Source organism: Fulvivirga sedimenti, assembly GCF_020328055.1.
The window spans coordinates 1-115,343 of sequence record NZ_JAIXNE010000002.1 but is presented as its reverse complement, the minus strand read 5'-3'; the positions used below and the strand labels follow the sequence as shown (position 1 = coordinate 115,343).

119 protein-coding genes (1 of these 119 running past the window's edge) are annotated in these 115,343 nt (G+C 44.2%); 87 read left to right on the top strand and 32 right to left on the bottom strand.

Going from position 1 to position 115,343, the window contains the following annotated elements; genetic code table 11:
• The 3 genes in view from LDX50_RS06885 to LDX50_RS06875 are tightly spaced (each overlapping or abutting the next) and all read left to right on the top strand, a layout consistent with a single transcriptional unit that may run on beyond the window.
• Nucleotides 1–1,547 carry the 3' portion of a PIG-L family deacetylase gene (locus tag LDX50_RS06885; RefSeq protein ID WP_225697699.1) on the top strand. Its footprint begins 979 nt before the window's first position, so only the last 1,547 of its 2,526 coding nucleotides appear in the window; its start codon lies off the left edge, out of view; it ends in the stop codon at nucleotides 1,545–1,547.
• Nucleotides 1,544–1,681 carry a hypothetical protein gene (locus LDX50_RS06880; protein ID WP_225697698.1) on the top strand — a complete coding sequence of 46 codons (138 nt, stop codon included), beginning with the start codon at nucleotides 1,544–1,546 and terminating at the stop codon, nucleotides 1,679–1,681. Before LDX50_RS06885 ends, LDX50_RS06880 begins: the two co-directional genes overlap by 4 nt.
• Nucleotides 1,678–3,363: a sodium:solute symporter family transporter gene (locus LDX50_RS06875; protein WP_225697697.1), complete on the top strand. Its 1,686-nt coding sequence runs from the start codon at nucleotides 1,678–1,680 to the stop codon at nucleotides 3,361–3,363. Before LDX50_RS06880 ends, LDX50_RS06875 begins: the two co-directional genes overlap by 4 nt.
• A 50-nt stretch (nucleotides 3,364–3,413) precedes the next feature.
• On the opposite strand, the gene LDX50_RS06870 is transcribed toward LDX50_RS06875, so the two are convergent.
• A complete protein-coding gene (locus LDX50_RS06870; RefSeq protein WP_225697696.1) occupies nucleotides 3,414–4,280 on the bottom strand; it encodes a DUF2911 domain-containing protein in 867 nt (288 codons plus the stop codon).
• Between the two features lie 49 nt (nucleotides 4,281–4,329).
• Between LDX50_RS06870 and LDX50_RS06865 the strand changes: the two genes are divergently transcribed.
• The 4 genes from LDX50_RS06865 (at nucleotide 4,330) to LDX50_RS06850 (ending at nucleotide 7,426) form a co-directional block, all read left to right on the top strand.
• On the top strand, nucleotides 4,330–4,923 hold the full coding sequence (locus LDX50_RS06865; RefSeq protein ID WP_225697695.1) for a DNA-3-methyladenine glycosylase: 594 nt from the start codon (nucleotides 4,330–4,332) through the stop codon (nucleotides 4,921–4,923).
• A gap of 88 nt (nucleotides 4,924–5,011) precedes the next feature.
• Entirely contained in the window at nucleotides 5,012–6,562 is a 1,551-nt protein-coding gene (locus tag LDX50_RS30990; RefSeq protein ID WP_225697694.1) for an OmpA family protein, read from the top strand.
• A gap of 28 nt (nucleotides 6,563–6,590) precedes the next feature.
• A complete protein-coding gene (locus LDX50_RS06855; protein WP_225697693.1) occupies nucleotides 6,591–7,016 on the top strand; it encodes a DUF1499 domain-containing protein in 426 nt (141 codons plus the stop codon).
• Between the two features lie 62 nt (nucleotides 7,017–7,078).
• The gene (locus LDX50_RS06850; protein ID WP_225697692.1) at nucleotides 7,079–7,426 is read left to right on the top strand and encodes a DUF559 domain-containing protein; all 348 of its coding nucleotides are present in this window, start codon (nucleotides 7,079–7,081) and stop codon (nucleotides 7,424–7,426) included.
• Here LDX50_RS06850 and LDX50_RS06845 read toward each other — a convergent pair.
• Genes LDX50_RS06845 through LDX50_RS06835 form a run of 3 tightly spaced genes read right to left on the bottom strand, consistent with a single transcriptional unit; the run spans nucleotide 7,421 to nucleotide 9,725 of the window.
• The gene (locus tag LDX50_RS06845) at nucleotides 7,421–8,002 is read right to left on the bottom strand and encodes an NADPH-dependent FMN reductase (RefSeq protein WP_225697691.1); all 582 of its coding nucleotides are present in this window, start codon (nucleotides 8,000–8,002) and stop codon (nucleotides 7,421–7,423) included. The genes LDX50_RS06850 and LDX50_RS06845 overlap by 6 nt on opposite strands.
• A complete protein-coding gene (locus LDX50_RS06840; protein WP_225697690.1) occupies nucleotides 7,999–8,697 on the bottom strand; it encodes a LytR/AlgR family response regulator transcription factor in 699 nt (232 codons plus the stop codon). Before LDX50_RS06840 ends, LDX50_RS06845 begins: the two co-directional genes overlap by 4 nt.
• Nucleotides 8,694–9,725 (bottom strand): sensor histidine kinase, encoded by a 1,032-nt coding sequence (locus tag LDX50_RS06835; RefSeq protein ID WP_225697689.1) that lies wholly within the window; start codon nucleotides 9,723–9,725, stop codon nucleotides 8,694–8,696. Before LDX50_RS06835 ends, LDX50_RS06840 begins: the two co-directional genes overlap by 4 nt.
• A 157-nt stretch (nucleotides 9,726–9,882) precedes the next feature.
• On the opposite strand from LDX50_RS06835, the gene LDX50_RS06830 reads away from it, so the two are divergent.
• Together LDX50_RS06830 and LDX50_RS06825 are read left to right on the top strand one after the other, a co-directional pair.
• The gene (locus LDX50_RS06830; RefSeq protein WP_225697688.1) at nucleotides 9,883–10,257 is read left to right on the top strand and encodes a hypothetical protein; all 375 of its coding nucleotides are present in this window, start codon (nucleotides 9,883–9,885) and stop codon (nucleotides 10,255–10,257) included.
• Nucleotides 10,250–13,027: an outer membrane beta-barrel protein gene (locus tag LDX50_RS06825; protein ID WP_225697687.1), complete on the top strand. Its 2,778-nt coding sequence runs from the start codon at nucleotides 10,250–10,252 to the stop codon at nucleotides 13,025–13,027. The genes LDX50_RS06830 and LDX50_RS06825 overlap by 8 nt, the downstream gene beginning before the upstream one ends.
• Before the next feature lie 55 nt (nucleotides 13,028–13,082).
• Here LDX50_RS06825 and LDX50_RS06820 read toward each other — a convergent pair whose 3' ends face one another.
• Together LDX50_RS06820 and LDX50_RS06815 are read right to left on the bottom strand one after the other, a co-directional pair.
• Nucleotides 13,083–13,568, bottom strand: coding sequence for a fasciclin domain-containing protein (locus LDX50_RS06820; RefSeq protein ID WP_225697686.1), 486 nt, complete (start codon nucleotides 13,566–13,568; stop codon nucleotides 13,083–13,085).
• Between the two features lie 66 nt (nucleotides 13,569–13,634).
• A complete protein-coding gene (locus LDX50_RS06815; protein ID WP_225697685.1) occupies nucleotides 13,635–14,000 on the bottom strand; it encodes a DoxX family protein in 366 nt (121 codons plus the stop codon).
• A 59-nt stretch (nucleotides 14,001–14,059) separates the two neighbouring features.
• Between LDX50_RS06815 and LDX50_RS06810 the strand changes: the two genes are divergently transcribed.
• Entirely contained in the window at nucleotides 14,060–14,866 is an 807-nt protein-coding gene (locus LDX50_RS06810) for a VOC family protein (RefSeq protein ID WP_225697684.1), read from the top strand.
• Nucleotides 14,867–14,869: 3 nt separating this feature from the next.
• Here LDX50_RS06810 and LDX50_RS06805 read toward each other — a convergent pair whose 3' ends face one another.
• On the bottom strand, nucleotides 14,870–15,823 hold the full coding sequence (locus LDX50_RS06805; protein ID WP_225697683.1) for a DUF4421 family protein: 954 nt from the start codon (nucleotides 15,821–15,823) through the stop codon (nucleotides 14,870–14,872).
• Nucleotides 15,824–15,991: 168 nt separating this feature from the next.
• Here LDX50_RS06805 and LDX50_RS06800 point away from each other — a divergent pair, with 168 nt between their 5' ends.
• From LDX50_RS06800 to LDX50_RS06785, 4 genes are all read left to right on the top strand, one after another.
• Nucleotides 15,992–16,990, top strand: a complete 999-nt coding sequence (locus tag LDX50_RS06800; RefSeq protein WP_225697682.1) for a formylglycine-generating enzyme family protein — start codon at nucleotides 15,992–15,994, stop codon at nucleotides 16,988–16,990.
• Nucleotides 16,987–17,499, top strand: coding sequence for a DUF4136 domain-containing protein (locus tag LDX50_RS06795; RefSeq protein ID WP_225697681.1), 513 nt, complete (start codon nucleotides 16,987–16,989; stop codon nucleotides 17,497–17,499). Before LDX50_RS06800 ends, LDX50_RS06795 begins: the two co-directional genes overlap by 4 nt.
• 69 nt (nucleotides 17,500–17,568) lie before the next feature.
• Nucleotides 17,569–18,654 (top strand): hypothetical protein, encoded by a 1,086-nt coding sequence (locus tag LDX50_RS06790; protein ID WP_225697680.1) that lies wholly within the window; start codon nucleotides 17,569–17,571, stop codon nucleotides 18,652–18,654.
• Nucleotides 18,611–19,684 (top strand): Ig-like domain-containing domain, encoded by a 1,074-nt coding sequence (locus LDX50_RS06785; protein ID WP_225697679.1) that lies wholly within the window; start codon nucleotides 18,611–18,613, stop codon nucleotides 19,682–19,684. Before LDX50_RS06790 ends, LDX50_RS06785 begins: the two co-directional genes overlap by 44 nt.
• Here the strand turns inward: LDX50_RS06785 and LDX50_RS06780 are convergent.
• On the bottom strand, nucleotides 19,677–20,096 hold the full coding sequence (locus LDX50_RS06780; RefSeq protein WP_225697678.1) for a hypothetical protein: 420 nt from the start codon (nucleotides 20,094–20,096) through the stop codon (nucleotides 19,677–19,679). The genes LDX50_RS06785 and LDX50_RS06780 overlap by 8 nt on opposite strands.
• Before the next feature lie 39 nt (nucleotides 20,097–20,135).
• Here LDX50_RS06780 and LDX50_RS06775 point away from each other — a divergent pair, with 39 nt between their 5' ends.
• Nucleotides 20,136–20,963 carry an alpha/beta fold hydrolase gene (locus LDX50_RS06775; protein WP_225697677.1) on the top strand — a complete coding sequence of 276 codons (828 nt, stop codon included), beginning with the start codon at nucleotides 20,136–20,138 and terminating at the stop codon, nucleotides 20,961–20,963.
• On the opposite strand, the gene LDX50_RS06770 is transcribed toward LDX50_RS06775, so the two are convergent.
• Genes LDX50_RS06770 through LDX50_RS06760 form a run of 3 tightly spaced genes read right to left on the bottom strand, consistent with a single transcriptional unit; the run spans nucleotide 20,895 to nucleotide 22,783 of the window.
• Nucleotides 20,895–21,389 carry a hypothetical protein gene (locus LDX50_RS06770; protein ID WP_225697676.1) on the bottom strand — a complete coding sequence of 165 codons (495 nt, stop codon included), beginning with the start codon at nucleotides 21,387–21,389 and terminating at the stop codon, nucleotides 20,895–20,897. The two genes, LDX50_RS06775 and LDX50_RS06770, sit on opposite strands and share 69 nt — an antisense overlap.
• Nucleotides 21,390–21,391: 2 nt before the next feature.
• Entirely contained in the window at nucleotides 21,392–21,817 is a 426-nt protein-coding gene (locus LDX50_RS06765; RefSeq protein ID WP_225697675.1) for an alkyl hydroperoxide reductase, read from the bottom strand.
• A gap of 15 nt (nucleotides 21,818–21,832) precedes the next feature.
• The gene (locus LDX50_RS06760) at nucleotides 21,833–22,783 is read right to left on the bottom strand and encodes an aldo/keto reductase (RefSeq protein ID WP_225697674.1); all 951 of its coding nucleotides are present in this window, start codon (nucleotides 22,781–22,783) and stop codon (nucleotides 21,833–21,835) included.
• A 133-nt stretch (nucleotides 22,784–22,916) separates the two neighbouring features.
• Here LDX50_RS06760 and LDX50_RS06755 point away from each other — a divergent pair, with 133 nt between their 5' ends.
• The 3 genes from LDX50_RS06755 (at nucleotide 22,917) to LDX50_RS06745 (ending at nucleotide 25,737) form a co-directional block, all read left to right on the top strand.
• Nucleotides 22,917–23,462: a DinB family protein gene (locus LDX50_RS06755; protein ID WP_225697673.1), complete on the top strand. Its 546-nt coding sequence runs from the start codon at nucleotides 22,917–22,919 to the stop codon at nucleotides 23,460–23,462.
• Between the two features lie 135 nt (nucleotides 23,463–23,597).
• Nucleotides 23,598–25,163: a sodium:solute symporter family protein gene (locus LDX50_RS06750; protein ID WP_225697672.1), complete on the top strand. Its 1,566-nt coding sequence runs from the start codon at nucleotides 23,598–23,600 to the stop codon at nucleotides 25,161–25,163.
• A 64-nt stretch (nucleotides 25,164–25,227) separates the two neighbouring features.
• Nucleotides 25,228–25,737, top strand: coding sequence for an energy transducer TonB (locus LDX50_RS06745; protein ID WP_225697671.1), 510 nt, complete (start codon nucleotides 25,228–25,230; stop codon nucleotides 25,735–25,737).
• Nucleotides 25,738–25,788: 51 nt separating this feature from the next.
• On the opposite strand, the gene LDX50_RS06740 is transcribed toward LDX50_RS06745, so the two are convergent.
• The gene (locus LDX50_RS06740; protein WP_225697670.1) at nucleotides 25,789–26,631 is read right to left on the bottom strand and encodes a zinc-dependent peptidase; all 843 of its coding nucleotides are present in this window, start codon (nucleotides 26,629–26,631) and stop codon (nucleotides 25,789–25,791) included.
• A gap of 113 nt (nucleotides 26,632–26,744) precedes the next feature.
• Between LDX50_RS06740 and LDX50_RS06735 the strand changes: the two genes are divergently transcribed.
• The 10 genes from LDX50_RS06735 to LDX50_RS06690 all read left to right on the top strand — a co-directional run bounded on the left by LDX50_RS06735 (nucleotide 26,745) and on the right by LDX50_RS06690 (nucleotide 34,537).
• The gene (locus LDX50_RS06735) at nucleotides 26,745–27,299 is read left to right on the top strand and encodes an RNA polymerase sigma factor (RefSeq protein WP_225697669.1); all 555 of its coding nucleotides are present in this window, start codon (nucleotides 26,745–26,747) and stop codon (nucleotides 27,297–27,299) included.
• Entirely contained in the window at nucleotides 27,292–28,692 is a 1,401-nt protein-coding gene (locus LDX50_RS06730; protein WP_225697668.1) for an outer membrane beta-barrel protein, read from the top strand. Before LDX50_RS06735 ends, LDX50_RS06730 begins: the two co-directional genes overlap by 8 nt.
• Nucleotides 28,693–28,764: 72 nt before the next feature.
• On the top strand, nucleotides 28,765–29,544 hold the full coding sequence (locus tag LDX50_RS06725) for a SprB repeat-containing protein (protein WP_225697667.1): 780 nt from the start codon (nucleotides 28,765–28,767) through the stop codon (nucleotides 29,542–29,544).
• A 2-nt stretch (nucleotides 29,545–29,546) separates the two neighbouring features.
• A complete protein-coding gene (locus tag LDX50_RS06720; RefSeq protein ID WP_225697666.1) occupies nucleotides 29,547–29,924 on the top strand; it encodes an OB-fold putative lipoprotein in 378 nt (125 codons plus the stop codon).
• The gene (locus LDX50_RS06715) at nucleotides 29,921–30,457 is read left to right on the top strand and encodes a YceI family protein (RefSeq protein ID WP_225697665.1); all 537 of its coding nucleotides are present in this window, start codon (nucleotides 29,921–29,923) and stop codon (nucleotides 30,455–30,457) included. Before LDX50_RS06720 ends, LDX50_RS06715 begins: the two co-directional genes overlap by 4 nt.
• Nucleotides 30,458–30,469: 12 nt before the next feature.
• The gene (locus LDX50_RS06710) at nucleotides 30,470–31,336 is read left to right on the top strand and encodes a DUF5777 family beta-barrel protein (protein WP_225697664.1); all 867 of its coding nucleotides are present in this window, start codon (nucleotides 30,470–30,472) and stop codon (nucleotides 31,334–31,336) included.
• A 99-nt stretch (nucleotides 31,337–31,435) separates the two neighbouring features.
• Nucleotides 31,436–31,996, top strand: coding sequence for a hypothetical protein (locus LDX50_RS06705; RefSeq protein ID WP_225697663.1), 561 nt, complete (start codon nucleotides 31,436–31,438; stop codon nucleotides 31,994–31,996).
• A gap of 107 nt (nucleotides 31,997–32,103) precedes the next feature.
• Entirely contained in the window at nucleotides 32,104–32,529 is a 426-nt protein-coding gene (locus tag LDX50_RS06700) for an NUDIX domain-containing protein (protein WP_225697662.1), read from the top strand.
• On the top strand, nucleotides 32,526–33,614 hold the full coding sequence (locus tag LDX50_RS06695) for a Gfo/Idh/MocA family protein (protein ID WP_225697661.1): 1,089 nt from the start codon (nucleotides 32,526–32,528) through the stop codon (nucleotides 33,612–33,614). The genes LDX50_RS06700 and LDX50_RS06695 overlap by 4 nt, the downstream gene beginning before the upstream one ends.
• A gap of 140 nt (nucleotides 33,615–33,754) precedes the next feature.
• Nucleotides 33,755–34,537 (top strand): energy transducer TonB, encoded by a 783-nt coding sequence (locus LDX50_RS06690; RefSeq protein WP_338029999.1) that lies wholly within the window; start codon nucleotides 33,755–33,757, stop codon nucleotides 34,535–34,537.
• Nucleotides 34,538–34,588: 51 nt separating this feature from the next.
• Here LDX50_RS06690 and LDX50_RS06685 read toward each other — a convergent pair whose 3' ends face one another.
• On the bottom strand, nucleotides 34,589–34,933 hold the full coding sequence (locus tag LDX50_RS06685; protein ID WP_225697660.1) for an META domain-containing protein: 345 nt from the start codon (nucleotides 34,931–34,933) through the stop codon (nucleotides 34,589–34,591).
• 237 nt (nucleotides 34,934–35,170) lie between these two features.
• Here LDX50_RS06685 and LDX50_RS06680 point away from each other — a divergent pair, with 237 nt between their 5' ends.
• From LDX50_RS06680 to LDX50_RS06665, 4 genes are all read left to right on the top strand, one after another.
• The gene (locus tag LDX50_RS06680; RefSeq protein WP_225697659.1) at nucleotides 35,171–35,632 is read left to right on the top strand and encodes a CBS domain-containing protein; all 462 of its coding nucleotides are present in this window, start codon (nucleotides 35,171–35,173) and stop codon (nucleotides 35,630–35,632) included.
• A 146-nt stretch (nucleotides 35,633–35,778) separates the two neighbouring features.
• Nucleotides 35,779–36,297, top strand: a complete 519-nt coding sequence (locus LDX50_RS06675) for a P-loop nucleotide/nucleoside kinase family protein (RefSeq protein WP_225697658.1) — start codon at nucleotides 35,779–35,781, stop codon at nucleotides 36,295–36,297.
• 21 nt (nucleotides 36,298–36,318) lie between these two features.
• The gene (locus tag LDX50_RS06670) at nucleotides 36,319–36,762 is read left to right on the top strand and encodes a DUF2267 domain-containing protein (protein WP_225697657.1); all 444 of its coding nucleotides are present in this window, start codon (nucleotides 36,319–36,321) and stop codon (nucleotides 36,760–36,762) included.
• The gene (locus tag LDX50_RS06665) at nucleotides 36,741–37,790 is read left to right on the top strand and encodes a hypothetical protein (protein ID WP_225697656.1); all 1,050 of its coding nucleotides are present in this window, start codon (nucleotides 36,741–36,743) and stop codon (nucleotides 37,788–37,790) included. Before LDX50_RS06670 ends, LDX50_RS06665 begins: the two co-directional genes overlap by 22 nt.
• Here the strand turns inward: LDX50_RS06665 and LDX50_RS06660 are convergent.
• From LDX50_RS06660 to LDX50_RS06650, 3 genes are read right to left on the bottom strand one after another with little or no spacing between them, the layout of a single operon-like run.
• A complete protein-coding gene (locus LDX50_RS06660; RefSeq protein WP_225697655.1) occupies nucleotides 37,777–38,187 on the bottom strand; it encodes a hypothetical protein in 411 nt (136 codons plus the stop codon). The genes LDX50_RS06665 and LDX50_RS06660 overlap by 14 nt on opposite strands.
• 10 nt (nucleotides 38,188–38,197) lie before the next feature.
• Complete coding sequence (locus tag LDX50_RS06655) at nucleotides 38,198–39,016, bottom strand: universal stress protein (protein ID WP_225697654.1); 819 nt, start codon at nucleotides 39,014–39,016, stop codon at nucleotides 38,198–38,200.
• A gap of 12 nt (nucleotides 39,017–39,028) precedes the next feature.
• On the bottom strand, nucleotides 39,029–39,844 hold the full coding sequence (locus LDX50_RS06650) for a universal stress protein (RefSeq protein ID WP_225697653.1): 816 nt from the start codon (nucleotides 39,842–39,844) through the stop codon (nucleotides 39,029–39,031).
• Nucleotides 39,845–40,019: 175 nt separating this feature from the next.
• Here LDX50_RS06650 and LDX50_RS06645 point away from each other — a divergent pair, with 175 nt between their 5' ends.
• The 11 genes from LDX50_RS06645 (at nucleotide 40,020) to LDX50_RS06595 (ending at nucleotide 51,652) form a co-directional block, all read left to right on the top strand.
• Nucleotides 40,020–41,717 (top strand): Na/Pi cotransporter family protein, encoded by a 1,698-nt coding sequence (locus LDX50_RS06645; RefSeq protein ID WP_225697652.1) that lies wholly within the window; start codon nucleotides 40,020–40,022, stop codon nucleotides 41,715–41,717.
• Nucleotides 41,714–44,302, top strand: coding sequence for a cation-translocating P-type ATPase (locus LDX50_RS06640; RefSeq protein ID WP_225697651.1), 2,589 nt, complete (start codon nucleotides 41,714–41,716; stop codon nucleotides 44,300–44,302). The genes LDX50_RS06645 and LDX50_RS06640 overlap by 4 nt, the downstream gene beginning before the upstream one ends.
• The gene (locus LDX50_RS06635; RefSeq protein WP_225697650.1) at nucleotides 44,299–45,129 is read left to right on the top strand and encodes an ATP cone domain-containing protein; all 831 of its coding nucleotides are present in this window, start codon (nucleotides 44,299–44,301) and stop codon (nucleotides 45,127–45,129) included. The genes LDX50_RS06640 and LDX50_RS06635 overlap by 4 nt, the downstream gene beginning before the upstream one ends.
• Complete coding sequence (locus LDX50_RS06630) at nucleotides 45,117–46,631, top strand: thymidine phosphorylase family protein (protein WP_225697649.1); 1,515 nt, start codon at nucleotides 45,117–45,119, stop codon at nucleotides 46,629–46,631. The genes LDX50_RS06635 and LDX50_RS06630 overlap by 13 nt, the downstream gene beginning before the upstream one ends.
• On the top strand, nucleotides 46,612–47,526 hold the full coding sequence (locus tag LDX50_RS06625) for a ribose-phosphate diphosphokinase (RefSeq protein ID WP_225697648.1): 915 nt from the start codon (nucleotides 46,612–46,614) through the stop codon (nucleotides 47,524–47,526). Before LDX50_RS06630 ends, LDX50_RS06625 begins: the two co-directional genes overlap by 20 nt.
• A gap of 63 nt (nucleotides 47,527–47,589) precedes the next feature.
• Complete coding sequence (ppk2, locus tag LDX50_RS06620) at nucleotides 47,590–48,492, top strand: polyphosphate kinase 2 (protein WP_225697647.1); 903 nt, start codon at nucleotides 47,590–47,592, stop codon at nucleotides 48,490–48,492.
• 5 nt (nucleotides 48,493–48,497) lie between these two features.
• The gene (gene ppk2, locus LDX50_RS06615; RefSeq protein WP_225697646.1) at nucleotides 48,498–49,280 is read left to right on the top strand and encodes a polyphosphate kinase 2; all 783 of its coding nucleotides are present in this window, start codon (nucleotides 48,498–48,500) and stop codon (nucleotides 49,278–49,280) included.
• Nucleotides 49,277–49,642: a cupin domain-containing protein gene (locus LDX50_RS06610; RefSeq protein WP_225697645.1), complete on the top strand. Its 366-nt coding sequence runs from the start codon at nucleotides 49,277–49,279 to the stop codon at nucleotides 49,640–49,642. Before ppk2 (LDX50_RS06615) ends, LDX50_RS06610 begins: the two co-directional genes overlap by 4 nt.
• Nucleotides 49,633–50,133 carry a cupin domain-containing protein gene (locus LDX50_RS06605; RefSeq protein WP_225697644.1) on the top strand — a complete coding sequence of 167 codons (501 nt, stop codon included), beginning with the start codon at nucleotides 49,633–49,635 and terminating at the stop codon, nucleotides 50,131–50,133. The genes LDX50_RS06610 and LDX50_RS06605 overlap by 10 nt, the downstream gene beginning before the upstream one ends.
• A gap of 4 nt (nucleotides 50,134–50,137) precedes the next feature.
• A complete protein-coding gene (locus LDX50_RS06600; RefSeq protein WP_225697643.1) occupies nucleotides 50,138–50,386 on the top strand; it encodes a hypothetical protein in 249 nt (82 codons plus the stop codon).
• 39 nt (nucleotides 50,387–50,425) lie between these two features.
• On the top strand, nucleotides 50,426–51,652 hold the full coding sequence (locus LDX50_RS06595) for a protoporphyrinogen/coproporphyrinogen oxidase (protein ID WP_225697642.1): 1,227 nt from the start codon (nucleotides 50,426–50,428) through the stop codon (nucleotides 51,650–51,652).
• On the opposite strand, the gene LDX50_RS06590 is transcribed toward LDX50_RS06595, so the two are convergent.
• From LDX50_RS06590 to LDX50_RS06580, 3 genes are read right to left on the bottom strand one after another with little or no spacing between them, the layout of a single operon-like run.
• Nucleotides 51,649–54,174, bottom strand: coding sequence for a TonB-dependent receptor (locus LDX50_RS06590; protein ID WP_225697641.1), 2,526 nt, complete (start codon nucleotides 54,172–54,174; stop codon nucleotides 51,649–51,651). The genes LDX50_RS06595 and LDX50_RS06590 overlap by 4 nt on opposite strands.
• 1 nt (nucleotide 54,175) lies before the next feature.
• A complete protein-coding gene (locus tag LDX50_RS06585) occupies nucleotides 54,176–55,072 on the bottom strand; it encodes a FecR family protein (RefSeq protein ID WP_225697640.1) in 897 nt (298 codons plus the stop codon).
• A gap of 10 nt (nucleotides 55,073–55,082) precedes the next feature.
• Entirely contained in the window at nucleotides 55,083–55,634 is a 552-nt protein-coding gene (locus tag LDX50_RS06580; RefSeq protein WP_225697639.1) for an RNA polymerase sigma factor, read from the bottom strand.
• 98 nt (nucleotides 55,635–55,732) lie between these two features.
• On the opposite strand from LDX50_RS06580, the gene LDX50_RS06575 reads away from it, so the two are divergent.
• From LDX50_RS06575 to LDX50_RS06560, 4 genes are all read left to right on the top strand, one after another.
• Nucleotides 55,733–56,809: a hypothetical protein gene (locus LDX50_RS06575; protein WP_225697638.1), complete on the top strand. Its 1,077-nt coding sequence runs from the start codon at nucleotides 55,733–55,735 to the stop codon at nucleotides 56,807–56,809.
• On the top strand, nucleotides 56,809–57,264 hold the full coding sequence (locus LDX50_RS06570; protein WP_225697637.1) for a hypothetical protein: 456 nt from the start codon (nucleotides 56,809–56,811) through the stop codon (nucleotides 57,262–57,264). Before LDX50_RS06575 ends, LDX50_RS06570 begins: the two co-directional genes overlap by 1 nt.
• A 90-nt stretch (nucleotides 57,265–57,354) precedes the next feature.
• Entirely contained in the window at nucleotides 57,355–57,528 is a 174-nt protein-coding gene (locus LDX50_RS06565; RefSeq protein ID WP_225697636.1) for a C1orf53 family protein, read from the top strand.
• A 38-nt stretch (nucleotides 57,529–57,566) separates the two neighbouring features.
• Nucleotides 57,567–57,992 (top strand): SRPBCC family protein, encoded by a 426-nt coding sequence (locus tag LDX50_RS06560; protein WP_225697635.1) that lies wholly within the window; start codon nucleotides 57,567–57,569, stop codon nucleotides 57,990–57,992.
• A 4-nt stretch (nucleotides 57,993–57,996) separates the two neighbouring features.
• Here LDX50_RS06560 and LDX50_RS06555 read toward each other — a convergent pair whose 3' ends face one another.
• Complete coding sequence (locus tag LDX50_RS06555; protein ID WP_225697634.1) at nucleotides 57,997–58,929, bottom strand: mechanosensitive ion channel family protein; 933 nt, start codon at nucleotides 58,927–58,929, stop codon at nucleotides 57,997–57,999.
• Between the two features lie 89 nt (nucleotides 58,930–59,018).
• Between LDX50_RS06555 and LDX50_RS06550 the strand changes: the two genes are divergently transcribed.
• On the top strand, nucleotides 59,019–59,909 hold the full coding sequence (locus LDX50_RS06550; RefSeq protein WP_225697633.1) for a serine hydrolase: 891 nt from the start codon (nucleotides 59,019–59,021) through the stop codon (nucleotides 59,907–59,909).
• Complete coding sequence (locus LDX50_RS06545; RefSeq protein WP_225697632.1) at nucleotides 59,909–60,937, top strand: synaptic vesicle VAT-1 family membrane protein; 1,029 nt, start codon at nucleotides 59,909–59,911, stop codon at nucleotides 60,935–60,937. The genes LDX50_RS06550 and LDX50_RS06545 overlap by 1 nt, the downstream gene beginning before the upstream one ends.
• Nucleotides 60,938–60,940: 3 nt before the next feature.
• Here the strand turns inward: LDX50_RS06545 and LDX50_RS06540 are convergent, their stop codons facing one another.
• The gene (locus tag LDX50_RS06540; protein WP_225697631.1) at nucleotides 60,941–61,810 is read right to left on the bottom strand and encodes a substrate-binding domain-containing protein; all 870 of its coding nucleotides are present in this window, start codon (nucleotides 61,808–61,810) and stop codon (nucleotides 60,941–60,943) included.
• A 293-nt stretch (nucleotides 61,811–62,103) separates the two neighbouring features.
• Here LDX50_RS06540 and LDX50_RS06535 point away from each other — a divergent pair, with 293 nt between their 5' ends.
• The 4 genes from LDX50_RS06535 to LDX50_RS06520 all read left to right on the top strand — a co-directional run bounded on the left by LDX50_RS06535 (nucleotide 62,104) and on the right by LDX50_RS06520 (nucleotide 67,028).
• A complete protein-coding gene (locus tag LDX50_RS06535) occupies nucleotides 62,104–63,801 on the top strand; it encodes a DEAD/DEAH box helicase (RefSeq protein WP_225697630.1) in 1,698 nt (565 codons plus the stop codon).
• Between the two features lie 58 nt (nucleotides 63,802–63,859).
• The gene (locus tag LDX50_RS06530) at nucleotides 63,860–64,096 is read left to right on the top strand and encodes a cold-shock protein (RefSeq protein WP_225697629.1); all 237 of its coding nucleotides are present in this window, start codon (nucleotides 63,860–63,862) and stop codon (nucleotides 64,094–64,096) included.
• Between the two features lie 366 nt (nucleotides 64,097–64,462).
• Nucleotides 64,463–65,725, top strand: coding sequence for an L-fucose:H+ symporter permease (gene fucP, locus LDX50_RS06525; RefSeq protein ID WP_225697628.1), 1,263 nt, complete (start codon nucleotides 64,463–64,465; stop codon nucleotides 65,723–65,725).
• Nucleotides 65,726–65,822: 97 nt separating this feature from the next.
• On the top strand, nucleotides 65,823–67,028 hold the full coding sequence (locus LDX50_RS06520; protein ID WP_225697627.1) for a molybdopterin molybdotransferase MoeA: 1,206 nt from the start codon (nucleotides 65,823–65,825) through the stop codon (nucleotides 67,026–67,028).
• Here LDX50_RS06520 and LDX50_RS06515 read toward each other — a convergent pair whose 3' ends face one another.
• Nucleotides 67,029–68,045, bottom strand: a complete 1,017-nt coding sequence (locus tag LDX50_RS06515; RefSeq protein WP_225697626.1) for an XdhC family protein — start codon at nucleotides 68,043–68,045, stop codon at nucleotides 67,029–67,031. It lies immediately after the preceding gene.
• Nucleotides 68,046–68,222: 177 nt separating this feature from the next.
• On the opposite strand from LDX50_RS06515, the gene LDX50_RS06510 reads away from it, so the two are divergent.
• From LDX50_RS06510 to LDX50_RS06465, 10 genes are all read left to right on the top strand, one after another.
• Nucleotides 68,223–68,558, top strand: coding sequence for a hypothetical protein (locus LDX50_RS06510; protein ID WP_225697625.1), 336 nt, complete (start codon nucleotides 68,223–68,225; stop codon nucleotides 68,556–68,558).
• Complete coding sequence (locus LDX50_RS06505; protein WP_225697624.1) at nucleotides 68,546–68,818, top strand: MoaD/ThiS family protein; 273 nt, start codon at nucleotides 68,546–68,548, stop codon at nucleotides 68,816–68,818. Before LDX50_RS06510 ends, LDX50_RS06505 begins: the two co-directional genes overlap by 13 nt.
• Complete coding sequence (locus tag LDX50_RS06500) at nucleotides 68,815–69,894, top strand: WD40/YVTN/BNR-like repeat-containing protein (RefSeq protein ID WP_225697623.1); 1,080 nt, start codon at nucleotides 68,815–68,817, stop codon at nucleotides 69,892–69,894. Before LDX50_RS06505 ends, LDX50_RS06500 begins: the two co-directional genes overlap by 4 nt.
• A 149-nt stretch (nucleotides 69,895–70,043) precedes the next feature.
• Complete coding sequence (locus tag LDX50_RS06495) at nucleotides 70,044–70,913, top strand: FAD binding domain-containing protein (protein ID WP_225697622.1); 870 nt, start codon at nucleotides 70,044–70,046, stop codon at nucleotides 70,911–70,913.
• Nucleotides 70,914–70,924: 11 nt separating this feature from the next.
• Nucleotides 70,925–71,431: a (2Fe-2S)-binding protein gene (locus LDX50_RS06490; RefSeq protein WP_225697621.1), complete on the top strand. Its 507-nt coding sequence runs from the start codon at nucleotides 70,925–70,927 to the stop codon at nucleotides 71,429–71,431.
• A 21-nt stretch (nucleotides 71,432–71,452) separates the two neighbouring features.
• On the top strand, nucleotides 71,453–73,846 hold the full coding sequence (locus tag LDX50_RS06485) for an aerobic carbon-monoxide dehydrogenase large subunit (protein ID WP_225697620.1): 2,394 nt from the start codon (nucleotides 71,453–71,455) through the stop codon (nucleotides 73,844–73,846).
• 53 nt (nucleotides 73,847–73,899) lie between these two features.
• Nucleotides 73,900–74,430, top strand: coding sequence for an SRPBCC family protein (locus LDX50_RS06480; protein ID WP_225697619.1), 531 nt, complete (start codon nucleotides 73,900–73,902; stop codon nucleotides 74,428–74,430).
• 5 nt (nucleotides 74,431–74,435) lie between these two features.
• Nucleotides 74,436–75,317, top strand: a complete 882-nt coding sequence (locus tag LDX50_RS06475; RefSeq protein ID WP_225697618.1) for an AAA family ATPase — start codon at nucleotides 74,436–74,438, stop codon at nucleotides 75,315–75,317.
• Between the two features lie 3 nt (nucleotides 75,318–75,320).
• On the top strand, nucleotides 75,321–76,472 hold the full coding sequence (locus LDX50_RS06470; protein ID WP_225697617.1) for a vWA domain-containing protein: 1,152 nt from the start codon (nucleotides 75,321–75,323) through the stop codon (nucleotides 76,470–76,472).
• Nucleotides 76,465–77,436, top strand: a complete 972-nt coding sequence (locus LDX50_RS06465) for an XdhC family protein (protein WP_225697616.1) — start codon at nucleotides 76,465–76,467, stop codon at nucleotides 77,434–77,436. Before LDX50_RS06470 ends, LDX50_RS06465 begins: the two co-directional genes overlap by 8 nt.
• A 127-nt stretch (nucleotides 77,437–77,563) precedes the next feature.
• On the opposite strand, the gene LDX50_RS06460 is transcribed toward LDX50_RS06465, so the two are convergent.
• On the bottom strand, nucleotides 77,564–78,253 hold the full coding sequence (locus LDX50_RS06460) for a sulfotransferase family protein (protein ID WP_225697615.1): 690 nt from the start codon (nucleotides 78,251–78,253) through the stop codon (nucleotides 77,564–77,566).
• A 209-nt stretch (nucleotides 78,254–78,462) separates the two neighbouring features.
• On the opposite strand from LDX50_RS06460, the gene LDX50_RS06455 reads away from it, so the two are divergent.
• Nucleotides 78,463–80,052, top strand: a complete 1,590-nt coding sequence (locus LDX50_RS06455; RefSeq protein ID WP_225697614.1) for an aryl-sulfate sulfotransferase — start codon at nucleotides 78,463–78,465, stop codon at nucleotides 80,050–80,052.
• Here the strand turns inward: LDX50_RS06455 and LDX50_RS06450 are convergent, their stop codons facing one another.
• Nucleotides 80,053–81,222 carry an MFS transporter gene (locus LDX50_RS06450; RefSeq protein ID WP_225697613.1) on the bottom strand — a complete coding sequence of 390 codons (1,170 nt, stop codon included), beginning with the start codon at nucleotides 81,220–81,222 and terminating at the stop codon, nucleotides 80,053–80,055.
• A 192-nt stretch (nucleotides 81,223–81,414) separates the two neighbouring features.
• Here LDX50_RS06450 and LDX50_RS06445 point away from each other — a divergent pair, with 192 nt between their 5' ends.
• From LDX50_RS06445 to LDX50_RS06410, 8 genes are all read left to right on the top strand, one after another.
• The gene (locus LDX50_RS06445) at nucleotides 81,415–83,058 is read left to right on the top strand and encodes an NADH-ubiquinone oxidoreductase-F iron-sulfur binding region domain-containing protein (protein ID WP_225697612.1); all 1,644 of its coding nucleotides are present in this window, start codon (nucleotides 81,415–81,417) and stop codon (nucleotides 83,056–83,058) included.
• Nucleotides 83,051–85,756 (top strand): formate dehydrogenase subunit alpha, encoded by a 2,706-nt coding sequence (gene fdhF / locus LDX50_RS06440; RefSeq protein ID WP_225697611.1) that lies wholly within the window; start codon nucleotides 83,051–83,053, stop codon nucleotides 85,754–85,756. Before LDX50_RS06445 ends, fdhF begins: the two co-directional genes overlap by 8 nt.
• Nucleotides 85,757–85,855: 99 nt before the next feature.
• A complete protein-coding gene (locus LDX50_RS06435) occupies nucleotides 85,856–87,055 on the top strand; it encodes a nucleoside permease (RefSeq protein ID WP_225697610.1) in 1,200 nt (399 codons plus the stop codon).
• Nucleotides 87,049–88,239 carry a Gfo/Idh/MocA family protein gene (locus LDX50_RS06430; protein WP_225698743.1) on the top strand — a complete coding sequence of 397 codons (1,191 nt, stop codon included), beginning with the start codon at nucleotides 87,049–87,051 and terminating at the stop codon, nucleotides 88,237–88,239. Before LDX50_RS06435 ends, LDX50_RS06430 begins: the two co-directional genes overlap by 7 nt.
• A gap of 75 nt (nucleotides 88,240–88,314) precedes the next feature.
• Entirely contained in the window at nucleotides 88,315–88,635 is a 321-nt protein-coding gene (locus LDX50_RS06425) for a hypothetical protein (RefSeq protein WP_225697609.1), read from the top strand.
• Between the two features lie 156 nt (nucleotides 88,636–88,791).
• Nucleotides 88,792–89,532 carry a PIG-L deacetylase family protein gene (locus LDX50_RS06420; RefSeq protein WP_225697608.1) on the top strand — a complete coding sequence of 247 codons (741 nt, stop codon included), beginning with the start codon at nucleotides 88,792–88,794 and terminating at the stop codon, nucleotides 89,530–89,532.
• 289 nt (nucleotides 89,533–89,821) lie between these two features.
• A complete protein-coding gene (katG, locus tag LDX50_RS06415; RefSeq protein WP_255647346.1) occupies nucleotides 89,822–92,068 on the top strand; it encodes a catalase/peroxidase HPI in 2,247 nt (748 codons plus the stop codon).
• Nucleotides 92,069–92,353: 285 nt separating this feature from the next.
• Nucleotides 92,354–92,623, top strand: coding sequence for a hypothetical protein (locus LDX50_RS06410; protein ID WP_225697607.1), 270 nt, complete (start codon nucleotides 92,354–92,356; stop codon nucleotides 92,621–92,623).
• 403 nt (nucleotides 92,624–93,026) lie between these two features.
• On the opposite strand, the gene LDX50_RS06405 is transcribed toward LDX50_RS06410, so the two are convergent.
• From LDX50_RS06405 to LDX50_RS30985, 3 genes are all read right to left on the bottom strand, one after another.
• A complete protein-coding gene (locus tag LDX50_RS06405) occupies nucleotides 93,027–94,073 on the bottom strand; it encodes a hypothetical protein (RefSeq protein ID WP_225697606.1) in 1,047 nt (348 codons plus the stop codon).
• A 34-nt stretch (nucleotides 94,074–94,107) separates the two neighbouring features.
• Nucleotides 94,108–94,863 carry a DUF6090 family protein gene (locus LDX50_RS06400; RefSeq protein ID WP_225697605.1) on the bottom strand — a complete coding sequence of 252 codons (756 nt, stop codon included), beginning with the start codon at nucleotides 94,861–94,863 and terminating at the stop codon, nucleotides 94,108–94,110.
• A 78-nt stretch (nucleotides 94,864–94,941) separates the two neighbouring features.
• Complete coding sequence (locus LDX50_RS30985) at nucleotides 94,942–96,018, bottom strand: adenylate/guanylate cyclase domain-containing protein (protein WP_225697604.1); 1,077 nt, start codon at nucleotides 96,016–96,018, stop codon at nucleotides 94,942–94,944.
• A gap of 194 nt (nucleotides 96,019–96,212) precedes the next feature.
• Between LDX50_RS30985 and LDX50_RS06390 the strand changes: the two genes are divergently transcribed.
• The 4 genes from LDX50_RS06390 (at nucleotide 96,213) to madM (ending at nucleotide 99,511) form a co-directional block, all read left to right on the top strand.
• Entirely contained in the window at nucleotides 96,213–96,620 is a 408-nt protein-coding gene (locus LDX50_RS06390; RefSeq protein WP_225697603.1) for a hypothetical protein, read from the top strand.
• A 283-nt stretch (nucleotides 96,621–96,903) separates the two neighbouring features.
• A complete protein-coding gene (locus LDX50_RS06385; RefSeq protein WP_225697602.1) occupies nucleotides 96,904–98,400 on the top strand; it encodes an acyl-CoA synthetase in 1,497 nt (498 codons plus the stop codon).
• Nucleotides 98,397–98,765 (top strand): malonate transporter subunit MadL, encoded by a 369-nt coding sequence (madL, locus tag LDX50_RS06380; RefSeq protein ID WP_225697601.1) that lies wholly within the window; start codon nucleotides 98,397–98,399, stop codon nucleotides 98,763–98,765. Before LDX50_RS06385 ends, madL begins: the two co-directional genes overlap by 4 nt.
• Nucleotides 98,762–99,511 (top strand): malonate transporter subunit MadM, encoded by a 750-nt coding sequence (gene madM / locus LDX50_RS06375; protein ID WP_338029998.1) that lies wholly within the window; start codon nucleotides 98,762–98,764, stop codon nucleotides 99,509–99,511. Before madL ends, madM begins: the two co-directional genes overlap by 4 nt.
• Nucleotides 99,512–99,557: 46 nt before the next feature.
• On the opposite strand, the gene LDX50_RS06370 is transcribed toward madM, so the two are convergent.
• Together LDX50_RS06370 and LDX50_RS06365 are read right to left on the bottom strand one after the other, a co-directional pair.
• A complete protein-coding gene (locus tag LDX50_RS06370) occupies nucleotides 99,558–100,364 on the bottom strand; it encodes a TolB family protein (RefSeq protein ID WP_225697600.1) in 807 nt (268 codons plus the stop codon).
• A 196-nt stretch (nucleotides 100,365–100,560) separates the two neighbouring features.
• Nucleotides 100,561–101,190, bottom strand: a complete 630-nt coding sequence (locus tag LDX50_RS06365) for a hypothetical protein (protein WP_225697599.1) — start codon at nucleotides 101,188–101,190, stop codon at nucleotides 100,561–100,563.
• 521 nt (nucleotides 101,191–101,711) lie between these two features.
• Between LDX50_RS06365 and LDX50_RS06360 the strand changes: the two genes are divergently transcribed.
• The 3 genes from LDX50_RS06360 to LDX50_RS06350 all read left to right on the top strand — a co-directional run bounded on the left by LDX50_RS06360 (nucleotide 101,712) and on the right by LDX50_RS06350 (nucleotide 105,969).
• The gene (locus LDX50_RS06360; RefSeq protein ID WP_225697598.1) at nucleotides 101,712–102,440 is read left to right on the top strand and encodes a DUF6090 family protein; all 729 of its coding nucleotides are present in this window, start codon (nucleotides 101,712–101,714) and stop codon (nucleotides 102,438–102,440) included.
• Nucleotides 102,441–102,752: 312 nt separating this feature from the next.
• A complete protein-coding gene (locus LDX50_RS06355; RefSeq protein ID WP_225697597.1) occupies nucleotides 102,753–104,882 on the top strand; it encodes a prolyl oligopeptidase family serine peptidase in 2,130 nt (709 codons plus the stop codon).
• A gap of 193 nt (nucleotides 104,883–105,075) precedes the next feature.
• Nucleotides 105,076–105,969 (top strand): cytochrome c4, encoded by an 894-nt coding sequence (locus LDX50_RS06350; RefSeq protein WP_225697596.1) that lies wholly within the window; start codon nucleotides 105,076–105,078, stop codon nucleotides 105,967–105,969.
• Between the two features lie 118 nt (nucleotides 105,970–106,087).
• On the opposite strand, the gene LDX50_RS06345 is transcribed toward LDX50_RS06350, so the two are convergent.
• The gene (locus tag LDX50_RS06345) at nucleotides 106,088–107,452 is read right to left on the bottom strand and encodes a hypothetical protein (protein WP_225697595.1); all 1,365 of its coding nucleotides are present in this window, start codon (nucleotides 107,450–107,452) and stop codon (nucleotides 106,088–106,090) included.
• Between the two features lie 957 nt (nucleotides 107,453–108,409).
• Here LDX50_RS06345 and LDX50_RS06340 point away from each other — a divergent pair.
• Nucleotides 108,410–108,901 carry a helix-turn-helix domain-containing protein gene (locus LDX50_RS06340; protein ID WP_225697594.1) on the top strand — a complete coding sequence of 164 codons (492 nt, stop codon included), beginning with the start codon at nucleotides 108,410–108,412 and terminating at the stop codon, nucleotides 108,899–108,901.
• 115 nt (nucleotides 108,902–109,016) lie between these two features.
• Nucleotides 109,017–110,243, top strand: coding sequence for a hypothetical protein (locus tag LDX50_RS06335; RefSeq protein WP_225697593.1), 1,227 nt, complete (start codon nucleotides 109,017–109,019; stop codon nucleotides 110,241–110,243).
• A gap of 14 nt (nucleotides 110,244–110,257) precedes the next feature.
• On the opposite strand, the gene LDX50_RS06330 is transcribed toward LDX50_RS06335, so the two are convergent.
• Nucleotides 110,258–110,941 (bottom strand): CPBP family intramembrane glutamic endopeptidase, encoded by a 684-nt coding sequence (locus LDX50_RS06330; RefSeq protein WP_225697592.1) that lies wholly within the window; start codon nucleotides 110,939–110,941, stop codon nucleotides 110,258–110,260.
• 223 nt (nucleotides 110,942–111,164) lie between these two features.
• Here LDX50_RS06330 and LDX50_RS06325 point away from each other — a divergent pair, with 223 nt between their 5' ends.
• The 6 genes from LDX50_RS06325 (at nucleotide 111,165) to greB (ending at nucleotide 114,888) form a co-directional block, all read left to right on the top strand.
• The gene (locus LDX50_RS06325) at nucleotides 111,165–111,980 is read left to right on the top strand and encodes a sensor histidine kinase (protein WP_225697591.1); all 816 of its coding nucleotides are present in this window, start codon (nucleotides 111,165–111,167) and stop codon (nucleotides 111,978–111,980) included.
• Nucleotides 111,977–112,684 carry a LytR/AlgR family response regulator transcription factor gene (locus LDX50_RS06320; protein WP_225697590.1) on the top strand — a complete coding sequence of 236 codons (708 nt, stop codon included), beginning with the start codon at nucleotides 111,977–111,979 and terminating at the stop codon, nucleotides 112,682–112,684. The genes LDX50_RS06325 and LDX50_RS06320 overlap by 4 nt, the downstream gene beginning before the upstream one ends.
• Before the next feature lie 99 nt (nucleotides 112,685–112,783).
• Nucleotides 112,784–113,038 carry an FUSC family protein gene (locus LDX50_RS06315; RefSeq protein WP_225697589.1) on the top strand — a complete coding sequence of 85 codons (255 nt, stop codon included), beginning with the start codon at nucleotides 112,784–112,786 and terminating at the stop codon, nucleotides 113,036–113,038.
• 178 nt (nucleotides 113,039–113,216) lie between these two features.
• Nucleotides 113,217–113,696: a hypothetical protein gene (locus LDX50_RS06310; protein WP_225697588.1), complete on the top strand. Its 480-nt coding sequence runs from the start codon at nucleotides 113,217–113,219 to the stop codon at nucleotides 113,694–113,696.
• A 46-nt stretch (nucleotides 113,697–113,742) separates the two neighbouring features.
• The gene (locus LDX50_RS06305; protein WP_225697587.1) at nucleotides 113,743–114,516 is read left to right on the top strand and encodes a DUF6090 family protein; all 774 of its coding nucleotides are present in this window, start codon (nucleotides 113,743–113,745) and stop codon (nucleotides 114,514–114,516) included.
• A 51-nt stretch (nucleotides 114,517–114,567) separates the two neighbouring features.
• A complete protein-coding gene (greB, locus tag LDX50_RS06300; protein WP_225697586.1) occupies nucleotides 114,568–114,888 on the top strand; it encodes a transcription elongation factor GreB in 321 nt (106 codons plus the stop codon).
• Here the strand turns inward: greB and LDX50_RS06295 are convergent.
• The coding region (locus tag LDX50_RS06295; RefSeq protein WP_225697585.1) for a hypothetical protein at nucleotides 114,885–115,343 on the bottom strand (459 nt) is incomplete at its 5' end. The genes greB and LDX50_RS06295 overlap by 4 nt on opposite strands.

Genomic DNA, 115,343 nt, shown 5'->3' with positions numbered 1-115,343 from the left:
TGTTGCGCATCCGCAGGATGATCTCAGAAATTGAGGATTCCTTCTGGAAATCCCGAAAACTGGAACAGGCTGATGAAATAATTTCAGATATGACCGGCCTGTATCTGGAAGCACGCACCAGCGAAGGACAGGTTGTTCCTGGTCAGAATATACGCATGGAACTGGAAGCCATCCAGCAATCACCGCTGTCAGTAGTTTTGAAAGGATTCAGGAGCGATATTCTTGGGATGAATCTGAACTTGCAGATGACCGCAGGTACTGATATAGTATTGGATACTGCTGTTACGATCCCAGCCGGAATTCCATACTCAGATCCATACTGGTTGAAATTGCCACAAAAGAAGGGAATGTATACAGTTGAAGACCCTCAATTGATAGGGCTTCCTGAAAATAATCCGAGTATCCCTGTAACTGTGGATGTTGAAATAGAAGGAGTGGCATTTAGTTATGAAATTCCGCTGCAGTACCGGTGGAATGATCCTGTGCAGGGTGAAAAACATGAGCCGCTGGTGATAACGCCACCTGCGCTCGTTTCAATCAAGGAGGCGGTATATCTGTTCCCGGATAATAATTCGCGTGAAATTGAAGTACTCGTGAAAGCGGGAACTGCGAATGTGGCAGGAGAGGTTCAGCTTTTAGGAGCTGATGGATGGGAAGTAACACCTTCAACGCGGTCATTTAACCTGCAACAGGATGGGGAAGAATCCATTGTAACCTTCCGGGTAAGTCCGCCTGAAGGACAGATTGTAAGCGATCTGGTTGCCCAGGTAAGAACGGCAGGTGCCACCTATTCGAAGAATATGGAAGTAATTGATTATGAGCATATTCCAAAGCAGGTATTACTGCCTGATGCAAAATCAAGGTTTGTTCATATCCCACTTAATAAGAAAGGGGATCGCGTTGGGTACATTGCAGGGGCAGGGGATGCCATTCCGGCTACACTGCGTGAGATCGGTTACCAGGTTTGGGAGATGCGTGACGAGGATGTGACACCCGAAAATCTTGGCCAGCTTGACGCAATTATACTGGGTGTAAGGGCTCTCAATACCAATGAACGTATTGCTTTTCAAATGCCTGCCTTGCTGGATTATGTGAAAGAGGGAGGTACGCTGATCGTTCAGTATAATACCAATTTCAGATTGAAGACCGGGGAGTTTGCCCCATATCCACTTCAGCTGTCACGGGATCGTGTCGCGGAAGAGGATGCGGAGATCCGGATACTGACCCCGGAACATCCCGTGTTGAATACGCCCAATAAGATAACGCAGGCAGATTTTGAAGGATGGGTCCAGGAGCGCGGATTGTATTTTCCCGGCAAATGGGATGATCGGTACACGGCGATTCTTTCCAGTAATGATTCCGGAGAGAGCCCTCTTGATGGAGGATTACTTGTAGCCCAATACGGCAAAGGTTATTATATTTATACCGGTTACAGCTGGTTCAGGGAATTACCGGCCGGTGTACCAGGGGCAATTCGGTTATTTACCAATATGGTTTCACTGGGAAATGCCGATCTGATTGATAATTCAATTAACGTAAAAAAATGACTTCCGAGGAAAAAGAGATCTACCCGGAAGAGCCACCGCTCTTCAAAAAATGGAAGTCCTGGTATATCCTCGTGCTTGGCAACCTGCTGGCACTGATTCTACTTTTGTATTTCTTATCAATTAGTTTTTCATGAGCAATCTCGATTGGCTTGTATTATTCGGCACACTGATTTCTATTGTTGTGTATGGAGTCTATGCAAGCCGTGGCAGCAAGAACATTGAAGGATTTTTACTGGGTGATAAGAGTATGCGATGGTGGACAATCGGTTTATCCATTATGGCCACCCAGGCGAGCGCAATTACATTTTTATCTACACCCGGACAAGCCTATGATGACGGGCTCAGGTTCATTCAGTTTTATTTTGGTCTGCCCATTGCAATGGTCATTTTGTCGGTGACCTTCATTCCGATCTACTATCGTTTGAAGGTATACACCGCTTATGAATTCCTGGAGAACAGGTTCGACCTGAAAACCCGAACACTTGCTTCGTTTCTCTTTCTGGTCCAGCGGGGACTGGGCGCCGGAATAACCATCTTTGCGCCGTCCATTATTTTGTCAAGTATCCTGGAAGTGAGCCTTACATTCACTACACTGATTATTGGAGTCCTTGTAATAATTTATACGGTATCAGGCGGGACAAAGGCGGTAAGTGTTACGCAGAAACAGCAAATGGGAGTGATGATGGGAGGTATGATTCTGGCAGGAATCATGGTTGTTAAAATGCTCCCGGATGGCGTGGACTTCGGTGATGCTATTACCGTTGCGGGGAAAATGGGTAAGCTTGAAGCCGTTGACCTGGAATTCGATCCCACCAACAGATACAATATCTGGTCGGGAATCATTGGCGGACTCTTTGTTGCCCTGGCGTATTTCGGAACGGATCAGTCGCAGGTTCAGCGTTACCTGTCGGGCAGAAGTATTCGTGAAAGCCGTCTCGGATTAATCTTTAACGGACTTCTTAAGGTGCCGATGCAATTCATCATTCTGTTCATCGGAACGATGGTATTTGTTTTCTACCAGTTTTATCAGCCACCCGTTTTCTTCAACGATGCGGCCATTGAGGTGGTTAAAAATTCGGAATACCGGGAGCAATTCGAAGAGGTTGAAGCAGCGCATCAGGACCTGTTTGCCCAGAAGCGACAGGCCATAGAAGGACTCATACAGGCGGAGAATGCGAATAAGGCTGATGAATCGGAGGCATACCGAACCCAGATTGAGAATTATCTTGATCAGGATGAGGAAATCAGGAATAAGGCCAAGGAAATCATCGTAAAAGCCGACCCCAAGGCTGAAACAAACGATACGGATTATGTATTCATATCGTTTGTCATGAATAATTTACCCCATGGGCTGATTGGAATTTTGCTGGCAGTGATCTTCTCTGCGGCAATGTCCAGCACCGCATCGGAACTGAATGCCCTGGCATCTACCACTACAGTGGATATTTATAAGCGATCCGTAAAGCCCGCGCAGTCGGAGCAGCACTACCTCAATGCATCACGTCTTTTTACGCTCATGTGGGGCCTGATCGCTATTATGTTCGCCACTTTTGCCTCACTGCTCGAGAATCTGATAGAGCTTGTGAATATCGTGGGATCAATTTTCTATGGAAGTATCCTGGGTATATTTCTGGCCGCTTTTTACATTAAATACATCAGAGGTAATGCCATATTTATCGCGGCGGTTATCTCCCAGTCCATGGTCATATTCCTGTTCATGACAACTCCGATCGGATATCTTTGGTATAATGTAATTGGCTGCGGGATGGTTGTGATACTCGGGTTTATTATTCAAAAGATCATCAACAGCAATTAAAAAAAGCCGACTGTAGAGCCGGCTTCTTTATCTTGGTGATCTTCTGATCTTTATTTGAGACTGTTAATCAGATCCTGATTTCTTTTCACATATCCGAAATCATTTCCCGACGCTTTTGCTTTAGCCATTGATTCATTCGCTGTTTCGATGGCTTCTTTCTTTTTACCCATTTTGGCGAGGATCTGTGCCTTCATGTGAATGTTCCAGAAAGCGTTAGGGTTTGCCTGAAGCCCCATGTCCATCCAGGCAAGAGCCTGCTCAAGGTCACGTCCGGTCGTATAGTAATAATTGGCTGCCTGAATATAAACGTTTGGATCAACCTGTGTTTTAGCCTTAATGTCGGCCATGACGATGTCATCAAAACTTACCTTTACTGGAATGCGCAGAGCAACATTTTCCCATGCCATAGCAATTTTTGCCTCTGTATTGTCGGCACTGATGTCATGGATCTGAAATGTAAGTGATTCAACGGTATTGGATGTCTTGTTTGATTTAACGCCAATGTTAAGTACTTCATTATCTTTATTGTAGGCAGCAGTATTTCCACCAATGCTTAAGTCTTTGTAAAGCATGAATCTCCATTCATCGGCTCCGGGTACGGTAAATATCAGGTATTTTCCGGCAGGGACCGACTGGCCACCAATCATGGCATCGGTACTCAGGGTAAGTACTGATCCGTTGTTGGCGCCTGTACGCCATATCTGGCCATAGGGCTGGAGATAATCACCACCTTCTCCAAAGATTTTTCTTCCTTTAACACCGGGGCGGAAATAATCAATGGTAATATCTGTAAGGCCCACTGTTGTTGAAACTGAGCCGGCAGGGCTTGGCTGCGGCATTTGGATTTGCGCATTCGCGCTTGAGAATGCGATCAATAGCGCAATGGAAAGGCAATTAATGAGTAGTATTCTTTTCATGGTTCATTTATTTTTGGTCGTACGAATCTACACAATTTTAACGGAGTACGTGAAACTGAAAAAATCATTTTATTTCAATGACGACGTTTGCGACGCCGCACGTAACCTGCTGGGCAAGGTCCTTTATGTTGAAGGTCCCGAAGGAATATGTGGTGGCATGATCGTGGAAACAGAGGCATACTCATATCGGGAACGGGCTTGCCATGCCTACGGGAACAGGCGTACAGCGCGGACGGAAACACTTTTTTCTGCCGGAGGCTCCGCCTATGTATACCTGTGCTATGGTATTCATCGTTTGTTCAATGTTGTAACGAATGCGGAAGGTATTGCCGAAGCGGTTCTGATTCGTGCTCTTGAACCTGTTACCGGAGTCGAACTCATGAAGTCACGCAGGGGGAATATAGCCTATACCGGACTAACCTCCGGTCCCGGTAAACTCTCTGAAGCATTAAGTATATCACTGGAGCATGACGGCAGACCCCTTTTAGGAGACCAGATCTGGATCTCCGATGAAGGCGTTGGTGTACGTAAAATTGTAGAAGGACCGAGAATTGGTGTGGATTACGCAGGGGAGGATGCCCTGTTGCCATGGCGCTTTGGAATTGGCGGGAACCGGTTTTTAAGCCGGCCATTTCCACGGTGATATCGAGATATTGGTTGATTCAACGATTTATTTCTAATATTGTAACTGAGCGTCCATAACTTAGCTTTTTAACCTAAACTACTGTATTGTGAGATTTTATTTTTTAGGGCTTCTGATATTCTGTTTATCCGCAGGCCAGGCTCAGGACATATTCCGCGAAGTCAATTCATCGTATGATGAACAATTACCCGTACTTTCACCGGACAATAAGACATTATACTTCACCCGCACACGCCATCCGCAGAATGTCGGTGGAGTTCAGGATCCGGGAGACATATGGTACAGCGAATTGCAGGAAGATGGAAGCTGGTCTGCTCCTGCAAATGCTGTGGAATTGAATAACAGGGGTTACAATGGTGTAATCGGATTTACAGTCGACTCAAGAACCATTTACCTGCTCAATCACTATAATAAAGATGATTCACGGGCTGCCACCCAGGGGGTTTCGCGATCCATACGGCGTGGAAATAAGTGGGGTAATCCTGAAAACATCACAATTCCTTATTTCCTGAATCGTTCAGAGAATCACGGAGGATATATCAGTGTGGACGGACAGGTCCTTCTTTTTTCAATTGAAGGATACAATACAGTAGGTGGTGAGGATATTTATGTAAGCTTCAATGAAGGGAACGGCAAATGGAGTGAGCCCAAGAACCTTGGGAGAACCATCAACACCAACGCCCAGGAATTCACGCCCTACCTTTCCGGAGATAAGCAGACGTTGTATTTCGCAACGAATGGTCATGGCGGAAGTGGAAGCAGCGATATTTTCATGTCGACACGGCTGGATGACACCTGGAAGAACTGGTCGTCACCTGTTCCGGTGCCCAATATCAACAGCCAGGGAAGAGAACTGGGATACCGTCCGTATGAAGGATTTGCACTTTACACCTCTACTATGAACAGTGACGGCTACAGCGATATCCGGATGTATACAGATTCCCCCGAGCAGCGCATCGAACCGCTGGTGGTGGATGTCCCTGATTCAGTGCTGGAAGAAGTGCAGACGACCGTAGAGATCGATAAAAACGTGATTTTCGGTACTGTAAAGAGCGCAGATAACAGGACACCGATAGGCAACGTTACGCTTCGTCTTACTGTTGGAACACAGGAGCAGGTTGTACCGGTAGATGCCGTGACGGGTACATTCAGTGTACCCATTATCGAGGAAGGCAGCTATCTGTTTTCGATGGATGCACCCGGGTTTATCAGTAATAATGAAACAGTTCTGGTGGAAGGAGATCGTAATTCCAGTGCTATTGAACGACAGTTTTTACTTCAGCCCATAACAGTGGGTACAACGGTTCAATTACCGAATGTGCTCTTCAAACGATCGTCACCTGATATTTTATCCGAATCATATCCGGAGCTTGACCGGGTAGTGGATTTCATGCGGACCAATCCATCCGTACAGATTCGCCTGGAAGGACATACGGATAATACAGGCGTACCCAAGCATAATCTTCGACTATCAAAAGCACGCGTGGAATCAGTAGAGGCGTACCTGGTGAGCAAGGGGATTAATCAGAAGCGAATTACAGGTAAAGGCTATGGGGGAACCAAGCCGATCGCTGATAATGGCAATGAAGAGACGCGTCGTCTAAACCGAAGGGTGGAATTCACAATCGTAAAGGAATAATGAATGCTCTTTATATGAGGAAGCTTCCATGAACAGTCTCGCTTTGCAACTTATCCTGGCCCTTTTCTGGAATGTTCAGCAAGTTCCCGTGCTGGCACCGTGCCCCGACTCACCCAATTGTGTGAATTCCTATCAGTCTGATGAGGAGCATACTCCTATGGAGCCACTCCGCTACAGTGGTGATTATGACAAGGCCATGGCAGTGCTGAAGGATGTGATAAGGGAAATGCCACGAACGGATATAACCGACTCATCGAACGTTTATCTGAAAGTCGTTTTCACCATTGCTCTTTTTGGATTTGAGGATGATGTTGAATTTCTGGCAGATACACTCCGGAATGAGATTCATTTCCGTTCTGCCTCAAGGGTAGGTTATTACGATCTGGGAGTGAACCGCAGACGGATGGAATCTATTCGGGAAGCGTGGATGGAGATTGCCGGGGACGGACAATAACTAATTTTAATAATGTAATTCTTGTCCGCCTCGACCGGTAATATGCAGTAAAACATATTACCATGAAGATAATCAGAAATCAACGGAACCACCCTTTGTATGTCAGGGAACACCTGATCATGTGGAAATTACTTAATGAGCACCGAACCCTGAAGCATTTCAATTTTAAGCAGTATCATTCCTTTGGTTGTTGCACTGCCCAATTCTGTAGTTTTGCAGCTTCCCTGGTCGTTGAACTGGAGGGATATGAGGATATGATGTTATCTTCTTCCGCCACAAGGGATTGTCATCTTAAGACGCTCGGTTTTCACATCCTTCGCTATGAGAATTACCTGGTAAATGAATTTCCCGAAATTATCATTGAAGACATTCAGAGTCAGATCAAAGGTATCAGGAGGGTACGGTCATGATCCTGGCCGGCCTTCATTTCGTTGCTTTGCAAGAGCGGCAACATACCATTCAAATTCATTAATGAATCGGGTGGTTTGTTTTAGCAGCCATTCTTCCTGCGTTGAACCTTCAGCATCAATTGTTTTTTGAATTTGCGGAACGGATAAAATAGTGGGAATCGAAGGTGTTCCCAGCTCTGCCAGGGTAATTCTTGCCTGGATAGCCGCACGGATCCCTCCAAACCTGCCTGCAGAATAGGAAAGGATTCCTGATGGCTTGTAATGATATTCCTTTTGATAATGGTCCAGGAGGTTTTTAAGTGCGGGAGGCATGCTGTGGTTGTATTCCCCGGTAACGATTATGAAACCATCCGACTGGCTGAGATGATCACCTATGATCTGCATATTTTCAGGAGCAGTACCATCCGGATATTCCTTAAACATTTTATCCAGGAAAGGAAGTGGTAATAACATAGGATCGATCACCTGAACATCAAAGCCTTTCGATCTTAGTTGATTTGAAATGAATGTTACAGCACGAATACCCTGTCGGTTGGTGCGTACAGAACCATACAAAACACTGATTTTATACCTCATACGATTGTGTTTTTATTGAACCAGTCAGCAACCTCATCACGATAGGTTTGGCCGACGGGAATTTTTTGATCGTTCAACATCACGTAACCTGTATGGAGACTGTTGGTATACCTGATATTGACAATAAAGGATTTATGAACTCTTTTAAACATAGGGAATGGAAGAGATTCCTCCAAATGTTTCAGGGATACGAGCTCCATATACCAGCTGTCTGAGGTGTGATATCGCACATACTCGCGCATTCCTTCGATATACAGTATGTCGGAATAGCGTACGCGATAGACGCTGTGTCCTGATTTGATAAGCCGTTCACCAGACCCGGGAGTACTGTAACTGTGGTGTGTTGCGCGAACTTTATTGATCGCCTTTAAAAACCGTTCGTAGGAGATTGGCTTGAGTAAATAATCGACCACATCAAGTTCATAGCCCTCAAGGGCAAATTGCTGGTAGGCGGTGGTGAGAATGATATTGGCCGGCTTGTCAAGACGTCTGATAAATTCCAGTCCGGAAATCTCTGGCATTTGTATGTCGAGCAGGATGATATCAGGACTATGTGTTTTCACATAGTGTAAGCCGTCGGCTGGATTTTTGAACGAAGCAACCAGCTCAAGTCCTTCGCATTGTTCGATATAGCCTTTTAAGAGCGTGCGGGCAGGGTATTCATCTTCTATGATTACGCAGCGTAAATTATTCATGGCAGATCAATATGGAGATGGATTCTGAATTTGCCTTCCGGCTTCTCTATGATCAGCTTGTGACAGTCGGGATATAGAAGTTCAAGGCGTTTCTTCACATTGATCATACCAATACCACCTTCATTATCCTTAGAAATCAATTTTCCCGGATTGCTGTTGGAAACTTTAAAATCCAGCATGCCATGTTGAATTTTCAATGAGATTTCTATCCACCCGTTTCCATCGTCTTCAATATGGCTATGCTTGAAGGCGTTTTCCACGAAGGGCAGGAGAATCATAGGCGCGATCTGTGAACCGGGATCTATTTCACCTTCCACGCGTAAATTCACCTCGTCTTCAAATTTCAGCTCCTGCAGCTGAACAAAGTTGAGAATATATTCCCATTCCTTTTCCGCCGGCACAAGGTCTGTATTCGATTCGTAGAGCACATACCGAAGCATTTCCGATAATTTGAGAATCAGGTCGGGAGTTTTTTCCTGATGGCTGATGGCCATGGCATAAAGATTATTAAGTGCGTTGAAAAGGAAATGTGGATTGATCTGGCTCCGCAGTAATTTCATTTCTGTTACGAGTTTCTCCTGGATGCGCTGCGCATCCATGTCCTTCCTTTTTCTTGATTCATCCATTAAAAACTGGAGGGCGCTGAAAAATAATACGCCGAAGGAAAGCGACATATTCTGAACGATCCAACGGGAAGACCGGAAAGTACGTGGCACCCTCATCTGTACACCTTCAAGACGGTTGATTGGCAGGAACTGATTGGTGACGGTGAATATATAATACACAACGATCATGAGCAACGTTATTCCAAGCAGATAGTAACCCCAGGAATTACGTTGTATCAGGAGTGGAAGCAGCACACGAGTATTGATGTAAAAGATGATTATATGAATGATCAGCATCCTGCCGGCATGCCAGGCGGCGGTTTCATAGGTGAACGGTATTGCAAACCAGAAGAGCAGTAATACAAAGTAAGCACACCATGATATCACATGGAGATAAATTCCCTTGGGTAATGCTGAATTCATGCAAGTAAGATACGCATTTACAAAAATGTGTCTTTGTTATTTTCAACAAACAACCGTTTCGCTCAACGAACATCAGGCGTATCTGCGTTGGTTGAATTTATCGCTTCGTTGATTGAAATAATCAAGAACTGACCATAAAACGCGGTAAATTAGATTCATGAAAACCATTATTCTATTCTCGCTGATTATCCTTGGACCCTTGTTCATTACCGAAACGAACGGCCAGCCGCCCCAGCGCAATCCATCTGAAATGGTGGCCCGTGAAAAACAAATGGTGCTTGACAGTATTACGGATCTTTCTGAAGACCAGAAGCTTGTAATAGATGAAATTTACAAGACCTACTCCGAAGAAATAACAGCTGCATTTTCAGAGAACCAGGGAGACCGTGATAAGATGAGGGGAGCCATGCAGGAAATCAGGAAAAAAAAGCAAACCATGCTTAGTGAAATATTAACTGATGAGCAAATGGCAAGGCTTACCTTCATTATGCAACAAAACCGCCGACAGCGCAGACCTCCGCCAAATGAATAAGTCATTCATTCTACTAGCGATCCTTTACCTCTGCGGCCAATCGCTTTTTTCCCAGGTGAATGTTTCGGGGGTTATTAAGGGCAATGATCAGGTGCTCCCGGGAGCGACTGTTCAGTTCAGGCTGGTAAAAGACACCACTATTACGACCTTTGCTTCCAGTAACGCAAAAGGCAACTACGAAGTGAAACTGCCGGAAGACGGCTTTTACAAATTACAGGTTTCATTCATTGGCTATCAGCCGTTCACAAGGATACTCAGAATTACAGGACCGGATTATCGTGTTCCGGATATTCAACTGGTCGAACAAACTGAATTACTTAAGGAGGTCAGGATTACAGACAAGCCCATCGTGGTAGTTCAACAAGGTGATACCACGGCATTCTTAGCCAGTGGCTTTAAAACGAATCCCGATGCCACGGCGGGTGATCTGCTTAAAAAAATGCCGGGAGTGGTGGTTGACGGGAATGGTGTTCAGGCACAGGGAGAGTCTGTCCAGCGTATACTGGTGGATGGCCGGGAGTTTTTTGGTAATGATCCTGCGGCCACCCTCAGAAACCTTCCTGCAGATGTTATCGAGAAAATCGAGGTGTTTGATCAGTTAAGTGAACAGGCTCAGTTCTCCGGTTATGATGACGGGAATACGGTAAAAACAATCAATATTGTCACCAAACCTGAAACGCGAAATGGCAGTTTTGGACGTGTTTACGCCGGTGGCGGGACAGACGCGCATTACAATCTCGGGGGTAATATCAATTTTTTCAACGATCAGCAACGAATTTCAATCGTTGGTCTGAGCAACGATATTAACCTGCAAAATTTCTCTTCGGAAGACCTGGTAGGTGTGGCCAGCAGCAGTTCCAGCGGAAGAGGAAGGGGAGGTGGAAATTTTGGAGGGGGAAGAAATAATGGTGCCAATAATTTTCTCACATCCCAGCAAAATGGAATCAGCCAGGTTAATTCATTCGGGATAAACTATGTGGATGAATTTCTCAATGGTGACCTCAAACTATCTGCCAGTTACTTTTTTAATCACGCGACAAATACGAATGATCAGAAAAGCCTCAGAGAATACTTTCTGTCGGCAGATAGCAGTTATTTCTATGAACAGAACTCCATTCAGGATAATGTAAATTATAATCACAGATTTAACTCCCGCATCCAGTACAGTATTGATAAAAAGAATATGCTGATTGTGACACCTGCTCTGAGTTTGCAAAACAATACGAATCAGCTGACAACAAGTATTCTTACTTCAAACATGGCCGATGAGTTGATCAGTGGAAGTGAAAATATGCAGCTGAATGATCTGCAGGGCATTAATTTTTCGAATAACCTTGTCTTCCGGCATGCATTTGAAAGAAGAGGTCAGACCTTGTCGTTCGGACTGCGTAATTCCTATCTCAAAAGTGATGGGAATATTGACCTGAACGCTATTAATTACTATAACCGGACAACCGTAATTTCAGATACGCTTGCCCAGGAAACAGATCGTTTCAGTCTTCAAAAATCAGTACAGGGAAATGTGACCTACACCGACCGGCTTGGGGAAAAGTTTCAGTTACAACTGACCCAGACCATGGAAAGGAGGTGGAATGAATCAGATAATAAGAACTATGACCTGCGTTCTGAAGAAAGGGAGCTTAATCCGGAATTGTCCAATGTTTTTGAAAGTATCTATACAACTTATACCTCTACAGCCGGCCTGTCATACCGGGGCGAAATTGGCTCTGTTCGCGCAGGCCTGGCTTATGAACATGCAAGACTTGAGAATGAACAATTGTTTCCTCAGACGGATCAGCTAACCCGTAGTTTTAATAATATTCTACCGACCGTTTCGGGCCGGTTTAACCTGACAGAAGATAAAAATCTGCGGTTTTTTTACCGGACCAATACCGATGCCCCGTCCATCTCACAGTTACAGAATGTGATCGACAATTCAAACCCCCTGATACTTACAACGGGGAATCCGGCATTGGACCAGGCCTACAGTCATCGACTCGTTGTACGGTATTCCAATTCGAATCAACAATCTTCCGCCAGTTTCTTTGGTTTCATTTCTGCTCAAACTGCGGCCAATTACATTTCAAATGAAACCATTATCGCAGAAAATGAAGACATCCTTGTGGGTGATTATTTACTTCGAAAGGGCAGCCAGATAACACGTCCCGTGAATCTCGACGGATACTGGAATGTGCGAAGTCTGCTTACCTACAGTATCCCATCAATCCTGCTGAAATCCATTATAAACGTAAATGCCGGCATTAATTACAACAAAATACCGGGCCTTATCAATGAACAATCAAACACATCCAATAATTATGGGTTCAGCGCAGGTATTGTGATTGCCAGCAATATCAGCGAACGTGTTGATTTCAATATAGGCTATTCGGGAAATTTTAATATTGTGGATAATTCGATTCAGCCTGAATTAAACACAAATTATTTGAATTCGTCGTTTTCGGCCGGACTGAACTGGATTTTTGGACAGGGATGGGTGTTCAGAACAGATATTAATTACCAGCGGTATGATGGCCTTTCCGAAGGGTTCAATCAAAACTATGCCTTATGGAATGCCTCTTTAGGAAAGAAATTCATGGCCGATGATCGGGCAGAGGTTTCTTTACGGGTTTTTGATATTCTGAAACAAAACCAAAGTATAACGCGGACGGTCACAGAAACCTATATCGAGGATGCCACGAGTGTTGTATTACAGCAATATGTCATGCTGAATTTTATGTATAGGATCCGAAACTTCAAAACCACACAATAGAAAAGCCCTCACCGAAGTGAGGGCTCCCCTTAACCAACAATCAACCAACAATCATCTACCTCATTGAAGGAGGCAGGATGACCTTATCTATAACGTGAACTACTCCATTTGATGCGTTCACATCAGCTTTTAATACATTTGCGTCATTGATATAAACCTTGGGACCTACCTTTACAGTAACATCGCTTCCCTCAACGGTTTTTACCATTCCATTTTTTAAATCAGTTGACATGACTTTTCCGCCAACCACATGATACGTAAGAACGCTTACGAGCATGTCTTTGTTCTCAGGTTTTAATAAAGTTTCTAATGTTCCTTCAGGCAAAGCGGCAAATGCTGCGTTTGTCGGGGCGAATACGGTGAACGGACCATCTCCATTCAATACGTCTACAAGGCCAGCCGCTTTAACTGCAGTAACCAGTGTGGATAAATCTGAATTTCCTGCTGCCAAACCTACGATGGTTTTATCCTGTGACATGGCAGAAACAGAAATCATTAAGCCAACAACAACTACTGCTACTATTTTTACTAAGTTTTTCATGGTGTTTATTTGTTTGTATATATAATGCACAAGTGGCATACATTGTTTAATGTTTTGTTAAAAAGATTAAACATTTTTTATTCGATAGGCCCAAATGATGAGCAAAGGGTGAATTAGAAGAAGACGAACCCATGCTACCCACTCAGGAACGCAGAGCTTTCCAGCGCATCCTCCCAACTGAATAAAATAGATATGGGATGGGATAAAGCAGACCAGGAGGATTATAATCATCCAGCAGGCAGCTTTCCGGGTAGAGGAAATAGCGACCAGAATTCCAAGCAGAATCTCCACAATTCCGGCGCCAAGGTTAATTAATTCGGGATTGGGGAAATAGCCCGGGATGAGCGGCAGATAAAATTCCGGATCCCTGAAATGATTCAGTCCGGCAACAATGTAAAATATCGAAAGTGCGATCCAGCCAATGCGTTTCATGCTGATAAAACCCGGGAAGATCAAAGATGTTTTTGTATTTTACCTTAAAATTTTCACACATGAACGGACTTCGAACCATTGTTTATCGGGTACCAGACCTCCAGGCAGCACGGAAGTGGTACAGCGATGTATTTAATGTTTCCCCATATTTTGATGAGCCTTTCTATATCGGATTCAATATAGGAGGTTTTGAACTCGGTCTGCAGCCCGGCGACGGTACTAATCTGGACCCGACGCATCATGTTTCATATTGGGGAACTGACAACCTGGAAGAGTCGGTTGAATCCTTTCGTAAAGCAGGAGCAACCGTACTGGAAAATTTGGAAGATGTAGGGGGTGGCATCAGGGTCGCCGTGATGGGTGATCCGTGGGGCAACCCGGTCGGGCTGATCGAAAATCCACATTTCCGGCTGGGTGAAACGGAGAAACATCCTGTGCCTGCCAGGGAACCCGGGGTAACTGGCCCGGGTGGATTCTTCTTTAAGTGCAAAGATCCCGAAATGGTGAAGACCTGGTACAGGGAAAACCTCGGAATACTTACTGGTCAGTACGGGGCACAATGGCAATGGAGAAAAGAGTCGACGGGAAATGAGCCCGGGTTTACGGTCTGGAGTGCGTTTAAAGACGATACAGATTATTTTGAGCCTTCCCAACATGATTTCATGATCAATTATCGGGTAAATGACCTGGAGGGACTTCTCAGTAAAATGAAATCCAACGGGGTTCAGCAGGTTGGTAAACTGGAAGTCTATGATTATGGCAAATTCGCATGGGTCCTGGATCCGGAAGGGAGAAAGATAGAACTGTGGGAGCCTATTGACAAAGAATACATCAAGATACCCGGTGAAACCATGGCAGCTGAATAATCCCTAAATTTTATAGCCAACGGCCAGTTTTACCTTGCCGCTGTTGTAGTTGTAAATGTGGCTGTCACCCAGCCGTATGTAATTCGCTTCCAGGTTATAATTAAGTGTGGAGTAAAATTTTTGCCAGTTAAAACCGGCACCGGCCGAGATTGCCATCTTCATATACAATACTCCGTAATCGGGAATGATATCCGTTTCAGTGGTAATCTTTCCCCACTGGACACCCAAACCCGGGCGGACACTTCCAGCTATAAAAAGATTGTTTGATACCGGGTAAATATAAAGATAACCGGCTATTACGCCGATATTTCTGACAGTCAGGGATGTGAGATCATATTTTTCTGAAAAAATCTCATCCGCATAGGATGGTATAATTGAGCTGTCGGCTGACATTTTATGATACCCTATGAATCCACCATACAATATGGAACCGGAACCCTTTTTTTGTCTGTCGATGCCTGACTGAAGAGAACGAAATGAAATTTCCCTGTGGTTGGGGAAAACGGCTGCTTCAAGATTGATGGTGAAGGTCGTAATATCGCCCCGGAATGTTTCGAATTCATCCGGGTTTGTCTCTTCAAATCCTGTGTATTTTTGAACCGAGAGGTTAATGAAATACGACTTTAGCAATAAGCTTGTTTGAAGGTCGAAACGCTGGGATCCATCGTTATTGAACCGGAGCCCCAGATCGAGGAGAAGTGTTTTGTAGGAACCTCCGATTCCGCCTGAGAATGGACCCCGTGGCCGAAAAAAAATTCGACCGTCCCTGTTCTTTAAGCTGAAGCTTTGATATTTCAGATTTGAAAATAACCGGACCGTCCAGTCATTCTGATTCAGTTCAACAAAGGAAGAATCCACGTCAGGCGGCTTTACCATATTAGCCACATCATCCAGGGACTGTGCAAAAAGCACGGCAGGAAAAATCAGTAATAGGGATATAATTATAATCCTGACCATAAAAAAATTCCGGATTTCACGAAAAATTCAAAATTTTAAGGATAATTGTTTTGTTACCATCGTAACTTTCACATTACAATAATAACGTAATTCATGCATCGGTTCACATATTGTTTTATCATACTTTTATATTTCACCCAGTGTACTTCAAAGCCGGATCAACCGGCAATGGAGTCAACTGAAACCCAGGTCATGGAAGCACCTCCCGGTGAAGCGCCCGATGGGATGGTATGGATTCCGGGTGGCACGTTCATACGTGGTAACGATGGAAATGAAGCCAGCGTACATGAAGGTCCGGCGCATACCGTTGAAGTTAATGGTTTTTGGATGGATGAAACGGAAGTTACAAATGCCCAGTATCGTGAATTTGTTGAGGCAACGGGATATGTGACCGTTGCTGAACGGCCCATTGACTGGGAAGAACTAAAGAAAAATCTTCCTGCGGGCACTCCCAAGCCTGCCGACAGTATTCTCCAGCCCGGCTCCATGGTATTTTCACCGCCAAATTACCCGGTTCAGCTAAACGACTTTTCCCAATGGTGGGCATGGGTGGTAGGTGCGAACTGGAGGCATCCTTATGGCCCGGAATCCTCGATTGAGGGCAAGGATAATTATCCGGTTGTTCATATTGCTTATGAAGATGCGGTGGCATACGCCGACTGGGCAGGAAAAAGACTGCCTACTGAAGCGGAATTTGAATTTGCAGCAAAAAATGCAAAGAGCGGGGCTCCGTTTGCCTGGGGAGACGAGTTAACCCCTCAGGGAAAGTACCTGGCAAACTTTTTTCAGGGTGATTTTCCATACCGGATGACCGGTGAGGATGGCTATGCGGGTATTGCCCCTGTGAAAAGTTATCCGCCAAATTCATATGGTCTATACGAGGTGATTGGTAACGTGTGGGAGTGGACTTCCGACTGGTATCGACCCGATACTTACGCACAGCTGGATAAGATGACCATTTGCAAGAATCCAACCGGTCCTGAATCAAGTTATGACCCCACAGATCCCTATAACCCGAAACGGGTGATAAAAGGCGGTTCCTACTTGTGCAGCATTCAGTATTGTTCAAATTACCGTCCGAGTGCGCGCATGGCGACCGCCATCGACTCCGGGCAGGAACACCTGGGTTTTCGTTGTGTTAAATCCGAAACTTTCAATAATCCATGAAAACACTGAATTTTATAATTCTGGCTATTGCCGGATTCATGCTCGCATGCACTCCTGTGCGTGTTGTGTCTACTGAAATAATTGAGAAGGACTTCGAAGGTTACAAAACCTTTAACTTCTATGAAGTGCAAAACTCAACAAGCCCGTATCTTAATGATCTGAAAAAGGCGGTTGTGAGTCAGCTGGAAACAAAGGGATACGCTCTGAGTGACAATCCGGATCTTATGATCAACATAGGAAGCACTGTTGAAGAAAAGGTTCAGACCCGGGAAACCGACTATCGCGACATTGCATACATGGGCCAGCGTAATTATTCCTGGCAAAGCGAGGAAGTTGTGGTGAATCAGTATAAGGAAGGTACTGTTGTGCTCGATTTTGTCGACACCAAAACCGACAATCTCGTTTGGCAGGGTGTAGCAGCAGGAACAATTTCAGGGAAGGAAAGTGAAATGATCAAGCGTATCAATAAAGGAGTAGAAATGCTGTTCAGGGATTTTCCCGCTCAATAAGTTGGAATAAATGAAACCTTCGGTGGTTTGTTTGAGTATATTTAATGTATACACCAAACCACCACTTTTATGAAATCTATACTTACAGGCATCTTCTGTCTGATTGTGGTTATGGCTTATTCTTCAGATAAGCCTATGCCTCTCAGCGAAGAAGTACAATCCATCAATGCCCTTACATTCAGTCCGGAAGGCATTCTCTTTATTGGAGACAGTAAATCAGCCAAGATTTTTGCATTAGCCACCAGCCAGGAATCAACAGCTTCGTTCGGCGAAGTAAACCTGTCAAAAATTGATATCTCCATTGCCCAGGTTCTGGGGACAAGCGTTGATATGATAACGATTCAGGACATGGCAGTGCATCCGAAAAGTGGTGTGATTTACATGGCCGTTCATGCAAAAAATAATCAACCTGTTCTTCTCACAGTTGATCAGTCGGGAGCCATTAACCCGGTGGATCTTTCTACTGTGAGCTACAGCCAAAAGTCGATTGCCAATGCCGTAGAAGAGGACAGCAAAGACAGGAGAGGGCGTCCGCTTCGCCATTGGGCTATTTCTGATATACACTTCTCGGGGGACCAGTTACTTGTAACAGGCCTTTCAAACCAGGAATTCGGAAGTACGTTTCGAAGTATTAGCTATCCATTTTCAGATGATCAACAGGATGCTTCGCTTGAAATTTATCATGCAGCGCACGGCCAGTATGAAACTCACTCACCTGTTAAGACCTTCACAACTGCTACATTAAATAATGAAACCTATGTCATCGCGAGCTATACCTGTACCCCTCTTGTTTTATTTCCGCTTTCTGATTTAAAGAAAGGTGAACACATTAAGGGACGAACCGTCGCTGAATTAGGTGCCGGTAATACTCCGCTGGACATGGTGATACTTGAAAAAGACGGCAGGGAAGTACTGCTGATGGCTAATTCAAATCGCCCGGTGATGAAAATACTGTTGAGTGATATAGTCTCGTATGAAGGTAGCCTTACTGAACCGGTTGATATACCGGCAGCTACAGCAGGTGTTCCTTATTTAAATTTTCCGATGACCAATGTGATTCAAATGGATAAATGGGGGGATTCAGGCTGGATTATGCTCAAACGGCAATCCAATGGGGATCTCGATCTTATTACCGGGAATGATTTCTGGTTGTAAATATTTCATTACCGCCATTTTTACAGTAATAAGCCTGTCCGTCTTGGGGCAGGCTAATTTCCTCTTGGATCAAAGTGGCATATCGAAAGTTGATCTGGAAGTAGAAGTTTCAACGCCGGAGCATCTTAAACTATACCTGAAATCAGCAGAGCGGGAGGTCGCCGGCCGCTGGGAAGTCAGAAAACATTACATTACTTTCCTGCCTTTCCTGCCGTTGGATTTTGCTTCTGATTACGAGGTTACATACCTGGGAGAACGGATAGCGGCCTTTCGAACGCCTGATAACGTTTCCAATCCACCCCGATTACTTTCGATCCACCCAACGCCGGATTCATTGCCTGAAAATTTGCTAAAAATGCAGTTGGTCTTCGATCGTGAAATGCAGTCAGGCAAAAGTTCAGAATTTGTAATGATCCGTGAACAAGGGCAGAATGGATTTCTCGAAAATGTCTTCCTCGATCTATCCCCTGAACTATGGAATCCTGGTGGTGATACACTTACCCTGTGGTTAAATCCCGGCCGCATAAAGCGTGATCTTATCCCTAACCGGGAGGAAGGTAATCCACTCAGGCAAGGCACATCCTATGAACTACTTATTTTGAATGGATGGATGAGTGCACAGGGGCAGCCGTTACCAGAGGCGGTTTCAAAAAAATTTTATGTAACCCGGGCAGACCGCAGCCGAATTGACCCATCCCGTTGGAAAATGAAGTTTCCTGAGCTAAATACAAAACAGTCATTGATTATCATGTCCAATGAGCCGCTAGACCTTTTATCTGCGCCTGCTGCAATCCAGATCATGAAGGCCGACGGAGAGAAGGTTCAGGGTGTAGTTAGTATTTCAACTGAGCAAAGCCGAATAGTATTTACTCCTATAAGTAATTGGATAACAGGTAGATATATAGTTGAAATTAAAAATACAATTGAGGACCTATCCGGGAACAGGATTGATCGTTTATTTGATGAAGACCTAACAGATTCTTCTGCTCCTTCCGGGTTAATAAACCAACTTGAATTCACTATCAAGTAAACAACCATGCAGCTAACCCGAATAGCCAGATAAGTGACCAGATGATGGTTCGGTACCAGTTTGCTTTCACCAGTTCATCCACGATCGGCGCTTGATTGCCCTCCCGGGCAAGCGAATTATGCAGAGGCACTGCTTTAAAAAAAGTATGGAGCCAAACAGAAATGATCAATCCCATACTGGCTATGTTGATTATTGTGAGATTCATCCATAGCTGTATTCCAGTCAGGAAAACCTGTGCAAACATAAGAGGCGCAACCACAAAAGTGATCAGAACCATATATTTCCTGTGCCAGTTATCGAATGATGCCGGGTCAATAACATTAAACCCAGGGTAGATGATCATCTGTACCAACCAGATCAGCACGACAAGTCCAAAGTCGGCCATACTGCGGAAAATGTTTACATACTCCATGCAGTTCTTAACTTTTTTCTCCGCCAAATGTTCTTATCCGTGTTACATTACAAAATCATCAATCAGGATAGCCGACTTCCCTGGGCTGTATTTATTCATGGCGCAGGAGGAAGTATTGAAACCTGGAAATATCAGACCGATGCATATCAGGAGCATTTCAGGGTTCTTTTGCTGGATCTGAGGGATCACGGTAAGTCACAATCAGAGGGCAAGAATGAAAATTCGTATACCTTCGAATTAATCTCTTCGGATATACTCGAGGTTCTGTTTCACCTGGGTATTCAACGCGCGGTTTTTATATCTCTTTCATTTGGAAGTGTTCTGCTGCAGGATCTCTCTATGCGTGCGCCTGGGATGGTTCGCGCGGCAGTAATGGCTGGGGCCATATTCAGGGGTAATGTACCGATACGCCTGTTCGTCGCTGCGGCAAGGTTATTTAATGTTTTTCTTCCTTACAGAATGATGTATTCGATGTTCTCCTATTTGCTGATGCCAAAGGACAGTCATCAGCGATCCCGCAGGATTTACAGGCTCCAGGCAAGAAAAATTGATCCCGAGGCGTATTTGCGCTGGGTAACGTTGTATGATGAATTCTTCAGGCTGCTTACTAGATTCTGGAATCAGCAGATAGAATTTCCGGTTATGGTGGTAATGGGCTCTGATGATTATGTCTTTCTGAAAACAGCAAGAGAATTCGCCTCAAAAAACCGGCGTGTAATGATACATGAAATTGATGGTGCCGGACATATCTGCAACATCGATGATCCAAAAGAATTCAATCAAATCAGCCTGAAATTTCTACGCTCTTCTGATCTGCTTTTTAACGTACCTGTTGAACCAGGATCCGAAATTAAGCCAGAATACTGATAGCATACTATTCCATATACCTTTAATCCAGGGCCTCACATATGTGGTAAGACGTAATTCAAGGCCGGTGTTATCTCCTTGATCCACCACAAAAAATTCCAGCCGTGCAGGGCGAATCCATCGGACACTCAGAAAATAGCTTCCAAGGTAATAGTGGAGATCACGATATTCACGTTCGCGTATTTCCGTAAGAACTCCGGTAAACAGCATGAGAGGTCCGTGGTGGACATTATCCATACCCACTGTCATTCGGTCTTCTGCTCCGTCTGAATCAAATTCTACCCTGAAAGGCCATAATTGTGTATCTCTGAAAGTAGACTCGCGCATGAGCACGTTCCAAACCTCAGAAACCGGGGAGTTGATGATATATTTCTTTGAATAGACGTGCTCGTCGAATGAGGCCGGTCTGGTTTGTTTATATTTCATGATCAGTTGGTAGTTGTGCGTAAAGGCCAGCCCTCATTAGCGGCATTTTTAAGGATTATGTAGAACGGGATCCACCAGATAAAATCATTGGTGATCAGGGTTATAATAAAATTAAAAGGCACATTGCCCTGAAGGTAATTGATGACAAATCCCAGTGGACCAAAGAGCTTGCCCAGAAAACCCACAGCGACAATCGGCCAGTGACGGACCGGGTCGAACGAAGCCCACCAGTATCCCAGGCCGTAAACTCCGATTACCATTCCCATTCCCTGCCAAACCAACGGGTGATTAATTGGTGACATCTCTGCAAGTGAGAAAAAATGTTGTGGGAATAATACGACCCACGCACCCCATACAATGTTATAGATTGCGGCCGCCCTGAGGGTTATACGCATAAATGCCATCTGTTGCATAATCGTATAACCCAAAAAAGTTATTTCTGTTTATCCCCAGAGATATTCAAGGGTATACGGACTTCCCTGAGGCGTCCAGAATTTGCCATTCACGAAGCGGTAGGTGCCATCCAAAGCCTCCAGTTTCTTCATCTGATCACTGCTCAGGGATATGTCCTGGGCCCTGAAATTTTCTGCAATCCTACCCTTATTGGTGGATTTAGGTATCACCGCGGTACCTCGCTGTAATGCCCATGCGAGTAATACCTGGGCAGGACTACAGTCAAGATCACCTGCAATTCCCTGAATCACTTCATTTTGCAGGAGAGAGGGTTCATCATCTGCTTTCATGCCCGACGAACGATCCGATGATCCGAGCGGCGAGTAGGCTGTAACAAGGATGTCATGGTCTGAACAAAAGTGGAATAATTCTTTTTGAGCCAGAAACGGATGCATTTCCACCTGGTTCATTTCCGGCATGAGTTCGGCACTTCTGATGAGTTTATTCAGGTTTGGAATGGAAAAATTTGACACACCGATATGCCGCGCTAAACCACTTTTTTTCATTGACTCCATCGCTTTCCATGTAACGGTGAACGGGAGCTCTTCAGGACTTATAAAATCGGAACCTGTAAATGGAAAACCGGCATCAACCTTAATTGAAATGGGCCAATGGATTAAGTATAGATCCAGATAATCCAGCTGAAGATCCGAAAGGGTCTTTTTCAGTGCCAGATGCGCTGCATCCGGCTGATGCGCATTATTCCAGAGCTTGGATGTGATGAAAAGATCTTCCCGTTTTACAGATCCTGATTTAAGTAAATGGGTAAGTGCTTCTCCTATTTCCGACTCATTCCCGTAAATAGCAGCGCAATCGATGTGGCGATAGCCTGCATTTACAGCATCTATCACTGCCTGATAGACCTCACCTGGTGCTGATTTCCAGGTGCCGAGTCCGAGCTGAGGTATCTTTGTTCCGTCTGTAAATTGAAGGTATTTCATTGTATTTTAATCAGGTTCATTGTGAAGTTCAGTAAAATAACACAACCTGACAAAAATTGTCTTCGTAAAACTAAATTAAAGCCCAGAGGCATTGTCGCCTCAATTATTTATTCATCGACTAACCCAATTTACCATGAAGAATTCAATACTGATTACGCTCACACTGGCTTCAGCACTGGTCCTCACACTCGGGGCATTCACCAGTAGTACTAAAGAAACACCGGAATTTATTGTACTCACCATGCCACTGATGGAAACGGCCAAAAGCCACACGCTGGAAGTTTTGGATGCAATGCCGGCAGAAAACTTTAATTATCAGCCTACCGAAGTCAATAAGACCTTTGGAAGCCAGATGGTTCATATCGGCTATTCACTTCACTATTTCAGCGAGGCAATGATGAAGGGTAATCGCATCAAATATGAAGAGCCCGATGCCTCAACTATGTCTAAGGATGAGATCAGGGGTCTTGTTGCCAAAGGATTTGACGATATGATGGCTGCAATGGGCACACTGAGCAGTGAAGATCTCGCAGCAGAACTTCCTTTTGGAAAGAACACAACCATTACGCGCGGACAGGCAGTGATTTTTGCTCATGACCACGTTACCAATCATCGGGCAAAGGCGAACCTCTATCTTCGGATGAATGGTATAGAGCCACCAAATTATAAATTTCTGTAAGGTATAAGTTGTATCACGGGTCAGCCTGCTATTAAGTTAACCAGCTGTATTCTACAGGCGGCATTAATACGGAATTCCTTTTTACTCCGAGCTTAAAATTTATATTTTAACCGATTCCGGATTAAACCACGTCTAATGAATACACTCGATTACACGATCGTCATACTATATGCCATTGGGTTTTTAGGTCTTGGTTATTTTTTTAAGCAGCAAAACAACAAGGAAGATTATTTCCTTGGCGGGCGGTCTTTTGGCTGGTTTCCACTGAGTCTCTCGGTGATGGCAACACAGCTTTCCGCCATAAGCTTTATGTCTGCCCCTGCATTTGTGGGGATCCGGGAAGGAGGGGGACTGCAGTGGCTCAGCTACGAGTTTGCTGTTCCGCTGGCTATGATTTTTCTTGCCACGGTTTTAATACCAGCACTGTACCGGAGCGGCGTGGTGAGTATTTATGAATATCTCGAGAAACGCTTTGGGATTTCCACCCGATTGCTTCTGAGCCTGGTTTTTCAGATTAGCCGCGCATTTGCAACGGCCGTTATGATCTATGCGGTTGCTCTCATTATCATGAGCGTTATTGGTATTCCATTCTGGCAAACGATACTGGTAATCGGGTTGGTTACACTCATCTATTCATACCAGGGAGGAATGAAAGCCGTGGTTTACGGTGATATGATCCAAATGATCATTTTATTCGGCGGTATTCTCATATGTCTTTATTACGGTCTTGATCTGCTGGGTGGATGGAGTCAATTTACTGAATTAGTCGAAACAGACAGGTTAACAGCAGTGGATTTTGGATCACTCGGGTTTGCTGAAGGGGAGTCCTTTGGCTTCTGGCCCATGCTTTTTGGTGGTTTTTTCCTGTATGCATCCTACTATGGGACTGATCAGAGCCAGGTTCAGCGTCTGCTGGCAGCGGATAGCCTGGCGACTGTAAAAAAGACGTTGTTCTATAACGGTCTCCTCCGGTTCCCTATCACATTGAGCTACTGCATCATGGGGTTGATTGTTGGGGTGTTTGCAATGAATACCCCGGAATTTATCGCTCAGATCCCGGCAGATAAGCCTGATCTAATGATTCCTGTCTTTATCAGGGATTACCTCCCTCACGGGATCATAGGAATTCTGATTGTTGCAATCCTGTCAGCAGCTATGTCTTCATTAAGTTCTGCCATTAATTCGCTAAGCGCAGTCACAACTGAAGATTTTGTTTTAAGAGGTAAGTCCGTGCCACCCGACCGGTATGTTCGATATTCCAGAATGACATCACTTTTCTGGGGGTTGGTTTGTATCGGACTTTCATTTTATGCAGGTGATATAGCGCCAACGGTCATTGAAGCGATAAACAAAATAGGGTCCGTTTTTTTCGGGCCGATCCTTGCGACATTTCTCGTTGCGATCAGATTTAAGCGTGTAGGTGCATTTTCAATGAATACCGGCCTTTTGACAGGGGTGGGCGTAAATATTTTCATGTGGCTTGTCGTAGGAAATTCTATTTTCTGGTTTTGGTGGAATGCCATTGGTTTTTTTGTGAGCTTACTGGTCGCGCTGCTCATCTCCGCTTTCCGGTCTGCCCCGTCACGGGATGAAGCAAGCGGTGATACACTCGAGCCATTGCTTACCAGAATGAATTTAGGCCTGATCATTTACTTTGTTGCAATCGTCTCATTCAGTATTGCATTGCGCTATATGTTCTGATTTATCTCATATTTATTCTCATGAAAATTGAGTAAATTCTCTGAGGAAAATAAACCTGATAGCTATGTTATTAAAACGAATAATCCCAATCGTTTTCATGGGTGGTGCATTACTATTTGCCTGCAATCCACAGCCATCTGAAACCGAGGTGATCGATGCGGATGACATGGAAGAAGTAATGGACGACGCAGAAGAACAATCTGGCGTTATAAAAGAGGGTCAGGATTTCTTCATTGATGAGGAAGGAAATATGGTATATACCTTCCTCACAGAGGAGAATATGCCTTCTTTTGCCGGACCAGGAACGTTGAATGATTTTGTGCGCGAGAATCTCACTTATCCCATAGAAGCTCGCGAAAATGAATCGGAAGGTACGGTAGTAGTAGACTTTGTCGTTGCTCCGGATGGAAGCATTCGTGATGCCCGGGTTACAAAACCGGCTGAGGACGAATTGCTGAATACAGAAGCACTTAGGGTTGTTAATCTGATGCCCGCATGGAATCCTGCAATGAAGGATGGTGCACCTGTTGCATACAGATTCAGTTTGCCCGTTGTTTTTAAATTTGAGGAATAGGTAATTACTTTCTCAAGGAAGGGTGATTGGTTTCGGTCACCCTTTCATCGTTCATGCCGAATGAAGTTTGATAATATCCTGGTTCAGTAAATTTGACAGGGTTCGGTAGAGTTGCGGACTGTAAGCATTCAGTTCGTACGGTTTTTCAAAATATATTTCGATTGCCACTGCAAAGAACTCATATCGGTTTGTAGCTCCGTATTCCCTGAAGATCGATTGACCGTTGCGGATTCGTTCCATTTCCATCGTGGCCAGCAAGTCCCACGCGCGAAGATGCCTTCGTGAGAGGAACTCGTATTCCCCGTTCACAATTTTATCTTCAAGGAGCAACGCATGAGCCATTTCATGCAATGCAAGATTTCTTCCGTCGGTACGGTCGGTATACCCACTAAGGAAGTTTTTCCATGACAGAACGATAATTCCAGCACGGTTCACCTCACCCTGATGATATTTCTGGGTAATAAGCGAGTAATAGTTGTCCGGATAGATCAGGATCCGCTGAAAATGGGTGAAATATATTCCCGGAAAACCAAAAGTAAGCTGAATTGCACTTGCGGAGATCAGAACAATCATTTCATCACTCAGGGTTAGTGATTTTGACCTCACGATGAATTCCTTCATGTCGATGAATTGCTGCAGCCGTTTTTCGAAAAGCTGCTTGTCTTCTTCCCCTAATTTCAGATAGTAGATGAAGTAGTCCTGAAGAATAACCCTGTATTTTTCTTTTAGAGGACGGCGGATCATATGACGATGCCAGAGATGCTTGAACCTGTATTGCGTCGAATAATTGAAAATGATTTTAGTTACCTGAACAGATTCGTCAATAACTTTATATAAAATCCATCCCAATGCAAAAATTCCAAGACCGGATAAAATGTATTGAGTAGCACCCATTGATTGTCTTTAAGGCTCCAAAGTAAGAATTACCTGATTATTTAATAACCACACGCAACCTTTTTTTATAGTTTGCAGGTAGATACCAATACCTAACCAACCAGTAACCACTTTTGGACAAACCTGACAATGATATTGTCAACCTTATTAAGGGCTGCAGGGATAACGACCGGGCGATGCAGAAAAAATTGTACCAGCGTTATTACAGTTTTGCCATGAGTATTTGTATGAGATATGGTGAAAACCGCGAGGATGCTGTTGAAATCATGAATGATGGATTTTTCAAGGCTTTTAAATATATACGCTCCTTTGAACTGGATCAGCCATTTGAGCCGTGGTTAAAACGTGTGATGGTGAACTGTTCAATCGATCATTTTAAGCGAAAGAGCCGAATGCTTTTTGAGGATGATACATATCACACTGAAACGATTGCCGGGCAAAGTACTATTCTGGAATCTATCACTTATGAGGAAATGTTGTCGCTTGTGAAAAAGCTGCCGGATGCCTACAGAACCGTATTTAACCTGGTGGCTATTGAGGGTTACAAACATGAAGAAGTTTCAAAACTATTGAATATATCAACCGGGACATCAAAATCGAATTATTCACGGGCCAGAGCAAAGTTGCAGATTATGTTGAAAGAATATTTTGGCGTACGAAATGGATAAAGAAAATAACGATATAGAAAAATTCTTTGAGAAAAGGCTGAGACAGGTGGAGTTTCCATTTAATGAAGGAGATTGGGAAAACCTGGAGAAGCGGCTTGATGAGGATGATCTTCTTGCGGGAGGGATAAGAAATAATGGCGTACGTCCATGGGGTTGGATTGCATTGGTAATTCTTGCATTTCTTTCCGGCTGGATCATGCATAGTTATTTCACTGTGGAGAATGCTGGTGGGGAGGACAATAGCCCTCAGATTGCGGAGGAAAATCCGAAAACCGAAGAAATGGGAGATACCCGTTCTGATGCCGCTGTATCCCGTCAAGCGGATGATTCCCAAAATACGCAGCGTATCCGCTCGGAAATCACTGATAATTCTGAAGGGTCCAACCCGGCTACTGAAACCGATTCCGGGACAATCGCCCGCCCCGGGGATAGTAAACAATCTTCAGATTCCGGGGATCTGGCAAACAACCAGCCCAAACCAGGTTTTGAGAGGGAATCTGACGAGATAAATCACAATTTGAATCATAATAACCCGGGTAATACTAAGGTTGAAACAATTTCGGACGAGCAATTGAATGCCGGTGATATAAACCTCCGACAGGAGGGGGGCAAACTCCCTGAACTCCCGGCAGGGCTGCTTCATTCATGGGAACCTAAGCCATTTGAGCCATTTCCGCAAAGTCTGAATCTATGGATGCCTGAAAAAGTCTATATCAGTATTCCTGATAATACCATTCAACAATTATCTGTCGGGGAGAATGAAGATGAAGAGAGGGAAGATACCTTCAGCAATTGGAGTATTGGGTTGGGCATTTCACCCGACTTCAACAGTACAGGAAATGGCGATCCCTGGAGAGTATCCGGTGAGTTCGGGTTACAGGTCTTCTATACTTTCAGTCGACAGTGGTCGGTCAATACCGGATTATTGTACAGCAATAAGCGATATCTGGCATCAGGTGACCAGTATAATCCACCGGAAGGCTATTGGGATTATTATACCGATGGTATGATTCCGGATGAGGTACGCGCAGTTTGCGGCATACTCGATTTACCGATCAATCTGAATTTCATTATTAACCCTGATTCGAAAATCAGGTTTTTCATCGGCGCCGGGATCAGCAATTATTTCATACTCAATGAGGATTACAAGTATGACTTCAGTGTGCCGAATTATTATGGTTCAGAAGGATGGGAAACTACGGAGAATTCCAGTGCATGGCTTGGGTACTTCAATGGCTCATTCGGGGTCGAATCGACCATTGGAAGGAATTTATCACTGAGGCTCGAACCGTATGCGAAGATTCCGATGAAGCAAGTGGGGTTTGGAAAGGTCGACCTGTTCGGTTCCGGAATGATGTTTACAATTCGCAAACATTTTAAAATTAATGAATAACTAATAACTGGTTGATATGGTTAGTAGGGGGTGATATTCCCTGAATATCGCCCCTTCTTTAAACAAAACACTATGAAGAAACTTTCAATACTTTCGCTAATCATTCTTCTGTTCGGCTGTCAGAGCGAACAGGAAGAACCATCTGTAAACTGTTCCACATACGGACTTCAAATTCAACTCAGCAGCACAACCGATGCAAATTGCGGTAATGCGGATGGGGCGATAACCGTAAGTGCTACCGGAGGTGATGGAAATTACACGTTTTCACTTAATGGTGGAAACAGCAATACGAATGGTCAGTTCACCAACGTGGCTGCAGGCGTCTACACGGTTACTGTGAAGGACAATTCACCGTGCAGTGCGAACGTCACCGCAACCGTGAACAATCTCGATGGAGTGCAATTCGGTGCAGTTAGTCTTACTGATGCGGGTTGCAGTTCAGATAATGGCGCTATAGAAGTCACCGCCATAGAAGGTGTTCCCCCTTATTCTTATGCGATTGATGGAGGGCCGTTTCAGGATGAAGCCATATTCAGTCAGCTTACGGCAGGGGAGTATACTGTTCTTATCTCAGATGCTCAGGATTGCGAAACATCGCAGACTGTAAAGGTTTTTAATGGAACCAGCTGGGACGCTGAAGTGTCACCGATCATCGTTAACAATTGTGCAATATCAGGATGTCACGCTGGTACACAACCGCCTGATTTCCGTGAATTCGCAAATGTGGTTTCGAATGCAGACCGCATCAAAACCCGTACTGGTAATGGAACCATGCCGCCGAATGCCACCCTTTCTGAGGAACAGAAGCAATTGATCGCCTGTTGGGTTGATGACGGTGCGAGGGATAATTAGTGATGCAAAGAAAGAATGTTTATCTCGCTGTACTGGGGATGGCAATATTGTTACTGGTGCTGACAATCCTCTGGCCTGATCAGGAAAAGGTTGAGTATGAATTGACTGCGTCTGAGCTGGCAGAAGAATTTAGCCAGGATGAAACGTCGGCTATGGAGAAATTCAGCGGAAAACGCCTGGCTGTTTCGGGTCTGGTTGATAGTTATAACCCTGAAAGCGGAGTTGTCTTACTTAAATCAAATAATCAATTGCTGATAAGTTGTGCCCTAGTTATCAGCGAGTTACCGAAATCAATTGAAATAAATGAAATGATTACTGTCGAGGGAGTCTGCACAGGCATGCTCCTCGACGTCCAACTCAGTAAATGTATCCTCAGATGAAATTATTTTTAACGCTGCTTTTTGCAATATTCTCGATAGGAATTTCCCATTCCCAGCGTCTCATTGACCGGGAAGGGATTGTTCATTTTTACTCAAAAGCTCCGCTGGAAGATATCGAAGCTGTGAACCGTCAGGCACTGGCAGCAATCGATGGCACCACCGGAGAAGTAGCAGTGACTATGTTGATGCGTGGTTTTGAATTTGAAAAGTCGTTGATGCAGGAACACTTCAATGAAAATTATATGGAGTCCGGAAAATATCCCAAGGCTACATTCATTGGCAACATCCAGGATTTTAATGGGTCGCTGCTCAACCCTTCAGAAAAAATATCACGGGAAGTGATCGGTGATCTTACTATACACGGGGTCACCCGAAAAATTACAGCTGAAGTTATTTTTGAGAAGAAAAGTGGTGTTCTTCATGTGACGACTAATTTTAAAGTTACCGTGGCGGACCATGAAATAGAGATTCCAACACTGGTCATAAAGAATATTGCTGAAGTCGTAGATGTAACTGCGGAATTTTCTTTCTAAAAACCATAATCCATGTTAAGAACGTTTTTTTCTTTTGTCAGCCTGATGATCATTGCCCTTCCAGGCCTGGCACAGAATGATTTGTTAGAAAGCCTCGAATCTGAACAGGTTGAAGCCACTCAAATAATTGAATCGACCTTTAAGGGTACACGTCTGATTAATGGTCATTCTGTGGAAACAAGAGGAGCAGGGACGCTTGAGTTCATTATTTCGCATCGGTTTGGCGAATTGAGCAGCGGGGGCTATAACCTTTTTGGACTCGATAACAGTAACATCCGATTTGGACTGGAGTATGGAATATCGGATAAGCTCTACATTGGAATTGGCCGAAGTTCGTTTGAAAAAACTTTTGATGGTTTTCTCAAATACAGGGTCATTCGACAGAAGAGTGTTGGTTCACCTGTTTCAGTTACACTTTTTACTTCCGGAACAGTTAAAACACTTCGACAGCCCGAAAAGGATTTGTCTTTCAAGGACAAGCTTGCCTATACCACACAGTTGTTGATTGCACATAAATTCAGTGAATCGGTTTCCTTACAGCTTATGCCATCCTACATTCACTTTAACTTAATAGGGGAGAATGACCTGCGAAATGATATTCTGGCAATTGGCGCAGGGGGAAGAGTAAAGCTTAGCAAAAGGATCTCGCTAAACCTTGAATATTATTATCAGGTTGAACCGCTGAATGACGATAGTTACAATTCACTGGCCATCGGCATTGATATTGAAACTGGCGGACATGTTTTTCAGATTCAGCTGACAAATTCACGTTCTATGATTGAAAAGGGGTTTATTGCTGAAACAATGAATGATTTTTTTGCCGGAGATATCCACCTTGGATTTAATATTACACGGGCATTTCAGCTCAAGAAGCAATAAAGTTACTGATATTCAGACGTCTAAGTAATTACTTAGGGCATTCTTCACGCATACCTTACATGAAAGGTTACAGCAAAGGTGCGGGCGATATCAATGGACATGAAAACGATCAGAATTGCTATATCCTTATGTCTTTTGAGTGTGGCTTTATACGCAGCTGATGAAGATAATTTTATACCGGGACAGGTGCTTCGTGTTGATGGTAGTCGCCTGAGTACGCTTGTAAAAGTGCCTGAAACCGCCACTGCCAAGGCAGTTATTTTTAAGGATTCTGAAACCGGCCAAAATACGGAGGTCGAGAGCAGTGAGATTCGTTCAATCACGGTTGTGCTCAACGGTGAAACGGTGGAATACATCAATACACTCTATATCGATCAGTCGAGTAACCGTAGTGGGCAATCAGTATGGATCAGAACGTTAAGCTGGGGTGAAATTGTTCTTTATGCTTCCGAGCTAAGTGATGGCCGCAGTATCTATCTTCTGAAACGATCGGACGAATTATTGCCACGTGAAATCTCTTCTAACAGTTTCAAGACCACAATTGTAAGTTATATCGCTGATCATTCATATCTCACCAAAGATGTGGAAAGCAATAAATATTCCTTCAAGGATCTGAAGGTACTGATGGATGAATATAATTCATGGAAGTCATTTGAATAACTATTTTTTAGCCTGAACTACCAAACTTAATTTTTTATTCAGGGCCCAAATTTGGGCCCTTTTTTTTATCTGATTGATTTGCAAAAAATATTGATGTAACTTCTGGCATGACCTTGCCAGTACCTGTTTTACTTACTGTCGATATTATCGTACTCGCCAGTGGAGATATTCCTCAAATTTTACTCATACAACGTAAAAATGAACCATTCAGGGGATCGTGGGCGCTGCCCGGCGGATTTGTCGACCCCGACGAGGATATTCCGGAAGCTGCGAGAAGGGAGCTGCTTGAAGAAACGCATGTTACAGCGGGTGATGAACTCATCGAAGTAGGCGTATTTGGCAGACCCGGACGTGACCCCAGGGGAAGAACAGTCTCTGTTGCATACATGGTATACTTTGAGACTGCACCCGCCATTCAGGCCGGTGATGATGCAAAGGAAGCCGGCTGGTTCCATACGAATAATCTACCAGAACTGGCTTTTGATCACCAGGAAATAATAGCCCGTGCTCTAAACAAACTCCAAACACTATGACAATTCAACGACGCAGATTTCTCCAAAAAATGGCTGCCGGGGCTGCCGTACTTTCAACAGGCATTCCACTCACACGGATTTACGGTCAGCCATCCCGCAAGTTAGGCGTAGCTTTAGTCGGACTAGGATATTACAGTACCGATTTGCTGGCACCAGCACTTCAGCTCACAGAGTATTGTGAATTACGGGGCATTGTTACGGGCAGCAAGGAAAAAATACCGGTATGGCAGGAAAGGTATGGAATTTCGGACAGGAATGTTTACTCCTACGAAAATATGCATGAGGTGGCTGACAATGACGCTATTGATGTCATTTACATTGTCCTTCCTCCTTCGTTGCATACAAAATACAGTGTAATTGCTGCTGAGGCAGGTAAACATGTGTGGTGTGAAAAGCCTATGGCCCGTACGGCCGCTGAGTGCCAGACTATCATTGATGCCTGCAGGAAAAACAAACGTTATTTAAGTATCGGATATCGCATGCAGCATGAACCAAATACCAGGCAAATCATGAAATGGGCAGAAACACGACCTTATGGAAATATCATCTCACTTTCTGCGGAGGCGGGTTACCGTGAGGGTAGAACCAGTCATTGGAAGTTAAACAAGGAAATGGGAGGGGGAGCCATGTATGATATGGGAGTCTACCCGTTAAATGCGGTTCGTTACGCAACCAATTCAGAGCCCTTGTCGGTTAAAGCAACCTATGAATATACGCGCCCTGAAATCTTCAGCAAGGCAGATGAGATCACACATTTTCAATTGACATTCCCGGGAGGCGTTCAGGCAACATGCAAGACAAGCCTTGCAGAAAGCCTGAACACACTCCATGTTGATTGCAAGAATGGCTGGTATGAGCTCAGTCCGTTTCAATCCTATACAGGTATTCAGGGAACCACAAGTGACGGGAAGGTGCTGAATCAAAACATTCCCAACCAGCAGGCCCGACAGATGGACGATGATGCGCTGGCAATACTGCGAAATACAGAAGTTCTGGTTCCCGGGGAAGAAGGCTTAAAGGACATTCGCATTGTAGAAGCCATTCATCAGAGCGCCATGCAAAATGGCAGGGAGATAACTCTGTAGACCAAATAGTTCACCTTAGCATGATAAATGTACAGCTGATTATCTGATATCAATCAGGCTGACGAATTATACCGGTCAGTTTAAAACTGTGCTGAAATAGTGATATTCCTATATGATTAATGGAACAAAATTTCAGCGTTATGTTACCCTTACAAAAACCCGCACAAGAACCCTCGCTGATCATCAGTCATAAAAATACCAGAAAGGTATATGAGAGGGCCGATTTTGTTGGCGATCTGATCCGTCTGAAACGCCAGCGATATGAAGAGTTTAAAACCCGTAAAATGTTGTTTGCAAGTATAGGCCTCCTGGTGAGCATGCTTGCTATTGTTACGCTATTCAACTGGAAGTTTTACGACCGCGCAGACAATATAGATCTGCAGGCTAATATCTCTCAGGTTGAAGAATTGCTTGATATTCCGGTAACTGAACAACCACCTCCACCTCCCAAAAAAGTCATACAGCAACCCAATATAGTTGAAGTGAGTGAGGAAGAGATCATTGAAGAGATTGAGATCAATCTTGATATGGAGATTACTGAAGATATGGAAATTGAAGAGGTAATCATTGAAAACATGGATGCACCTGAAGAGGAGCATGCAGATGAGATATTTCTGATTGTTGAACAGGCACCTGAACCTGTAGGTGGAATGCAGTCCTTTATGACATACCTGGCTGAAAACCTGCAATATCCGTCAAAGGCACTTCGCATGCAGATCAGTGGCCGTGTTTATGTACAATTTGTTGTGAATGCGGATGGTTCCCTTCAGGATTTCCTTGTGGTAAAAGGAATAGGGGGCGGATGTGATGAAGAAGCGGTAAGAGTGCTTAAAAGCGCCCCTAAATGGATCCCGGGTAAACAACGTGGAAAGACAGTGCGGGTTAGAATGGTAATACCGGTCTATTTCATGATCAAGGAATAATTTGCCGGATGCCGTTCCATTATTAAACGGGAGCCTTTTGGTTCCCGTTTTTTATTTTGGCTGGAAAGAAAGTAGATTATTGCCATTTCCGCGAAGAACAAGACTTTCAGAGTTGACATCGAAATTATCCACTTTGGCCAGTGCATCCAGAAATTGTTGTTCACCGTCTCCGGGACACATTTTGCGGGTCATTGCACCAGGATCCAGCATAATTCCGTCGTCAGTAAGTGAAAAATTTCCATTGAAATTATTACACCCGGAAAATCCGGTAAGTCCGCCTCCATCACTAAATTCAAGAAATGGCAACTCACCTGTAAACAGGTCATCCTGAATTGATGCTCCATTCATTTGAGTCAGCACCCAGGCTTTTTGTGTGAGAAAATCAAAAGAACTCATAGTGTTGGTACTTTTGCAGGAACAAAAAGCCATGATAATACAAAAAACTAAAACAGACTTGGTCATAATTGAACCCGATTTATTTTTATTACAATATCAGTTCAATATACCTATCATCAATAAGAAAAACCAGTGTGTCTATGCCAATATTATCCCCTGATACACATGGAAGTGAATAGAAAATCTTGATAATCCATCATTTTTTTGTATTTTCAGAAAGGACCAAACTTTATAATCATGGTAAAGAGCTATCGGGGTGTCGCTGTCGTCAAGGAAAAAGGGCACAAAATGCAAGATGTTCATGTCGAAGATTACATGACACGTCGATTGATCACTTTCAGTCCGAATCAAACAATGGATATCGTAATCAAAACCCTGATCACAAAGAAAATATCGGGGGGGCCGGTCGTTGATGAGAATGAAAACCTGGTTGGTGTTATCTCCGAAGGTGACTGTTTGAAAGAGGTAGTTCGGGGAAAATATAACAATACACCGAATTTATCAGGCCGTGTTGAGGAACATATGACAAGGGAAGTGTATACCCTGCCTCCGGAAACAAATATTTTTGACGCTGCCAGGAAATTCCTCGAAATGAAGATTCGGAGGTTTCCCGTGGTAAAGGATGGTAAATTACTCGGGCAGATCAGTCAGCGTGACATCATGCGGGCTTGCCAGAACCTGAAAGACACAACCTGGTAGTATTACAGCCTGGATAAAATTATCAGCAGACCAACATGGTCTGCTTTTTTTATGCATCATTCTACTGACCAGAATCACTGCGCGCCTTGATGCGAATCAACAGCCGTCTGACTGCTTTTTTGTAACTTCATTGAAAAGAAAAGGCAATGATTGTCGCCGTATTTGGATTACCCGGTAGTGGTAAAAGCTATTTTGCCAGGAAGCTCGCAGAACGACTTGAGGGAACCTACATCAGTTCGGATAGCCTCAGGCGTGAATTATTTAATTCTCCCACCTATTCTCATGATGAGAAACTTGCTGTTTACCGTAAGATGCTGGCTATCATGTACGATTACCTGCATCGCCGAGAACCCCTTGTGATGGATGCAACTTTCTTCACCAGAGAAATCAGGGATCCATTCAATCATGAAGCTGAATCTATTGGTTGTCGAATTGCATGGATAGAAATAAGGGCTGAGGATACCCTTATCCGCACCCGGCTAAATGTTAATCGCCCCGAAAGTGATGCGGATTACCCGATCCACTTATTAATCAAAAAGAATTTTCAACCAATGCGCAGGGAGCATCTCACACTTGATTCAACCAATGAAAATCTTGATGAGATGATTAAGCGTGCCTTAAAATATCTCGAAGATTTTAAGCCCGCCACGACCGTTAAGAACTGAGAATACTTAAAAATGCTAATCATGGATTTTAATAAACATACAGAAAAAGGCAACCTGATTCTGGATGAGGTGGCTGAACAGTTAGGAATGGAAAATAACCGGGATCTCGCGTTTCGCGTACTTAGATCCGTCCTCCATGCACTCCGTGAACGCTTGCCTATTCAGGAATCATTTCATTTGCTGGCTGAATTGCCGTTCATTATCAAGGCACTTTATGTTGATGGCTGGAAATATCATGAAAAGCCCAACAGGACAATCCGGGATACAGGAAGCCTGATCCGGGAAATGATCCATGAGGACTATCCCGCAGGACACCACGATTTCATGACCCTGAAAGATGGTGAAAACGCGCTGAGAGCAGTGATTACTGTACTAAAAAGACATATTTCAGCAGGTGAAAGTGCCGATATTGAAAACGCGCTGCCGGCGAACCTTAAGGGTCTTTGGCATGGAGCAATTGCCTGAGCAGGCTTACCATGAACCGGGACGATATTGATAACCTTATTCAAAAGGGCTCCTTTTCCTGTGCCTGTAATCAACCAGAGTTACAGGAAACGCATATTTCCTGGATAATCCTGTGCGATCAGGATGTTTTCAAAATCAAAAAGCCAATCCATTATGATTTTCTGGATTTCTCAACACCGGAACAACGAAAATATTTCTGTCAGGAGGAAGTCCGACTGAACAACCGGCTTACTCAGGGTATTTATTTAGGGGTTGTTACAGTAAGCAGATTACAGGATCGATTTGCTATTGGTACATCCATGGGAGAAACCATTGATTTTGCCGTTCACATGAAGCGACTGCCCGATCAGCGCCGTATGGATTTGCTTCTCACACGAGGAATGGTTGGGGATCAGGATATTTTTGCCATTGCAGATCAGCTAATTACGTTTCACTCGAAAACCACTCGATTCGACAATCAGGATACGGAGGGGTTACTGGTAAAGGTTAATGCCATTCAGCAACACGAGCAGTATGTAACGCAAAAATTGGGAGAGGAATATGGGATTATCATCAGGCAAATGATTGATCTGAATACCCGTTTTCTGAATGAAAATCACCTGATGCTTCAGGAAAGGGGGCATTCTGGATTTGTCAGGGACTGTCACGGTGATCTGCATTCCAGAAATATTTTTCTGGCCGAAAGACCCATAATTTTTGATTGTATTGAATTTAACCCGGACTATCGTCGCATAGATCTTCTGAATGAGATCGCTTTTTTCTGTATGGACCTGGAGTCATTCGGCTGCCGTGAACTCGCTGAAGTCTTTCTTGAATATTATAACACAAATTACCCGATCTGCAGAAACGAAAGGGAATATGCCCTCTTTGTTTTTTACAAAGCCTACCGTGCCAACGTCCGCGCAAAAGTAAATCTTCTGAGAGCCATCAGCGATGCTCATAATGATGCTTATTTGGGCGAAGCTGCCCGATACCTGGATTTAATGCAGGGTTATTCGAAAGAACTGGGCGCAATTAATGAACGCTGAAATAATCCCTTATCTGAGCACGGATCTGGTTTTCGGTTAGAGAATCCAGCGGAAGATTATCTTCTACTTTACCCTTTAGTTTATGGTCTTCATTGATTGCCTTTTCAAGATGCTTGCGGGTTTCTGCAGGCCCCATTATAACAATCTTTTCGGCATGTTGTAATGCTGATATGATATCGGTAAAGTATTTTTTCTCCTGTTGTTTTTTCCGTTCAAGGTAGGTGCTTTCGGATGTCGCATCCTGGAACTGGTATGGTACCTGTGTCCCGTACCCACCTTTTGGATTATATTCTTCAATATCTGATTGGATTGTTATGAAATCATCCTTACCCAATTCAAAAATGTAGGCTTTCCTGGAATCAAGCCAAACACCATACTGTCTCTTTGCAGGTTTCATAATCGTAGTCTTAATAGTCTATTGGAAATGTTAGAATCGGTACCCTTGCGTGGAGCACCGTCTTTCTTGTTGTGCTTCCTTCAAACAAACGTTGAATGAATGAATGTTTTTCCGGACTAAGGACCATCAGTCCCATGTCATGATCTTCGGCATAAAGGTTCAGAGCATCAGGTACATTTTCCGCTTTGAGGTTAATGAAGTGATGTGGCACATCTTCAAGCTGACCTTTCAGCCATAATATGGAATCAGATGTGGCAAATGTAAGATCCACATGTTCTGAAGAAGAAACATGAACTATGTACAATTCGGAATTGAATTCCCTGACTATTCTCTTGAGGAAGGATAGCAGATAGATATTTTCTTTTTCCCGTAATTCAACAGCCAGCATGATTTTATTCAGGCTGCTGACTTTGCAATCTACGGGAACGGTCAGAACTGCACATTTTCCCTTTTTGATAATGTCATAGGCATTGCTGCCGAACACATCACGATCAAGCCAGGACATATCATTTTCCATTCCCATAACCACCAGGGAAATGCCGTCCTTTTCTATTCTGTGCAGAATTCGCTCAGTAGGAAATCCTACCTCAACAACCGTTTCAACGGAACCCATGCGTTTCTCCCTGATGGAAGACCGGATTCCGTCAAGACTTTTTTGAGCATCTGTGATCATCTGATCATAATCAGCCACAAAAGCAACATCGCCACCGACAGGTTCCAGAATATGCATGAGCATAACCTTACCATCCAATGCATCGGCCAGCTGTTCTGCTAATGTAACGGCCCGTTTTGAAGAGGGAGAGAAGTCTACTGGTACAAGGATTTTCATGGTCTTTTAGGTTTATTCCGGGATTGCTAATAAAGGAATGTCGGTATGAAACACCATATTCTTGGTTTCGCCTCCGTCAAAAACACGGTCAAACAATTTATGCTTCCGTGGGATCATGGCGAGAATGTCGATATTCTTTTTTGAACAGTAGTCGTTCAGAGATTCTTCAACATCTGTTCCGACGATAAGATGATAATGATGACGGTAATTCTTAAGATACCTGTCGTACTTCATCGCTTCTGTTTTTTCCTTTTCATTAAGATTGGCAGACTCTCCAACATGAACAATATGAATGTCGGCACCATCAATGCCGGCAAGCAGTTTCACCGGCTCCAGCATTTCTGCCATAATCGGTTTATAATCCCCGGCCAGTGCAACATGATGTATTTCATCAATCTGGGAGCCTTGTGGAATTACAAGGACGGGAATTTTACTTGTACGAACTACGGAGTACGCATTACTTCCCATGAGCACCTCGTATATTCCACTTGTACCCTTGGTGCCCATGATGATGAGGTCTGCTTCTTCCTCTGCTGCCAGGCGTGCGATCTCCTTGTCAACTTCACCAAGACGAGTGATATGCCTGTGTGGTATATTCCTGAGATCAGATATTTCCTTTTGAAGCCGTTTGAATTTCTTTTCCAGATCAGGATCCAGCAAGTCGTCTTCAAAATGTGAATGCTCATTATCCTGAAGAATCATTTCCTGTTTTACATAAAATAGAATGAGTTCACTTTTTAAGTGTTTTGAAATGTGAACTGCACTATTCAAGGCATTCATTGAACAACGCGAAAAATCAACAGGTACGAGAATTCTCTGGGCATCCATAACAACATTATTTTATCCGGAACTATTTCTTCCGGAGGTTCAAGATCGTTCGGAAGAAAATAGCATTTTTTAGATGGTATTAACCATGACTTGATTCAACCTGACAAATGATGTTAATCAGTCTGAATCATTTGTTGAGCCCGATAGCAATAAGTGATTACAATCAAAGCCGAACTTGAGTAAGGTCATAACCTATGCAACAGTTATTTCGGTACCTTCCATAACGATGTGGGACCAATTTGACTATTGGAAATTTCTTGCAGGTCTGGGCATTTTTCTATTTGGAATGTCGCAGATCGAGGTAGCGCTGCGCACGCTTGCAGGCAGGTCTTTTCGTGTATTTCTTCGCAATAATACCAATACCCGTATCAAGGCGATCCTTGCCGGAATTGTCATCACTGCACTTCTTCAAAGCAGCTCGGTGGTATCATTGATGACCCTGGCCATGGTAGGTGCAGGAATAATGACCATGACGAGCGCGCTGGGTATCATCATTGGATCGAACCTGGGCACAACACTGAAAGGCTGGATTGTAGCAATCTTTGGATTTAAATTCAGCATTGAAAGTTTTTCCCTGCCCATGCTTGCCATTGGTGGCATCACTTATCTGCTTCTTGGCAAGTATGAAAAGCCCTCGAATATCGGTCGCCTCCTCATCGGGTTTGGATTCATGTTTCTCGGACTTGATTTTATGAAGACCAGCATTGATTTTCTGGCCCAAACCTTTGATCTGTCGCCCTATGCCAATTATGGCCCGGTAGTTTTTCTGTTGGTAGGATTCATATTCACCGCGATAATTCAATCCAGTTCTGCCACGATGGTAATTACCTTAAGTGCGCTGAACAGTGGCATCATTACATTCCCTGCTGCTACAGCCATGGTGATTGGCGCTGATCTGGGTACCACTATTACTGCTCTGATAGGAGGTATGCCCGGTATCCCTATTAAGAAAAGGGTAGCCCTCGGGCACTTTCTCTTCAACCTTGTGACGGATATAATAGCCTTCATCTTTATGGTACCCATCACCAATTTTATCACGAAAGTACTAGGGATCGCCGATCCACTGATGGCAGTTGTGGCGTTTCATAGCTCGTTTAACCTGATTGGGATACTGATTTTTGCACCAACACTTTCATATTTCGCCCGGTTCCTTGAAAACCGTTTTAAAAAGTCAACACCATTCATGGGCAGATTCATTCACCAAATCAGCTCATTTGAATTATCCGAAGAAGCCATTCAGGCACTAAAGAACGAAACGGGCGGACTTCTTGAAGATGTAATACAATTGAATAGGCTGGCATTCAAACAGGTTCATTCGAGCTTCTGGCAGGGCAGGGATGCATTTAGCAAGCAGTACCTTCAAGTCAAACAGCTGGAGTCCGAAATTTTTGCCTTTTACAACAGTCTACAGCAGGAAAAGCTCCAACCGGAAGAATCTGTGCGACTCAATCAGATAATGCTTGTGGTTCGCTATGCGCTTCATTCCGCCAAGAGCCTGAAGGATATAGAGCCGAATCTACGGGATTTCGAAAATGCCGGCATCGACTCGTTGATGAATCTCTACCAGGCGTTCAAGTCAAACTCAGGCCAATTTATTGAACATGCCGTTATCTTTTTTTCTGCCACAGCGCATGACATGGAAATGCTGATTAAACTAAGTGCTGAAATTCAGAAGAACTACGACGACATACCATTGCTCATTTCTGAAAAGAAATTTCAAAAAGAGGTTCCACCGCTCGATATTTCTACCGCCCTCACAGTAAACCGGGAAATGTATTCTACGCACAGATCCCTCATTCTGGCGCTAAATCATTTCATTATGCCAAACGAATTGGCACGAGAATTCGCTAACATGGGAATCATAGGCAAATGAATAAGAATAAAACCATAGAGAATCCCTTCGCACTATCCATTGAGGATACACTGAAGGCTTTAGCTGTTACATCGGAAGGTCTTACAGACGCTGAAAACGAAAACAGACTGGAACAATATGGATATAATGAATTGCCAGGTTCCTTCGAAACTCCCAGGTGGCAGATATTACTTCGACAGTTCAAAAGTCCGATCGTTTACCTGCTTTTAATTGCAGCCGTCATTTCATACTTCTTTGGAGATATTGCAGAGTCCATTGCCATTGCCTGTGTGATCCTGCTGAACAGCGGTATCGGTTATACCCTGGAATCACAGGCCATCCATTCAATGCAGGCCCTGCGTAAGCTAGATAAGACATTTTGCCAGGTGAGAAGGAACGGCGAGTTAATAACCATAGAGTCACGTTTGCTAGTTCCGGGTGATATAATTCAGTTGCAGGCCGGAGACATGATTCCGGCTGATTCCCGCCTCATGGAAGATCAGCGACTTGAAGTAAATGAAGCCAGCCTTACAGGTGAATCAGTTCCTGTAGTGAAACAATCTAAAATTGTACTGGAAGAGGGTACATCATTGGGAGACAGGGTGAATATGCTCTATAAGGGCACCTCTATTACAAAAGGTAATGCGGTTGCCGTGATTGTTCATTCCGGAATTGATACCGAGATAGGCAAAATTTCTCAAATGGTTGAATCGGCAGATAAAGACGAAATACCGTTGAATGAAAAGCTGAATCAGTTTGGAAAAAAACTGATCTGGCTAACACTGGGGCTGATCCTCATTTTTATAGCTACCGGCTGGATTCGCGGAAATGAATTTTACCTGATCCTGGAGACAGCTATAGCACTTGCTGTGGCAGCCATTCCGGAAGGCCTGCCCATTGTGGCAACCATTTCACTTGCCCGCGGTATGATGCTGCTTTCACGCGAGAATGTGATCATTAAAAAATTGGCTGCGGTTGAAACACTTGGTGAAACAGACGTTATCATAACCGATAAAACCGGAACACTTACGGAAAATCAGCTGGTGGTACATACCGTCGTCCCTGTGGCCGATGATGGGGAAGTTTTGCAACTGCTGATGATGTCTGCTGTTTTATGCAATAATTCATCCATTTCTCAGGATGGAGACCTTCAGGGAGACCCGGTAGAGACAGCCCTATGGGATTACTTCAGAAAGGAAAATCCTGCGGATTTTGAAAAAATCAGGGATGAATGGAAAGAGGTGGATGAATTACCCTTTGATAGTGATATTCGGTATATGGCTAACCTTTACAAGCACGGGGAACAGTTTCTTTCGGTCGCAAAGGGAAGTCCGGCAGAATTGCTCGATAAATGTGTGTCTGCCGGGGACCACATCCCCATTACCGACGAATTTCTGGATGAATGGAATCAGCACACAGAACAATTGGCAAGAGAGGGTCTGAAAGTGCTGGCATTCGCAGCACATCGACATACAAAGGAGCCATCCGGCATTGATGCGGATCTTCACTTTCTGGGTCTGATTGGTTTTCTCGATCCTGCCAGAAGTGATGTGGAAAATTCTGTTATGGAATGCCATAAAGCCGGTATAACAATTATAATGGCCACAGGGGATCATCCTGCCACTGCAGAGGCGATCGCCCGGCAGATTGGACTTGGTTCCGGAGAATTAAAAATCATACACGGTTCAGATCTGGATAAAACTGAGGGGGCTCAATGGGAATCGATGGTTGAAGGTGCCCACATATTCTCGCGCGTTACTCCCTATCAGAAACTGCAGCTGGTGACCTACTATCAGGATAATGGCCATATTGTGGGAATGACCGGAGATGGCGTGAATGATGCCCCGGCACTAAAGAAATCTGATATAGGAATCGCTATGGGCAAACGGGGTACGCAGGTGGCAGAAGAAGCGGCAGACATGATCATTCAGGATGATGCATTTACATCAATTGTGAAAGCCATCCGACAGGGGAGGATCATTTTTGGGAATATCAGGGACTTTATAATTTACCTTCTCTCGTGTAACCTCACAGAAATTATGGTTGTGTCCATTGCGGCCTTTCTTTCCACTTCGTTACCGTTGCTTGCCCTTCAAATTCTTTTCCTGAATCTTGTTACCGACGTGTTTCCAGCGCTTGCACTGGGAATGGGTAAAGGAAATGAAAGGGTGATGGAACATCATAGCCGGGATCCCAATGACCCCATCCTGGATCGCTCAAGCTGGATATCAATATTCATGTATTCGGCAGTTATGACCCTGACTATCCTGGCGGGTTATTACTACAGTGTACATTTTCTCTCAGATAGTTACGCTGAAGCCAATACGATCGCATTCTTCTCACTGGCCCTGGCTCAGTTGATCCACCCGTTTAATCTTACCAGCTCAGGCGATTCCTTCTTCCGGAATCCAATTTTCAGGAACCGCTTTCTCTGGATCGCCATTGTGCTTTGTTTGATTCTTCTGGCAATAGCACTCTTGGTACCCTTCCTAAACGAAATCCTCAGCCTGGCAATGCCTCAGCCCAGGTCCTGGCTGATTATTTTGTTGGCAAGTGCTGCTCCATTGTTTATCATCCGGATAATAAAGAAAATAACGAAATCATGAATGATCAGGACTATACTGTCATTAAAGCTTCCGGCGATAAAGTAAAGTTTGATGCCAATAAACTAAGAAATTCATTAAAGCGAGCAGGGGCTGATGTACTACTGGCAGATGAGGTTGTAGAATACGTAATGAAAGGTATGCATGATCTTATTACGACGAAGGAAATCTATAAGCAGGCTTTTCGGTATTTGAAAAAACAGCAGAACAGTACCGCAGCAAGGTATTCACTGAAGTCCGCCATACTGGAGTTAGGACCTGCAGGATATCCCTTTGAGGGATTCATGGCTAAAATACTGGAAAATAACGGTTATGAAGTACAGACCAATCTTATTCAAAAGGGCAAATGCGTTACGCACGAGGTCGATGTTTTTGCGCAAAATACGGAAAAGGTCATATTCATGGAGTGTAAATATCACACCGATCAGGGAAGGAAATCAGATGTTAAAACCTCGCTTTATTTCAATTCCCGTTTCATCGATATTGCCGGCGGACTATCGGACGAAAACAGGAAAAAAGAGGGCTGGCTCGTGACCAATACCCGTTTTTCAGAAGATGCAGAGAAATATGGCCGGTGCTCGGACCTCAGGCTTGTTTCCTGGGGACACCCTAAAAAATATTCTTTGAAAGATCTGATTGAGTCCAGCGGATTGCATCCGGTAACCTGCCTTACAACCATTGCCAGGGCCGAAAAACGTGCACTGATCGACCTGGGAATATTGCTGTGTTCAGAACTTATAGCCCAACCCAATGTGCTCGACCGTGTGGTAAGAAGTAAACAGAGGAAAGACCGAATCATAGAAGAAGCCGAAGTATTATGTCAGAAATAATCAATAAAACAGACCGAAGACCTCTTTACAAGGAGCTTGGCATAGAGACCCTCCAGGAGCATATGATCTTCATTCGCAAGGACAGTGAGGTTTGTGTTTCTGAAGGCTTTGAAGCCCTCACACGTGTTCGTGTGAAGAGTGATAAAGGATCGCTGGTTGCCAGTATACAGATGGTGACGTCAGAATCATTGCTGAAAATTGGCGAAGCAGGTTTATCGAATGGTGCTGCACAAATGCTCAAGGTAAAGGAAGGTGACTTATTAGAAATCAGTCATTTAAGTGATATCAAGTCCTTACGCCATGTGCGCTCAAAAATTTATGGGAAAACACTGGACTTCGGGGCGATGACGGAGATAATTCAGGACATTGTGAAAGGGCGGTATGCGGCAGTTCATCTGTCGGCATTCATCACCGCATGTGCAGGGGATTCACTGTCGACCGATGAAATAATCGCACTTACACGTGCTATGGTGGATGCAGGAGACCGGTTGAAATGGAAAAAGTCGGTAATTGCCGACAAGCACTGCGTTGGTGGTTTGCCGGGAAATCGTACGACTCCCATTGTGGTTGCCATCGTCGCAGCTGCCGGAATCACTATACCAAAAACATCTTCACGGGCAATCACGTCACCTGCGGGTACGGCAGATACAATGCGTGTGATGACGCAGGTCGGACTGGACCTGGAAGAGATTCAGCGGATAGTCTATTTGCATAATGGCTGCATTGTTTCCGGTGAAAATCACCTGAGTCCGGCAGATGATACACTGATACGCGTCGAAAGATCGCTGGATATCGACAGTGAAGGTCAGATGATCGCCTCTGTTCTCTCAAAGAAAACCGCTGCAGGCAGCACACACCTTATTATTGACATTCCTGTTGGATCAACGGCTAAGGTTCGGAGTGAATCAGATGCTGAACGTCTAAAGTATTATTTTAAAGTTGTAGGGAAGGAACTTGGGTTTGTTCTCAAGGTTCTGATCACTGATGGCAGTCAGCCCATTGGTCGCGGTATCGGGCCCGCACTTGAAGCGCATGACGTCTTAGCGGTACTGCGGAATGATCCCCAGGCTCCCGGGGCATTAAAGGAAAAGTCTATTCAGCTCGCAGGTGAACTTCTTGAGCTGGTAGATCAGGAGCTGAAAGGAAAAGGCACAGATGCTGCCCGGCGAATTTTGGAATCAGGCGAGGCACTAGACAAGTTTATGGCAATTTGCATGGCTCAGGGGGGATTTACTGAACCTGGAATTGCCAAATATACCAGGAACATTTACGCGGAAAAGTCGGGAACGATAACTGAAATAGACAATCGTAAACTGGCCAGGATAGCCAAGCTGGCTGGCGCTCCTTCAGACCCGGAAGCTGGTGTTTGGTTTGATGCACCACTAGGGCGAAAAGTGCATAAGGGTGACCTGCTTTTTGTGATCCACTCCCAATCTACCGGTGAGCTGGATTATGCACTCAATTTCTTAAAGACAGAAGATCATGTTATCACAATTGCCTGAGAAACACATTCTTGCCAGTTTCCCGGGCTATGAGCATTCTGCCCGGGAAATTTCAGCTATGCTGGGCATTCAGCTAATACAGCTTGAAATCCGTCATTTTCCTGATGGGGAAAGTTACATACGCTTTCCGACAGACCTTAATGGCAGGTACCTCTGGATCTATGGCTCGTTATTTCCCGCTAATGACAGGATCATTGAGCTCATGCTCATTTGTAAAACAGCGAGAGAAATGGGTGCCGAAACGATCAGTATTATCACACCTTATCTGCCCTATATGCGGCAGGATATTCGATTTCAGTCGGGAGAGGTGATCACAGCTTCAATAATGCAGCAGTTTATTTCCCGAAGGATAGATGAGCTTATTTGCATTGAGCCGCATTTGCATCGGATAACAGACCTGAATGATCTATACAAGGGGAAGGCACGTGTACTGAGAGCAACCGGCATTGTTACAGACTGGATTAAACGGAATGTTCCTGACCCGGTTCTGATCGGACCTGACAGTGAAAGCAAGCCCTGGGTTTCTGCGATGGCTGATAAACTGGGCTGTCCCTATGTAGTGCTTGCGAAAATGCGGCAGGGAGATTTTTCGGTTTCTATTGATCCGCGTGGATTGGAATTGGCCGGGACAAGACAACCGATTCTTGTGGACGATATTCTTTCAACAGGAAGGACAATGAAGCAGGCAGCTTCAACAATATATAATCAGACGGGCCGGAAGGTCATCTGCATTGGTATCCATGCAATATTTGCCGGGGATGCAGAGCGGATTTTACATGATGATGCCATTCTTCGAGTGGTTACGACAAACTCTATTCCCCATGAAACCAATGAAATCAGCATTGATGCAATGGTTGCATCCGTTCTTAAAAGTGAAATTCAGCGTTCAATTTAAAACGGATTAATATCATTCTTTTCACAATTCTTGTAAATTAGGTTGCTATCTAACGAATAATCAATGAGTCAATTTATATTAACTGATAAGGCGCTGCAAAATAAGCTTGATCCTTCTCAGTTGCTTACGGCAGAAGATTTCAAACAACTAAAAGATAAAGATACCCTCAGGAAGAAGCTTAGGGATCGCAAACGCGACATAAGCAAAATAGAATTCAATATTCACTATGAGGAGCAGTTGAGGGATCTTCAGATAGAGCTGGTGAAATTACAGGCTCATGTGATCGCCAACAATTTAAGGGTGGCAATCATATTTGAAGGAAGAGATGCCGCGGGAAAAGGGGGTGCCATCAAGCGGTTTGCAGAACATCTGAATCCGCGTGCTATGCGGGTTGTGGCGCTTTCAAAACCTACCGATCTGGAGCGCAAGCAATGGTATTTTCGCCGGTATATAGGAGTAATGCCCAATGCAGGTGAGATCGTATTTTTCGATCGCAGCTGGTATAACAGGGCTGTGGTGGAACCGGTAATGGGATTTTGTAATGAAGACCAGTATCGTCAGTTTATGCGGCAGGTCCCGGAGTTTGAACATATGCTTTTTGAAGATGGGGTCATTGTAATTAAATTCTGGTTTTCGATCACCAAGGAAGAGCAGGCTAAAAGATTTCAGGCAAGGGGTAAGAATCCGCTGAAGCAGTGGAAACTGAGCCCGGTAGATCAGAAAGGCCAGGAATTATGGGATAAGTATACCTACTACAAAGATCAGATGTTCAGCATGACGCATACTTCGTTCAGTCCGTGGATTATCGTAAAGACTAACAAGAAAAAAATAGCGCGGCTTGAAAGCATTCGTTACGTCCTTTCTCAGTTCGAATACGATGGAAAGTCTGATACGAATGCACTCATATTGCCGGATCCGAATCTTGTGAACCGGTATCATCGCTCTGTTACATCCTTTGACAGTTAATAGTTATGGAAAAGAACCGATTAAAGCCGCTTGAAATAAAAAGCCTGAATTCAAATTCAGCCTTAATGCACATGCTGCAACAGTCCGGGAATGTATCCCCCGAAAAGGCACTCAGGTTTGTGCTTTACGAAAAGGAACTTGAAAAACTACAAGTGCGGCTTATTGCCTTGCAGAACTGGATTATTAATCACAGGAAAAGACTTTGTATTCTTTTCGAGGGAAGGGATGCAGCCGGGAAAGGCGGTGCGATCCGCAGGATTACACATCATTTGAATCCACGGCACTACAGGGTAGTGGCCTTACCTCAGCCCACTGAAATTGAGAAGGGGCAGTGGTATTTTCAGCGTTATATCCAGCGGCTGCCGAATCCGGGTGAAATAGTTTTCTTCGATCGGAGCTGGTATAATCGTGCTGTGGTCGAACCGGTTAACGGTTTTTGTACACCCGAAGAATACCAGCGCTTCATGAATGAGGTGAACGCCTTTGAAAAGATGATTACCAGCGACGGAATTCACCTGATTAAATTTTATTTTTCGATCACAAAGGAAGAACAGGCACTGCGTTTCGAAGATATCCGTAAAGATCCGCTGAAAAGGTGGAAGCTGTCTCCTGTAGATGAAAAGGCCCAGGAACTCTGGCCTGTTTATACGGAATACAAGGAAAAGATGTTTGCTGAAACAAATACAGAAGAAAACCCCTGGATCATCATAAAGGCAAACAAAAAGCCAAGAGCGCGAATGGAGGCAATCCGTTACATTCTGGACGCAGTACCCTACGTGAAAAAATGAAAACCATTAATATCTTAGAAAAATTCGGAAAATTCACCCATCAGTGGCACCCGCATATTATTGCCGAGTTGAACGGCCAGCAGGTAAAACTTGCCCGGCTGTCCGGCAGTTTTATGTGGCACAGTCATGAAAATGAAGATGAACTCTTTATGGTAATTAAGGGTGTACTGTATATGAAGTACCGTGATTCTGAAGAAGTAGTCCGTGAGGGGGAATTGATTGTGGTACCTAAAGGTGTTGAACATTATCCCTATACAAAAAATGACGAGGAAGTTTGGGTTTTGCTCTTTGAACCGGCATCCACATTGCATTCGGGAGCAATTGAATCGGAAAGAACCATAAATAACCAGGAGTGGATTTGAAGTCAGACCGGATCGAAGAGCTCATCCGAATGCTGGAACTCATGCCTCATCCGGAAGGGGGTTACTACAGGGAAACTTACAGGTCACAGGATCTGATGACTCCGACCTGGACATCAGACCAAAGGAATGTTTCAACCGGGATTTATTTCCTGCTTACTTCGGGTAATTTCAGTGCTTTTCACCGAATCAAGTCGGATGAGATGTGGCATTTCTATGAAGGCGGAAGCATGACGGTGTATGTGATTGATCCAAGGGGTAAACAAACTGAAATAGTGCTTGGAAGGGATCTTTCCAGTGGTGAATGTTTGCAGGCAGTTGTTCCGGCCAATCACTGGTTCGCATCAAGGGTAAATGACCATACCGCTTTCAGCCTGGTAGGATGTACGGTGGCACCCGGATTTGATTTTCATGATTTTCATCTTGCAATACGTGAGGAGTTAATAGCGGAATTTCCGCAACACGAGCATTTGATCACATCGTTAACAAGGTAAGGACATGAGAAATTGCTCTTCAGGAAAAGTCTGTCATGATAACCGTACAATAGCCGAGGAAGAATTGGTGCGTGTACTGGCGAAGTACGGGGAACGAGCGGGTAGTCCGAATGGGATCTATCTTTGTGAAATTTGCGGATTCTACCACCTTACATCCAGTAGCCGGGAGACCGGTTACATCCACACACCGGAATTCCGCGAACGAATCCGAAGAGCCGCACTGGAGAATGATTGGGATGATCGCTGGAAATAAGTCTTTCAAACACTTTACTAAACCGGTTGTTTCTTGGACATGGATAAAAAAGTAATAATTATCGGTGCTGGTATTTCCGGGCTGGTGGCCGCCATCGAACTGGAAAAAAGAGGATATTCGCCATTGATCCTTGAAGCGGATAGCAAGGTCGGTGGCAGGGTGCAGACCACTGTGCGTGACGGTTTTTACATGGACCATGGATTTCAGGTGTTACTTACCAATTATCCGGAGGCACGGGAATATCTTGACTTTGATGCGCTGGACCTCCAGTATTTTGAGCCTGGCGCTATGATATTCGGAGAAAATAAAACAACCACATTGCTTGACCCGCGAAGGAACTGGGCGGCGGCCATTCCAATGCTTTTTTCCGGGATCGGAACACTTTCAGATAAATTGAAAGTGATAAAACTTGCGTCACGGGTGACATCCCTTTCTATCTCCGAAATATTTGAACAGCCTTCTGTTGCCACAATCGATTTTCTTAGATCCTATGGTTTCTCAGAGCGCATTATCAGCCAGTTTTTTAAACCATTTTTTGCCGGGATATTTTTGGAAAATGAGCTGGAAACCTCCAGCCGCATGTTTCAATTTGTTTTCAAAATGTTCGCAGAAGGAAAAGCTGCCATTCCTGCTGAAGGGATTCAGGCCATCCCCGGGCAGTTATCAGATAAACTAAAGAGAACCGAGATTAAATTCAATGTGAAGGTCGATCAGGTCGAACCCGGGATTGTGAGTGCCGGGGATCAGACATTTGAATATGACGATCTGATTATTGCTACACATCCGGCAAAAATCCTGAACGGCCTGGGGCATGAAAGAGCTGAATTTCATGAGGTGACCAATTTCTATTTTAGCGCCGAATCCTCGTCAATTGGAAAGCCGTTAATCGGACTTTTGCCGGGCGAGGACCGACTGGTCAATAATTTTTGTTTTATGACGGATATTTATCCGGGATATGCACCCGCTGGAAGTTCGCTTCTATCGGCTACGGTCATTGGGCCGGTCGCAGACACATCTTCGTTTTCTGAAAGGGTACGTAAGGAGATGGAAGATGTTACCGGCCGTCGTTTAAAGGAGGTCGGGGTATTTACGATTGCTCAGGCTCTTCCCGTTATTGACGATATGCAATGTTTCATACAGCCAACGGAAGCTAAGATACAGGAGCATATTTTTCTTGCAGGAGATCACCTTCTGAATCCATCGCTGAATGCCGCCATGACCAGTGGGCGAATTGCAGCAGAGGCAGTTGCCAATTCAAATTATTAGAAATAGATCCTGAACATCACGTTTGGCGTAAATCCAAGTGCATTCTGCCTGATCTCTTCAATTTGGTCGTTATCATCGACCCTGTAAAATATATTGGCGGTATTGGTTCTGTCCAGAATATTCCACACAGAAATGCCAGTCTCCGCACGCACTTTTCCGCCGAGACTGAATTTATAAGCCGCAGAAGCATCCAGCCGAAGATAATAGTCGAGCCTTGAATTATTGACCGATTCAAAGGTAATTTGTCTTGCAGGCCCGATCTCAACGGGTCTCGAGTAAGGCTTCCCGCTGTGCCAGTTAATCCCAGCTGCAATTTTGATGCTGGTTGTTTCAAATGACAGTCCGGATGAAACCGTATGCCGGATATCCAATGTGTTAGGGAAGGAGGAAGGAGATAGAGAGTCTGAAGAAAAAGTGTTTTCACCAAGGGTATAGGTGATCCATGAATTCCAGTTCTCACGACGATAATTCAATAAAACATCCACGCCACGTACCTCATATTCTCCTGAAATGCGGTCAAACTGATATTCATTCTGGAAGCCCTGACTAGCGGTGGTTACACCTTCCACATATTTGTAGTAGGCAGAGGTGCGCACAATGAAATTATCTGTTTTAAATTGAACACCAGCTGATGCCTGGCTGCCAATAATTACCGGAATGTCTCCGTCATTGGCCAGAATCCACCTTCTTTTTTCCACGCCCAAAAAATCTGTCTGGTAATCAATTACCTGGGCCAGCGTTTGCGACTTACGTTCTCCCGCAATTTCAAGAAAGAGCTGTCCGTAGATTTTCTGTCTAAATGAAAAGCGTGGCTCGGGGATCCACCGGTTAAACTTGTCCAGATAATTCACCCGCCCGCCTGCGCGCAGCCAGGTATTTTTACTGGATGACTGATAGGTAATGTCGGCATATCCGGCATGTGTGCGCAATACACGTTTTACATATCGCCTGAATTCCGGATTGTTAAGGTCTTCCAGGTTACTTACCCCAACTTCGGTAAAATGATATCCGGCCTCCAGAAGGAGATTGGGATTCAGTGCATAACGCAGATCAAATTTCAGACCTGTATCAAGTACGTCGTTTTCCTGGATAAGGCGCTGATTATTGAATATGTCATTATTTGTGGCGCCCAGTGAATAAGACGAATAATACATTCGTCCCCTTAAAGTCAAATCGCCCGTGATATTCCTTGAAACATCCAGTCCAAGAGCAGTGCTCTGCTGGTTCAGGCCGCTGATTCGGGTTTCTTGCTCGTTACCTACCAGCGCACTCTCTTCATAGGAGATCTCATTGGCTGCACGCATGAAGTTAATTCTGATTGGCGTCTTTTTATCGGGATTAGCCAGGATTTTTACAGAGATGTCATTAAACACGAAGTCTTCCTGTTTTGATACCAAACTCGTGTCACTACCGCCGGTAATATCCGAATTTTGAAATGCCCTTTCATAGTATGACCTGTAGGTGGGGGATCTTACAAGGTCGGCAATCGATCTTCTGGCAGAAAGGAGTACTGACAGTTTATTCGGAATGATCGGAACATGTGCAAATACATCTCCGCTGATCATATTTATTCCTGCACCACCGCTAAATTCATCGGCGATGGTATTTTCCGTTCGTATATCTAATGTACCTGAAACACCATCGCTATACCAGGAGGGGGTTCCGTTCTGAATGAGGCTTACCTCGTTAGTGAGGTACGGGTTGAAAGATGTGATCAGGCCAAAAAAATGGCCGGTCTGATACATGCGAATGTGATCCCACAAAATAAGGTTCTGATCATGTGTGCCTCCCCGGATATTGATGTCACTTACCAACTCCTGAACACTTTGAATCCCGGGAAGGGTCTGAATCGACTGCAATACATCCGGATCTATGAGCCCCGGCAGCATACCCAGGCGCTGACCGGACACCTTGTAAATTCCTCCTGCGGTAAGGTCGATTCCTGCTGTAAGATACTCACGAATAACAATTTCATCCAGGGTAGTCACCGAAGGAGTCAGCTGAACAGGGTTACAGGAAGTCAAACTATCTGCACTTCCTTCAAATGCAATGTATCCCAATGATCGGATCTGTATGATCGCATCCGCCTGAACTTCCATTTGAAAATTTCCATTGCTATCGCTCGTGGTGAATTTATCGCCTGCAACAATGGAAGCAAAAGGTATCGGTTCACCTGAAATGCGATCCATGAGTTTGCCGCAGATGCGTACTAGTTCAGGTTTTTTGTCAGGAGCTCTTTTTATCGCAATAAACCTGTCATCAATCTTTTCAAAGACCAGCTTTGTTTCCGAAGAAATATATTGAAGGACTGCATCTAATGATTGTGAATAGTCGGGTGTCTTACAGGAAAGATTCACAAGTATGGAATCGGCATACGAAAACGAAACGTCAAATTTCTGTTCTGTTTCCTGGAGAATCAGTCGGAGGGGACGGCTTTCCGGATTATTCGGATCCTGGCCAAATGCCTGGAAACAAAGAAGAAAGCCTGCAAGTACCAGTGGGTAATACTTTAGAGCAGTCAAGTTATTTTATAATCACACGATTCTCTGATATTTCAAAATTCAAATCCAGCGGGATACAAACAGCCCGTAGTGCCAATTCAAGGTTTTCATGCGTAAAGGCACCCGTAAATACGATATCGCGTTTCTGGTTATTCAACTCAATTTCAATATCAAATTGTCTGGACAGCTCATCAACAACAGCAAATAACGGAACACTCTTGAAGTGGCTTTCCTCATAACGTTGTATGCCATTTCGAGCCGGTTCCAGTTCAATCTTATCAAGTGTCAGTTGGCCATTAAAAACACGAACTCTTTCCCCGGGTGTAAGCAGCTCAGCTGTCTTTCCTCTTATAACGGATACCTTTCCTTCATAGCATGTCACTTCGAAATAATTATCGCGTGAACGAATGTTGAACTCAGTTCCGACGACCCTGATGATCCCGTTGGATGTGTTCACGTCAAAGACTGATCCCGGAATTACATCAAAATATGCTTCTCCCTGCAGGTTCACAGTCCGTTGCGCCTGCCATTCGTTTTTACTATAGCTAACAGATGATTCAGCATTCATATCTACCTGCGTTGAATCTGGAAGATAAAACGACAACGCCTCTCCGGCACGCGTCTGATATTCTGTGAGCGGGTTATTGAAAAAGACAGCATATGCGCTGATCAGCAGCAAAACAGCCGCTGCCACGCGGAATACAGGCAACAGCCAGCGTTGTTTTGAAGCTTTGCGGTGCTGTTTCGATTGTAATACTGAAAGTTGTTCCTCCACATTAAATTCAGGGGCACGAAAATTTGAAAGTGCCTTCATCATGCGCTGAAGTTCTTCCCAGTCGCCTGAATCAATAAGAATTTGCTTGTCCGCATCGGTCAGCTCATTCCGCAGCCATTTCTGTATAATTTCCTCGTTTTTCATGGTATTCTGGTTATATAACCGGCGGAGGTTCGGGATTCCTACCCTCATCATCACTTTTTTCGAGAAATTTTCTGATTTTTTTCAGGGCGCCGTAGATTCTCTTCTCAACTGCCTTTCTGGATATATTCAGCATTTCTGCGATTTCCTTATGCGATTTATCCTCAATTCTGTTCAGTAAAAACGCAACCCGCTGTTCTTCACTCAGCGAATCTATCGCAGCTTTGAGCCGGTCACTGTATTCACTTTCTTCCATTTTATAGTCAGGTGATTCCTTGTCGATATGCCTTAAATCTGCCTCATTCCTGTATTTGAGAGCTGTTTTAGCGCGGTCCAGGTCATTAAGCATTTGGTTATTCGCCACTGTAAAAAGAAAAGACCGGGCCTTTGAAGGAGGTACCTTTGCACAATTATTCCATAATTTCAGGAAAGCTTCCTGTACAAGATCTTCGGGATTCCGGTCTGCACCGAACTTATAATAAAGGAACTGATACAGATCTTTCGAGTATTTCCGAAAAATACCATTAAAAAGCTCTTCCTTACAAACACCGGATTCTTCTGCCATCAGGATAATTTTGCTACCAATTTAAAAGTTTTTTTTATCCAAGGGTAGGAATCTGGTTACTCAACCGGTTTAGTATGTGAAAGCACAAAATTTTTAACATGAAAATAAACTTTACACTCATTTTCGCCTTGCTCGTTGCAGCACTATCAGGATGCCAGGAGGAAGTTGTTGAAATCACCGATCCATCACCACAAAATGTGGTTACGGCCAATTCCCAGACAGCGATCCTTATACAGCGTACTGCTACCAATGATGGTTCATTCGACAATATTGTTGATGGCTCGAGTTGCATATATCTCGCCTTCCCATACAGCGTATATCTGAATGATATTGAATACCTGGTAAGTTCTTCCGATGACCTGGATGACCTGGAAAAACTCATTGAGGAGAGTGATGATGACGATTCCTTTGATATTAAATATCCAATTACGGTTGTCACTTCAGACTATTCAGAGATTCTGGTAAACAATGAAGATCAACTGGAGGCACTTACTGAAGATTGTACCGAAGGTGGAGCCGATGATGACATCGAATGTCTTGACTTCGAATATCCTTTTACGATATCGGTTTACGATGCTTCAAATCAACTGGCTGATGTAATTACAATCAACAACGATAAGGAACTCTATGAATTGATTGATAACCTCGATGATGACGACTTTATAAGCTTCAACTTCCCAATAACTATTGTGCTTTGGGACGGACAGGAGATAGTAGTAAGGGACAATGACAGTCTGGAAGATCTTATTGAAGATGTGGCCGACGACTGTGATGAAGATGATGATAACGATTTCGACGATGATGATGTCGATGATAGTGAATTTGTATCTGTAATCACCGATGGTCGCTGGATGGTCTCGCTTTTGAATGATGAGATCGATTATACCTCAGATCTTCAGTCGTATATCCTTGAATTCAGGCCTGATGGGATTCTGCATCTGAAAAATAATGACCGCGAAATCGTGGGTACATGGGAGTCTGATGGAAACTCCGGAAATATTGAACTTGAAATATCCATAGAAGACAATGGTGTAGATCTGGATGATGCCATAAAGGCACTAAAGAATAGTTGGGAAATCATTTCTTACGACGAAACAGAAATAAAATCAACCGACGACCTGGAAGAACAGACGGATGAAGACACCGCATTTTTAACCTTAAAGAAACTAAATTGATGAAATCTCTGAATTACCTGCTGGTGGGAATGATAATGATATTAGCCGCCTGCGACGACAACGAAGTTACACCTGATATACAATCTCAGATTGAAGATGTCCAGTCATTGGCTAAGTCGGGCGACTGGATCATTACCTACTATTTCGATGATAAGGATGAAACGGCTGACTATGCCGGCTATACGTTTACTTTCAACGAAAATGGTTCGATTATTGCAAAGAATGGATCAACAGAAGTATCCGGAACATGGTCGGTAACACGTGACGACGACAGCAATGATGACAACCCGGATGAAGGAGATATTGATTTCAATATTAATTTCATTTCGCCGGAAAAATTCGCCGAGTTAAGCGATGACTGGGATATCAAATCACGGACCTCTTCAAAAATTGAGCTGATCGATGTGAGTGGCGGCAATGGAGGAACTGATTTTCTGACGTTCGAAAGAAAGTAAATAGATACTAAAGAGAACCATTTCGTCTCGATGTGGTTAGTGGGTAACCTGCCTCTGTAAAAAGGGGCAGGTTTATTTTATTTTAAGCTAATGGAAAGTAAACCTGCCAAAGGTCGGGATTATTACATCGAAAACGGCAACCTGGTATTCACAGAAGAATATCTTCGCCGACGAGGGTTTTGCTGTGGAAGCGGTTGTCGTCACTGTCCGTATGACAAACCACCCCAAAGACGTTCAAAGCCTGAAAATCCCTGGGGCGCTTAGTTGCTGAACATAAGTGTACGTATGGCTGTTTTTGAATTATGAAGATTATACTGCGCTCTGATGTCAAAGGAGACTGGCAATCGGTCTTTCGTGCGTTTGACCGAACATTATTTGAATTCCTGTTACCACCAGGGGCAAAGCTTCTCCGCTTTGACGGATCACGATCCGGAGATATTGTCCACTTGAGGTTTCCCTTGAACATGGAATGGAAAAGCAAAATCACACAGGATCACGAGGAGAATGAACATGCCTTTTTTGTTGACGAAGGCGTAATTCTTCCTCTTGGGTTGAAGAATTGGCATCACGAACATCATGTTTTCAAGGATGGTGATGGAGCCCGCATAGAAGACCGCATCACTTTTAGCATGGGTAACACAGTGTTAACAATGCTTACATATCCCTTTTTATACCTCGCCTTTCTTCCAAGGGTATGGCAATACAAAAAGTATTTTAAGAATTTTTAGGTAATCAGTGCTTCAGAGGGTTTTTAATGGTCCCGCCTTTGCCCTCACTCGGGTTGTAGTATATCCGCTGTGTAGGATAGGCAAAGTCAATGTCCTCTTCCTTGGCAAACTCCTCCAGGATGTTCTCCCAGATCCGATGTTCAGTGATCCGTCTCGTTTTGGGCAATGTGAGATACCTGATGGTGAGCAGCACTCCGCTGTCCTCAGCCTTGATATAAACGAATGGGGTAAGATTGCTGTAAAAGATCATGAACTTCTTGGAAGCTTCCAGTAACCGCTGTTCAGCTGTTTCAGAAAGCTGGTCGGCATGACGGTTAATGATCTCCTCGAGTATTTTCCTGGCTTTTTTCCAATTACTCTCAAAGGTTACCAGTACGGTTATTTCATTCCAGATATGTGAGAAACCCTGGTTGTAATTCGCCTGGCTAATGTTAAATACCTGGCCGTTGGGAATATGAATGATCCGTCCGGTACTTTGATCAGCACCAACCCAATTACCAATCTCATTAATTGTAAACTGAAAAAACCGGATGTCAATTACATCTCCGGCGTGATTGCCCACCTGCACGCGATCTCCAACTTCAAATGGTTTGCGAATGATAATGAAAAGCCAGCCGGCAAGGTTTACAATCGGTGATTGGAGTGCAATCGCAAGACCGGCACTCACAAGACCCAGGAATGTAGCCAATGATTCAATACCCTCCAGCCAGATCGTCATAATGATGATAAGCAGGAGGAAATAGATCGTATTTTTCACCCAGCTTTTCCACATATACCTTACCTTCACATCAGTGAAAGTCCGGTATATCAGCTTATTGGCAAGAAATCGAAAAAGAGATAGTATGAAGATTGCCAACAGGCTGTAAAAAATCTTTTCCTGCAGACTCCCTGGAATATTCCAGTGTTCTTCGATCCAATTGATGACGGGTGCTGTCATTAATAGCTTCTTTTAATTCCCAACGGTTAAAGTAATAAAAATATATCGTTCATTTCATGCAACCATACGAATTGCTATTTTTGAAATCTATGAAATTCAATGTGATCGTGTTGTTGGCGCTATTTGCGATCCTTACGGGGTGTGAGAAAGAAACGAAAATGGAAATATTACAAAAGAGTATCGATCAGCGCCTGGACGGAGTGGTTGGCAATTTTGCGGTTGCCTATCTTGATTTGAATTCAGGTGACACGCTTCTGATGAATTCACGCAGGATATTTCATGCAGCGAGTACCATGAAAACCCCGGTGCTTATTGAGGTTTACAAGCAGGCTTCTGAAGGCAAGTTTAATCTTACAGATTCGATTGAGATCAAAACCACTTTTATCAGCCTGGCGGATGGCAGTGAATACACGCTTCCTGCATCTTCCGACAGCGAAAAATCACTGTATGAGATGGTTGGTAAGAAAAAAACTATCGCATCCCTTACCTATGATATGGTAATTAAGAGCAGCAACCTGGCAACCAATCTGATCGTCGAACTTGTGGGTGCAGATAATGCAACAAATTCGATGCGCGAACTTGGAGCACATGATATTCAGGTGCTGCGGGGCGTTGAAGATCTCAAAGCCTACGAAGAAGGCATGAACAATATCACAACCGCGTATGATCTCATGCTGATCTTCTCTGAACTTGCCCGCGGGAACCTTGTGAGTGAAGGAGCATCAGCAGAGATGGTTGATATTCTGATGGACCAGCAATTCAATCATATCATTCCTGCCAAACTTCCTGCTAATGTAAAGGTAGCGCACAAGACAGGTGCCATTACAGGTGTTCAGCATGATTCGGGAATTGTGTTTCTGCCTGATGGAGGATCATACGTTTTAATACTACTCTCGAGTGATCATGGCGATCGTGAAGCTGCAGAAGAGGCCCTGGCAGATATTTCAAAAATTATTTACGATTTCAAGGTTTCCAGGTAATGTCCGGCGAACGGGAGGTCTACCGCATCGATAAAGCAGGAAACCTGAAAAGGCTCCTTCGAAAAAAGGAAGGGATCAACCCACCGGAACCTGATGAGGTCCAGGTAAAGGTGAAATCGATCGGGTTGAACTTTGCAGATATATTTGCCATTCTTGGGTTGTACAGCGCTACCCCAAAAGAAAGCTTTATCCCTGGACTGGAATATTCAGGAATTGTTGAAACAGTAGGAGCCCGTGTAACAGGGTTCAAACCCGGTGATAAGGTAATGGGAGTTACTCGTTTCGGCGGTTATGCCACAATGATCAATATAGATCAGGATTACCTGGTTCCCCTTCCGGATTCATGGAGTTATGAAGAAGGTGCTGCCTTTTTGGTTCAGGCCTTAACTGCATACTATGGTCTGTACTCGCTGGGGGATCTCAAACCCGGAAAAACCGTTCTCATTCATAGCGCCGCAGGAGGTGTGGGACTACTTGCGAACCGAATGGCGCAGAAGTCAGGGGCATATACAATCGGCACTGTGGGTTCAGCATCCAAGGTCGAATTATTGAAAAAGGAAGGATATCAGGGGTGGATCGTCAGAGATCAAAACTTTAGAGAAAACCTCATGAAGTCCCTAAGCGGCAGATCACTTGATATAGTCATGGAGTGTATAGGAGGAGATATTCTGAAGGCCGGTTATGAGGCACTGGCTCCGCAAGGCAGGATGATCGTGTATGGATCTGCCCGCTACGGAGATACATCCAATACGCCGAACTGGATACGTTTGGCCCGTTTATACCTGGCAAGACCTAAAATTGACCCGCAAAAAATGATTGAATCAAATAAGGGTATTCTGGGATTCAACCTGATCTGGCTTTATGATCAGAAAGCCCTGATGCATCAGATTATCCCTGAACTTCATGCCATGGAACTGGAGGCACCCTATGTGGGGCATACTTTTGAATTCGATCAGCTTCCCGAAGCGCTGAAGTTGTTTCAGTCCGGAAAAACCATGGGTAAGGTAGTCATAAGAACACCTGCCTGATATTCAATCATTTTTTCTCTTCCAGACCAGGTCTGCTGTATCGCCACTATCGGCAATGATGCCAGCCTGAAGAAGGGTGTAAAGAACGCTTTTGAGCATTTTATTACTTACCCATGAATTGGTGTACCATTCTGTCGCATGGAACCAATGACGCGCATCCATGGGTTGTATGCCATATTCACGGGATATCAGATCCGGCGCATCGCTGCGTGACATAAAATCATCACATTCCTGATGAATGATGCGCAGGATGGAATCCAGGATTTCCGGATGCGAATCAATGATGCGATTGGTCGCCATGATCATGAAGCAGGGCCAGGGAGTGACAAATTCATCAATCCGATTTAGTTGCTTTCTCTCTACATAGGGTTTCGTTGTATATTTCTCCCAATAGAAAATGTCACTTTCATCATTCTGAAGGGATGAAATAGCACCATCGATGTCATTCACTATAATAAAGTGATCCTGTTTGATTTTCTTACCCTCGATCAGTCCGTGAACGATCGGCATCAGGTGTGACCCTGATCCAAACCGACTGATGGCGAAGCGTTTTCCGAAGAGATCTGATCGTGGTATGGCTTGTTTTTCGGGTGCGGTATGTATTCCCCAGATAAGCGGTGATTGAACATAACCCGAAATAATCCGGGAAGGATTCCCCTTTACAATATCAGCGATCGCACCTTCTGTGAGGACCATACAGATATCACATTCGTCGTTACGCAGTGACTGCGTCATTTGCCCGGTTCCGCCCGGATAGGAGATCCATTGAACATCAATTCCCATATTTCGGAATTTACCCGAATTAATGGCGTGATGCCATGGATAATTGAAGTGTTCCGGAACACCCCCGATACGAACTCTTGTAAGTGTCATTCCGCTTGATTTAAGACCAAATTACAAAATGCTGGAAAATAACCGGATAATTTAAGGATGAGAAAAAATTTGACGCAACCATTTGGGTGAAAGACGCGGTATAGATAAAAAAGCACTCGATGAATAACCCATCGATTTCCCGGATCCCGGCTTGCACAGGCCGGGATTCTTCTTTTTAGGGACCACAAACAGCCTCCATTCCATTTAAAGCCTTATTCCCTTACAATTATTTGAATTTCAATAGTAATAACGCTGCATCTCCGTACCTTTGTAGCTCATTTAACACCTATTTATTGAATAAATTTAAAAAATTAGGACTCTCGAAAAACGTTCTGGACGTCCTTGAAGATCTTGGGTTTGACACCCCAACCCCCGTACAAGAACAAGCAATTCCAATTTTATTACAGAATGATCCTACGAATTTTATTGGACTCGCACAAACGGGTACCGGTAAAACAGCTGCATTTGGTTTGCCCCTGATAGATCTGATCGACAACGAAAATAAAGCAACACAGGCCCTGATCATGGCTCCCACAAGGGAACTGGGGCAGCAAACAGCAAAACAACTTTCCGATTTCTCTGCCAATAACAGACTATTGAATATCGAAGTGGTTTATGGCGGCGCCGCCATCACCAACCAGATAAAGGCTTTGCGTAAACCCACACAAATTCTGGTTGCCACACCAGGACGTCTCCTGGACCTCATAAAGCGCCGGGCCGTTAATCTCGAGCACGTTCGGTACGTAGTGCTCGATGAAGCCGATGAAATGCTTAATATGGGTTTCAAGGAAGATATCGACGAGATCCTTTCACATACGCGGGAAGAACGTGTCACATGGCTTTTCTCTGCCACTATGCCACGGGAAATACGTCGTATTGTGAAAAAATATATGGTGAACCCCAAAGAGGTTTCCATTAATGCTGAGGAAAAGAGCAACAAAGATATCGCCCACAAATATGTGGTAACAAAAACTTCGAACAAGATACCGGCATTACGCCGCTTTCTTGATATGCAGCCTGACATGCGCGGTATAATGTTCTGCAGAACCAAGCGTGAAACACAACAGATCGCTGATGACCTGGGCAATATGGGATATGGGGTGGAAGCACTTCACGGAGACCTTTCCCAGGCCCAGCGGGATGCGGTTATGAAACGCTTTAAGACCCGGTCAATGCAATTACTTATAGCCACCGACGTTGCGGCGAGGGGTATCGATGTGAATGATCTCACACATGTGATCCATCATACATTGCCGGATCAGCTGGAGAGCTACACACACCGAAGCGGTCGTACCGGCCGTGCTGGGAAGAAAGGGATTTCACTGGCATTCATCAATGCCCGTGAAGGACGCAAGATCAAGGAACTTGAAAAAACGATTAACATAACCTTCGAGAAGATAGAGGTTCCGGCACTGGACGAAATGAAAATCAGCCGCATCAATCACTGGGCTGATCTGATCATCAATACAAAAGTAGATGACCAGGCAGAAATTATTCTGGCTAAATTACACGGACAATTTGCACATTTAAGCAAAGAGGATATATTAAAGAGACTGATTACCACACAGCTTGATCATCTGATCACGCAGGAGGGGGAGACTTCAGACCTGAACGAGCAATTCGGGGAGAAAAAGGAAACCCGGTCATCAAATGGATTCCATCGATATTTTATCAATGTGGGCTCTATAGATGGCATCACAAAGGGTGACCTTCTTCATTTTCTTTCGGATATTTCAGATATACCCCGAAAGCACTTTGGGGAATTATCGTTGCAAAAGAACTGCGCGTTTTTTGATATTGAAGAATCAAAGTCACAGGGCTTGAGCGAAAAATTCGAAGGGATTGAAGTGGAAGGCCGAAACATACGGGTTAACCGTGATGAACAGGGTGGACGAAAGCCTGAGGGCGGTAGGAGCCGCGGCAAGAAAGAAGGTAACAGCAACCGGAGAGTAAAGAAGGGCAGCCGCCGTTTAGCCCGGGGAAGACGCTAACGGGCACATCCCGCAGAGACGGGATGTTCTTCAATTTTTAATTTAAACTAAAACTATTTTGGGTAGAAAAAATTTCAATTCATTCCTTAAGAAGCAAAAAGCTGAACAGAAGCGAAAAAAGAAAGCTGAAAAGATGCAAAAGAAGGAGGACCGCAAGGACCAGGCGCCGGCGGATCTCGATGATATGATCGCATACGTAGACGAATTTGGAAATATTACTTCAGAGCCGCCGGAAGATGCTGATGAAGTGAGTAAAGAAGATTTCAGGGAAGAAGATCAGGACGATAAGGACTGATCTTCCGGTTGGTAAGCTATAGAAGTCTTACCAACTTAATTTTTTAAAATAGCTCCGTTATTGAATAACTTCCTGAAGTTTCAGGCATAGCCATATTCCTTGATGCCATTAAACCGGAGTGCAGGCACCAGGCTAATCTGTATTTTTCAAAACCTGCAAGAACCGCATAGCCCCATTCCAGGTAAGAATAGGTTATGTCTGTATAATCCGCATAAAACTTAACCTGAAGTGAGGGGGTCTCTCATCCCTCAAATTAGCCATAAATTTCATAAAACATTGATTATTAGCCTTTAATGATTACTATTTAAATTATTTGTTTGGCTGAAAAAATTAATCGATTTTAGGATTCCTTTAAGCTCTGAACTTATGACAAGGAAGTCCGTATCCAGTGCATATCTCTTCCCCTTTATTCTTGTTACTTCCATGTTTTTTGCGTGGGGTGTGGCGAATAACATGACGGATACATTGTTGTCTGCCTTCAAGCGGATCATGAGTATGACCGATTTTCAGACCTCCTGGATTCAGCTGGCGTTTTATGGTTCCTATTTCTGCCTGGCACTTCCGGCAGCAATTCTTATTCGGCGCTTCAGCTTCAAAACCGGAATTCTCGTAGGCCTCGGACTTTTTATCCTGGGCTCGCTGTTATTCTATCCGGCTAGTCAGACCATGGTTTACGGACATTTTCTGGCAGCGCTGTTTGTGCTGGCGGGCGGACTATCATTTCTTGAGACCACTGCCAATCCCTATATCCTGGCAATGGGGGATGAGGCTACAAGTATACAGCGCCTTAATCTTGCCCAGTCGTTCAACCCCATTGGTTCAATCACCGGAGTATTACTGAGTAAATTTTTTATACTCGATCAATTAAATGTAGCCGATTCCGGGACCCGTTCCACATTGAGTGCAGATGAACTCGCAAGCATTCAACAAGCTGAATTAGGAGCGGTTATGGGACCGTATGTTGGCGTAGCAGGGGTTCTGTTCCTGCTCTGGTTGCTCATCTATTTTACCAATATGCCGAAGGCGTCAGAATCAGACGGAAATGTAAATGTAAGCGCTACACTGGCACGTCTTTTCCGGAAGCGGAATTACCGAAATGGCGTAATGGCTCAGTTTTTCTACATGGGTGCACAGATCGGCATATGGTCTTTTACCATACGCTATGCCATGCAGGAATTGAATATTGATGAGTCCGACGCATCCTCATACTACCTTTCTGCACTCGTGTTATTCACCGTTTCCAGATTTGTGTTCACAGGTTTACTGAAACGTTATTCAGCCGGATCACTGCTGGCCACGGCTGCTTTCGGAGGAGCTGTCTTTTTGTTGGTATCGATTATTGGAGGCGGATTAACGGGGGTTATCGCACTGGTAGCGATTTCGGCGAGTTTGTCACTCATGTTTCCTACGATATTCGGACTGGCATTGCTTGGTGTTGGCAATGATCAGAAAATGGCAGGGTCGGGTTTGATCATGGCTATGCTCGGAGGGGCGCTATTGCCCGCGGTTCAGGGTTTCCTTTCCGATGAATTATCCTCTATCCAGATCTCATTCATGGTGCCTCTCATCTGTCTGCTTGCAGTGGGTATATACGGCCTTTCCAACAGATCAGTTAACAGGCCGGCCTGATACACTATTTTAACAGCATGGGGGTCTTTAGTTGTGCAGATTTTTAGCCTGTGGATTGTTCATTGTGTATATTCACGAAAATTGATCTGAAGCTAATATGGAAAATCTCATAACCGTTGAAGACGCACTAAATCTTGTACTTCAGCATACCAGGGACTTTGGCACTGAATCTGTCGAACTGGAAAATGCCCTCGGCCGTATCCTCAGAGACGAAATCGTGGCTGACCGTGATTTTCCTCCTTATAACCGCGTAACGATGGATGGTATAGCCATTTCACATGCGGCCTTTAAAAAAGGGCAGCGCACTTTTCTGATTGAAGGAGTAGCAGCAGCGGGTGATAAGCAGCATGAATTGCGGGACTCAAGCGCGTGCCTGGAGGTAATGACCGGGGCGGTGATGCCCAGAAATGCAGATGCAGTTATTCGCTATGAAGATGTATTCATCGACGGGCGTCAGGCAACCATCGAGGTGCCGGCAGTTACGAAACATCAGAATATACATATGAAAGGGGAGGACCGTACAGCCGGATCCTGCATCATTACCCCCGGAGTAAAGATATCTTCTCCCGAAATTGGTGTCTGTGCCACAGTTGGGAAGTCAACGGTACGCGTGAGCCGGTTTCCTAAAACGATCATCATATCTACGGGAGATGAACTGGTAGATATCCATGAAGTGCCGGAACCTCATCAAATTCGAAGAAGCAATGTATACCGACTGAAAACGGTGCTTTCCTATTTCGGGGTACCCGTTGAAACCGCTCACCTGAAAGATGATGAAAGTGAAATTTCTGAAGCACTTGATCAATATCTCAAGTCATATGACCTGATTCTGATCAGTGGGGGAGTCTCAAGAGGCAAATTTGATTTTCTCCCCGCAGCACTGGAAGTGGCTGGTGTAAAAAAACTTTTCCATAAGATTAAACAGCGCCCGGGAAAACCGTTCTGGTTTGGTGTACATGACCGCGCCACCGTATTTGCCTTTCCCGGCAATCCGGTTTCTTCTTTTATGTGTATGCAGCAGTATTTTAAGCCCTGGCTTCAAAAGTGTCTGCATCAGCAGATTCCGCCGCAGCCCAGGGCGATGCTTACTGAAGATGTCCATTTCAAACCTGATCTTACCTATTTTCTGGAAGTGAAAATTTCCTATTCAGAAAATGCCGAACTGTTGGCTACGCCGGTAAAAGGTAACGGCTCGGGAGACCTGGCCAACCTCGTGGATGCAGAGGCATTTATCGTATTGCCTTCAGGAAAAGACCTGTTCCAGCAGGGTGAAGTGTATCCCCTGATCTTTTACCGGGAGTAATTACAGGTATTTGTTTTTCTCTGAGATGATCTGCCCCATAACCGAGAGCGCAATCTCACGTGCAGATTTTGCATGAATGGGCAATCCGATCGGCGCATGTATTTTTTCTATTAATTCGTCGCTCATCCCTTTATCCTTTAAGCGGCGAATACGCTTTTCATGTGTTTTCCGGCTTCCGAGTGCACCAATATAGGCGGTTTCGGAAGGCAGGAGAACCTGCAATGCGTCATCATCGATTTTAGGGTCATGCGATAGAATTGCGGCAAACGTATATGCGTCCAGGGTAAAATCTTTGAGCACTTCCGATGGATAGGCTTTGATAAGATGCCCGGGTGCATCATTGAATGTTGTGTGATCGGCAAAGAAACCACGCGGGTCAATAACTACCGTATCAAAATCATACATATTGCCCAGTGTGATCAGATCAACGGTGATATGGGCAGCTCCAATGATAAGAAGCTGGCTCTTTCGCGGAAACAACTGTATAAAGTAGTGCGTATCCCCATGGGTAAAGGTCTTGTGGATACGTTTTGAATAAGCATCACGGGCTTCATTGAGAATTTCATCAGTAAGGAATTCACCTAGAACCTGACCGTCTTCAAGGATCAGGGTATTGGATGATTCACCTTCGTCGAGGGATGTGACCAGGATGGCCGACTTATTGGCTTCGACACTTTTAATAAGCTCAGGCCAAATACCATCAGAAAAATCAACGGTCTGCAAATACACCTGTATACTTCCTCCACAGGATAAACCTACCGACCAAGCATCTTCGTCTGAAACTCCATACTTCAGCGGAACATCGGTTTTGGTAGGAATCACTTCCAGGGCTTTCTTTACCACGGCACCTTCGACACAACCCCCGCTCACCGAGCCGGAGATGTTACCCTCCGGATCTATAAACATCAGTGAACCAGCGGGTCTGGGTGAAGACCCCCATGTTTGAACTACCCGGGCCATCGCTACAATTTTATGAGCGGCGCTCCATTCTTTAATTTTTTCAATATATTCCCTCATATAATTCAAAACTATCTATAATTTATTTTGTTATAGTATCGTTTTTAAAAATATTCCATGGATAGCAAGTGTACAACATGCAAAACCAAAACAAACAGAAAGGCAAATTTCCTTTCAGGCTCTTCTGTTTTGAGTACGCTTCTTGTTATCATAATTCCTAAATGTCCCATCTGCATCATGGCATATGCCAGTGCGGTCACCATGTGCGGCGGCTCGGATATGTATTTTACTGAGAACAACTGGGTGTCCTACATTCCCATCGTACTCGGGATTGCCATCGTGGCAATGCTTTTCATGAACTTTAAAGGACGGCAGACCTGGGCTGCATTTATTGTAGCCTTTACCGGTTTTGTACTGATTACACTTACCCATCAGTTAATTATTCCCTCAGAGTATTATACTGCCGGAAGTATACTCTTTATTCTGGCGATCTGGATAAATGGCAGCTTTTCATCTTTTACGGCAACGGTTAAAGGATTTTTTCAAAAGACATTTGCATCGTGGCAACAGTAAAATTCACTTCCGCATTGAATCGCTTTTTTCCCGATCTGAAGGAACTTCAGGTAGAGGCCGGCAATGTAAGCGATGTGATTACCAAAGCAGAAGAGATCTATCCCGGCATCAGAGCCTACTTGCTGGAAGAAGACGGAAGCCTCCGCAAGCATGTGAATATCTTTATTGATGAAGATCTTATTCATGACCGTAATAAGCTCTCCGATCCGGTCAGACCAGCCAATGAAGTATTAATATTTCAAGCGCTGTCGGGCGGATGAGTTATGCGCTCATAGGAACTGCAAAGGGCCTGGTAGTCCTGGATCTGGACGGCCCGAAACTCGAAGCAATTTACTTCAAGGGATTTTCCATCACCATGCTGCATATTGATTCACGTGATCAGCGATGGTGGGTGGGCATTTCACACAAACATTGGGGGCAAAAGCTTCATTATTCTGAAGATTTTGGAAATACGTGGCATGAAACACCTACACCGGTTTTTGAGGATGCCACGATGCCCGATGGCAGCCGCGCCAGGGTTCGTCAGTTATGGTGTATGGCAAATGCAAATACCGACAAGCCAGGAAATATCTGGGTGGGAACAGATCCCGGTGCTTTATTTGAGAGCGACGATAATGGAAAGTCTTTCCAGCTTGTGACAGGCTTGTGGAATCATCCCAGCCGAAATAATCCCGGGCAGTGGTTCGGTGCCGGCAGTGATCACCCCTTTATTCATTCCATTGTAGTTGACCCGTTGAACAGCGACCATGTGTATATCGCCATCAGCTGTGCGGGTGTTTTCGAAACTACGGATGGCGGAAAGTCATGGGAAGCACGCAATTCCGGTCTGGTGGCAGCATACCTTCCAAATCCGCATGTGGAGATTGGCCATGATCCGCATCTTCTGCTGCAGCATCCTGTAGACCGGAATGTGCTCTGGCAACAGAATCATTGCGGCATTTATGTGAGCAGGGATTCCGGTGCAAGCTGGAATGATGTTTCAGGCAAAGACGGAATGCCCTATTACGGATTCGCCATTGCGATAGACGATGAAGATCCGGCCCGGGCCTGGGTGATTCCTGTGGAAAGCGATGAGCAACGTGTCGCTCCTGAATTGCAGTTAAAAGTGTACCAGACTTCTGACTATGGCAGCAGCTGGCAGGAGATGAATGACGGTCTTCCTGAACCGCCGGTATTTGATATTGTACTTCGGCATGCCTTCGCTAAAAATGGCCGGAATATGCTCTTCGGAACAACCAATGGCAATTTATATTTCAGCGATTCAGGAAGTCCCGAATGGAAGCTGATTATGGCAAATCTTACAAAGGTAAATACTGTAAAAATTGGAATAAAATGAGTAAATTCTGTCAGAATGAAAATAAACCACAGAAACAGGAATTATTTTTAAAAAAATCAAAACAATACACGGATTTATCAGTTTAAACTTATATTAATGTGTAGAATGAACACGATAACGCATTATAAAATTCTAACCACAATTAAATTATGATCCCAGCATCCTTTGATTATTCAGCGCCTTCAACACTGGATGAAGCACTGAAGCTTCTCAACGAGTTAGGTGATGAAGCAAAAATCCTGGCGGGTGGGCACAGCCTGATCCCCATGATGAAGTTACGGTTCGCGGAACCGGAACATTTAGTAGACCTGAATAATATTCCAGGTCTATCGTATGTACGCATTGAAGATGATTATCTGAAAATTGGTGCGATGACGCGTGAAGTTGAATTGGAGGAGTCACACCATGTGATAGATCATTTTCAAATCTTTAAAGACGCAACCAAGCTGATTGCCGATCCCCAGGTCCGTAACTTCGGAACCATAGGAGGTAATCTAGCCCATGGTGATGCGGCAAATGACCATCCCGCACTTATGATCGCATTAAATGCAGAAGTTGAAATCACCGGGTTAGAAGGGAAAAGAACAGTGGGGATCGATGATTTTTTCTATGGCTTCTATGCGACAGCAGTTCAGGACGGAGAGATTTTGACAGAGATTCGCATTCCGTTGCCTGAAGGCAAATATGGAAATGCCTATCATAAGACGGAACGAAAGGTTGGTGATTACGCGACAGGAGGTGTGGCAGTACAGATCGTTCTTGATGACAATGGTGTTTGCACAAGTGCTGGCATCGGACTTACCAATGTAAACCCGACACCACTGCGTGCAAAGCGTTCCGAAGAAGCACTGGTAGGAACCACCGTTGATGCGGATGCCATTGAAAAAGCCGCACAATATGCTTCTGAAGACTGTAATCCATCTACCGACCTTCGGGGTGATGAAGATTACAAGAGACGGATCATCAAAGTCTTAACGAAACGAATGATAACCAAAGCGCTGGAAAGGGCGCAGAGCTAAACCAAGTTACCATGAAGAAAGAAATCACTTTAAAAATCAATGGAGCTGAATATACCTCCGAAATTGAGCCCAGAACACTGCTTGTTCATTTTATCCGGGAAAATGCCAGCCTTACCGGTACGCATATCGGATGTGACACCTCAAGCTGCGGCGCCTGTACAATCCTGATAGACGGCAAATCCGCCAAGTCCTGTACGATACTGGCAATCCAGGCAGTAGGTAAGGAGATCATGACAGTTGAAGGAATGGCAACAGCCGACGGTCCGCATCCCTTGCAGGAAGGATTCAAGGAAAATCACGGTCTGCACTGCGGATTCTGTACGCCGGGAATGATGCTGCGCGCCAAAGAGCTGCTCGAAAAAAATCCTAACCCGACGGAAGAAGAAATCCGATGGGGTATTTCCGGAAATCTATGCAGATGCACCGGTTATAATAATATTGTGAAGGCCATTATATATGCGGGAGCCAAGATGAGAGGAGAGGAATTGCCTTCTACAGAACCTGAATTTATTGATTAACGAACTCAAACCAACGCATAGATGATACAATGTAAAACATCGAAGGAAATCAGTGGCATGGGCCACTCGATGAAGCGAAAGGAAGACGACCGGTTCGTGCACGGAAAAGGACATTATGTTGATGATGTCAAACTACCCGGCACACTGTACATGGATATTGTACGCAGTCCGTACGCTTACGCAAAGATCAAAAATATCGACACCACGGAGGCCATGAAGGTACCGGGCGTTCTTGCCGTAGTTACGGGCAGGGACCTGGAAAAATATAACCTGCACTGGATGCCAACCCTGATGTCGGATACACAAATGGTACTTCCTACGGATACCGTTATGTACCAGGCACAGGAAGTGGCAGCGGTTATCGCTACTACCAAATACGGCGCTCGTGACGGACGTGAAGCAGTTCGCGTGGAATATGAGCCCATGAAAGCCGTTGTAGATCCATATAAGGCACTTGAGCCTGATGCCCCTGTATTGCGGACAGATAAAGAAGGAAAAAAAGACAATCATATCTGGCATTGGGAAGTAGGGCAGAAAGAAGAAACAGAAAAGATCTTCAATGAGGCAGAGGTTGTAGTAAAAGAGCAGATGCACATTCCCCGAATTCATGTTTCGTCGATCGAGACGTGCGGATGTGTTGCAGACTATGACAAGATCAACAATCACCTGACCATGTACATGACCACCCAGGCACCGCACGCAATCCGTACGGTAATTGCACTGGTGGCAGGACATGTTGGTTTAACTGAGGAAAAGATCCGCGTGATATCACCTGATATCGGAGGTGGATTTGGAGGTAAGGTTCCTGTGTATCCTGGTTACGTGATTGCTATTGCTGCTTCATTCCTGATTGGAAAACCGGTTAAATGGATTGAAGACCGCAGTGAAAACCTGCAGGCAGATTCATTTGCCCGTGATTACCATATTACAGCAGAGATGGCCGGAACCAAGGACGGTAAGATCCTCGCGACCCGCATGAAAGTACTGGCAGATCATGGATACACAGATGCCTCGGCAAATCCTTCGAAATTCCCTACCGGAATGTTCTCGATCGGAACCGGGTCATATGATTATCCGCATGCATTTATGGAAGCTGATGCAGTCTACACCAACAAACCCCCGGGGGGAGTTGCTTACCGTTGTTCATTCCGTGTAACGGAAGCGGTGCACGCCATCGAACGTATTACCGACAGGTATGCGCTTGAAATTGGTAAGGACCCCGCGGCTGTACGTTTCCAGAATTTCATTCAGAAAGATCAGTTCCCATACCATTCGCCAACCGGCTGGGAATATGATAGCGGAGATTACGTGCAGGGACTTGAGAAAGCCATGAAAGCGGTCGACTATGACGGTCTTCGAAAAGAGCAGGCTGAGAAGCGTAAGAAAGGTGAGCTAATGGGAATCGGACTGTCAACCTTTACTGAAATTGTAGGTGCCGGTCCATCGAAGGATTTCGATATCCTGGGTATCAAGATGTTCGATAGCGCAGAGATCAGGGTACACCCAACTGGTAAAGCGATCGCACGCTTCGGAACAAAGTCACAGGGACAGGGTCATGAAACCACCTACGCCCAGATCATTGCCGAGGAACTGGGAATTCCTGCAAGCAATATCCAGGTTGAAGAAGGTGATACAGATACTGCACCGTACGGACTTGGAACCTATGCGAGCCGCAGTACGCCAACGGCAGGAGCTGCCGCAGCGATTGCTGCCCGAAAGCTTCGCGACAAAGCGCGAAAGATCGCAGCATATCTGTTGGAGGTAAGCGAGGATGACCTTGAATGGGAAACCGGAAAATTCTATGTGAAAGGCATGAAGGATGTGCCTGAGAAATCCAAGACCATTCAGGAGATTGTTTTCGCAGCATATACGAATCACCCTCAGGGGATGGAAGCAGGATTTGAAGCAACTCACTACTATGATCCTCCGAATCTTACTTTCCCGTCTGGTGCATATATCTGCGTTGTGGATATTGACCCTGAAACCTTCGAGATCAAGGTGAGACGCTTTGTGGCGATCGATGACGCCGGAAACATCATTAATCCGATGGTAGCCCAGGGACAGGTTCATGGCGGACTCACCCAGGGACTCGCTCCGGCGATGTACGAAGAGCTCATTTATGACGAGGATGGAAACATTCTGAATGGTACCTTCATGGATTACCTGGTTCCTACTGCTGTGGAATCTCCCAGCTGGGAAACAGGCCATACGGTAACTCCGTCTCCTCATCATCCGATAGGAGCTAAGGGTATTGGTGAATCACCAACTGTAGGTGCACCTCCGGCGATTGCAAATGCGATTGTGGATGCACTTAAGCCATATGGAATTACTCATCTTGATATTCCGATTACCCCTTACAAGATCTTTAAGGCCTTGAAGGAAAAAGGAGTGCTTGATAAGAAAATTTCAGAATAGTAAACAAGTATGAGGTGCCGGTATTCAACCGGCACCTTTCAAACAAAATAATTATGGAAGCTACAATCACAAAGAATTTCAAACTCGAAGAACCTATTGAAAAAGTATGGGCAGGTTTGAGCAACCCAATGGCTATTTCAGGATGTGTTCCGGGGGCCTCAATCACTGAACAAATAGATGATAACAACTACAAGGGAGAAGTTAGTCTCAAGTTCGGTCCGGTGAAATCAAAGTATGACGGACAAATCACCATCGAGAAAATGGATAACGCCAATCATACTATGGTTCTGAAAGGCAAAGGCCTGGATTCCAAAGGAAAAGGCAGTGCTGATATGACAATGAATGGAGGTGCCAAGGAAGTTGAAGGTGGTACTGAAGTGGATTTTGAAATGATTGTTAACATTCAGGGAACGCTTGCCCAGTTTGGTTCCAGACTTATCAATGACGTTTCTGCGCAGCTGATGAACCAGTTTGTAGATAACTTCAAACATATGCTGGCAGGCGAAGAATTCAATAACGAGCTTAAAGCAGGTTCCATGATGGGATCTGTAATTAAAGGGTTTTTCAAGAAAGGCGATAGCTGAGCAAGATGATAGCAGACATTCAGGCATTCATTGATCGGTTTAACCAGCTTGGATACATTGTAGAAGAAGAACTGGCAACGGTTCTTCTTTTGATGTTGAAGCTGGAGAAACCATTATTACTGGAAGGACCTCCGGGAGTTGGGAAGACCGAGGCGGCCCATATCATCGCCTCATACCTGGAAACAGACCTTATACGTTTACAGTGTTATGAGGGACTCGATGTGAATACTGCCATTTACGAATGGAACTACCAGAAGCAGTTGCTTTCCATAAAGATCAATGAAAATTCCGCTTTGTCGGCTACCGAAAAGGAAGCTCATATATTCGGCGAGGATTTCCTGTTAAAAAGACCTCTTCTGCAGGCCATAACACGAACTGATAAGGCACCCGTGCTTTTGATTGATGAGATTGACCGGGCAGATGAGGAGTTCGAAGCATTCCTGCTTGAATTGTTATCTGATTTTCAGATTTCTATCCCGGAAATGGGAACCATCAAAGCAACCCACAAGCCCATTGTCCTGTTAACCTCCAACAGGACGCGGGAACTCAGCGATGCCCTGAAGAGGCGTTGTTTGTATCACTGGATTGAATATCCGGAGTTTGAGAAGGAGATCAATATTTTGCGCAAAAAATATCCGTCCATTAGCAGTGATATCGCTGAAATGCTCGTGAAATACGTTCACGCACTTCGCGAATTGAAATTGCAAAAAACACCCGGAATTGCAGAAACACTCGACTGGGCTCACAGCTTAATTGCGCTGCATTCAGATACATTCACCGCTGAATATATTGAAAAGACTATCGGTTGCGTATTAAAGTCTGAATCAGATATTCAATTACTCAAATCAAGAGGAATAGAAAATTTACTGGAAGATGTAAACACCTGAGTGATGGCTGTAAATCACTATTCTAATTTTGACACGATCGATCAGGCCGTTGTCGGTTTCTGCAAGCTTTGCAGGGAAAGTGGTTTACATGTAGGCCTTAACCATGGTCATGAAGCATTGGAGGCTGCTCACAACGGGTTCATCGCAGATACTGATACGCTTTATTACAGTCTCAAGGCATTATTTTGCTCAAAGCAGGAAGATTACCCCATATTCGACAGGTGCTTTAAAATCTTCTGGCGAAAGGGCAAGCATGAATACGCCCACAAGGTCACAAATAAAAGTCAGTCCAATGTTGTAAAAAAAACCAACGCCTCCCTTGTCATGGCAGGATTCAATCCGAATGGCTCGGATAAGAAAAAAGAGGATGAGGAAGATGCCAAAAGTGTTAGTGGCGCCAGTAAAATAGACACCATTAAGCAGACTGATTTTCGTCTCATTTCATCTGTAGACGCACCCATTCTGGACGAAATCATATCACAGCTCATGCGCCAGCTGAACCATCGGCTTAAACGAAAGATGGAAGCGCGCAAAAAGGGAAAAATAGACATGCGCCGGACCATCCGTGAAAACATGTCGAACGGCGATGTTTTATTGCGCCTTGCAAGAAGAAACAGAAAGGAAGAAAAGTTCCGCATCATCCTTTTGATGGATGTAAGTGGAAGTATGGATAAATATTCGTTTTTTCTGCTCCGTTTCATCTGGTCTTTAAAATCCAGGCTAAAGCATATCGAGGCATTTGTTTTCAGCACACGCTTAGTGCGGATTACTGATTATCTGCATGAGCATGAATTGGAAGAAACGCTGTGGGAGATGAGTCAGCACGCGAATAACTGGTCTGGCGGCACAAAAATCGGGGCGTGCCTTGAAGCATTCAACGAACGATATAGTAAGCGTATATTGAATGGAAAAAGCGTTACAATTGTTTTAAGTGACGGGCTGGATGACGGGAATCCGGAACTATTGAAAGGTGAACTACGGAAAATTAAAATGCGTACAACAAAACTGGTCTGGCTGAATCCCCTTAAAGGGCACGAGGGATATGAACCCCTGGCAGGCGGAATGAATGCCGCGCTGTCGGAGCTGGATGTGTTTTCATCTGCCCACAATCTGGAAAGTCTACAGGAACTCGAAAATATACTGTCAAATGTTTAAGCAAACGTTATTAAAGGAAATTGAGCTGGCCCAAAAGCAGCAGAAAGCTGCAGCCATTGCTCAGGTTGTGCGAAGAGAGGCACCTACTTCAGGAAAGCCTGGAGATAAGGCGCTCATTACGGCAGACGGTCAGGTACATGGCTGGATTGGCGGCGGATGTACTAAAGGTATTGTAATCAAGGAAGCCGTAGAAGCCATTCGTGAACAAACTCCGAGACTGGTGCGAATTCAAAATGGCATGCAAACACCGGAACAAAGCGGTGTAAAAAATTATGGAATGACCTGCATGAGCGGCGGGGCTGTTGAAGTTTATATTGAACCCATTATGACCGTAACTGAAATCATCATTTTTGGAAGATCACATATTGCCAAGGCGCTGTCGGAGATAGGCAGTGCTGCTGGATTTAGCGTATCTGTTGTTTCTGATGTGGCAGAAAAGGAAATGTTTCCAATGGCACAGAACATTATGTCGCTTGAAGATTTTCTTTCAGCGAATATGCCAGCCATCCAGGCCTATGCGGTGGTTTGCACCCAGGGTGAGGATGACGCGCGGCATTTGGAAACTGCCATCCATGCTAATCCAAAATACCTGGCATTCGTTTCAAGCCGTAAAAAGGCCAATTCAATTTTTATGGGACTGAAGCGGTCCGGCATATCACATGATCAGCTCGTGAAAATTCAAACACCTGCAGGCCTGGACATTAATGCCAAAACCCCCGAGGAAGTGGCGATTTCCATTTTAGCTCAAATTATTCAGCATAAGTATGCCGGGGCAGGCGAAAGTACTTCCAATCTGGATGAAATGGAATTAACCGAAGACCTTTACATTAATCCTGTCTGTAAAATTCCGGTTCAGAAAAGTACGGCTAAATATGTGCTCGAATATGAAGGGGAGAAGGTTTATTTCTGCTGTGACGGCTGCAAAGAATCCTTTGAAAAAAATCCGGCTGCCTATATGGTATAAATAAGGCGTAACCGGATTTCTTTATTGTTGTCTGCCTGTTCTCCTGTGATCAACGTCATTGAACGAATTCAGGCGGTTTCCGAAAGGGGATTTACATTTCCCGAGTTATTGAATTAGTTATCACGGTTTATTCCTCATGAACCATTTCACCTTTCATGAGCTTCTGTACCATTTCCTTGAAGTTCTCTTTTTTATTTGCGTGAGGAATAGGTTCATCGATCATTGGCTTGTCAAGAAATTCACATAAGGGTCCATACCCTTCGGTTATTTCATAAATCAACAACTTATCTGCAGGAACATTTTTTTTCACATCTTCAATGTGCCGGTTAAATACCTCTTCGGCATACTGCTTATCATCAAAACGACCATTGAATTCTTTTTGAAAAAACATGCGCTTGAAAAATCCGATAGAATTTTTCACTCCTCTCAAACGGGCACTGAATGGTAATTTGCTTAGCATACCCAGTTTTTCGCCAATGGTTTGAGGTCCGGCGTTACGAACAGTGGCATTTACACTCTGATACCATTTTTCAAATGGACGAACGGTAAGAATTACCTTGGCATCCGGATATTTCGCCATAAATTCCTTGTAAAACGGGTAACCGGGAAAATCAACGGTTGAGTCATACCCATTAAATAATCCATCATAATCCGTTGTTCGTTTGCTTTCAAGGTCAAGCCAGTAATGCAGATTTTCCGGCGCTACCAGCAGTTCTTTCATGTGGTAGCACTTCTCATATCCGAGCTTTTCCAGGGCAATTTTCAGCGAAGAGGTTCCGGTGCGGGGAAAGCCGGCACCAATAATTTTGATTGACATAGTTAGGGTTTGGTTGGTTAGGGTTGATATAATAATATTTGGCATAAACGCCATATATACCCTGATAATAATATTTTTTATTCTAAAATCTATATTTTTTAGTATATTATTTTGAACCAGGACTATATCGAATCATTAATCAATTAATATCTTTTAATTATTCATGTACCGATTAATCCTCTGAACTAACCTAACTACCAACCAACTTCATGAAAAAATTTCTAACCAGTGTTACCTGTGCATTCCTGGCAATTCTCCTGATGCAATGTAACAATGCCACCACCGAACCGGTGAGTTCCGGTGAAGAGAGCGACACGACCAAATATGATCAAAACATGTTTGGTCATTTTATTCCACGCGGACTGATCACTAAAAAGGAAAACCTCACGGACGGCTATGCAATGTTCGCAGTAGCGAATTCTCCGTCCGTTTACCTGGTGAACAGGGACGGACAGGTTGTCCACGAGTGGAAGGGCAATTATTTTGTATTGAGTCCGTATTTATTGCCAGATGGCTCCATCATGACCAATGCCAGTGATCCCGATTTCCCGGTATTCGCCGGAGGCGGAGAGATGGGACGTATACAAAAGATCTCCTGGGATGGTGAAATGCTGTGGGATTTTGAATATGCTACTGAAGAATATCTTCATCATCATGATATAGCAGTCATGCCCAATGGGAATGTCTTAGCCATTGCATGGACCGCCAAAACCGCCGAAGAAGCAATAGCAGCCGGAAGGAAACCGGAGTTTACCCCTGAAGCAGGATTATGGCCGGATAAGATCATTGAGATCAAGCCTACCGACCGGACACACGGGGAAATTGTATGGGAATGGCATGTGTGGGATCATATGATCCAGGATTATGATCCTTCGAAGAAAAACTATGGTAATCCTGCCGAACACCCGGAACTTCTGGACATCAATGCAAGCGGCGAAGAACCCAATGTGATTACGGCGGATAGTCTGAAAGTACTTCGTAAAATGGAAAGGGTGCGAAGAAATACCACTGTTGAAAATGATGGCTCAGACGTATATCATTTCAATGCGATTAATTATAACGCGGAACTTGACCAGATCATTTTCAGTTCTCCAAATCTTTCGGAAGTATTTATCATTGACCACAGTACGACCACTGAGGAAGCCGCAGGACATACGGGCGGTAAAATGGGGAAAGGCGGCGATTTCCTTTATCGCTGGGGTAATCCGGAGAATTATCAGCGGGGTGACTCAACCGACAGACGCCTTTATCATCAGCATGATGTAAGGTGGGTTGAAAAAGGATATCCCGGTGATGGCAACATCACTGTGTACAATAATGATATTCCTTCAAACCGAAAAGACAGTCTTCACTATTCGGCTATTTATGAAATCACACCGCCTGTTGATAATCAGGGTAATTATGTGCTCGGAGAAAATGGAAGGTTCGGTCCGGCACAGCCTTCCTGGGTATATGTCGCTCCGGACACAGTTTCATTCTTCGGCGGATTTATCTCCGGAGCTCACAGAATGCCCAATGGCAACACATTCATCAATGAAGGTCCGCGTGCCCGATTCATGGAAGTCACAGCGCAGGGTGACCTGCTGTGGGAATATCTGAGCCCGTATCGTGGGAAAATAACAAAGAGCAACGGCGACCCTGTTAACCCCATGCCGATGACGCACAGTACATTCAGATCGACATTTATATCGGCCGATGATCCGGGCCTGCAAGGCAGGGAGCTCAAGCCGCTGGATCCGCAGCCGGAGACATTTGTTATGCCAAAGCCTCCGAAAGAAGAGAAGGAAAAAGAGGGCTGATCACTGTACCGCGGGCTTTCGGGAGGATGATATCTGCATCAAAAGGAAAAAGACAGATATGACCAGCAGAGCGATGGCAGCAAAATAAAAGGTATTTGAAATGGAATAACTCCTGGAAACAGGTAACAGCAGGATGGGGGAGAGAAATTGGCCAAGGAACCAGAACGTGGTTAATCTGCCGATCTCTCTCCCTCTTATTTCTACCGGTGCAATCCGCATCACCCAGATATTTGTATTGGGGATCATCATTCCCATTCCAAGACCCGCCAGCATCATGGCCAGTGTGACCATCAGATAGGACTCGGCCATTGCGACGATGACAAAAGCCGCAGCCATGAGCAGGTATCCTGCGGCAAATATGGAGTAGAAACTAAATTTATCTTTCATCCGTGAATACGAAAATGAGGAAACGGCAGAAAACAGCGTACTTAATGCAATGGCGGCACCCACCATTGAATTGCTATCTATGCCAATCTCAACCATCTGAAAAGGTACCTGGACCGGTATCATGAAGAACAGAATCCACATTACCATCACATTGACAAACAGCAGCCAGATGATACCCGGTGATTTCTTGCGAACTTCGCCCGGCACAGGTCTCGGAGCACGTTCAGGTTCATAAAGGTATTTCAGGGCCAGTGGCAGAACGACCAGCGAGAACAAATAGAGAAGAAAAGGATACCGCCAGTTAATATCTGCCAAAACTCCTCCAAGACCGATAAAAAGGATACCTCCCAATGACATGAACGCTACCTGAATACCCACAAATTTCTGCCGGGCAGGTCCTTCGAAATAATCAGCCACCAGTGTATTCACCACTGTCATGGATACACCTACAGCCACACCAAGCAAAGCACGGGTCGCCAGTAAAACATACAGATCATCCAGGAAGAATCCTGAAACCCCGGCCACGGCATACAATACCATGGAAACATAAAGAAGTTTCAGCCTTCCGTACCGATCGATTAATTGTCCGGCAATGGGTGAAATCGTAGCAATGAACAATGCCGGAAGGGTAAGTACCATCTTTACGAGGAATTCCGCATTCGGGATATCCTTAAAGGCTTCCGACATCTGTGGAAGGGCTGGCGAAATGGTAACCATCGACATAATGGTAAGGCTGCTAACGAGTAAAACTGTAAGCTTCAGGGCTTTGGGTTGTTCGGTCATGGGAAATATATCATCGGAGAATTCCCTAGTTAGTAAATATTTCTCAGAGCTCCTAAAGCAGTCTGAAGCAATCATCAGCCAAATATTCTGGCAGTCAATAGTCTATTGCTGACTAAAATCGCTGCCATCTTTGACTTGCATCAGCTATCCAACTTTGAATTCTGATTATCTTTTTATCCAAACACCAATCCTATGTCGGGCAACTTAAGTCATCTGCTTTCAAGAAAACCGCTGTCAAATGGATTATTGAATGCGCAGCACAGGGCATCTGCCGATTCAGGAGAAGTTAGCCCGGAACAGGCCGGAACGATAGCCGCTGATTTCAATGTCGGACCGGCAAATGTTCTTGGCTCATCTTCATTTTATGATTTCCTCAAGCCTGCGAACAAGGGCAAAAAAGTATATGTATGCAGCGGAAGCGCCTGTATGCTTGCCGGAACACAACCAGCGCTGCGACAGAACATCGAACAACTTGTCGGAGCAGCTGAGATCGGTGAAATGTGTTGCCTGGGCAGATGCCATGAAAACAGCGCCATGCATTACAACGGCATAAACTATTCAGGTTGTACCACCGAAGATGTTCGGGGAATATTAAAAGATGAGTTAACCGACGGATATGATACGTATCATGTCGAATCTGATCTCGGGGATTCCGTACTCATGCCCTGGATGAGTAATATGGAAGACTTTAAACCATTGATAAATAGCATATTAAATGATCATGAAGAAAATTTACTTCATGAAATAAAGTTGAGTGAATTACGTGGAAGAGGGGGCGGCGGATTTCCCATGTCGGTAAAGATTAACGCGTTGTTGCAGTCTGATTCCAAGGTGAAGTATATCGTTTGCAATGCTGATGAAGGGGATCCCGGATCCTACTCCGACCGGTATCTCATGGAACACCGTCCGCACCAGGTGCTCTTTGGTATGTTCTTGACGGGATATATTACAGGTGCACAAAGCGGAATAATTTATGTTCGTGCTGAATATCCAGAAAGCCTCCGAATCATGCAGGATGCTGCAGCACAATGGAATCAGTTGAAACCTGACCATACCAACTTCACTTTCACATTTGAGATCGTTAAAGGTGCAGGCTCCTATGTAGTCGGTGAAGAAACAGCGTTGTTATCATCTATCGAGGGTCAGCGTCCGGAAGTACGCGTACGTCCGCCATATCCGGTAGAAAAAGGACTATTTGGAAAACCCACACTTGTAAATAATGTAGAGACCTTCGCGAATCTGCCCTACATTGCAGAACATGGCGGTGAGGCTTTCAGCCGGCTGGGAACGGCTAAATCGAAAGGCACCAAACTGGTTTCGCTGGACAGTCACTTCAACCGGCCCGGTGTCTATGAAGTATTGATGGGTACAAGTTTGTCGCATGTTGTCTATACCCTCGGACAGGGATTTCGGTCGCCTGTTAAGGCCTTACATATCGGCGGACCGTTGGGAGGAGTGGTGCCCGTGAACATGATTGATTCGCTTACACTGGATTTTGAGTCTTTCCGGGAGGCGGGTTTCGAACTGGGTCACGCGAGTATTCTGGCAATTCCTGAATCTTTTCCGATGATCGACTATATGATTCATCTGTTTGAGTTTGTTGCCCATGAATCCTGCGGAAAATGCTTTCCCTGCCGTTTGGGATCAAAACGAGGTTTTGAACTCCTTAAAGCTTCCCTCATTGGATCCCGCATCAATTCAACTGAATTCCGCGATTTACTGGAAGCACTTCAGTATGGCTCATTATGTGGATTGGGTAGCGGTTTGACCACTCCCATCAGGAATATCCTGCGGCATTTCCATTCCGAAATTGAAGCATATTTCAAAAATGATTAAATCGGAAAAAAATATCGCCTTCATAGATGACAAGCAGTTCCCATTCGAGAATGGAGAAATGCTCATCACTTTCCTTGAAAGACACCTGGGGGAAAATTCCATCCCAACACTGTGTTATGATCCAAATCTGAATCCGATTGGTGCCTGCCGGCTCTGCACTGTAGAGATCAGCAGGGGACCCGATGAGGAGAGAAAAGTGGTTGCCTCCTGTCATACGCCCGTTCAAGACGGATTACATGTTTATCCCCATACCGATCGAATGCATCGTATGCGAAAAAACATCCTGGGACTTGTGGCCGGCGATTATCCGATGGATACAGTAACTGACGACCAGGAAACGGAGTTTTCAAGGCTGGTGAAGTCAATGAATGTCAGTGAATCAGGTTATAAAGGTGCTACCCGGGAGGCATTCAAAGCAGACCGGAGTCATCCCTACATGGTTTCCGACCTCAATAAATGTATCAATTGTCACCGGTGTGTGGCAGCCTGCGACGAGATCCAGGGAGAATTTGTATTGAGCATGTTCGGCAGGGGTTATGACAGCCATATCATCAAAGGGACCTGCGAATCATTCAATGATTCTGATTGTGTGTCCTGCGGTGCTTGTGTTCAGACGTGTCCGACCGGTGCCATTACGGATATATTCCAATCCAATATTCGCACGCCTGATGAGAAAATCACCAGAACAGTTTGCACCTATTGTGGTGTAGGTTGCAACCTGGAAGTGATCACCCAGGGCGGAAAGATTACAAAAGTACGGGCGCCTGCCGATGCAGAAGTGAACAAAGGCCACTTGTGCCTCAAAGGACGGTATGCCTTCGGATTTCACAATCATCCGGATCGTCTCCGTTCCCCGATGGTTCGTGAAAACGGTGAATTCAAAGAGGTGAGCTGGGATGAGGCCTATGATTTCATCGCGCAGCGACTGGAAAAGATCAAGTCGGAATACGGGCCTGATCATATTGCCGGAATCTCATCCTCACGCTGCACAAATGAAGAGAACTACCTGATGCAGAAGTTTATACGTGCTGTTATTGGAACTAATAATATAGATGGATGTGCACGTATTTGTCATGCACCTACAGCCGCGGGTATGCAACGCACCTTTGGGACGGGAGCAGCGACAAACTCGATTAAGGACCTTGATGATACAGATTGCATATTGGTGATTGGTGCGAACCCAACAGAAGCACACCCGGTAACCGGCGCCAGGATCAAGCAGGCAGCGATGAAGGGTAAAACGCTGATCGTTATTGATCCGAGGAAAACAACCCTGGCAAAATACGCCGATATTCATCTCCAGCTAAGGCCCGGAACCAATGTGGCATTGCTTAATATGATGCTCTATTACATCATTTCGGAAGGGTATATTGATCATGATTTCGTTGATTCACGGACGGAAGGATTCGAAGAATTCAGGGAAGAAATATTGAATCTGGATATCGACGAGGCGGAAGAGATCACGGGTGTAGACCGGGAAATGGCAAAACTGGCAGCTATCACATATGCAAAAGCTAAAAATGCCATGTCGTTCCACGGACTGGGTGTTACAGAGCATCACCAGGGTACATATGGTGTCACACTGGTGGCGGACCTGGCCATGATTACCGGAAATATCGGCCGTTCTGGGGTAGGGGTTAATCCTTTACGCGGTCAGAATAATGTACAAGGCTCCGCTGATATGGGTGTTCAGCCTAATCAGGGTGCCGGCTATTTGGATGTCACAGTGCCTGAAAACCGCAAAAAGTATGAGCAGCACTATGGCGTATCGCTGCCACATGAAGTAGGATACACAATTCCTGAAATGATCGAGGCGGCTCAGGAAGGCGAGCTCAAGGCCCTTTGGATCATGGGAGAAGATGTGGTGCAGACCGAACCGAATACTGAAAAAGTACGAAAGGCGCTGCAGAACCTGGATCTTCTGGTAATGCAGGAAATATTCATGTCGGAAACTGCGAAGCTGGCAACCGTCATATTGCCGGGATCATCTTTTTTTGAAAAAAGCGGGACATTCACCAACGGCGAGCGAAGGATTCAACGGGTAAATGCGGTTATCGAACCCCTGCATGATAGTAAGCCTGACGGACAAATTGTTGCCGAAATGATGAACCAAATGGGCTATAAACAGCCGGCATACAGGGCTTCGGAAGTCCTTAAAGAGATATCGGGGATCGTACCGTTCTTCAAGGGTGTAAAATGGGAAGAGCTTGGAGAAAATGGCAAACAATGGCCGGTAATGGAGAATGGGGAGGATACTGAAATTTTACATACAGAGACGTTTGGAAGAGGCAAGGGATTGTTTGTGCATACCGATTATACTGAAAGTCCGGAAATCGAACAATTCGGTGTGGCATACCCGCTAATACTGACCACGAACCGCGAACTGGAGCATTACAATTGCGGCACGATGACACGGCGCACGCCGAACCGCGAGATCGTTACTGAAGATGTCTTGTTGATGAATCCCGGGGATGCTACCCGAAAGGGCATCCATGATGGTGATACGGTACAGCTTAAATCAGCCCGCGGTACCATTAAAATTCGCGTTCGGATTTCAGATGAAGTGAAACCCGGTGTGGTGAGTTCAACATTTCATTTTCCCGAGATCATGCTGAATACTGTCACAGGGGATGTGTATGATGAAGTTGCGAACTGTCCGGAATATAAGGTAGTTGCTGTGGATGTGATCGCGGTGTAGCCGATGGTTGAAGTCAATAACCCGCTGATATAAATTTTCACCGGAGGCAAAGATTTTTTCATACCTTAACATCAAGGGTAACCTTTAACCATGACAACTATGAAAACCTCCTTAACGATTCGATTGTCCTTCATGATGTTTCTTGAATTCTTCATCTGGGGCGCCTGGTTCGTTACGATGGGTACATATCTGAGTCAGACCATCGCTGCTTCGGATGTACAGAATGCACAGGCGTATGGTACGCAGTCGTTGGGTGCCATTCTGGCTCCATTCATTATCGGCCTGATAGCGGACCGGTATTTTGCTGCACAGCGTATTCTGGGCGCGCTTCACCTGCTGGGGGCCGCATTGTTATTCTGGATTACTTTCCAGGAAGACTTCAGCAGTTTCTATCCACTGATCCTGATCTATATGATCCTGTATATGCCAACACTGGCACTGGTGAATTCTGTAGCCTTTCGTCAGCTGGCAGACCCAGAAAAGGAATTCGCGCGAATCAGGGTTTGGGGTACGATCGGATGGATCCTGGCGGGATTTGTGATCGGATGGTTCACCTGGGAAAGCCAGGGGCTGCTGGTCAATACCTTCCGTCTTGCCGCGGTGGCTTCGGCCATACTCGGCATTTTCAGCTTTTTTCTTCCGGAAACACCCCCCGGCAGCAAGGGCAAGGATGTGAGCATTGCTGATATCATAGGAACAGATGCATTGAAACTACTGAAAGACCGTAATTACCTCATTTTCTTCATCGCCTCCATTTTGATCTGTATTCCACTCGCATTCTACTACCAGGAAGCCAATAAATTCATGAATGAGATCGGTGTGGAGCAGGCTGCGGGTAAAATGGCGTTCGGACAGGTTTCAGAGATCGTATTCATGCTGCTAATTCCGTTCTTCTTCCGAAAATTCGGCGTGAAGGTCATGCTGCTGATCGGCATGGGCGCCTGGACCCTGCGGTATATTCTTTTCGGTTATGGAAACGCTGAAGACCTGATGGCATTCATTTACCTCGGTATTATCCTGCACGGGATCTGCTACGATTTCTTTTTTGTTACCGGGCAGATCTATACCGAGCAGCGTGCGGGTGAGAACATCAAGTCCTCTGCTCAGGGGCTGATTACACTTGCCACATACGGCGTGGGTATGTATATTGGATTCATCGTGGCAGGCCAGATCACCGAGAAGTTCAATCTTGAAGTGGGCCACGACTGGCAACAGATCTGGATGTATCCGGCGGGAATCGCTGCTGCCGTTTTATTATTGTTTGCTGTATCATTTAGAGAAAAAAGAGTCAAATCATGAATATTGCTATGCTAGGGACCGGTTTCATCGGTCGGTTTTACACAGATGCACTACTGGGCAACAGGAGCCGCGATAAGGTGGTGAGCGTCTATTCAAGAACTTCAGAAAAAGGAAAGAAATTCGCAGATGACTATGGAGTGGATTTCTATACAACCAGTATGGAAGAAGCCGTCAACCGGGCGGATGTGGAAGTGGTTTGTATTTCGCTTCCGAATCACCTGCATGAAGAAGCCGTGATGCTTTGCGTGAAGCACAAGAAAGCTGTTATCTGTACGAAGCCGCTGGGAAGGAATTCCGAAGAAGCCTACCGCATGATGCAGGCCGTAGAAAAGGCCGGAATCTTTAATGGCTACCTGGAGGACCTCGTTTATACCCCAAAGTTTATCAAATCCTGGGAAGCGGTTAGAAATGGCGCCATTGGAAGGGTGCTCTGGGCAAAATCCAGGGAGACCCATCCCGGTCCGCACAGCGACTGGTTCTGGGACAAAGAGATGGCAGGCGGCGGCGCCATACTTGATCTTGGATGCCATTGCATAGAAATTGCGCGTACCTTCATTGGAAAGGATATACTGCCGGTAGAGGTAATGTGCTGGGCTGATACCCAGGTGAAGCCGATTGATGCGGAGGATCATGCGATCGGACTGGTGAAATATGAGAACGGGGCAATCGGACAGTTTGAGGTGAGCTGGACCTTCCGCGGCGGGTTGGATCTGCGGGATGAAGTGATGGGTGAGGAAGGAACTATCTGGAGTAATGGCTTTATGCGCACCGGGCTTGAGATCTTCACATCGGGCAAGAGTGGTGCCTATGTGGCTGAAAAAGCAGAAAGCGACAGCGGATGGTTATTCCCGGTAGGGGATGAACTGAATGAACTTGGATACTATCACATGTTCAAGGATATGTTTGATGCGATGGAAAATGAAGATCAGCCAAGGGAAACATTTTATGATGGCTACATTGTGAATGCCGTGATGGATGCTGCCTATAAATCGGTAAAATCCAAAAAATGGGAACCGGTGGAGCTGAAGGAATGGCGGGGACTAACAGGTCTCAGCAAGGACAGTCACCTTACGGATTATGATGATGACTATTATTTGATCAAGGAAGAGAAGACTCACTATGGAGACCGAAAGGTCATTATCAAACATAAGGAAACCGGGAAGATTGAGGAACGTGTCGTCTGAAGTGAGAAAAATTTTTCAGGATGCGAACAAAGTAGGATTCGGTCGTGTTCCCACTTATAACAGATAACTTACCGGATGCTCGTAGATATTGTCCTGGCCATTGTCGCGTTTTACCTGATGATCCCCCTGGTCGCCGGGTACTTTGCGTATTCCTATGGCCGTTCGTTCTGGCTTTGGTTTGCGATCAGTACATTTCTGCCGGTCATCACACATTTCATCCTGATCGCCCTGGTCTATTATGATGAGGAAACTACTGCCAAAACTGAATTAAACCGTCGTGAGCGTGCCGAATCGGAGCGTATCGTGCGTGAGCTGATAGAAGGGATGCCAGAAATCGGACCGGTAAAGCCGCCGGCTGGCACGGGTTCATTCAACCTCCGAAAGCGAAGCCTGTAAAAGGGAGAAGATCACATCCAATTGAACAATAAAAGATGCCGAACCCACCCCACTTAATGGGGGTAAAATAGGGGCTGTTACGGACAAATCGTAATGAAATAAAAAGTTCTTTTGAATTCACGTGGAAAGCATTAACATGGGTTAAAATGCAGGTTGATGAAAAGACGTGAAATATTAAAATCTGGCGCTGCGGGCATTATTGCCTCGAGCTCTATTGGTGCTGATGTATGGCGCAAATCAGCGGAGAAAATGAAAATTCTGGTCACAGGAGCTCATCCTGATGACCCGGAGACCGGATGTGGCGGAACCATTGCCCGGTACTCCCAGGCAGGCCATGATGTGACCGTTCTATATCTCACCAGGGGAGAGGCAGGTATTCCGGGAACCGGTCATGAAGAAGCGGCTGCCATCCGGACCCACGAAGCAGAAGCAGCGTGTAAAATACTCGGTGCGAAGCCACTGTTTGCCGGTCAGGTTGACGGAGATACCATGGTGACCAATGAATGGAATAAGAAGATCGGCAGCATCATTGCATCTGAAAAACCGGATATCATTTTTACCCAATGGCCGGTTGATACACACCGGGATCACCGGGCTTGTGCGCTAATGGTATATGATGCATGGTTGTACGGAGGAAGGAAACAGGCATTTTATTATTATGAGGTGATGACGGGTTCACAAACCATGAATTTCAATCCAACGGATTATGTAGATATCTCCGGGACCATTAAGCGGAAATGGGATGCCTGCTTTGTTCATGAAAGTCAGAAAATAAGGGAAACCTACGATCAGGATCACGGGAAAATGGAAATCTTCCGGGGAATGGAAGGCGGTTATCAATATGCTGAAGCCTTTGTCAGACTTCAGCAAAGCAAGCAAGGCATTTTGCCTGCCTGAGTCTTGTCGGAATTTTACAATCCATTATTTATTGCAGCTATATTACAATTTTTGTCAGGCTAATAAGGGTCCCTGCATTTTCCTGAAACCATACGGTGCGGTGACAGTAATTATTCTCAGGAGCTACCATTCTCAATGTTCATTTAGCTTTTAATTAGGGCTTATTTTCCGTAAATTATATGAGTCTGAACATTACCCTTAGTTATAAGTTAATCTGATACATGGATAATATTTATAAATAAAGATTATCGCAATTTTGAACTCAAACAATCTAAATCAATAAAGTAAAATGGAACATAACCACACATCAGCAAGTGACACTAGCTTCAATGTGAACGATTCAAGCAAATGCCCGTTCATGGGCGGACCGCTGAAGTACACAGCAGGGACTGGTACTTCGAACCGTGACTGGTGGCCAAATCAGTTAAATCTGCATATCCTCCGTCAGCACTCAAACCTGTCGGACCCGATGGGAGAGGATTTTGATTACGAAGCGGAATTTAAAACGCTCGATCTGGCAGCCGTAAAGAAAGATCTTTACGAAGTGATGACCAATTCTCAGGATTGGTGGCCTGCAGATTACGGGCATTACGGACCGTTCTTTATCCGGATGGCATGGCACAGTGCAGGAACCTATCGTATTGCCGACGGTCGTGGTGGCGGAGGTGCAGGAACACAGCGTTTTGCGCCCCTCAACAGCTGGCCTGACAATGCAAACCTGGATAAGGCGCGACTGTTGCTTTGGCCAATCAAGCAAAAATATGGAAGGAAACTATCATGGGCAGACCTGATGATCCTCGCCGGTAACTGTGCGTTGGAATCAATGGGATTTGAGACGTTTGGTTTCGGTGGCGGAAGAGCCGATGTATGGGAGCCTGAAGAGGATATCTATTGGGGAGCAGAAGGTGAATGGCTTGGAGACAAGCGTTACACAGGAGATCGTGAGCTGGAGAATCCGCTTGGAGCAGTGCAGATGGGTCTGATCTATGTGAACCCTGAAGGACCTAACGGTAAGCCTGATCCGATGGCTGCTGCAAAAGACATCCGTGAAACATTCGGCCGTATGGCGATGAATGACGAAGAGACTGTGGCGTTGATCGCGGGCGGACATACATTTGGAAAAACACACGGCGCTGCTGATCCTTCTAAGTATGTGGAAGCAGAGCCAGAAGGAGCAGGTATTGAAATGCAGGGACTGGGCTGGAAGAATAACTTCGGAACAGGAAACGCGGGTGACACCATCACCAGTGGATTGGAAGGTGCCTGGACTACCACACCTACCAAGTGGAGCAACAACTATTTCGAGAACCTGTTCGGTTTCGAATGGGAACTGACCAAAAGCCCGGCTGGTGCTTTCCAGTGGAAGCCAAAAGACGGTGCTGGTGAAGGAACAGTGCCTGATGCGCATGATCCAAATAAGAGCCATGCGCCATTCATGCTTACTACAGACCTTGCGCTTCGCGTAGATCCTGAATACGAAAAGATCTCACGTCGTTTCTATGAGAACCCTGATGAGTTCGCTGATGCATTTGCACGTGCGTGGTTCAAGCTGACACACCGTGACATGGGACCGAAGTCGCGCTACCTCGGACCGGAAGTACCTGCGGAGGATTTGATCTGGCAGGATCCGATTCCTGAAGTAACGCACGAATTGATCAATGATCAGGATATTGCCGGATTGAAAGACAAGATCCTCGCATCGGGATTAAGCGTTTCAGAACTTGTTTCTACCGCATGGGCTTCAGCATCTACATTCCGTGGATCAGATAAGCGTGGCGGTGCCAATGGTGCACGTATCCGATTCGCACCTCAGAAAAACTGGGAAGTGAATAATCCTGCTCAACTGTCTAAAGTACTTGATGTGCTGGAAGGCATTCAGGGAGCATTCAATGACGCGCAGTCAGGAAATAAAATGGTTTCCCTGGCAGACCTGATCGTTCTTGCCGGTTGTGCGGGAATTGAAAAAGCGGCTAAGAATGCCGGACATAACATTTCCGTTCCGTTCACTCCGGGACGTGCGGATGCGCTGGAAGAGCAGACAGATGCAGAAGCATTTGCAGTTCTTGAACCAACCGCTGATGGATTCAGAAACTACAAAGCCAATGACGCCAGAATCTCGGCTTCTACAGAAGAGATGTTGGTCGACAAGTCGCAGTTGATGACGTTGACTCCACCGGAAATGACAGTATTGGTAGGTGGTATGCGAGTACTGAACACCAACTATGATAAGTCGAAGCACGGTGTATTTACCGATCATCCGGAAGCACTGACCAATGATTTCTTTGTGAATTTACTGGATATGGGCACCAAATGGGAAGCCACATCCGATTCACAGGAAGTTTTTGAAGGACGTGATCGCAAGACAGGAAATGTGAAATGGACCGGAACACGCGTGGATCTGATTTTTGGATCGAATTCTGAACTGCGTGCACTGGCAGAGGTTTATGGCTGTGGAGATTCCCAGGAGAAATTCCTGAAGGATTTCGTTGCAGCATGGACGAAAGTAATGAACCTCGATCGTTTCGATCTGAAATAATTCAATTCAGGTTTTGAATAGTTAGTAGGGGCGGTCTGATTTCAGGCCGCCTTTCTTTTTTGGTATCAGAAAACATAAAATAGATTTTGGGCTGTCCGCCCGAATCAGGTTCTTCCCCACAATAAGGGGTTTGGGGTGGATTGTATTTTTTTGAAGATCCGATAATCATATTCTCACCTATAAACTGATGTAAAATTGTGGCTCAAAAGGAAGGATATCCTGAATAGATTATTTGTCAAAGTTTACCTTTTTTCTAATTATTGTATTACTAATAAATAATACAATATGAAGATTCGAAATATCCTGATTATTATCCTTGTGCTTTCCAATACACTGATGTTCGTTTACGCCGTAATGCAGGGAATCAAAGCAAAAGAACAGCGAATTCTTGCGGAGCAAAATGCCGTGATGGCGGAACAAAATGCCCAAAGAGCCTCGGAAAATGCTATACAGGCGGAATTAAGCCAGATCGAATTAAAAAAGAAGGACAGTATTATAGCTGTCATTTATCCTGTCGCATTGAAGGCAGATCCCACATTGCAGGTATTCCAGTAGTTATCGGCGCTGTTCCAATACCATGTTGTTGCGGTTGTCCGTGCACACCTTTATTTTCCCCATTATAGGGGCTAAATGTCATTAAGCTAAGAGAGGTTGATGCTCTATTTTAAAATTCTGCAACGCTTAATGACAGAGTGAGAATGAGAATGAGTGCGGGAACTACTTCCATCGTCATCCCTGCGGTACTCCCGCATGTCCCTAAGACATTGTGGGAGTCGGGCGGGGATCTGTTCTGTGCAGTTTCCTTCCCCTCGAGGAGAAACACCCCTTTAGCCACCTTCCAATGTCATTAAGCTAAGAGAGATTGATGCTCTATTTTAAAATTCCGCAACGCTTAATGACAGAGTGAGAATGAATGGCGGGAGCAACATTGATTTCCATCAAATTATCTAAAATACAATCAGTTACCTTTGCTTTGAAGAATCAGAACTTCATCGTCCATTACCGTTCCTACGAAGATGAATTCGCCATACTTACAGGCAACGGATGACGCGGACAGCTTCTCGCCTGAATCCAGGTAAAGCCTTTCAAGCTTATAGTCATCCTTATCGGAATAGGTGATTTTTAAGACTTCGGAAGGAGCATATTCCGATTTTCCTGTAGCGTAGGAAGTAAACTTCAGCAGGTTTGGATGTCCGGCCGTATAAAGGACACCGGATTCATCCAGCTCAATATTATCTGCACCCGTACCGCACTTTATGTTACCCATAAAATCGATTGATCCAGCTGACGTTTCATGATAAACCTTAATCGTAAAACTTCTGGGTGAAGCGACATACAGGAGAGCTCTGTCCTGATCATAATTGATCCCATTGGCATAGGCAATGTTTTCTGCCGCTTCTGTAAAGGAATCGCCATCATAATACAGGACATTGGAGAAGGCAATTCCGCCATAGTCTTCCAGGAGCCGCATGAAGCCCTTTGTATAGCCATGATCGTTGGTGATGTAGAATTTATCGGGGGCTGTGAGTACGAGATCATTCGGACTTACCAGGGCAGGATCTGTTATGGTCTCCTCATGCGACAGTACTGATCCGTCGAAGGTGAAGACTTCTACCGAATGGTATTCCGAAGTATGATTAATGGCGACGATCTGGTAGGTTTCGCCAGTCTGTATCATGGATATTCCGTGCGGGTTAAATTCACCTTGAAAAGAAGAGGAGAGGAGCACAGGCTTCCATTCAGACTGCTTCAGGTCGACCAGGTATAACCCGTTCACAAAGCCATCGGTGGGATCATAGAATTTGCGGTCAGTCGCGGAGATGATCAGGAAGCTGTCGGACCTGCTGATGGCCATATCCTCGGATCCCGGAAGGAACATCGTTTCCTGGACCGCAAGATCGGAGTAATTCTCGATGGTTCTGAAAAATCCGGTGGTAAGAAAGATATACAGAACCGGCACCAGCAGGAGCAGGAGACCGATTATGACTATTTTGAATATACGCATAGAATTATAATACAGTGTCTCCGGGTTTGAATGCTCATGAACGTTTATTCAACTCCATTTCAATATCATGAATCAGTTTTTCAATGGATATTATCGCCCCCTTGTAATATTGAATTCCTCGTTTTCTCTGTCTCAGGAGCATACTTAATATATTCAAAAATTCATCATTTTTTTTCAGTGCTTCAAAGTCGTTGGGCCTGGAAAGAAACAGAGATTCCTCATGCAGGCGTCTCATATGTTTTGAAAAAAACGGCAGGACCACAGTTTGTGACAATGTCCATTCCGTATCATCATAGTCATAGGTCAGCACTTTGGAACTTACCTCATACATATTGACTATATCGTTTTTGAGTGTCTCATTTTTAATAATATCAAGACCCTTGGATTGAAGTGAATTATACGCAGTAGCGGTAATGTACGGACTATTCCAAAACGTAAATCTTCCAAATGCAGTGTCGAGTTCATCAGCGTAGGGCAAGTCATTTTTTACAAAGTATTCAATTTTTTCATAATGCCGTACATCACGCGCATTATTGATTGTGTCAGTTTTGAGGTTAATGAGCGTGGTTTCCAGGTTCGATTTAATATCGAACAATAATTTCAGCTCTTCATTCTGCAATTTGCGGTTCTCATTCCAGTTGTTGATCTGGAGAGCAATTAAAATACCAACTACCACAAGAAAAATTTCTCCTGCAGCATATACTATATATTTTCCGGTGGGGGTAGTCGGTTTTCTTATTAGACCTGCATTTAAAATCTGCTGTCGTACTCGTCGAAATAGTTTGGGCATTCAGTTTAATCTTATATTAATGAAGAAATATGTGAATTTATAATTTAAACGATCCCCCGATTTTCAGCGTAGGGTATTTTAGTATTCAGGCACTTCAACCTTGAATAACTCAAGCGGTTTATTCTTACCACGGAGAGGAATACTTCCAATTTGCTCAAATCGCACCGAATCCAGATGTTTCACCTTTTCATAAATATAGTTGGAAATCAGCAGGTGAGCATCAAACTGCTTGCAACTTTCCTGGATCCGCGAGGTTGTATTCAGCACATCTCCTGAATAGGCAATTTCCCGCTTAATAATTCCCATTTCTCCCGCAATGACTATCCCGCCATGAATTCCTGCTTTAAATTCCGGCTGTACCTGGTAACGTTTTTTGAAATTTTCATCCCCGGATATGGAATCGGATATATCAAAAAAACACAGTATAGCTCTCTGAAAGCTTTTAGGGTGATTCATATTCCAGCTAACCACTATTTCGTCACCCACATACTGGTAAATTTCTCCATTGTGTTTGAGTATGGATGGGGTTATGGCAGTGAAGGCGTCCTTGAGGAACTGGAAATACTGTTCATTACCCAGTTTTTCAGCAATCGTGGTTGATGATTTCAGATCAAGGAACATGAAGATCCGTTCTTCCGGCCTGGGATGGAAGTATTTGCCCATGAGAAATTTACTCAGTACCCCGGGCCCGTATTTGTCATTGACCTGAAGAAAAAATAATGTGCCAAGACCGATCACAAGCCAATTCACATACTGGATCAGGATGGGCCAGGCATGACGGGTAACGGTCAGATCCGGGGCGGGAGGAAAGATGCTGAATTGAATGGAGATCGCATTAATGATCAGGTAAACACATAAATAGATCAATGAAAAGGTAATAAAAATACTCACTAGTGCACGGCCATAGCTGATAGACCGGAGCCATCGGTTCCAGACAAAGACGAGAATACTTCCACCGATAAGTCCGGCAACCATTCCGACAACAATATTTATCAACAGGTAGGGGACGGCCATCTCGCTGCTGAAATTCAAATCCAGGAAAATAATAACCGAATACTGAATCAGGAATTCAAATGCAGAAATGATCATCCAGAAAAGGGTGATCAGGAGTACCTGTTGGAGCTGAAATTTCAGCCTGTTATTTGGAGACTTCACAGCGTTAATGTATAGCAATTGGCATGCAGACAATTTAATAAAATTACGTGTGAGTGGCTATAGAGTGATTGGGAAACAACCATGAATTGTAGCACACTCAATACCCGGCTAATGCTAAAAAATCTTTGCTTAGGGGTTACTGATAAATGTGCAACGGTATATATGCCTGTAAAAAATCAATTATTTATTTAGTTATGAAACGATTACGTTTAATTTTTATGTGTTTGTCACTTTTGGCTTTTGTTTCGTCTTGTAACGATGACGAACCGACTGCAAATGTTTCAATAAATGAAGTTCAAAGTGATCTCGGAGGTGATGTAACAGGTGATGGCGGAAGTATTATAAGAAGCTATTCCTGGAATAATCCACAGGCGCGTGCTGAGTATAATATGGATATAACAGCTGCAAAGGGTGGTTCTTTCAGACTCGTTATGGAAGATGCTGATGGGAATGTGGTTTCAGACTATACTCTTACAAGGGGTGTAGGGGATGATTCAAAATATGGAGTTTCAACCGAAGGAACACCAGGTGACTGGACAATAACCATCACATTAACTGATTTTGTCGGTGACGGGAGTTTCTCAATAAACCCTGGTGCATAAGAAAAGTTTCCTATTAAACATTTAATAAAGCCAATCCGTCGGATTGGCTTTATTGTTTAAAAGCAAATATTTGATTTCTTCAATCCTAACTAAACCTAAGAATGATTGCAGGTGTGGAGAATTTCCCTGGAATTGACATAAACTGCAGATTGCCCCGGGAGGCCTGACCGTCTGTAGTGTTCAGGAAGGCTCCGAAATAATTTGATCTTTATTCAGGCTGGATAATACGGACTTTTGTTGCAGGAATTTTTATCTTGAAATTCCGTACTATCATGTTTTACTTATGAACATTATTCATCGGGCTTTTTCCACCCCGGAAAGAACAGCAATTATTGCAAATGGGAAGTCCTATACCTACAAGGAGTTGCTGAGTTCTTCCCACGCCGCAGCCCGTCAACTGTTAGACGAAAAAACAGATCTCCATGAGGCAAGAGTGGCTTTTATGATCAAGCCAGGCTTTGATTACGTGAAGATTCAATGGGGTATATGGCGTGCCGGTGGCATTGCCGTTCCATTGTATCATGGCAGTCCGCCTGATGCCATACAATATATCCTGGAGGACACAAAGGCTGAATACCTCGTGGTAGAAAAGGAATACCTGGCAGAATTTGAAAAGTATACCGGTTCCAGCAGTATCCGGTTAATTGCCAATGATGAATTTCCGGCTGACGATGGGATCCTGCCGGAAATTGATTCGAACCGACGGGCGATGATCCTTTATACGAGTGGCACAACCGGATCGCCAAAGGGAGTGGTAAGCACGCATGCAACTATCGAGGCCCAGATCACAAGCCTTGCAGACGCATGGGAATGGAGTAGGGAAGACCATATCCTGAATATCCTGCCCATGCATCATGTTCATGGTATCATCAATGTGCTGAGCTGTGCATTATGGGCCGGGGCCACTTGCGAATTCCTTCCAAAATTTGATGCGAAATCCGTTTTTGACGTGCTCAACAGGGGGGATGTGACACTTTTTATGGCCGTCCCAACCATCTATCATAAACTCATCGCCTATTGGGAAACATTGCCGGCCGGAGAGAGGTCCGACCTGTACCAGCATCTCAGCAAACTGAGACTGATGGTTTCCGGTTCTGCCGCGCTGCCTGTTTCGGTGATGGAAAAATGGAAAGAGATAAGCGGACATACACTGCTGGAACGATACGGTATGACCGAGATTGGAATGGCCATCAGTAATCCGTATCATGGCGAAAGAAGACCGGGGCATATCGGTCAACCATTGCCGGGTGTATCGGTTAAACTGGTGGATGGCGACTTTGAAGAAGTGCCGGAGGGTGACCCCGGAGAAATCCTGGTGAAAGGGGCGAATGTGTTTGTGGAATATTGGGAGCGGCCGAAGGAAACAGCAGATGCATTTACTATGGATGGTTGGTTTAAGACAGGTGATATAGCAATCTATGATACAGGTAGTTATAAAATAATTGGCCGAAGCTCCGTGGATATAATTAAGTCAGGTGGTTATAAAATTTCAGCATTGGAAATAGAAGAGATTTTACGCCTTCGAGAGGAAATTAAGGACTGTGGTGTGGTGGGTGTTGCTGATGACGAGTGGGGTGAGCTGGTATGTGCAGCCGTAGTCCTGGCAGGTGAGGGAAGCGAACTTCCCGCGGATGAAATTGATCAGTGGATCCGGACCAAATTACCTCCGTATAAAATCCCCCGGAAGTACATCTTCCTGGAAGATCTCCCCAGAAATGCTATGGGTAAAGTGACCAAAAAGGAACTGAAAGAACTATTTACGAATCGTATGAACGAATGAGAATCTATGGTGTGGCCATATTAGCAGCGTGTTACCTCATCGGACAGCTTGTCGGACTATATTTAGGCTATTGGCTGGGAATCGGCGGCAACGTGGGAGGTGTGGGTTTTGGAATGTTGCTGTTGATATTCATGAATGGCAGGATGAAGGACTCCATGCCGAAAGTGAAAGACACAAAAGACGGAATTTACTTTTGGAGCGCCATGTACATTCCGGTGGTGATTGCCATGGCAGCGACCCTGAATGTCAGGGCAGCGGTGTCAGGAGGGTGGGTCGCGGTACTTGCGGGAATTATTGCAACCTCGGCATGCTATTTCTTTGTCCCGTTTATTTCCAGGATGGCCAGCGCTAAAACCAACCAATGATGGAGATCCTGGAACAATTTCTTGCTAAAAATGGACTCGTCCTGGCTTTCTTATTTATGGGCGTAGCCCTGTTTTTAGCCAACTGGTTTTCAAAGAAAGTGGTATTCAACAAAATCCCGGGGGTGGCTATTGCCATTTTCGCCGCGTTGGTCCTGGCATATTTTGGTGGGAATAAGGGGGTTGCCAGCTATCCGGCATTTACGGGCCTTGCAATACTGGGAGGGTCTATGTTCAGGGACTTTACCATCGTCTCAACTGCCATGGGCGTACACTTTTCAGAGCTCCGTGCAACCGGTCTCGCAGGTGTATTATCATTGTTGATAGGGGTGACCATCACCTTTTTTATTGGCGGATCGATTGGCTATGCCATGGGTTATACCGATGCCGTGAGCTTTACAACCATCGGCGCCGGTGCATGCACGTATATTGTCGGGCCGATCACCGGGGCTGCCATTGGCGCTTCTTCAGAACTGATCGCGATCAGCATTGCCGCAGGAGTGATGAAAACGGTTTTTGTGACCATTATTACCCCCATAGTAGCCAAGCGCATGAGTTTGGATAATCCCACGACAGCTATGATTTTCGGAGGAATGATCGGAACCACGAGTGGTGTGGCAGCCGGACTTGCTGCGACAGATCCGAAGCTCGTCCCATATGGAGCCATGACTTCGACATTCTATACAGGAGTGGGGGTTTTGCTTTGTCCGAGCGTATTTTACCTGCTGGTACTGGCCGTACTGGGGTAATTCCGGAGAATTAACAGGAAATGGCCATAATAAATTGCTGGAGGCATTAATCTGAATTCAATTCAGACCCGATATTAACCCATTTAACCTGCCATTTTCCATCCTGGTCCGTTGTAAAAAAGAGAAGCTGATTATCCGGGGTGACGTAGGGATTTCCCTGGCCCGAAGCATTGATTCGATCATTTAATCTTTTCGTTCTTGTCCAGTTCCCTTGTCCGTCGTTGAAACTCACATATAATTCAAGCTGTTCCCCGATGGTTGCAAAAACCAGGAATTTCTCATCGGGTGATACGTAGGGGGTACATTTATCGGCATTCAGCGATATTGACAGTTTTTCGGCGTTCCGGAACTTGCCGTCAACCTGTTTCGAATGATATAAGTCCATATCACTGTAATCCAGATTACTGGAATGAAAATACAGGGTTCCGGAATTCGTAATTACAGGATGGGATACCAATTTATCCCTCATATTTGGAATATCCACAAAAACAGGGTCAGTCCATGAACCGTCCACCTTATCTGACTTCCAAATGTGCCATGTCGGTTGAACATCCACAATATACACAGGTCGGGTTGAACTGAAATAGAGGGTGTTGCCATCCGGGGAAAAGCTGATGCCATGTTCATCAAATTCGCTGTTGAAAAATGCGGTTATTGGCTCGGTCCATTGTTCATTTTCTTTCCGAATTACGTACACGTCAAAATTTTCAAAGCTTGGGTCGGAAATCGTGTAGTAGTATTCCTTCATGTCCGGACTCAATATGCCTTTATGAATGATTTGACCATCGGGTACTAAATCCGGCATAAATGCCACAGGTACAGTGCCCGGCAATTCCAGGTTTAAAAGATTCATAGAGTGATGTCCTTTTTCAGGATTACAGCTAAACAGGAATAGCAATAAAAGAAAGGTGAAACTGCATCTATTCATTTATACGAATACTGGCAACGGATTAGAAGAGGTAATGGAGTGACAAGTTTACTTGATTATTACAGTTTCAACAAACTCCGAATATAATTGGGTTAAGGATATGAGCAGACCTAATGTTTTGTCATTTTGGATAGAGAAAAGCATCAATCTTATCAAACCAGGGTGAGATTACAATTGCAATCATCAGGGCAAATGATATCATCGTCACTAGTATACCTGCTATAGTTGCCCGATGAATCTTTCGAATTGTAAAAATGTCGTACGCCAGCGGAATAATAATCCACGTTAGAATCATAGCGAGAACCACTACAGGTGTTGACCAATCAAAAATAGATCCAACCCTGGACCAGGCAGGAGAGACGAGGTTTACCAGAGCTACCAGCATCAGTCGTTTATGTGCCTGGGTTTTTCCTTTATTTACGAGCACGATACTCGCAAAATACAAGCCGGCAAAGACCAGAACGTCCCTGGACTCACCGATTAATCTCCCGGGGTCTCCCCACAGGTATGTTATGTAAATTCCAACAATGGTGGCAACTATGACCAGGACATGAGCAATCTTCACATTTTGCTTATGCCGGTTTAATTTGTTCTTCAGAATTAGCCTTGACTGCCAGGTAAATAGAATTAGCCAACCCAGTGTCGATATTATATGTATAATTACATAGGGCTTATAGTATCGCTCCAGTCTTACAGGCTGTACCAATGCGACGATTCCAAAAGCCAGGATAACAAATAAAATGGATGCCACTCCAGTATAATACAAGAATTTTGAATTGTGTCCTTTCATCATTGAATTCTGATATCAATTGATAATATCCGATACTTTCTGACCAGAGGTGAAGAATTTAATTTACTTGAAAAATCTACTTCGAGCAAACTTCACTTTTAAGTTGTAATCAAGAGCGATGAGCATAAGTAGGGAGGTATTCAATATTTCTATTTAACATAATATAAATTATATAACAACACCACGTGGTCACCGCAATACGAACACCGTGAGTATTTAACATAAAACCAGTTATCATCACTTCAGTGTGATAACGGATCGGTTTTATGTTAAGGTGATTGCATTTTATATCCGGCGTGACTCAGCATTTTAAAACCCGCAATCATCACAAATTAAAATTTGTACTATCTTAGGTTTTGATGATTCCTCTGAGCACTGGCTACTCTCAAATCATCCTGGGTAAAGCTATGAACTACAGAATTCAGGTAACCTTGGTTCCTGTTCAGATACAATAGCCTTCATCTCTACTAACCATCGATACAATGATAAAATTCTTCAAAAAAATCAGACAGCAATTAGTATCAGAAAATAAATTCAGCAAATATCTGATTTATGCATTAGGTGAAGTGCTATTGGTTATGATAGGAATTTTTCTGGCTTTCCAATTGAATACTACAGTTGAGCACCGGAAAAATAACCTGGAAGAAAAAAGGATTCTATACAATTTATTAGAATATGATTTAAAAAGTGACATAGAACAACTGAATGAATTGATTGATTCAGTGGAAACTACCACACAAATTATGACCGCTTTAAGTGGTGATAAAATTGAATTTATCACGGAAATGGAATCCTTTATAAAGGACTACCATTTTCAAGCCAATGATGGCACCTTCAATGAGGCATTATCCACAGGTACAATGAAATTGATAAAATCAGATACCTTGCGCGGTCTTATTTTTAAATACTACAAGGAAATTGAGAACAATAAATTTATCATTGAACAAAGTGCATTCGTCAATAATCATCAAATTACAAGACCGGAGATGTATGCGAAGGTGATAGCAACCTCTGAAAGCTTTGAACGCTATAATATCTCATTACCATTGCCTGAATTGGACCTGGAAACTCTAATTAAAGACCAGGAATTTATGGGTTCCATGTTTAGTCGTATGGCTTCCTTACAATCCCAAATAGGTTCCTGGAAACAATTGAAACACAAGGCTGAAATTTTAAGAAAAGAAGTTAAGAAAAAGCTGGATTCCCATTGATCTAATGTGAATCTGAACTTTAAGTGGCAACGGACTCCGGGATTACCACTCCCCTCCTGCCAAATCTAATTCAGGAAATTCTTGCCTAAATCATTCCTTCTTCTTCATATATTCAGAATTCAAGTATGATTTTAAATTGTGAGATAGCGGCCGCAATCATCACAATTTAAAATCTGTATATTAGTTTATGCGTGGATGGATTTCAATCAACTGGCTATCTGCAATATATAATTTGGGGAGTATAAGATTATTTTACAAGACAGTTACTAAAGCAAACACATGCAACACATCCCTTTTTGGCAAACATGGATAGTGGCAGGCTTACTGATGGCGATGCCCGCAACAGTCACAGCACAGGAAGCTGAGCTCACCCTTGATGACCTGTTTGCAACGCCTAAACTAACGGGAACAACCCCGTCGCGGCCTGTGTGGGCACCGGACAGCGAGCACTTCGCCTTTTCCTGGAGTGAACCAGGAAATCCCGGGCGCGGCCTCTGGGTATCCACAAGCGATGGGAAGCAAGTGCGCCACATTTCCAATACGGCAGCCGCGCCGGTGCGCGAAATTGTCTGGACCGACCCGAACACCATTGTCAGCCTGCGAGCTAACAACCTGTTATGGCAGACATCGCTCAGCCAGGGAGAAGACCTCCAGTTTATGCCCGTAGAGGCAGGTGCACATAACCTGACGATATCGCCTAGCGGCAACCAGGCAGCGTATATACGGAACGGTGACCTGTGGCTTGCTGACTTCCCTTCCAAACAGAATCGTCAGCTCACCGAAATCGGCATCGCCAGTCTCTCAAGCGTAAAGAAAGGGCGCTACAGCCGTCCGGAACGTGAAATCGGTCCGGGCATCTGGAGTGGGCCAACATACAAGTGGTCCCCGGATGGCAGGACCATCGCGTTTCACGCCGTTGACCGACGCGAGATGCGAAAGGTGCCGTTCCCGGATTACCTCGGTGCCGAAACCAATCCCAACGAGGTACGCCGGGGTTACCCGGGTGATCCAAACGAGATTCGCAGGGTTGGCCTGCTCGATGTAGAAAGCGGTAACATTATATACCTCGATTTGCCAGACCCGCACGCCAACCAGGTCATCGACTTCAACTGGTCACCTGGCGGTGCTCTGCTGGTTGATATCGCATCCGACACGGCGGTTGAACGTAAGCTGTTCGTCGTTGCACCCGGAGAAAGCCAACCGCGCGAGATTTGGCAAGGTGTTCGAGAGAGCCGCATGTACACATCATTTGGATCTGCCTGGCATCCGGATGGAAAGAATGTTGTTTTCTTAAGTGATATGGGTGATCGCTACGGCCTTTATACCATCGATGCCTCACCGTCCAGGGATCGTCCGCAGCTCCTGACAGATCCGTCCTACGATGTACTGTCCGCCCCAAGTATTGCTGGTGATGCTCTGTTTTACGAAGGCAACGGCGTTAATCCGTACGAACAACACGTGTATCGCCTGAATATGTCCGGTGGCGATCCCGAACAGGTGACACGCCTTTCGGGCCGGAACGATGGCTACCCCTCACCGGATGGCCGGCACCTGGTGTTCATGCACAGCAACGACACATCCCCTCCCGAACTTTACGTGGTAAGCAGCGAGGGTGGTGACCCTACACGAGTAACCCACTCGCCGTTGCCAGCCTTCACGGAGCGAACCTGGGCGACTGCGGAATACGTTAGTTTCCCCAGCCTTGTCGACGACTACACACTGCACGCCCGGATTCTGAAACCTGCCAACATGCAGCCCGGCAAGAAGTACCCGGTGCTGTTTGGACCCGTGTATTCGAATACAGCAAGGAACCGCTGGGCCGGTAACTACAGCCTCGTACAGCATCTGTTGGCTAAGAAGGGATATATTATCGTGCAGGTGGATTCACGTGGCAGCAACGGTTATGGCCGTGCATTCCGTGAAGAGTTCCTGCTGGGCTTTGCCGACCAGGACATTGAAGATTATGCAAGCGCCGTTGCCTACATGGAGTCACTGGATTATGTAGATCCCGATCGCATCGGTATCTGGGGCAGCAGTTATGGCGGCACACTCTCTGTTTATTCACTTTTGATGAAGCCGGGCTTATTCCAGGTGGGTGTTGCTGCAGCGGCGGCTGTTGACCCGATGTTCTTTGGCACGGACGACGTCGCGATTGTTCGTCGCCCACAGACACACCCGGAGGTCTTCGAAAGAAAAGCGCTCAAATACGCAGCGAATCTGGAGGATAAACTCCTGTTCATCCACGGCATCCAGGACCAGGTGGTACCTTTCAAGACAACGGCCGTGTTAGCTGAAGAACTGATTAACCAGGGAAAGGATTTCGACTTTGCATTTGCACCGGGTGCGACGCATGGATGGAGCGGTGAGCAGAACTACAATCGCTACCTGTTTGGCAAGATAATCGAATACTTTGACCGCCACCTGGCCGTGCCGTCTGAGTAGATGTTTGCAGGTGTCTTGTTAAAAGGCGTAGAGGAACGCCGGGCAGATCTTTGGATCACCGCAAAAACATATACTTAGCACGAACGTTTCCTTGTAAAGTTCACCATTTTTCTCATTGCGTATTTTTTCGTTTATTGACAGTATTCAATCCTAAAAACGGTCCTGGGGCAAAGCCAGGTCTGATCTGTTCTTGATGAATGCTACCACGAATCAAATCACTGTTTGCATATTACTTCTAATAGCAAACCTCATTTTTTCTTCATGTGCTGAAAGTACAAAGGAGAAGAAAAACAATGAGGACACCACGGACATATACATTTCTCCTGTAAGTTTTGACGGGTCAGAGTATACAACTAATCAAGAGAAAATTTTACATGGTAAGCGCCTGGCAAATTTGTTTGCCTGCAATAATTGCCATTTGTCTGATTATACTGGCGTGAATTTCGGTGACTTTATCCCAATACTCGATGGTCTATGGGCTAGCAACATATCACTTACATTACCTAAACTGCGTGATGATCAACTCGAAGAATTATTGCGAGATGGCACTCATCCTTCACGTGATTTATTCCTGATGCCTTCAAAAACATCTCAATTTTTGAGTGAAAAAGACATGGATGCATTGATTGCTTATTTAAGAACAATTCCCGAGAAAGGAAACCCTACACCTATCCCACCTGAAGGGTATAAAGATTCCGTTTCGGCCAGGTTGCCAGCAAATTATTGGAGAACCGATAATGAAGGAAAGCCTTATTATCATACTTCAGAAGATGAAGTACTGTACTACAGGAGTCATACATTGCCTGATCTTGGGCAGGATTTGTTAAAAGGAAGATTGATTGCACAGACCATGTGTTCATCTTGCCATGGGGCGGCATTAGATGGCGTTGGAGAAGACTCTGGAGATATTAAAAACGCCATTAGCTATGATTTAAGTAGTTACAAGCTACTTCTTAAACAAGGTATAACAATTCAGGGAGATACCATTCAATCACCATTCGGTACCGGACATGCATCTGTTTACCTAACCAATAACGAGATTGAAAACGTCATTGCTTACACAAAACAATTGATTGAAGAAAAATAGTCCCATTAATGAAGACCCTTCAATAAATTCGATTGATTAAAAACGCTCGCGACCAATGGCGATACCTGCTTTGTGAAATGTGATTCAGGATGGACCGAATAATACCCTAATTGCCGTACTAATCATTCCCAACAAAATTGGCCCTTCCAAAAAATCGCCTGTTCACGAAGTTATTGAGATTAGAACCAAATCGGTAATTGAACCCAAACCTGGAATCAATAGTATATGCTGAAGGCAGGGTTACCCTGCCACTCAGAATATCCTGTTCGGTGAAATCTCCTGCTGCCAGGTAAATCTGGTCCTTTACGTAGTTACCTTCTACCCTCATAAAGAAAGAAAAATTCCCGGTGACACGGACATCTGCTCTAACATTCAAACCTGTGGTCCAGGAGCTAAAATCATCCAGATAATTTCTCAAACGATATCCTATTTCAAGGTTGCCCCAACGTTTATTTAGTCCGAGACTGGCTCTCAGACTATGCAGAACCCTGGTTTCTTCAGTGACACCGTTAATCGTTTCTTCCACATATCTGTTATTCCTTACTTCAATCCCATAATTCACTCTCAGAAACCTGGAATTCTGCTCTGATTCCGGAAAAAAATTATACTCTACAGCGGGTCTGAATCTGGTCTGAAACTTATAATTAAAACGGGTATTCTGGAGACCTTCCAAATCATATCCGTAAGACCATTGGGGTGAAATAGACTTCACCAGCTGGTGACCAAATCCAAATTCTGATACATCAAAATTATTCTCAACATCATCAATGATCTGGTTTCCATTTTCATCAAGAACCGGATCGCCATTTTCATCAACTCTTGGCTCTCTTTGAATCGTTTTTCTCAGCCTTTCATCTACTCTCACCGATAGGTTAACTTTCCATTCATCCGTAATACGGTTAATATTGATTTCTCCACCTAAATTAATGTCCCTGCTCAATTCCTCTAATTCAAAGTTCGCATCGGTTCCCACATTAAAAACCCAATAATTCCAGGGATCAACGGTTTCCTCTCGTATGTCTTCCGTAAAGCGAGAGTCAGTCTTCATATTGATATCGATGTCCTCCCCTGCTGTGGTTTTTGCAACGTACGGAGCTAAACCCAATTTGATAAACCGGGTAAGTTTTGCCCGCACTTCGAAGTCGGTATCCGTCTGTTTGTTATTTACATACACGGTATCGTTTCTTCCCGCATGGATGTTTTGCTGACCTATAAACAAAAGTTGATATTGTCTTCCGCCACCACCAGATTCGTTATTGTTAATCAGCACAAAAACATCAGCTGATTCATTATCCCGGTAGAAGTCAACCGCTGTAATTTCCGTTCTGATAAAATCCATATCACAACCTCCATCCCACCGGTCACAACCGTCGATAAACACCCGCAGTTTTTTGCGAACATTGTTATTATCAATTGCCTGACTAATTGCAGGATTAGCCAGGGAAAAGAAGATCGGAATTAATACAAGCAGTATTTTTCTCATTTGATTAGGGGCAACTCGTGTTAATCGCATACTTAGTATCGAAGTTCTATGCAGTTTATCAACCTTAATAATGTGTTTGACCAGATATTGTTTGAAACCAGTATACATTTTACATGAAAATCAAAGACAATGATTGTTTTAAATCGGGACAATCAATATGGTAGCGCACAGTTTAAAACCCAAAACTATCACAATTTAAAATTTGTACTATCTTAGATTTTAACGATTTGTCTGAGCACCGATATATTTACCGTCGGATTTTGATCCCGTCATTTCACTCGTACATATCTCGACACCAAAATATAAAAGCCATTAAAATTGGATTATTTTACTGTACTGGGGTTTAGCCTTTTTGGTATTGGAAGCTTTTTATCATTATTCTTTATTCTGAGAAAGGGTTTTAATGATGGCGGGTATTTATTTCTCTATTTTTTGTTGTTTTTACTTTCCTATGAGTTGTTTTATAAAACACTTATCCATAGCAAGTTGATCTACAGTTTCCCTGCCTTATACATAAGTGGCAGGTTCTTTAATCTTCTGGTTTATCCTGTCTTTTTGTTCTTCGTACTTTCTATTACCAGATCCAACTTTCGACTAAGAGTCAAACATTGGATATTAATAGGTACAATAATCGCTTTCATCTTTATCAATTATTTTCATTCACTAAGCTTAAGTACTGACCAGAAACTCGTAAATCTGGATTTATTTTACCAGGATACCAGACCAGGATCTTTTAACTATTGGAAGAATTGGCAAACCTTATTCAAGGGAACAATTATTCCACTAGTGTTTGTCAGCTTGATCTCCTTTGAGTTTTTTCGTTTCACACGAGCTAACCACAGTACGTCTAAAAAGATACTATTGTACATCCTGCTTACCGTGATCTCGTTTTTTTTCTTATTTAATCTGTCATCAAACCTTCTTTACAAAAAGCTCGAAATTACATCCGGTTGGTCCATGATTGAGTGGCCCGTGGATATCTCTTTTCTTTCGGTGGTAATTGCTCTGCTTTCTCTAATTGCCCTTCTTGTTAATAGTGGTGTTGCGTTTTTGCCTCCAGCAAAATATGCTTCCAGTTCTTTAAATAAGAACAGTTATGATGAAATGATTACAGAAATTTCCAGAGTCATCCGGGAGAAGCAATTATACAAGCAATTTGACTTTAATTTGAAACTCCTTTCTAATGAACTAAACTCCAACCCGGGCTATATCTCGCAAACCATTAATCATGGCTTAGGTATACGATTTAATGATTACATCAATCAATTCAGAGTTGAGGAAGCAAAGCGCCAACTCCGATCCCCTGAAAATAAGCACTTAACTATTGAAGCCATTTCAGAACTATGCGGATTTAAGTCAAAATCAACTTTTTTCAGAGCTTTCAAAAAAGAAACAGGCCTCACCCCAAAACAATTTATTCAAGTCAGTAAAAAAAGTTCTGATGGATAAATTGAAACTTCATTATCTGCTGAAACAACTCTAAAAAGAAGAGAAAACAACATTTTTGTAATCGAACAATGATATTACAAAGATGAAATCAGGATGTGTATTATGGCTCCTTTTAATGAGCTTTTTCCCTGGAGTTTATACCGGCTGTATTGCTCAGGAAAAGAGTAATGACCAGCATGTCTTCTACTATTCAACCGTTGAATTTGTAGAAACACCATTATCCCCCATAAAAGGAAGTGTCCCTTTGAATAAAGAAGAGGCGATGAATCGAAACCATTACCGCTTTTTATATAACGAAAAGCACCAATTGGTATCTGTTTCATTCTTTAACGGGAATACACCCAGAAACCCCAATCATACGGCCAGTTTGTTTACGCTTGCGCATTTTATGAAATTCGATTATGGAGAGAAATCGGAGACTATTTCTTTCTTTAATACACAAGGCGAACCAGTTGAAGTACTTGGCAACTGTACTCTTTTTATGTATACCTATAATGATTTGGGTTTCAGAAACAGACTTTATTTTCTTAATAAAGATCATCAGCGATTAACAAATAGCTGGGGAATCTATGAGTATCAATGGGAATACCTTGATGATGGAAGCGTTATCGAAGATCGATACGACGAGAAAGGTAATCGCGTTACGATTCGCCCGGGTTTTGAATTTCACCGCCTGAGATTATACTTCAACCCATCCGGGCACATTGCATTAATGCAAAATATAGATGAGAATGGAAATCTGGTGGAAAATAGCTCCGGGGCCTCACAAGACAGAATAACCACCAATTCCCAGGGTAATTTTCTGGAATGGAACGTCCTCAACAACAGGAATGAACTGGAAAAAGGGAACGGTCCAAATGTGGCGATAGGTAAACAGGAATTTAATGAATACGGGTACGAAGTAGCTCTTGAACATCAGGACGAAAAAAGTCAATCTATTGCCAGCCATTATGGCATAATCAAGAGCAAAACAAAATTTGATCAGTTCGGGAATATCCAGGAGCGTACTTTTTATGACGCGGAAGGAAATCCGGATATACACAGTAATGCAGGTTATCACAAACTATCTCTGACATGGGATGAGCAAGGCAACAAAAGGAAAAGCCTGAGGTATTTTGATGTAGCAGGCAACCCCTGCCTGCATGAAACGAGAGGTTATCACGGTGTTCGATATGAGTATGATGATCAGGGAAGAATTTCAAAAATAAGCTATCTCTCAACGTCAGATAAGTTGATCAACCGTAAAGATAATGGTCATGCTTATTCAGTTTATAAATATCGGGATGATGGTGAAGTACAGGTTGTTCATTACGACACATCTGATTCGGAAATAAAGCTATGAAAATTGGTTGTTGATTATTTATATATCAACCCTTCGAACCAACCGGATACCCGCATATCTTCATTCAAATAGATTAGTGTGAGCCAAATTGAGTCGTAGATCCCATGGATGAATACAAGCAACAGTAAGTTGGTTCTGTTTTTATAAAACAAAAAAGCAAAAAACAGTGATCCTATAGTTATTCCAATAATGCCGGATAACCCCTGGTAACCATGGGACAGGCCAAAATAGACCGCAATAATTACACCTGATATCCCCCATGCTTTATTTGAACCCCCCATTAATTTGGCTAAACGCTTCATATAATATCCGTGAAACAGAAGCTCCTCTCCCATCGCTGCGAACACCCACATGATAATCATCATAAGTAAGTAGTTGCCAAAATCTCCCCGTAAGTCATCCAGTGAACTTAAATCGTTGTCACCCAGGTGATGCTGAAGGACACCATCAATGACTCCCGTCACAAAAAAATAGACGATGGATATCCAAACACTGGTAATAATCGTCTGAAGAGTTATTTTTTGCCCTATTCCGAAATAGGACCAATCCCACTTCTTTTGCCAGGCAATGAATAAGACCACTCCCAACCCAAAAAAGTACCCAAAATTTCTATCTGAAAGCGATAGCAAAATGGCAATAAGTATGACTATTAAAACCGAGTAGGGTTTGGATAAAAAGGTAAATAATTTAGCTTTCATGTCACCGGATAATTTTATTCTTCCTGATTTGCAGGCGAATGTATCAAGCAATCCGTTGTTCATAAAAAAGTTGGGATGAACGACCCTTTGCACCTAAAAAAGGGCATCATAACCGTTATGAAGTTCGTTCTTCACACGAATCAGACTGTTTGTCACCTACTGAAAGCTGTTTATCAAGTTTCTTTACTTGGAATAAAATGAAGGTTACCTTTGAACCATGAGCATGCCATCAAAAATCCTGCAAAGGGCGCTTTATTCCATAGTGCTTGTTTCATTGATAATTCCAGGAGGTATCATCATTATTTACCTGATCTATACTGGTGAAGATTCAGTGACATTTACCTTCGATACGTCAGTGGGTACAATACTCATTCTGTATTATATCATTCTGTTTTTCACATTGATATCGCTGGTTATTTATTGGTTCATCGGGCAAATGAAAGATCTACTGGCCATGCGGCATGAAAAGAAAAAGGCGGAGATAATGTTGCTTCAATCTGAAGTAAATCCTCATTTCTTCTTTAACATGTTGAATAATCTCTATGCAATGGTGGATAAGGACCCTCTCCTGGCTAAAGAGGTAATATTAAAGCTATCGGATATCATGCGGTATAGTATTTATGAGGGTAAAAATGAGCTGGTCACGCTGAAGGAGGAAATTGATTTTATAAATAATTACATTAACCTGCATAAGGTGCGGTATCACAGGGAAATTGATGTGCAGTTCACTGTAGAAGTGGAAGATGACCAGGCGAAAGTCACTCCCCTTTTATTCATTATTTTGGTTGAGAATGCTTTCAAGCATGGAATAGAAACCATTACCCATAATGCATTTATACATTTAAGGTTGACATCAGACACTCATAAAATAACGTTTGAGGTTGAGAACAATTTTGAAAAGAATCAAGAAAACATGACCGGAATAGGATTGACGAATCTGAGACGAAGACTTGAATTACTCTATGCAGAAAGGAGTAAATTTGATACTGAGATTAAAGATGATATCTACTATTCTAAACTCGAAATATCGGTTAAATGAAATACATTATAGTGGATGATGAACACTACGCTCACGACGTCATTAAAGGATATTGTGAGCAAATGGAGCATTTACAATTCGTAAAAAGCTGTTATGATGCCATTGAAGCTTTAAATATCTTAAAAAGTGAACAAGTTGATTTGATTTTTCTCGACTTGAATATGCCCAAAATATCCGGGTTTGATTTTTTAAAGACGTTGTCCAAACCACCAAAGGTTATAGTTACAACTGCCTATAAAGAGTTTGCCGTCGAGGGTTATGAGCTGGATATTGTTGACTACTTACTCAAGCCCGTTTCTTTTGAACGCTTTATTAAAGCCATAAACAAAATAGATAGTGTTGATGCGAACAAAGCAATGAGCCGTTCGGTACTGTCAAATGATAGAGAAGATGAGAACCGGATATTTCTTCGATCCAATAAAAGCTACATCCAGGTTGATTTGAAGACTATTTTGTTTGTTGAATCAACAGGCAACTATTGCAAGGTGGTTACCCTGGATAGTGAAATAGTAATTCGGGATAAAATCTCGAACGTCATCAAGACACTTCCGTCCGACAATTTTTTCCAGGTTCATAAATCCTTTATTGTATCAAAAAGTCAGATTAATTCTATTGAGGGCAACAGAATAATGATCAGGAATTATGAAGTGCCCATCGGTAAATCTTTCAAATTAAATGTAAATCGGATATTAAGTGGAAGCTGATCCAAAAATCATGATAAGAATGAGATGTTGATTCCATGGAGTGGATCTTTAAAACCTTCAACAGGTAATTCATGTTACATTTAAAATCAATTTACGCGCATGAACCAAAAAGAACTCTCTCAGTTGACCGACACAGAACTGCTGGAAGTAGCGAAGAAGAACAAACCATCACCCATAATTGATGCCTTCTTTATTGGGTTTTTAATCGGAATCATTATTTATAGCGTAGCTGCGAGCACCTGGGGTCTTGTGACCCTAATCCCGTTGTTTGTGATTTACAGACTTCTGAAAAAACCCGGGCAATACGAGGCGCTGCAGAAAGAGTTAAAGGAACGTAACCTGCGACAACTTTAATAAACTTCAGGCTATATCAATCCTGGCATTACAAGAAAGTCCTTCAAACTTAACATGACTACCGATTTTATGTGAGACAAAGAAATTGGTGGTCTGAGCTTTTGAATCGCGACTGACACACATTTCGGGATATTTGGATTTTTTTTGGTAGATAGAACTAGCTGGGCTTAATTAGAATATGAATCTAGAACTAATCAAATCTGATAGAATTGATGAACTGACAAACTTTCTCATGCTTGTATCTGTTCGACTTATCTCCTATGATAAAAAATTAGTTCCTCTTCCAAATTCTGATGAGAAATTTGGTTTGATTCCTCGTTGTAATAGAATGATTATCGAGGTGATAAACAAAAGTAATTCCACCTTAAATGATCTGCTGTTAACTGTTTACAGAAAAAACTCTAAGCTTGGAAAAGACAACTTTGATACTGTCCCTATCAAGACATACGAACTTCTTCCAAGGTCTACTGGCAAATATGAAATAATAGTTTTTGACCCATTTAATGAGAAATTTAATGGTGTGGAGATATGGGTCTCAACTAAGGAAGATTGGGAATTAAGAGCAAAAGCCGAAAAGTGGCTTGACCGTGCTGAAGATTTTTCAAAAAGGAAATATAGTCTATTGGATAGAATTAAAAATAAGATAAAATTAGACTAACAATTTCTAGGCTTCATTTAATAACAGTTTATCCTACCCTCAATCAATGATAAATATATTCAGGAAAATAAGGCACAACCTGTCCTCTGAAAACAAAATTGGCAAGTACCTACTGTATGCCTCCGGAGAAATAATTCTCGTGGTAATCGGGATATTAATTGCAATACAGCTGAACAGCTGGAAGACAGAAACTGATGAAAATGCTGAAGTATTAAACGATTTGAATGGCCTTTATGCCGAATTGAATCAGGACTCGGAACGTATGGATACCTTGTATGCATTCTATGCCGATAAAACCAATGCTATTCAACGATTACTTGAATATAATGACACGTCTGTCCAGCTATCAAATCATGCGTTAGGAGAACTATTCAATTCAACCCTTGAATACAAAAAATTTTCAAGCAAAAGGAGTACTTACCTTTCGATGATAAGCGGAGGTTATATTAACAAAATCAAAGACAAAGATCTTATCAATGAAATAATTAAATATTATGAAAGCCCCTACCTGACCTGGTCCACAGAGATATATGGAAATATTTCTGAATCAATTGATTATAGCCAGACTGAATTGTACCATTCAAATGACGGACTAATCAGGCTGAAGAGGGATAATTCTATCCCAAATTGGACGTTGACTAATGATCAGTATAAGTCGGAGTACGCGAAATTGATTCAATCAAAATGGGCAATTGATATTCTGACTAACTTTCTTAAACAGAGTAATTTTATCTTTAGTAATCTTGAAATGTACAAGAAATTGAATGATCATTTGAGAGAAGAGATTAAAGAATATACCATCAATGGGATTAATGACTAAACAAATGAGTGGCTAAAGTAATACAAAGATTTTTTAGCCGGATAAACAGATATGAGAACACCCATGATCACCCCGGAAGGGATGCAAAAGCTGAAAGATGAATTAAACCATCTCTGGAAAGTAGAGCGCGTTGAAACCACCAAAAAGGTTTCCCGGGCAGCCAGCCTGGGTGACCGTTCCGAAAATGCCGATTACCACTACAATAAAAAACGCCTCCGTGAAATTGACCGGCGAATTCTGTATCTGCGTAAATGCATCGATGACTTTAAGGTCGTGGAATACCATCCGCACCAGGAAGGCAAGGTCATGTTTGGCGCTTGGGTGGAAATTGAAAATGATAAGGGCCTTAAGAACCGCATGTTGTTTATTTAAAACAAGTACTTAACCATAAACTGCAATCGTCTGCCAGTACCTTGCGTATCATTTACATTCGTGCGCTGTACCATCATGAATTCTACTCCGGTGTTCAAGCTCTTTAATGGAGACCAAATCAAATTAGCGTGGCCCGATAATCCGGCTTTCATATCATACCCTTCTTTGTATTCTGAAGGATCAATAGAATACCAGTTTGAATTGATATTGGTAACAAGGGTGTTTGACAAACGAAACGCAAATCCACCTCCTAAATTCCATGCAGGCATCGTTTCTAATGTGCCTTCCGGCGTTACAATGGCAGAAGCTTGTGTGCCAATTGTAGCCACTATTTGGCTACCCCATCCGTGTCCATAGCTAGCCATCCAACGGAACCAATGCTTTTTTGCACCAAAGTATTCACGCCCGCTAAAGCTAAAGCCCCAACCTAGTGCTCTGGAATTGGGCATTGCACC

Bases quoted from the DNA above. Each gene is read 5' to 3' on its own strand.
- LDX50_RS06540 (WP_225697631.1), bottom strand. From the start codon at position 61,810: ATGACACTTACAAGAGTTCGTATCGGGGGTGTTCCGGAACACTTCAAT.
- LDX50_RS06680 (WP_225697659.1), top strand. From the start codon at position 35,171: ATGGTAAAGAGCTATCGGGGTGTCGCTGTCGTCAAGGAAAAAGGGCAC.
- LDX50_RS06695 (WP_225697661.1), top strand. From the start codon at position 32,526: ATGACAATTCAACGACGCAGATTTCTCCAAAAAATGGCTGCCGGGGCT.
- LDX50_RS06325 (WP_225697591.1), top strand. From the start codon at position 111,165: ATGCCATCAAAAATCCTGCAAAGGGCGCTTTATTCCATAGTGCTTGTT.
- LDX50_RS06715 (WP_225697665.1), top strand. From the start codon at position 29,921: ATGAAATTATTTTTAACGCTGCTTTTTGCAATATTCTCGATAGGAATT.
- LDX50_RS06795 (WP_225697681.1), top strand. From the start codon at position 16,987: ATGAAAACACTGAATTTTATAATTCTGGCTATTGCCGGATTCATGCTC.
- katG (WP_255647346.1), top strand. From the start codon at position 89,822: ATGGAACATAACCACACATCAGCAAGTGACACTAGCTTCAATGTGAAC.
- LDX50_RS06870 (WP_225697696.1), bottom strand. From the start codon at position 4,280: ATGAAAAGAATACTACTCATTAATTGCCTTTCCATTGCGCTATTGATC.
- madL (WP_225697601.1), top strand. From the start codon at position 98,397: ATGAGAATCTATGGTGTGGCCATATTAGCAGCGTGTTACCTCATCGGA.
- LDX50_RS06635 (WP_225697650.1), top strand. From the start codon at position 44,299: ATGAATGATCAGGACTATACTGTCATTAAAGCTTCCGGCGATAAAGTA.
- LDX50_RS06640 (WP_225697651.1), top strand. From the start codon at position 41,714: ATGAATAAGAATAAAACCATAGAGAATCCCTTCGCACTATCCATTGAG.
- LDX50_RS06340 (WP_225697594.1), top strand. From the start codon at position 108,410: ATGATTGAGTGGCCCGTGGATATCTCTTTTCTTTCGGTGGTAATTGCT.
- LDX50_RS06690 (WP_338029999.1), top strand. From the start codon at position 33,755: ATGTTACCCTTACAAAAACCCGCACAAGAACCCTCGCTGATCATCAGT.
- madM (WP_338029998.1), top strand. From the start codon at position 98,762: ATGATGGAGATCCTGGAACAATTTCTTGCTAAAAATGGACTCGTCCTG.
- fdhF (WP_225697611.1), top strand. From the start codon at position 83,051: ATGATTAAATCGGAAAAAAATATCGCCTTCATAGATGACAAGCAGTTC.
- LDX50_RS06305 (WP_225697587.1), top strand. From the start codon at position 113,743: ATGATAAATATATTCAGGAAAATAAGGCACAACCTGTCCTCTGAAAAC.
- LDX50_RS06875 (WP_225697697.1), top strand. From the start codon at position 1,678: ATGAGCAATCTCGATTGGCTTGTATTATTCGGCACACTGATTTCTATT.
- LDX50_RS06655 (WP_225697654.1), bottom strand. From the start codon at position 39,016: ATGAAAATCCTTGTACCAGTAGACTTCTCTCCCTCTTCAAAACGGGCC.
- LDX50_RS06515 (WP_225697626.1), bottom strand. From the start codon at position 68,045: ATGAGGGAATATATTGAAAAAATTAAAGAATGGAGCGCCGCTCATAAA.
- LDX50_RS06500 (WP_225697623.1), top strand. From the start codon at position 68,815: ATGAGTTATGCGCTCATAGGAACTGCAAAGGGCCTGGTAGTCCTGGAT.
- LDX50_RS06435 (WP_225697610.1), top strand. From the start codon at position 85,856: ATGAAAACCTCCTTAACGATTCGATTGTCCTTCATGATGTTTCTTGAA.
- LDX50_RS06390 (WP_225697603.1), top strand. From the start codon at position 96,213: ATGAAACGATTACGTTTAATTTTTATGTGTTTGTCACTTTTGGCTTTT.
- LDX50_RS06755 (WP_225697673.1), top strand. From the start codon at position 22,917: ATGAAGAATTCAATACTGATTACGCTCACACTGGCTTCAGCACTGGTC.
- LDX50_RS06405 (WP_225697606.1), bottom strand. From the start codon at position 94,073: ATGCGTATATTCAAAATAGTCATAATCGGTCTCCTGCTCCTGCTGGTG.
- LDX50_RS06805 (WP_225697683.1), bottom strand. From the start codon at position 15,823: ATGGTCAGGATTATAATTATATCCCTATTACTGATTTTTCCTGCCGTG.
- LDX50_RS06710 (WP_225697664.1), top strand. From the start codon at position 30,470: ATGTTAAGAACGTTTTTTTCTTTTGTCAGCCTGATGATCATTGCCCTT.
- LDX50_RS06470 (WP_225697617.1), top strand. From the start codon at position 75,321: ATGGCTGTAAATCACTATTCTAATTTTGACACGATCGATCAGGCCGTT.
- LDX50_RS06450 (WP_225697613.1), bottom strand. From the start codon at position 81,222: ATGACCGAACAACCCAAAGCCCTGAAGCTTACAGTTTTACTCGTTAGC.
- LDX50_RS06370 (WP_225697600.1), bottom strand. From the start codon at position 100,364: ATGAATCTTTTAAACCTGGAATTGCCGGGCACTGTACCTGTGGCATTT.
- LDX50_RS06660 (WP_225697655.1), bottom strand. From the start codon at position 38,187: ATGAAACCTGCAAAGAGACAGTATGGTGTTTGGCTTGATTCCAGGAAA.
- LDX50_RS06830 (WP_225697688.1), top strand. From the start codon at position 9,883: ATGAAAACCATTATTCTATTCTCGCTGATTATCCTTGGACCCTTGTTC.
- LDX50_RS06625 (WP_225697648.1), top strand. From the start codon at position 46,612: ATGTTATCACAATTGCCTGAGAAACACATTCTTGCCAGTTTCCCGGGC.
- LDX50_RS06425 (WP_225697609.1), top strand. From the start codon at position 88,315: ATGCTCGTAGATATTGTCCTGGCCATTGTCGCGTTTTACCTGATGATC.
- LDX50_RS06445 (WP_225697612.1), top strand. From the start codon at position 81,415: ATGTCGGGCAACTTAAGTCATCTGCTTTCAAGAAAACCGCTGTCAAAT.
- LDX50_RS06840 (WP_225697690.1), bottom strand. From the start codon at position 8,697: ATGAATAATTTACGCTGCGTAATCATAGAAGATGAATACCCTGCCCGC.
- LDX50_RS06595 (WP_225697642.1), top strand. From the start codon at position 50,426: ATGGATAAAAAAGTAATAATTATCGGTGCTGGTATTTCCGGGCTGGTG.
- LDX50_RS06460 (WP_225697615.1), bottom strand. From the start codon at position 78,253: ATGTCAATCAAAATTATTGGTGCCGGCTTTCCCCGCACCGGAACCTCT.
- LDX50_RS06455 (WP_225697614.1), top strand. From the start codon at position 78,463: ATGAAAAAATTTCTAACCAGTGTTACCTGTGCATTCCTGGCAATTCTC.
- LDX50_RS06310 (WP_225697588.1), top strand. From the start codon at position 113,217: ATGAATCTAGAACTAATCAAATCTGATAGAATTGATGAACTGACAAAC.
- LDX50_RS06880 (WP_225697698.1), top strand. From the start codon at position 1,544: ATGACTTCCGAGGAAAAAGAGATCTACCCGGAAGAGCCACCGCTCTTC.
- LDX50_RS06315 (WP_225697589.1), top strand. From the start codon at position 112,784: ATGAACCAAAAAGAACTCTCTCAGTTGACCGACACAGAACTGCTGGAA.
- LDX50_RS06350 (WP_225697596.1), top strand. From the start codon at position 105,076: ATGAATGCTACCACGAATCAAATCACTGTTTGCATATTACTTCTAATA.
- LDX50_RS06720 (WP_225697666.1), top strand. From the start codon at position 29,547: ATGCAAAGAAAGAATGTTTATCTCGCTGTACTGGGGATGGCAATATTG.
- LDX50_RS06730 (WP_225697668.1), top strand. From the start codon at position 27,292: ATGGATAAAGAAAATAACGATATAGAAAAATTCTTTGAGAAAAGGCTG.
- LDX50_RS06670 (WP_225697657.1), top strand. From the start codon at position 36,319: ATGGATTTTAATAAACATACAGAAAAAGGCAACCTGATTCTGGATGAG.
- LDX50_RS06580 (WP_225697639.1), bottom strand. From the start codon at position 55,634: ATGGCAGAAGAATCCGGTGTTTGTAAGGAAGAGCTTTTTAATGGTATT.
- LDX50_RS06600 (WP_225697643.1), top strand. From the start codon at position 50,138: ATGAGAAATTGCTCTTCAGGAAAAGTCTGTCATGATAACCGTACAATA.
- LDX50_RS06410 (WP_225697607.1), top strand. From the start codon at position 92,354: ATGAAGATTCGAAATATCCTGATTATTATCCTTGTGCTTTCCAATACA.
- LDX50_RS06495 (WP_225697622.1), top strand. From the start codon at position 70,044: ATGATCCCAGCATCCTTTGATTATTCAGCGCCTTCAACACTGGATGAA.
- LDX50_RS06740 (WP_225697670.1), bottom strand. From the start codon at position 26,631: ATGGGTGCTACTCAATACATTTTATCCGGTCTTGGAATTTTTGCATTG.
- LDX50_RS06750 (WP_225697672.1), top strand. From the start codon at position 23,598: ATGAATACACTCGATTACACGATCGTCATACTATATGCCATTGGGTTT.
- LDX50_RS06810 (WP_225697684.1), top strand. From the start codon at position 14,060: ATGAACGGACTTCGAACCATTGTTTATCGGGTACCAGACCTCCAGGCA.
- LDX50_RS06630 (WP_225697649.1), top strand. From the start codon at position 45,117: ATGTCAGAAATAATCAATAAAACAGACCGAAGACCTCTTTACAAGGAG.
- LDX50_RS06510 (WP_225697625.1), top strand. From the start codon at position 68,223: ATGGCATATGCCAGTGCGGTCACCATGTGCGGCGGCTCGGATATGTAT.
- LDX50_RS06790 (WP_225697680.1), top strand. From the start codon at position 17,569: ATGAAATCTATACTTACAGGCATCTTCTGTCTGATTGTGGTTATGGCT.
- LDX50_RS06650 (WP_225697653.1), bottom strand. From the start codon at position 39,844: ATGGATGCCCAGAGAATTCTCGTACCTGTTGATTTTTCGCGTTGTTCA.
- LDX50_RS06560 (WP_225697635.1), top strand. From the start codon at position 57,567: ATGAAGATTATACTGCGCTCTGATGTCAAAGGAGACTGGCAATCGGTC.
- LDX50_RS06855 (WP_225697693.1), top strand. From the start codon at position 6,591: ATGAACAGTCTCGCTTTGCAACTTATCCTGGCCCTTTTCTGGAATGTT.
- LDX50_RS06820 (WP_225697686.1), bottom strand. From the start codon at position 13,568: ATGAAAAACTTAGTAAAAATAGTAGCAGTAGTTGTTGTTGGCTTAATG.
- LDX50_RS06835 (WP_225697689.1), bottom strand. From the start codon at position 9,725: ATGAATTCAGCATTACCCAAGGGAATTTATCTCCATGTGATATCATGG.
- LDX50_RS06485 (WP_225697620.1), top strand. From the start codon at position 71,453: ATGATACAATGTAAAACATCGAAGGAAATCAGTGGCATGGGCCACTCG.
- LDX50_RS06550 (WP_225697633.1), top strand. From the start codon at position 59,019: ATGAAATTCAATGTGATCGTGTTGTTGGCGCTATTTGCGATCCTTACG.
- LDX50_RS06490 (WP_225697621.1), top strand. From the start codon at position 70,925: ATGAAGAAAGAAATCACTTTAAAAATCAATGGAGCTGAATATACCTCC.
- LDX50_RS06545 (WP_225697632.1), top strand. From the start codon at position 59,909: ATGTCCGGCGAACGGGAGGTCTACCGCATCGATAAAGCAGGAAACCTG.
- LDX50_RS06420 (WP_225697608.1), top strand. From the start codon at position 88,792: ATGAAAAGACGTGAAATATTAAAATCTGGCGCTGCGGGCATTATTGCC.
- LDX50_RS06570 (WP_225697637.1), top strand. From the start codon at position 56,809: ATGAAATCTCTGAATTACCTGCTGGTGGGAATGATAATGATATTAGCC.
- LDX50_RS06400 (WP_225697605.1), bottom strand. From the start codon at position 94,863: ATGCCCAAACTATTTCGACGAGTACGACAGCAGATTTTAAATGCAGGT.
- LDX50_RS06465 (WP_225697616.1), top strand. From the start codon at position 76,465: ATGTTTAAGCAAACGTTATTAAAGGAAATTGAGCTGGCCCAAAAGCAG.
- LDX50_RS06475 (WP_225697618.1), top strand. From the start codon at position 74,436: ATGATAGCAGACATTCAGGCATTCATTGATCGGTTTAACCAGCTTGGA.
- LDX50_RS06330 (WP_225697592.1), bottom strand. From the start codon at position 110,941: ATGAAAGCTAAATTATTTACCTTTTTATCCAAACCCTACTCGGTTTTA.
- LDX50_RS06705 (WP_225697663.1), top strand. From the start codon at position 31,436: ATGAAAACGATCAGAATTGCTATATCCTTATGTCTTTTGAGTGTGGCT.
- LDX50_RS06555 (WP_225697634.1), bottom strand. From the start codon at position 58,929: ATGACAGCACCCGTCATCAATTGGATCGAAGAACACTGGAATATTCCA.
- LDX50_RS06360 (WP_225697598.1), top strand. From the start codon at position 101,712: ATGATAAAATTCTTCAAAAAAATCAGACAGCAATTAGTATCAGAAAAT.
- LDX50_RS06770 (WP_225697676.1), bottom strand. From the start codon at position 21,389: ATGAAATATAAACAAACCAGACCGGCCTCATTCGACGAGCACGTCTAT.
- LDX50_RS06610 (WP_225697645.1), top strand. From the start codon at position 49,277: ATGAAAACCATTAATATCTTAGAAAAATTCGGAAAATTCACCCATCAG.
- LDX50_RS06480 (WP_225697619.1), top strand. From the start codon at position 73,900: ATGGAAGCTACAATCACAAAGAATTTCAAACTCGAAGAACCTATTGAA.
- LDX50_RS06745 (WP_225697671.1), top strand. From the start codon at position 25,228: ATGTTATTAAAACGAATAATCCCAATCGTTTTCATGGGTGGTGCATTA.
- ppk2 (WP_225697647.1), top strand. From the start codon at position 47,590: ATGAGTCAATTTATATTAACTGATAAGGCGCTGCAAAATAAGCTTGAT.
- greB (WP_225697586.1), top strand. From the start codon at position 114,568: ATGAGAACACCCATGATCACCCCGGAAGGGATGCAAAAGCTGAAAGAT.
- LDX50_RS06520 (WP_225697627.1), top strand. From the start codon at position 65,823: ATGGAAAATCTCATAACCGTTGAAGACGCACTAAATCTTGTACTTCAG.
- LDX50_RS06675 (WP_225697658.1), top strand. From the start codon at position 35,779: ATGATTGTCGCCGTATTTGGATTACCCGGTAGTGGTAAAAGCTATTTT.
- LDX50_RS06825 (WP_225697687.1), top strand. From the start codon at position 10,250: ATGAATAAGTCATTCATTCTACTAGCGATCCTTTACCTCTGCGGCCAA.
- LDX50_RS06385 (WP_225697602.1), top strand. From the start codon at position 96,904: ATGAACATTATTCATCGGGCTTTTTCCACCCCGGAAAGAACAGCAATT.
- LDX50_RS06565 (WP_225697636.1), top strand. From the start codon at position 57,355: ATGGAAAGTAAACCTGCCAAAGGTCGGGATTATTACATCGAAAACGGC.
- LDX50_RS06760 (WP_225697674.1), bottom strand. From the start codon at position 22,783: ATGAAATACCTTCAATTTACAGACGGAACAAAGATACCTCAGCTCGGA.
- LDX50_RS06685 (WP_225697660.1), bottom strand. From the start codon at position 34,933: ATGAGTTCTTTTGATTTTCTCACACAAAAAGCCTGGGTGCTGACTCAA.
- LDX50_RS06780 (WP_225697678.1), bottom strand. From the start codon at position 20,096: ATGGAGTATGTAAACATTTTCCGCAGTATGGCCGACTTTGGACTTGTC.
- LDX50_RS06815 (WP_225697685.1), bottom strand. From the start codon at position 14,000: ATGAAACGCATTGGCTGGATCGCACTTTCGATATTTTACATTGTTGCC.
- LDX50_RS06725 (WP_225697667.1), top strand. From the start codon at position 28,765: ATGAAGAAACTTTCAATACTTTCGCTAATCATTCTTCTGTTCGGCTGT.
- LDX50_RS06320 (WP_225697590.1), top strand. From the start codon at position 111,977: ATGAAATACATTATAGTGGATGATGAACACTACGCTCACGACGTCATT.
- LDX50_RS06345 (WP_225697595.1), bottom strand. From the start codon at position 107,452: ATGAGAAAAATACTGCTTGTATTAATTCCGATCTTCTTTTCCCTGGCT.
- LDX50_RS06700 (WP_225697662.1), top strand. From the start codon at position 32,104: ATGACCTTGCCAGTACCTGTTTTACTTACTGTCGATATTATCGTACTC.
- LDX50_RS06800 (WP_225697682.1), top strand. From the start codon at position 15,992: ATGGAGTCAACTGAAACCCAGGTCATGGAAGCACCTCCCGGTGAAGCG.
- LDX50_RS06575 (WP_225697638.1), top strand. From the start codon at position 55,733: ATGAAAATAAACTTTACACTCATTTTCGCCTTGCTCGTTGCAGCACTA.
- ppk2 (WP_225697646.1), top strand. From the start codon at position 48,498: ATGGAAAAGAACCGATTAAAGCCGCTTGAAATAAAAAGCCTGAATTCA.
- LDX50_RS06845 (WP_225697691.1), bottom strand. From the start codon at position 8,002: ATGAGGTATAAAATCAGTGTTTTGTATGGTTCTGTACGCACCAACCGA.
- LDX50_RS06850 (WP_225697692.1), top strand. From the start codon at position 7,079: ATGAAGATAATCAGAAATCAACGGAACCACCCTTTGTATGTCAGGGAA.
- LDX50_RS06335 (WP_225697593.1), top strand. From the start codon at position 109,017: ATGAGCTTTTTCCCTGGAGTTTATACCGGCTGTATTGCTCAGGAAAAG.
- LDX50_RS06585 (WP_225697640.1), bottom strand. From the start codon at position 55,072: ATGAAAAACGAGGAAATTATACAGAAATGGCTGCGGAATGAGCTGACC.
- LDX50_RS06785 (WP_225697679.1), top strand. From the start codon at position 18,611: ATGGGGATCTCGATCTTATTACCGGGAATGATTTCTGGTTGTAAATAT.
- fucP (WP_225697628.1), top strand. From the start codon at position 64,463: ATGACAAGGAAGTCCGTATCCAGTGCATATCTCTTCCCCTTTATTCTT.